The 109,956-nt window shown below is 69.5% G+C and carries 118 protein-coding genes, 3 tRNA genes, 4 pseudogenes and 1 riboswitch (1 of these 126 only partly in view); of the genes and pseudogenes, 69 read left to right on the top strand and 56 right to left on the bottom strand.

Translation table 11 applies throughout. The features are described from left to right. Nucleotides 1–997, bottom strand: the 5' portion of a protein-coding gene (locus GUY59_RS01930; protein ID WP_138200871.1) for a glycosyltransferase 87 family protein. Its footprint begins 320 nt before the window's first position; only the first 997 of its 1,317 coding nucleotides appear in the window; the start codon lies at nt 995–997; the stop codon falls past the left edge of the window. A gap of 139 nt (nt 998–1,136) precedes the next feature. On the opposite strand from GUY59_RS01930, the gene GUY59_RS01925 reads away from it, so the two are divergent. After that, nucleotides 1,137–2,108 (top strand): NAD-dependent epimerase/dehydratase family protein, encoded by a 972-nt coding sequence (locus GUY59_RS01925; protein WP_138200910.1) that lies wholly within the window; start codon nt 1,137–1,139, stop codon nt 2,106–2,108. Further along, nucleotides 2,105–2,761, top strand: coding sequence for a glycosyltransferase family 2 protein (locus GUY59_RS01920; protein ID WP_138200870.1), 657 nt, complete (start codon nt 2,105–2,107; stop codon nt 2,759–2,761). Before GUY59_RS01925 ends, GUY59_RS01920 begins: the two co-directional genes overlap by 4 nt. 10 nt (nt 2,762–2,771) lie before the next feature. Here GUY59_RS01920 and GUY59_RS01915 read toward each other — a convergent pair whose 3' ends face one another. Next, nucleotides 2,772–3,353, bottom strand: a complete 582-nt coding sequence (locus GUY59_RS01915; RefSeq protein ID WP_138200869.1) for a hypothetical protein — start codon at nt 3,351–3,353, stop codon at nt 2,772–2,774. 149 nt (nt 3,354–3,502) lie between these two features. Here GUY59_RS01915 and GUY59_RS01910 point away from each other — a divergent pair, with 149 nt between their 5' ends. Beyond that, nucleotides 3,503–4,606: an epoxide hydrolase family protein gene (locus tag GUY59_RS01910; protein ID WP_138200868.1), complete on the top strand. Its 1,104-nt coding sequence runs from the start codon at nt 3,503–3,505 to the stop codon at nt 4,604–4,606. Nucleotides 4,607–4,621: 15 nt separating this feature from the next. Here the strand turns inward: GUY59_RS01910 and GUY59_RS01905 are convergent, their stop codons facing one another. Together GUY59_RS01905 and GUY59_RS01900 are read right to left on the bottom strand one after the other, a co-directional pair. Then, entirely contained in the window at nt 4,622–5,497 is an 876-nt protein-coding gene (locus tag GUY59_RS01905; protein ID WP_138200867.1) for an NAD(P)H-binding protein, read from the bottom strand. Then, a complete protein-coding gene (locus GUY59_RS01900; protein ID WP_252374931.1) occupies nt 5,494–5,937 on the bottom strand; it encodes a nuclear transport factor 2 family protein in 444 nt (147 codons plus the stop codon). Before GUY59_RS01900 ends, GUY59_RS01905 begins: the two co-directional genes overlap by 4 nt. 98 nt (nt 5,938–6,035) lie before the next feature. Here GUY59_RS01900 and GUY59_RS01895 point away from each other — a divergent pair, with 98 nt between their 5' ends. Together GUY59_RS01895 and GUY59_RS01890 are read left to right on the top strand one after the other, a co-directional pair. Further along, nucleotides 6,036–6,644, top strand: coding sequence for a TetR/AcrR family transcriptional regulator (locus GUY59_RS01895; protein ID WP_138200866.1), 609 nt, complete (start codon nt 6,036–6,038; stop codon nt 6,642–6,644). A 19-nt stretch (nt 6,645–6,663) separates the two neighbouring features. After that, nucleotides 6,664–7,215, top strand: coding sequence for a phosphotransferase (locus GUY59_RS01890; protein WP_161714342.1), 552 nt, complete (start codon nt 6,664–6,666; stop codon nt 7,213–7,215). 235 nt (nt 7,216–7,450) lie between these two features. Here the strand turns inward: GUY59_RS01890 and GUY59_RS01885 are convergent, their stop codons facing one another. After that, the gene (locus GUY59_RS01885; RefSeq protein WP_138201534.1) at nt 7,451–8,320 is read right to left on the bottom strand and encodes a hypothetical protein; all 870 of its coding nucleotides are present in this window, start codon (nt 8,318–8,320) and stop codon (nt 7,451–7,453) included. 578 nt (nt 8,321–8,898) lie between these two features. On the opposite strand from GUY59_RS01885, the gene GUY59_RS01880 reads away from it, so the two are divergent. Continuing rightward, nucleotides 8,899–9,054, top strand: a complete 156-nt coding sequence (locus GUY59_RS01880) for a hypothetical protein (RefSeq protein ID WP_161714341.1) — start codon at nt 8,899–8,901, stop codon at nt 9,052–9,054. A 67-nt stretch (nt 9,055–9,121) separates the two neighbouring features. Further along, on the top strand, nt 9,122–9,556 hold the full coding sequence (locus GUY59_RS01875; protein ID WP_138201535.1) for a phosphatase domain-containing protein: 435 nt from the start codon (nt 9,122–9,124) through the stop codon (nt 9,554–9,556). An 11-nt stretch (nt 9,557–9,567) separates the two neighbouring features. Here the strand turns inward: GUY59_RS01875 and GUY59_RS01870 are convergent, their stop codons facing one another. Then, complete coding sequence (locus tag GUY59_RS01870; protein ID WP_138201536.1) at nt 9,568–10,914, bottom strand: hypothetical protein; 1,347 nt, start codon at nt 10,912–10,914, stop codon at nt 9,568–9,570. A gap of 174 nt (nt 10,915–11,088) precedes the next feature. Here GUY59_RS01870 and GUY59_RS01865 point away from each other — a divergent pair, with 174 nt between their 5' ends. The 3 genes from GUY59_RS01865 (at nt 11,089) to GUY59_RS01855 (ending at nt 14,746) form a co-directional block, all read left to right on the top strand. Next, nucleotides 11,089–12,894: a flavin-containing monooxygenase gene (locus GUY59_RS01865; RefSeq protein WP_138201537.1), complete on the top strand. Its 1,806-nt coding sequence runs from the start codon at nt 11,089–11,091 to the stop codon at nt 12,892–12,894. Between the two features lie 62 nt (nt 12,895–12,956). Further along, nucleotides 12,957–14,114: a sensor histidine kinase gene (locus GUY59_RS01860; RefSeq protein WP_252374969.1), complete on the top strand. Its 1,158-nt coding sequence runs from the start codon at nt 12,957–12,959 to the stop codon at nt 14,112–14,114. Then, complete coding sequence (locus tag GUY59_RS01855) at nt 14,105–14,746, top strand: response regulator transcription factor (protein WP_171055408.1); 642 nt, start codon at nt 14,105–14,107, stop codon at nt 14,744–14,746. The genes GUY59_RS01860 and GUY59_RS01855 overlap by 10 nt, the downstream gene beginning before the upstream one ends. On the opposite strand, the gene GUY59_RS01850 is transcribed toward GUY59_RS01855, so the two are convergent. Beyond that, complete coding sequence (locus tag GUY59_RS01850) at nt 14,747–15,178, bottom strand: VOC family protein (protein ID WP_138201538.1); 432 nt, start codon at nt 15,176–15,178, stop codon at nt 14,747–14,749. A gap of 31 nt (nt 15,179–15,209) precedes the next feature. Here GUY59_RS01850 and GUY59_RS01845 point away from each other — a divergent pair, with 31 nt between their 5' ends. Genes GUY59_RS01845 through GUY59_RS01835 form a run of 3 tightly spaced genes read left to right on the top strand, consistent with a single transcriptional unit; the run spans nt 15,210 to nt 17,295 of the window. Further along, entirely contained in the window at nt 15,210–16,118 is a 909-nt protein-coding gene (locus GUY59_RS01845) for an MBL fold metallo-hydrolase (protein WP_161714340.1), read from the top strand. Next, entirely contained in the window at nt 16,115–16,285 is a 171-nt protein-coding gene (locus GUY59_RS01840; RefSeq protein WP_161714339.1) for a hypothetical protein, read from the top strand. Before GUY59_RS01845 ends, GUY59_RS01840 begins: the two co-directional genes overlap by 4 nt. Nucleotides 16,286–16,308: 23 nt before the next feature. Next, complete coding sequence (locus GUY59_RS01835; RefSeq protein WP_138201540.1) at nt 16,309–17,295, top strand: GNAT family N-acetyltransferase; 987 nt, start codon at nt 16,309–16,311, stop codon at nt 17,293–17,295. On the opposite strand, the gene GUY59_RS01830 is transcribed toward GUY59_RS01835, so the two are convergent. After that, nucleotides 17,264–18,589 carry a sensor histidine kinase gene (locus GUY59_RS01830; RefSeq protein WP_138201541.1) on the bottom strand — a complete coding sequence of 442 codons (1,326 nt, stop codon included), beginning with the start codon at nt 18,587–18,589 and terminating at the stop codon, nt 17,264–17,266. The genes GUY59_RS01835 and GUY59_RS01830 overlap by 32 nt on opposite strands. 131 nt (nt 18,590–18,720) lie before the next feature. Continuing rightward, the gene (locus tag GUY59_RS01825; protein WP_132328485.1) at nt 18,721–19,392 is read right to left on the bottom strand and encodes a response regulator transcription factor; all 672 of its coding nucleotides are present in this window, start codon (nt 19,390–19,392) and stop codon (nt 18,721–18,723) included. Nucleotides 19,393–19,517: 125 nt separating this feature from the next. Here GUY59_RS01825 and GUY59_RS01820 point away from each other — a divergent pair, with 125 nt between their 5' ends. Further along, nucleotides 19,518–19,970 carry a hypothetical protein gene (locus GUY59_RS01820; RefSeq protein WP_138201542.1) on the top strand — a complete coding sequence of 151 codons (453 nt, stop codon included), beginning with the start codon at nt 19,518–19,520 and terminating at the stop codon, nt 19,968–19,970. Nucleotides 19,971–20,050: 80 nt separating this feature from the next. Here GUY59_RS01820 and GUY59_RS01815 read toward each other — a convergent pair whose 3' ends face one another. Continuing rightward, entirely contained in the window at nt 20,051–20,551 is a 501-nt protein-coding gene (locus GUY59_RS01815; protein WP_138201543.1) for a YtxH domain-containing protein, read from the bottom strand. A gap of 159 nt (nt 20,552–20,710) precedes the next feature. On the opposite strand from GUY59_RS01815, the gene GUY59_RS01810 reads away from it, so the two are divergent. Continuing rightward, nucleotides 20,711–21,250: a peptidylprolyl isomerase gene (locus GUY59_RS01810; RefSeq protein WP_138201544.1), complete on the top strand. Its 540-nt coding sequence runs from the start codon at nt 20,711–20,713 to the stop codon at nt 21,248–21,250. 115 nt (nt 21,251–21,365) lie between these two features. After that, nucleotides 21,366–22,232: a rhomboid family intramembrane serine protease gene (locus tag GUY59_RS01805; RefSeq protein WP_171055410.1), complete on the top strand. Its 867-nt coding sequence runs from the start codon at nt 21,366–21,368 to the stop codon at nt 22,230–22,232. Between the two features lie 35 nt (nt 22,233–22,267). Here the strand turns inward: GUY59_RS01805 and GUY59_RS01800 are convergent, their stop codons facing one another. Beyond that, nucleotides 22,268–22,513, bottom strand: a complete 246-nt coding sequence (locus GUY59_RS01800; RefSeq protein ID WP_132328477.1) for a cell division protein CrgA — start codon at nt 22,511–22,513, stop codon at nt 22,268–22,270. A 157-nt stretch (nt 22,514–22,670) separates the two neighbouring features. On the opposite strand from GUY59_RS01800, the gene GUY59_RS01795 reads away from it, so the two are divergent. The 3 genes from GUY59_RS01795 to GUY59_RS01790 are packed head-to-tail and all read left to right on the top strand — an operon-like array spanning nt 22,671 to nt 24,017. Continuing rightward, nucleotides 22,671–23,288: a class E sortase gene (locus GUY59_RS01795; RefSeq protein WP_138201545.1), complete on the top strand. Its 618-nt coding sequence runs from the start codon at nt 22,671–22,673 to the stop codon at nt 23,286–23,288. Between the two features lies 1 nt (nt 23,289). Beyond that, entirely contained in the window at nt 23,290–23,448 is a 159-nt protein-coding gene (locus tag GUY59_RS47245; RefSeq protein WP_165959400.1) for a hypothetical protein, read from the top strand. After that, nucleotides 23,445–24,017 (top strand): anthranilate synthase component II, encoded by a 573-nt coding sequence (locus tag GUY59_RS01790; RefSeq protein ID WP_138201546.1) that lies wholly within the window; start codon nt 23,445–23,447, stop codon nt 24,015–24,017. Before GUY59_RS47245 ends, GUY59_RS01790 begins: the two co-directional genes overlap by 4 nt. Nucleotides 24,018–24,155: 138 nt before the next feature. On the opposite strand, the gene pknB is transcribed toward GUY59_RS01790, so the two are convergent. The 7 genes from pknB to GUY59_RS01755 all read right to left on the bottom strand — a co-directional run bounded on the left by pknB (nt 24,156) and on the right by GUY59_RS01755 (nt 32,899). Further along, entirely contained in the window at nt 24,156–26,024 is a 1,869-nt protein-coding gene (gene pknB / locus GUY59_RS01785) for a Stk1 family PASTA domain-containing Ser/Thr kinase (RefSeq protein WP_138201547.1), read from the bottom strand. Between the two features lie 83 nt (nt 26,025–26,107). Then, nucleotides 26,108–27,478, bottom strand: coding sequence for a protein kinase domain-containing protein (locus GUY59_RS01780; RefSeq protein ID WP_138201548.1), 1,371 nt, complete (start codon nt 27,476–27,478; stop codon nt 26,108–26,110). Between the two features lie 21 nt (nt 27,479–27,499). Then, entirely contained in the window at nt 27,500–28,960 is a 1,461-nt protein-coding gene (locus GUY59_RS01775; RefSeq protein ID WP_138201549.1) for a peptidoglycan D,D-transpeptidase FtsI family protein, read from the bottom strand. Then, nucleotides 28,957–30,375, bottom strand: coding sequence for an FtsW/RodA/SpoVE family cell cycle protein (locus tag GUY59_RS01770; RefSeq protein WP_171055411.1), 1,419 nt, complete (start codon nt 30,373–30,375; stop codon nt 28,957–28,959). Before GUY59_RS01770 ends, GUY59_RS01775 begins: the two co-directional genes overlap by 4 nt. Further along, on the bottom strand, nt 30,376–31,674 hold the full coding sequence (locus GUY59_RS01765) for a Stp1/IreP family PP2C-type Ser/Thr phosphatase (protein ID WP_138201550.1): 1,299 nt from the start codon (nt 31,672–31,674) through the stop codon (nt 30,376–30,378). Continuing rightward, complete coding sequence (locus tag GUY59_RS01760; protein ID WP_138201551.1) at nt 31,671–32,141, bottom strand: FHA domain-containing protein FhaB/FipA; 471 nt, start codon at nt 32,139–32,141, stop codon at nt 31,671–31,673. The genes GUY59_RS01765 and GUY59_RS01760 overlap by 4 nt, the downstream gene beginning before the upstream one ends. Nucleotides 32,142–32,158: 17 nt before the next feature. After that, the gene (locus tag GUY59_RS01755; RefSeq protein ID WP_132328459.1) at nt 32,159–32,899 is read right to left on the bottom strand and encodes an FhaA domain-containing protein; all 741 of its coding nucleotides are present in this window, start codon (nt 32,897–32,899) and stop codon (nt 32,159–32,161) included. A 199-nt stretch (nt 32,900–33,098) separates the two neighbouring features. Here GUY59_RS01755 and GUY59_RS01750 point away from each other — a divergent pair. Next, a tRNA-Leu gene (locus GUY59_RS01750) sits at nt 33,099–33,181 on the top strand. Between the two features lie 454 nt (nt 33,182–33,635). Here GUY59_RS01750 and GUY59_RS01745 read toward each other — a convergent pair. Continuing rightward, on the bottom strand, nt 33,636–34,652 hold the full coding sequence (locus tag GUY59_RS01745; protein ID WP_138201552.1) for a hemolysin family protein: 1,017 nt from the start codon (nt 34,650–34,652) through the stop codon (nt 33,636–33,638). After that, on the bottom strand, nt 34,649–35,995 hold the full coding sequence (locus GUY59_RS01740; RefSeq protein ID WP_138201553.1) for a hemolysin family protein: 1,347 nt from the start codon (nt 35,993–35,995) through the stop codon (nt 34,649–34,651). The genes GUY59_RS01745 and GUY59_RS01740 overlap by 4 nt, the downstream gene beginning before the upstream one ends. A 288-nt stretch (nt 35,996–36,283) precedes the next feature. Here GUY59_RS01740 and GUY59_RS01735 point away from each other — a divergent pair, with 288 nt between their 5' ends. Next, complete coding sequence (locus GUY59_RS01735) at nt 36,284–37,549, top strand: LCP family protein (RefSeq protein ID WP_252374970.1); 1,266 nt, start codon at nt 36,284–36,286, stop codon at nt 37,547–37,549. A gap of 5 nt (nt 37,550–37,554) precedes the next feature. On the opposite strand, the gene GUY59_RS01730 is transcribed toward GUY59_RS01735, so the two are convergent. Next, nucleotides 37,555–38,214 carry a GOLPH3/VPS74 family protein gene (locus tag GUY59_RS01730; RefSeq protein ID WP_138201554.1) on the bottom strand — a complete coding sequence of 220 codons (660 nt, stop codon included), beginning with the start codon at nt 38,212–38,214 and terminating at the stop codon, nt 37,555–37,557. Nucleotides 38,215–38,237: 23 nt separating this feature from the next. Between GUY59_RS01730 and GUY59_RS01725 the strand changes: the two genes are divergently transcribed. Then, nucleotides 38,238–38,843, top strand: coding sequence for a TenA family protein (locus GUY59_RS01725; RefSeq protein ID WP_138201555.1), 606 nt, complete (start codon nt 38,238–38,240; stop codon nt 38,841–38,843). A gap of 47 nt (nt 38,844–38,890) precedes the next feature. Beyond that, entirely contained in the window at nt 38,891–39,769 is an 879-nt protein-coding gene (locus GUY59_RS01720; RefSeq protein ID WP_132328449.1) for an Fpg/Nei family DNA glycosylase, read from the top strand. 58 nt (nt 39,770–39,827) lie between these two features. Here GUY59_RS01720 and GUY59_RS01715 read toward each other — a convergent pair whose 3' ends face one another. Continuing rightward, on the bottom strand, nt 39,828–41,306 hold the full coding sequence (locus GUY59_RS01715; RefSeq protein ID WP_138201556.1) for an MFS transporter: 1,479 nt from the start codon (nt 41,304–41,306) through the stop codon (nt 39,828–39,830). Between the two features lie 75 nt (nt 41,307–41,381). On the opposite strand from GUY59_RS01715, the gene GUY59_RS01710 reads away from it, so the two are divergent. The 3 genes from GUY59_RS01710 (at nt 41,382) to GUY59_RS01700 (ending at nt 43,771) form a co-directional block, all read left to right on the top strand. Further along, complete coding sequence (locus tag GUY59_RS01710; RefSeq protein WP_138201557.1) at nt 41,382–41,816, top strand: winged helix-turn-helix transcriptional regulator; 435 nt, start codon at nt 41,382–41,384, stop codon at nt 41,814–41,816. A gap of 44 nt (nt 41,817–41,860) precedes the next feature. Then, a complete protein-coding gene (locus GUY59_RS01705; protein WP_138201558.1) occupies nt 41,861–42,184 on the top strand; it encodes a rhodanese-like domain-containing protein in 324 nt (107 codons plus the stop codon). A 149-nt stretch (nt 42,185–42,333) separates the two neighbouring features. Further along, nucleotides 42,334–42,446, top strand: a riboswitch (TPP riboswitch). Further along, nucleotides 42,437–43,771: a purine-cytosine permease family protein gene (locus GUY59_RS01700; RefSeq protein ID WP_138201559.1), complete on the top strand. Its 1,335-nt coding sequence runs from the start codon at nt 42,437–42,439 to the stop codon at nt 43,769–43,771. Its footprint overlaps the riboswitch before it by 10 nt. On the opposite strand, the gene GUY59_RS01695 is transcribed toward GUY59_RS01700, so the two are convergent. Beyond that, a complete protein-coding gene (locus GUY59_RS01695) occupies nt 43,734–44,309 on the bottom strand; it encodes a methylated-DNA--[protein]-cysteine S-methyltransferase (RefSeq protein WP_132328439.1) in 576 nt (191 codons plus the stop codon). The two genes, GUY59_RS01700 and GUY59_RS01695, sit on opposite strands and share 38 nt — an antisense overlap. Before the next feature lie 97 nt (nt 44,310–44,406). On the opposite strand from GUY59_RS01695, the gene GUY59_RS01690 reads away from it, so the two are divergent. Next, nucleotides 44,407–46,272, top strand: a complete 1,866-nt coding sequence (locus GUY59_RS01690; protein ID WP_252374971.1) for a sensor histidine kinase — start codon at nt 44,407–44,409, stop codon at nt 46,270–46,272. 134 nt (nt 46,273–46,406) lie between these two features. Then, nucleotides 46,407–46,844, top strand: coding sequence for an ATP-binding protein (locus tag GUY59_RS01685; protein WP_252374972.1), 438 nt, complete (start codon nt 46,407–46,409; stop codon nt 46,842–46,844). Here GUY59_RS01685 and GUY59_RS01680 read toward each other — a convergent pair. The 3 genes from GUY59_RS01680 to GUY59_RS01670 form a co-directional block, all read right to left on the bottom strand. Then, nucleotides 46,828–47,469, bottom strand: a complete 642-nt coding sequence (locus GUY59_RS01680; RefSeq protein ID WP_138201561.1) for a YidC/Oxa1 family membrane protein insertase — start codon at nt 47,467–47,469, stop codon at nt 46,828–46,830. The two genes, GUY59_RS01685 and GUY59_RS01680, sit on opposite strands and share 17 nt — an antisense overlap. A gap of 84 nt (nt 47,470–47,553) precedes the next feature. Continuing rightward, nucleotides 47,554–47,754: a DUF6412 domain-containing protein gene (locus tag GUY59_RS50470; RefSeq protein ID WP_132328433.1), complete on the bottom strand. Its 201-nt coding sequence runs from the start codon at nt 47,752–47,754 to the stop codon at nt 47,554–47,556. A gap of 4 nt (nt 47,755–47,758) precedes the next feature. Continuing rightward, nucleotides 47,759–47,932 (bottom strand): hypothetical protein, encoded by a 174-nt coding sequence (locus tag GUY59_RS01670; protein ID WP_161714338.1) that lies wholly within the window; start codon nt 47,930–47,932, stop codon nt 47,759–47,761. 94 nt (nt 47,933–48,026) lie between these two features. Between GUY59_RS01670 and GUY59_RS01665 the strand changes: the two genes are divergently transcribed. Then, nucleotides 48,027–48,725, top strand: coding sequence for a response regulator transcription factor (locus GUY59_RS01665; protein ID WP_132328431.1), 699 nt, complete (start codon nt 48,027–48,029; stop codon nt 48,723–48,725). Next, nucleotides 48,725–49,858 (top strand): sensor histidine kinase, encoded by a 1,134-nt coding sequence (locus GUY59_RS01660; RefSeq protein WP_201760389.1) that lies wholly within the window; start codon nt 48,725–48,727, stop codon nt 49,856–49,858. The genes GUY59_RS01665 and GUY59_RS01660 overlap by 1 nt, the downstream gene beginning before the upstream one ends. Nucleotides 49,859–49,936: 78 nt before the next feature. Here the strand turns inward: GUY59_RS01660 and GUY59_RS01655 are convergent, their stop codons facing one another. After that, complete coding sequence (locus tag GUY59_RS01655; RefSeq protein ID WP_236666736.1) at nt 49,937–50,218, bottom strand: hypothetical protein; 282 nt, start codon at nt 50,216–50,218, stop codon at nt 49,937–49,939. A 312-nt stretch (nt 50,219–50,530) separates the two neighbouring features. Here GUY59_RS01655 and GUY59_RS01650 point away from each other — a divergent pair, with 312 nt between their 5' ends. The 3 genes and pseudogenes from GUY59_RS01650 to mptB all read left to right on the top strand — a co-directional run. Continuing rightward, on the top strand, nt 50,531–50,878 hold the full coding sequence (locus GUY59_RS01650; protein ID WP_132328427.1) for an STAS domain-containing protein: 348 nt from the start codon (nt 50,531–50,533) through the stop codon (nt 50,876–50,878). Nucleotides 50,879–50,908: 30 nt separating this feature from the next. After that, complete coding sequence (locus GUY59_RS01645) at nt 50,909–51,637, top strand: glycosyltransferase family 2 protein (RefSeq protein WP_138201562.1); 729 nt, start codon at nt 50,909–50,911, stop codon at nt 51,635–51,637. A gap of 285 nt (nt 51,638–51,922) precedes the next feature. Then, nucleotides 51,923–52,924 (top strand): annotated as a pseudogene (mptB, locus tag GUY59_RS48195) (polyprenol phosphomannose-dependent alpha 1,6 mannosyltransferase MptB); the annotation flags it as partial. 277 nt (nt 52,925–53,201) lie between these two features. Here the strand turns inward: mptB and GUY59_RS48190 are convergent. Next, nucleotides 53,202–55,757, bottom strand: coding sequence for a hypothetical protein (locus GUY59_RS48190; protein ID WP_236666735.1), 2,556 nt, complete (start codon nt 55,755–55,757; stop codon nt 53,202–53,204). A gap of 385 nt (nt 55,758–56,142) precedes the next feature. Here GUY59_RS48190 and GUY59_RS01630 point away from each other — a divergent pair, with 385 nt between their 5' ends. From GUY59_RS01630 to serS, 4 genes are all read left to right on the top strand, one after another. Further along, nucleotides 56,143–57,336 carry a glycosyltransferase 87 family protein gene (locus GUY59_RS01630; RefSeq protein ID WP_138200660.1) on the top strand — a complete coding sequence of 398 codons (1,194 nt, stop codon included), beginning with the start codon at nt 56,143–56,145 and terminating at the stop codon, nt 57,334–57,336. 22 nt (nt 57,337–57,358) lie between these two features. Continuing rightward, a complete protein-coding gene (locus GUY59_RS01625) occupies nt 57,359–57,778 on the top strand; it encodes a DUF4446 family protein (protein WP_252374913.1) in 420 nt (139 codons plus the stop codon). 70 nt (nt 57,779–57,848) lie between these two features. Continuing rightward, nucleotides 57,849–58,769 carry a prephenate dehydratase gene (gene pheA / locus GUY59_RS01620; protein ID WP_132328419.1) on the top strand — a complete coding sequence of 307 codons (921 nt, stop codon included), beginning with the start codon at nt 57,849–57,851 and terminating at the stop codon, nt 58,767–58,769. 85 nt (nt 58,770–58,854) lie between these two features. Continuing rightward, entirely contained in the window at nt 58,855–60,117 is a 1,263-nt protein-coding gene (gene serS, locus GUY59_RS01615) for a serine--tRNA ligase (protein ID WP_138200659.1), read from the top strand. 9 nt (nt 60,118–60,126) lie between these two features. Here the strand turns inward: serS and GUY59_RS01610 are convergent, their stop codons facing one another. The 3 genes from GUY59_RS01610 to GUY59_RS01600 form a co-directional block, all read right to left on the bottom strand. Continuing rightward, the gene (locus GUY59_RS01610) at nt 60,127–61,290 is read right to left on the bottom strand and encodes an FAD-dependent monooxygenase (RefSeq protein ID WP_171055363.1); all 1,164 of its coding nucleotides are present in this window, start codon (nt 61,288–61,290) and stop codon (nt 60,127–60,129) included. Nucleotides 61,291–61,377: 87 nt separating this feature from the next. Then, nucleotides 61,378–62,706 (bottom strand): hypothetical protein, encoded by a 1,329-nt coding sequence (locus GUY59_RS01605; RefSeq protein WP_138200657.1) that lies wholly within the window; start codon nt 62,704–62,706, stop codon nt 61,378–61,380. A gap of 160 nt (nt 62,707–62,866) precedes the next feature. After that, nucleotides 62,867–63,070, bottom strand: a complete 204-nt coding sequence (locus GUY59_RS01600) for a cold-shock protein (protein ID WP_043619750.1) — start codon at nt 63,068–63,070, stop codon at nt 62,867–62,869. A gap of 250 nt (nt 63,071–63,320) precedes the next feature. Here GUY59_RS01600 and GUY59_RS01595 point away from each other — a divergent pair, with 250 nt between their 5' ends. Beyond that, nucleotides 63,321–64,091 carry an HAD family hydrolase gene (locus GUY59_RS01595; RefSeq protein WP_330849113.1) on the top strand — a complete coding sequence of 257 codons (771 nt, stop codon included), beginning with the start codon at nt 63,321–63,323 and terminating at the stop codon, nt 64,089–64,091. Here GUY59_RS01595 and GUY59_RS01590 read toward each other — a convergent pair. Beyond that, nucleotides 64,082–64,603 carry a bacterial proteasome activator family protein gene (locus GUY59_RS01590; protein WP_132328411.1) on the bottom strand — a complete coding sequence of 174 codons (522 nt, stop codon included), beginning with the start codon at nt 64,601–64,603 and terminating at the stop codon, nt 64,082–64,084. The genes GUY59_RS01595 and GUY59_RS01590 overlap by 10 nt on opposite strands. Nucleotides 64,604–64,608: 5 nt before the next feature. Next, nucleotides 64,609–65,565 (bottom strand): NAD(P)H-quinone oxidoreductase, encoded by a 957-nt coding sequence (locus GUY59_RS01585; RefSeq protein WP_138200655.1) that lies wholly within the window; start codon nt 65,563–65,565, stop codon nt 64,609–64,611. A gap of 114 nt (nt 65,566–65,679) precedes the next feature. On the opposite strand from GUY59_RS01585, the gene GUY59_RS50465 reads away from it, so the two are divergent. The 3 genes from GUY59_RS50465 to GUY59_RS01570 all read left to right on the top strand — a co-directional run bounded on the left by GUY59_RS50465 (nt 65,680) and on the right by GUY59_RS01570 (nt 71,940). Continuing rightward, nucleotides 65,680–67,902 carry a MinD/ParA family ATP-binding protein gene (locus GUY59_RS50465; protein ID WP_252374912.1) on the top strand — a complete coding sequence of 741 codons (2,223 nt, stop codon included), beginning with the start codon at nt 65,680–65,682 and terminating at the stop codon, nt 67,900–67,902. A gap of 148 nt (nt 67,903–68,050) precedes the next feature. Next, nucleotides 68,051–71,602 (top strand): DNA polymerase III subunit alpha, encoded by a 3,552-nt coding sequence (gene dnaE, locus GUY59_RS01575; protein WP_138200654.1) that lies wholly within the window; start codon nt 68,051–68,053, stop codon nt 71,600–71,602. A 17-nt stretch (nt 71,603–71,619) separates the two neighbouring features. Beyond that, nucleotides 71,620–71,940, top strand: coding sequence for a DUF6300 family protein (locus GUY59_RS01570; RefSeq protein WP_138200653.1), 321 nt, complete (start codon nt 71,620–71,622; stop codon nt 71,938–71,940). Between the two features lie 60 nt (nt 71,941–72,000). On the opposite strand, the gene GUY59_RS01565 is transcribed toward GUY59_RS01570, so the two are convergent. After that, nucleotides 72,001–72,090 (bottom strand) — tRNA-Ser (locus tag GUY59_RS01565). A gap of 24 nt (nt 72,091–72,114) precedes the next feature. Here GUY59_RS01565 and GUY59_RS01560 point away from each other — a divergent pair. Then, the gene (locus tag GUY59_RS01560; RefSeq protein WP_161714337.1) at nt 72,115–72,468 is read left to right on the top strand and encodes an STAS domain-containing protein; all 354 of its coding nucleotides are present in this window, start codon (nt 72,115–72,117) and stop codon (nt 72,466–72,468) included. 24 nt (nt 72,469–72,492) lie between these two features. Here the strand turns inward: GUY59_RS01560 and GUY59_RS01555 are convergent, their stop codons facing one another. The 6 genes from GUY59_RS01555 to GUY59_RS01530 are packed head-to-tail and all read right to left on the bottom strand — an operon-like array spanning nt 72,493 to nt 77,054. Further along, the gene (locus GUY59_RS01555; protein WP_138200652.1) at nt 72,493–73,338 is read right to left on the bottom strand and encodes an NUDIX hydrolase; all 846 of its coding nucleotides are present in this window, start codon (nt 73,336–73,338) and stop codon (nt 72,493–72,495) included. A gap of 10 nt (nt 73,339–73,348) precedes the next feature. Continuing rightward, a complete protein-coding gene (locus GUY59_RS01550; RefSeq protein ID WP_236666734.1) occupies nt 73,349–74,086 on the bottom strand; it encodes a M15 family metallopeptidase in 738 nt (245 codons plus the stop codon). Between the two features lie 29 nt (nt 74,087–74,115). Continuing rightward, complete coding sequence (locus tag GUY59_RS01545; RefSeq protein ID WP_161714336.1) at nt 74,116–74,592, bottom strand: universal stress protein; 477 nt, start codon at nt 74,590–74,592, stop codon at nt 74,116–74,118. A 13-nt stretch (nt 74,593–74,605) separates the two neighbouring features. Further along, nucleotides 74,606–74,842, bottom strand: coding sequence for an SPW repeat protein (locus GUY59_RS01540; protein ID WP_138200650.1), 237 nt, complete (start codon nt 74,840–74,842; stop codon nt 74,606–74,608). Further along, on the bottom strand, nt 74,839–75,249 hold the full coding sequence (locus tag GUY59_RS01535; protein WP_138200649.1) for a hypothetical protein: 411 nt from the start codon (nt 75,247–75,249) through the stop codon (nt 74,839–74,841). Before GUY59_RS01535 ends, GUY59_RS01540 begins: the two co-directional genes overlap by 4 nt. Next, a complete protein-coding gene (locus GUY59_RS01530; protein ID WP_269128656.1) occupies nt 75,246–77,054 on the bottom strand; it encodes an MDR family MFS transporter in 1,809 nt (602 codons plus the stop codon). Before GUY59_RS01530 ends, GUY59_RS01535 begins: the two co-directional genes overlap by 4 nt. Before the next feature lie 127 nt (nt 77,055–77,181). On the opposite strand from GUY59_RS01530, the gene GUY59_RS01525 reads away from it, so the two are divergent. The 3 genes from GUY59_RS01525 (at nt 77,182) to GUY59_RS01515 (ending at nt 80,296) form a co-directional block, all read left to right on the top strand. After that, a complete protein-coding gene (locus GUY59_RS01525) occupies nt 77,182–77,748 on the top strand; it encodes a TetR/AcrR family transcriptional regulator (protein ID WP_132328388.1) in 567 nt (188 codons plus the stop codon). Between the two features lie 139 nt (nt 77,749–77,887). After that, a complete protein-coding gene (locus GUY59_RS01520; protein ID WP_138200647.1) occupies nt 77,888–79,219 on the top strand; it encodes a glycoside hydrolase family 6 protein in 1,332 nt (443 codons plus the stop codon). A gap of 90 nt (nt 79,220–79,309) precedes the next feature. Then, nucleotides 79,310–80,296, top strand: a complete 987-nt coding sequence (locus GUY59_RS01515; RefSeq protein WP_138200646.1) for an LLM class flavin-dependent oxidoreductase — start codon at nt 79,310–79,312, stop codon at nt 80,294–80,296. Nucleotides 80,297–80,299: 3 nt separating this feature from the next. Here the strand turns inward: GUY59_RS01515 and GUY59_RS01510 are convergent, their stop codons facing one another. The 3 genes from GUY59_RS01510 to GUY59_RS01500 form a co-directional block, all read right to left on the bottom strand. Next, entirely contained in the window at nt 80,300–80,737 is a 438-nt protein-coding gene (locus GUY59_RS01510) for a hypothetical protein (RefSeq protein ID WP_138200645.1), read from the bottom strand. 10 nt (nt 80,738–80,747) lie between these two features. Next, nucleotides 80,748–81,818 (bottom strand): DUF6745 domain-containing protein, encoded by a 1,071-nt coding sequence (locus GUY59_RS01505; RefSeq protein ID WP_138200644.1) that lies wholly within the window; start codon nt 81,816–81,818, stop codon nt 80,748–80,750. A 76-nt stretch (nt 81,819–81,894) separates the two neighbouring features. Continuing rightward, the gene (locus tag GUY59_RS01500) at nt 81,895–82,218 is read right to left on the bottom strand and encodes a helix-turn-helix transcriptional regulator (RefSeq protein ID WP_236666733.1); all 324 of its coding nucleotides are present in this window, start codon (nt 82,216–82,218) and stop codon (nt 81,895–81,897) included. 341 nt (nt 82,219–82,559) lie between these two features. Here GUY59_RS01500 and GUY59_RS01495 point away from each other — a divergent pair, with 341 nt between their 5' ends. After that, entirely contained in the window at nt 82,560–82,892 is a 333-nt protein-coding gene (locus tag GUY59_RS01495; RefSeq protein WP_161714335.1) for an STAS domain-containing protein, read from the top strand. A gap of 21 nt (nt 82,893–82,913) precedes the next feature. Here the strand turns inward: GUY59_RS01495 and GUY59_RS01490 are convergent, their stop codons facing one another. After that, nucleotides 82,914–83,375 carry a VOC family protein gene (locus tag GUY59_RS01490; RefSeq protein ID WP_138200641.1) on the bottom strand — a complete coding sequence of 154 codons (462 nt, stop codon included), beginning with the start codon at nt 83,373–83,375 and terminating at the stop codon, nt 82,914–82,916. Next, on the bottom strand, nt 83,372–83,956 hold the full coding sequence (locus GUY59_RS01485; RefSeq protein WP_138200640.1) for a DinB family protein: 585 nt from the start codon (nt 83,954–83,956) through the stop codon (nt 83,372–83,374). The genes GUY59_RS01490 and GUY59_RS01485 overlap by 4 nt, the downstream gene beginning before the upstream one ends. Nucleotides 83,957–84,017: 61 nt before the next feature. Here GUY59_RS01485 and GUY59_RS01480 point away from each other — a divergent pair, with 61 nt between their 5' ends. The 3 genes from GUY59_RS01480 (at nt 84,018) to GUY59_RS01470 (ending at nt 86,003) form a co-directional block, all read left to right on the top strand. Next, a complete protein-coding gene (locus GUY59_RS01480; protein ID WP_138200639.1) occupies nt 84,018–84,992 on the top strand; it encodes a helix-turn-helix transcriptional regulator in 975 nt (324 codons plus the stop codon). Nucleotides 84,993–85,275: 283 nt separating this feature from the next. Next, a complete protein-coding gene (locus tag GUY59_RS01475) occupies nt 85,276–85,656 on the top strand; it encodes a hypothetical protein (RefSeq protein ID WP_201760387.1) in 381 nt (126 codons plus the stop codon). 38 nt (nt 85,657–85,694) lie between these two features. Continuing rightward, nucleotides 85,695–86,003 (top strand): hypothetical protein, encoded by a 309-nt coding sequence (locus tag GUY59_RS01470; protein ID WP_138200638.1) that lies wholly within the window; start codon nt 85,695–85,697, stop codon nt 86,001–86,003. 5 nt (nt 86,004–86,008) lie between these two features. Here the strand turns inward: GUY59_RS01470 and GUY59_RS01465 are convergent, their stop codons facing one another. Then, nucleotides 86,009–86,959: a helix-turn-helix domain-containing protein gene (locus tag GUY59_RS01465; protein WP_138200637.1), complete on the bottom strand. Its 951-nt coding sequence runs from the start codon at nt 86,957–86,959 to the stop codon at nt 86,009–86,011. Nucleotides 86,960–87,030: 71 nt separating this feature from the next. Here GUY59_RS01465 and GUY59_RS01460 point away from each other — a divergent pair, with 71 nt between their 5' ends. Further along, nucleotides 87,031–87,363 carry a cupin domain-containing protein gene (locus tag GUY59_RS01460; RefSeq protein ID WP_138200636.1) on the top strand — a complete coding sequence of 111 codons (333 nt, stop codon included), beginning with the start codon at nt 87,031–87,033 and terminating at the stop codon, nt 87,361–87,363. Nucleotides 87,364–87,403: 40 nt separating this feature from the next. Here GUY59_RS01460 and GUY59_RS01455 read toward each other — a convergent pair whose 3' ends face one another. Beyond that, the gene (locus GUY59_RS01455; protein ID WP_138200635.1) at nt 87,404–87,790 is read right to left on the bottom strand and encodes a hypothetical protein; all 387 of its coding nucleotides are present in this window, start codon (nt 87,788–87,790) and stop codon (nt 87,404–87,406) included. Between the two features lie 151 nt (nt 87,791–87,941). Next, nucleotides 87,942–89,129 carry a PucR family transcriptional regulator gene (locus tag GUY59_RS01450; RefSeq protein ID WP_138200634.1) on the bottom strand — a complete coding sequence of 396 codons (1,188 nt, stop codon included), beginning with the start codon at nt 89,127–89,129 and terminating at the stop codon, nt 87,942–87,944. Nucleotides 89,130–89,490: 361 nt separating this feature from the next. Between GUY59_RS01450 and GUY59_RS01445 the strand changes: the two genes are divergently transcribed. The 8 genes from GUY59_RS01445 to GUY59_RS01410 all read left to right on the top strand — a co-directional run bounded on the left by GUY59_RS01445 (nt 89,491) and on the right by GUY59_RS01410 (nt 96,132). Continuing rightward, nucleotides 89,491–90,216 carry a hypothetical protein gene (locus GUY59_RS01445; RefSeq protein ID WP_138200633.1) on the top strand — a complete coding sequence of 242 codons (726 nt, stop codon included), beginning with the start codon at nt 89,491–89,493 and terminating at the stop codon, nt 90,214–90,216. Between the two features lie 177 nt (nt 90,217–90,393). Next, nucleotides 90,394–91,218, top strand: a complete 825-nt coding sequence (locus GUY59_RS01440) for an FCD domain-containing protein (RefSeq protein WP_132328364.1) — start codon at nt 90,394–90,396, stop codon at nt 91,216–91,218. Continuing rightward, a complete protein-coding gene (locus GUY59_RS01435; protein WP_171055362.1) occupies nt 91,205–91,939 on the top strand; it encodes an amino acid ABC transporter ATP-binding protein in 735 nt (244 codons plus the stop codon). The genes GUY59_RS01440 and GUY59_RS01435 overlap by 14 nt, the downstream gene beginning before the upstream one ends. A gap of 19 nt (nt 91,940–91,958) precedes the next feature. Further along, nucleotides 91,959–92,816, top strand: coding sequence for a transporter substrate-binding domain-containing protein (locus GUY59_RS01430; protein WP_161714334.1), 858 nt, complete (start codon nt 91,959–91,961; stop codon nt 92,814–92,816). A gap of 3 nt (nt 92,817–92,819) precedes the next feature. Further along, nucleotides 92,820–93,575: an amino acid ABC transporter permease gene (locus GUY59_RS01425; protein ID WP_138200631.1), complete on the top strand. Its 756-nt coding sequence runs from the start codon at nt 92,820–92,822 to the stop codon at nt 93,573–93,575. A 2-nt stretch (nt 93,576–93,577) separates the two neighbouring features. Then, nucleotides 93,578–94,219 (top strand): amino acid ABC transporter permease, encoded by a 642-nt coding sequence (locus GUY59_RS01420; protein ID WP_138200630.1) that lies wholly within the window; start codon nt 93,578–93,580, stop codon nt 94,217–94,219. Nucleotides 94,220–94,251: 32 nt separating this feature from the next. Further along, nucleotides 94,252–95,235, top strand: a complete 984-nt coding sequence (locus GUY59_RS01415; RefSeq protein WP_138200629.1) for an arginase family protein — start codon at nt 94,252–94,254, stop codon at nt 95,233–95,235. A gap of 81 nt (nt 95,236–95,316) precedes the next feature. After that, nucleotides 95,317–96,132: a class I SAM-dependent methyltransferase gene (locus GUY59_RS01410; RefSeq protein WP_138200628.1), complete on the top strand. Its 816-nt coding sequence runs from the start codon at nt 95,317–95,319 to the stop codon at nt 96,130–96,132. 11 nt (nt 96,133–96,143) lie between these two features. Here GUY59_RS01410 and GUY59_RS01405 read toward each other — a convergent pair whose 3' ends face one another. After that, nucleotides 96,144–96,323 carry an MmyB family transcriptional regulator gene (locus tag GUY59_RS01405; protein ID WP_161714333.1) on the bottom strand — a complete coding sequence of 60 codons (180 nt, stop codon included), beginning with the start codon at nt 96,321–96,323 and terminating at the stop codon, nt 96,144–96,146. Between the two features lie 121 nt (nt 96,324–96,444). On the opposite strand from GUY59_RS01405, the gene GUY59_RS01400 reads away from it, so the two are divergent. From GUY59_RS01400 to GUY59_RS01390, 3 genes are all read left to right on the top strand, one after another. Further along, complete coding sequence (locus GUY59_RS01400; RefSeq protein WP_138200627.1) at nt 96,445–98,271, top strand: helix-turn-helix domain-containing protein; 1,827 nt, start codon at nt 96,445–96,447, stop codon at nt 98,269–98,271. Between the two features lie 147 nt (nt 98,272–98,418). Then, nucleotides 98,419–98,844, top strand: coding sequence for an ATP-binding protein (locus GUY59_RS01395; protein WP_138200626.1), 426 nt, complete (start codon nt 98,419–98,421; stop codon nt 98,842–98,844). Between the two features lie 25 nt (nt 98,845–98,869). Next, entirely contained in the window at nt 98,870–99,886 is a 1,017-nt protein-coding gene (locus tag GUY59_RS01390; RefSeq protein WP_138200625.1) for a DUF4331 family protein, read from the top strand. A 98-nt stretch (nt 99,887–99,984) separates the two neighbouring features. On the opposite strand, the gene GUY59_RS01385 is transcribed toward GUY59_RS01390, so the two are convergent. From GUY59_RS01385 to GUY59_RS01370, 4 genes are read right to left on the bottom strand one after another with little or no spacing between them, the layout of a single operon-like run. Continuing rightward, nucleotides 99,985–100,566, bottom strand: coding sequence for a GTP-binding protein (locus tag GUY59_RS01385; RefSeq protein WP_138200624.1), 582 nt, complete (start codon nt 100,564–100,566; stop codon nt 99,985–99,987). Continuing rightward, nucleotides 100,547–100,912: a DUF742 domain-containing protein gene (locus tag GUY59_RS01380; protein ID WP_201760386.1), complete on the bottom strand. Its 366-nt coding sequence runs from the start codon at nt 100,910–100,912 to the stop codon at nt 100,547–100,549. Before GUY59_RS01380 ends, GUY59_RS01385 begins: the two co-directional genes overlap by 20 nt. 2 nt (nt 100,913–100,914) lie before the next feature. Beyond that, nucleotides 100,915–101,346, bottom strand: a complete 432-nt coding sequence (locus GUY59_RS01375; RefSeq protein ID WP_236666732.1) for a roadblock/LC7 domain-containing protein — start codon at nt 101,344–101,346, stop codon at nt 100,915–100,917. Between the two features lie 29 nt (nt 101,347–101,375). Continuing rightward, nucleotides 101,376–102,827, bottom strand: a complete 1,452-nt coding sequence (locus tag GUY59_RS01370; protein WP_161714332.1) for a sensor histidine kinase — start codon at nt 102,825–102,827, stop codon at nt 101,376–101,378. 573 nt (nt 102,828–103,400) lie between these two features. On the opposite strand from GUY59_RS01370, the gene GUY59_RS01365 reads away from it, so the two are divergent. Next, nucleotides 103,401–103,952 (top strand): GAF domain-containing protein, encoded by a 552-nt coding sequence (locus GUY59_RS01365; protein WP_252374911.1) that lies wholly within the window; start codon nt 103,401–103,403, stop codon nt 103,950–103,952. Between the two features lie 44 nt (nt 103,953–103,996). Here GUY59_RS01365 and GUY59_RS01360 read toward each other — a convergent pair whose 3' ends face one another. After that, complete coding sequence (locus GUY59_RS01360; RefSeq protein WP_236666731.1) at nt 103,997–104,458, bottom strand: GNAT family N-acetyltransferase; 462 nt, start codon at nt 104,456–104,458, stop codon at nt 103,997–103,999. 327 nt (nt 104,459–104,785) lie between these two features. Between GUY59_RS01360 and GUY59_RS51200 the strand changes: the two are divergent. The 6 genes and pseudogenes from GUY59_RS51200 to GUY59_RS01335 form a co-directional block, all read left to right on the top strand. Further along, a pseudogene (locus GUY59_RS51200) lies at nt 104,786–105,118 on the top strand (DUF6119 family protein); the annotation flags it as partial. After that, nucleotides 105,051–105,692 (top strand): TetR/AcrR family transcriptional regulator C-terminal domain-containing protein, encoded by a 642-nt coding sequence (locus GUY59_RS01350; protein WP_138200619.1) that lies wholly within the window; start codon nt 105,051–105,053, stop codon nt 105,690–105,692. The pseudogene GUY59_RS51200 and the gene GUY59_RS01350, both read left to right, overlap by 68 nt. Before the next feature lie 320 nt (nt 105,693–106,012). Further along, nucleotides 106,013–106,354 (top strand): annotated as a pseudogene (locus GUY59_RS01345) (SMI1/KNR4 family protein); the annotation flags it as partial. 333 nt (nt 106,355–106,687) lie between these two features. Beyond that, nucleotides 106,688–107,218, top strand: a complete 531-nt coding sequence (locus GUY59_RS47240) for an N-terminal phage integrase SAM-like domain-containing protein (RefSeq protein WP_201760384.1) — start codon at nt 106,688–106,690, stop codon at nt 107,216–107,218. After that, on the top strand, nt 107,215–107,832 hold the full coding sequence (locus tag GUY59_RS47235) for a site-specific integrase (protein WP_201760383.1): 618 nt from the start codon (nt 107,215–107,217) through the stop codon (nt 107,830–107,832). Before GUY59_RS47240 ends, GUY59_RS47235 begins: the two co-directional genes overlap by 4 nt. Nucleotides 107,833–108,441: 609 nt before the next feature. Beyond that, a complete protein-coding gene (locus GUY59_RS01335; protein ID WP_138200618.1) occupies nt 108,442–108,816 on the top strand; it encodes a hypothetical protein in 375 nt (124 codons plus the stop codon). Nucleotides 108,817–108,952: 136 nt separating this feature from the next. On the opposite strand, the gene GUY59_RS01330 is transcribed toward GUY59_RS01335, so the two are convergent. Beyond that, nucleotides 108,953–109,025: transfer RNA gene (locus GUY59_RS01330), tRNA-Arg, on the bottom strand. Between the two features lie 56 nt (nt 109,026–109,081). After that, nucleotides 109,082–109,627, bottom strand: coding sequence for a hypothetical protein (locus tag GUY59_RS01325; protein WP_138200617.1), 546 nt, complete (start codon nt 109,625–109,627; stop codon nt 109,082–109,084). A 133-nt stretch (nt 109,628–109,760) separates the two neighbouring features. Between GUY59_RS01325 and GUY59_RS01320 the strand changes: the two are divergent. Then, nucleotides 109,761–109,956 (top strand): annotated as a pseudogene (locus GUY59_RS01320) (two-component sensor histidine kinase); the annotation flags it as partial.

Genomic DNA, 109,956 nt, shown 5'->3' with positions numbered 1-109,956 from the left:
CGATCGCGGCATAAGGGGCCCACGAGTCGGGGAGGAGCAGCCGCAGGACCCCGTAGCGGTTGCCGTGGCCCGCGCCGTCGTAGCGCTCCTCGGCGATGTAGCCCGGCAGGTATCCCACGACGGCGGCGCCCGAGGCCAGCACGTACGGCACGTACGACAGCGCCGCCACGAGCACGGCCGGCACCACGGTCACGAGGACGCGCCGCCACGCCACGCCGTGCGCCAGCACGCCGGACAGGGCGCCGGGCAGCGCCGTCGCGGGCAGCAGCTTGGCCGCCACGGCCGCGCCGAGCAGGGCGCCCCGGGCGCGACCGGCGCGGACGGCGGCGAAGGCCGCCACCACCAGCAGCACGCCCAGCATGTCGACGTGCGCGTTGTTCACCGCCTCGATCGGCACCGCGGGGCACCACGCCCAGTACGCCACCCGCCGGGCGCCCGCGAACCGGCACAGCGCCGCCAGCGTCAGCACGGCCATCACCCAGCCGCCGACCTGGAGGGTCTTGTGCCGGGAGCCCTCCGGCGACAGCCAGTGGACCAGCAGGAAGTAGCCCTGCGCGACCGGCGGGTAGATCGTGGGTTCGGCGGGGCGGTTGATCCTGGTGCAGCCGCCGCCGGGCAAGGACCACAGGGCAGGGGCGCCGCAGGCGGCGGGGAACAGCCAGTCGTCGCGCAGCCGTTCGAGCGCCGGGTCGGCCGGCGGGAAGTCGTAGGGGGAGATGCCGGCGGCCTGCACCCGGCCGTCCCAGGCGTACCGGAAGGAGTCGGTGCTGCTGCTCGGCGGGGCCGCCAGCCCGGTCGCGGCCAGCACGATCCCGCCGGCGACGACCAGCGTGCCGAGCCGCCGCTCCGGCACCTTCCTGACCAGCCACAGCGCGGCCGCGAACAGTGCCCAGGCGGCCAGCGTCCAGCCCAGGCCCGGCGGCCCGGCGGCCATCCTGAGCAGGACGGCCGCCAGGGCGGCGAGTGCGCCGCCGGCGAGGAGCAGACTTCGGTTCACGAGCGGCAGCCTCGCATCCCGCGGCCGTTCCAGGACCGCGGCGGCGACGTCCGTTCGCCGTCCGTAAGAGCCCTTACGAACCCCTTACGTCCCTTCGGCGCGGCCGTAGCGACGGGCTAGCGTCGGCGGGGTGAGAGTGATGGTCACCGGCTCGGCCGGTTTCATCGGCGGGCACGTGGCCGAGACCCTGGAGACGGCGGGTCACGACGTCGCCGGCCTGGATCTGCGCCACGGCGCCGACCTACGCGACGCGCAGGCCCTGGACGCGCTGCTGCCGGGCGTCGACGTCGTCGTGCACCAGGCCGCCAAGGTCGGGCTCGGCGTGGACGTGTCCGACCTGCCGGACTACGCCTCGGTCAACGTGTACGGCACCGCCGTGCTGCTGGCCGCCATGGCCAGGCACCGCATCGGACGCCTGGTGCTGGCCTCCTCCATGGTCGTCTACGGCGAGGGCGACTACGAGTGCGTACGGCATGGCCGGGTCCGGCCGGGGCCGCGTACCGTGACGGACCTGGAGCAGGGCCGGTTCGAGCCGAACTGTCCGCGGTGCGGCGAGCCGGTGCGCTGCGCCTCCATCGGCGAGGACGCCGCACCCGATCCGCGCAACGCCTACGCCACCAGCAAGCTCGCCCAGGAACACCTGAGCGCCAACTGGGCCAGGGAGACCGGCGGGAGCGCCGTCGCGCTCAGGTACCACAACGTCTACGGCCCGCGCATGCCCCGCGACACGCCTTACGCGGGAGTGGCCGCGATCTTCCGTTCCGAGCTGACGGCGGGCCGGGCGCCGAAGGTGTTCGAGGACGGCCGCCAGCTCCGGGATTTCGTGCACGTGCGCGACGTCGCCCGTGCGAACCTGGCGGCGATGCAGGCTCCGTCGCGGCCGGGGGAGCTGAGGGCGTACAACATCGCGAGCGGCGCCCCGCACACCGTGGGCGAGATGGCGGCGGCGCTGGCCGCCGAGCGGGGCGGGCCTGACCCGCGGACCACCGGGGACTACCGGCTGGGCGACGTGCGCCACGTCGTGGCCTCACCCGAACGGGCCGGCAGGGAACTCGGCTTCCACGCCGAGATCGGTTTCGACGCCGGGATGAAGGAGTTCGCCCGATCATGACGGTGGATGTGATCCTCCCCTGCCTGAACGAGGAGGCCGCGCTCGGCTGGGTGCTCGGGCGCATGCCCGACGGCTATCGGCCCATCGTGGTCGACAACGGCTCGACCGACCGCTCGGCCGAGGTCGCCCACGAGCTCGGCGCCCAGGTCGTCCACGAGCCGCGGCGCGGCTTCGGCGCCGCCTGCCACGCCGGCCTGCTCGCCTCGACCGCCGACGTCGTCTGCTTCATGGACGCCGACGCCTCACTCGACCCCCGCGAGCTGCCCGCGGTGGTCGCGCCCGTCACCGGCGGCCGGGCCGACCTGGTGCTCGGCGCCCGCCGGCCGCAGGCCCGCGGCGTGTGGCCCTGGCACGCCCGGATCGGCAACGCCGTGCTCGCCCGCATCCTGCGCCGCCGCACCGGGGCCCTGCTGCACGACCTCGGGCCGATGCGGGCCGCCCGGCGGAACCGGCTGCTGGACCTCGGGCTCACCGACCGGCGCTTCGGCTATCCGTGCGAGATGGTGCTGCGGGCCGCCGCGGCCGGCTGGCGGATCGCCGAGTCGGAGGTCGCCTACCTGCCCAGGGAGGGACGTTCGAAGGTGACGGGGACAGTGCGCGGCACCCTGCAGGCCGTCTCCGACATGCGGCGGGTCATGGCCGAACTCGGCTGAATACCGGCGTTCACAGCTTGCCGTCGAGCAGCACCACGCGGTGGCCGGCCAGGCGGACGGTGATGCCGTCGACGAAGCCGGTGCGCAGCGGCGGCCACCCCCAGAACCTGAAGCCGAGGTGGCCAAAGGCGAAATGGTCGTCGGCCCACCGCCATGCGGTCGGCTCGACCGGCCGGCCGCAGGACGGGCAGTCGATGACGACGTCGTACCCGTCGCCCCAGTCGTGCACGACGTCGCGGAACGGCTCCCACGCCTCGCGGTCGAGTTCGAAGTCGTCGTTCATCAACTCGACCGTCGCCGCGCAGTGTGGGCAGGTCACGGCCGTCGGGTCGCCCTGCCCTCCGTCGAAGACAGTGCGGCCGACCCTGATCTCCAGGCCGCCCTGCCACGGCCCGCTCCAGCCGGAGGCGTCCACCACCTCGCCGGCGCGCGGGCCCGACGGGTGGCCGAGGTCGGCGCCGAGGACGCAGTCGGTGCGCTCGGCGGCGACCACGCCGGACGAGACCAGCCAGCTGCGGACGCCCTCCGCCAGCGCACCCGCCTCCTCGGGCGACGCCTCGACGTCCACGATCGTCTGGAACCAATCTCCCACTGGGCTTTCCTCCCGCTCGTCCTGCCGGTGACGACGCGAAGCCTACGGCTCTCCAACGACATATCGGCCGGCTCGCCTCGTTCAACGCGGAAAGAATCTTGCCGCAATGGCTTCTAACGTGGGGCTCACCCAACCGACAAGGAGTCCCCATGGACATCCGGCCGTTCACCGTCGCCATCCCCCAGCCCGACGTCGACGACCTGGCCGACCGGCTGGCCCGTACCCGGTGGCCCGACGAGCTGCCCGGTGTCGGGTGGACCCGCGGCCTGCCGCTGACGTTCCTCAACGAACTGGCCGCGTACTGGGCCGACGGGTACGACTGGCGTGCCGCCGAGGCGGGGCTCAACGCCTACCCGCAGTTCACGACCGAGATCGACGGGCAGCGCATCCACTTCCTGCACGTACGCTCCGAGGACCCCGGCGCGCTCCCCCTGGTGCTCACCCACGGTTACCCCAGCGCCTTCGCCGAGTTCACCCAGCTGATCGAAGAACTGCGGCAGGACTTCCACGTGGTGGTCCCCTCGCTGCCGGGCTTCGCCTTCTCCACCCCGGTGCGCGAGACCGGCTGGTCGATGGGCCGCACCGCGCGGGCGTGGATCGAGCTCATGCGCCGCCTCGGCTACGACCGGTACGGCCTCCACGGCGGCGACGTCGGCGCCGGCGTGGCCGGTGCGGTGGCCGGCCTGGACGGCGAGCACGTCGCGGGCGTGCACACCGTGACCGACCCGTACACCGCGGCCGCCACGGCCACCTTCATACCGGGCATGGCCGACCGGCTCGACCCGTCCGACCCGGTGGACCGGACGGCACTCGACCGGATGGCCCGCTTCCGTGCCGAGGACAGCGGCTACCTGGCCATCCAGAACAGCCGCCCGCAGACGATGGGCTACCTGCTCAACGACTCGCCGGCCGGGCAGCTCGGCTGGATCGCGGAGAGCTTCGAACGCTCCACCGACCTGCCGTACGACCGGGATCAGCTGCTCACGATCGTGAGCCTGTACTGGTTCACCGGCTCCGGCGTGTCCGCCGCCCGCTTCCTGTACGAGCAGGCCCACTCGTCCGACTGGGGCGAGCCGCCGGCCGTGCCGCAGGGGTTCTCGGTCTTCGGGGCGGACCCCACGGTGCGCAGGCTCGTCGGCCCGCCCGACGACGCCTACTGGACGGAGCACGAGCGCGGCATGCACTTCCCGGCGATGGAGGCGCCGCAGACGCTGGCCGCCGACCTGCGCGCCTTCTTCGGCGACCTGACGTGATCCGGCCCGGGCCCGTCAGCGACGTGCCGTGACCCCCGCGTCTGCGTGGCCGGGGGCGGCGAACGCGGCCCGGTGCTCGGTGACGAACTCGGCGAACGAGCGCGCCGGGCGGCCGGTGACGTCGGCGACGGTGCCGGTCACGCGGTCCTCCGCGCCGCGCCGGATGTCCTCGTCGAGGGCGGCGAGCATGCCGGCGTACGCGGGCGGCAGCCCGGCCGCGACGAACCTCTCGGTCATCGCGGCGGTGTCGACGGGCCGGTGCCGTACGAGCAGGCCCGTGACGTCGGTGATGACGGCGGCGGCCTCGGCGTAGCCGAGCGCTTCCGGGCCGGTGATGAGGTGGTCCCTGTTGTGCGGCTCGGCGTCCAGGAGCGCGCGTACGGCGACCGCGGCGATGTCGACGGCGTCCACGAACCCCACCCGGCCGTCCCCGGTGGCGGTGACGATCTCCCCGCCCGCGCGGATGCCGTGCGCGACGGGGTGGTCGCCGGTGAAGTTCTGCATGAACCAGGACGGCCGCAGGATCGCCCATTCCGGCACGGTCGCCCGTACAGTCCGGGGCAGGGCGCCGATCCCGGGCGCGTCCTCGGGCAGCGCGGACGCGCTCAGCAGCACCACCCGGCGCACCCCGGTGTCCACCGCCCCGGTGAGGAACGAGCGCACCAGCGGGGCCGGGTCGAGCGAGCCGGCGGGGGCGATCAGGTAGATCCCGTCCACCCCGGCGACGGCGGTGCGGTGGGTGTCCGGATCGTTCCAGTCGAAGCGCACGTGCGCAGGATCGCCCGCGGCCGGTGACCGCGTGGCGACGCGCACGGCGGCGCCCTGCTCGCCCAGCTGTGCGGCGACCCGGCTGCCGGTGGTGCCGGTGCCGCCGATGACGAGGACGTTCATGCGCCGGCGCTCCCGCCGGTGAAGGCGGCCGTCATGGCGTCGAGCCCGCCCATCGTCTCGACGGCGGCGAGCGGGCTCCAGTAGTCGCGACAGTGCACGATCTCGCCGTCGCGCACGGTGACGACCGTGGCGTAGCGCATCGTGTACGGCTTCCCGGTGGCCACCACCACGCCCGCGATCTCGAACTCCGCGACGGCGACGGCCGGATCGGACGTCTCGTGGACCACCTGCTCGGTGATCTCCTTCACGTCCAGCAGGTCGGGATAGCCGCGCAGGTAGTCCTCGATGGCGGCCCTGCCGTCCAGCCGGGCGGGGTAGCCCTGCGGGGCGAACGGGAACTCGATGGTCCCGTCGACGGCCCAGAGCCCGGCGTAGCCGATCATGTCTTTGGCGAGCAGGCGCCGGAGCGCTTCTGCGATGAGGTCGCGCGCGGTGGTCACGATGGTCTCTCCCCGAAATCACGTATGGACGATACGGTACCGTCCCGTTCATCTTAGGACAGGACGGTACCGTATCGTCCACCTGTATGCTGCGGGACATGACCGGACGTACTCGCCGCCCGCCCACAGGCGCCGCCGTGCTCCAGCCGCAGATCACCTCCGCGATCACCGAGGCCGTGCTGGACGAACTGGCCGAACGCGGCTACGGGCGGTTGTCGATGGAGGCCGTCGCCCGGCGCGCGGGCGTGGGCAAGAGCGCGCTCTACCGGCGCTGGCCGCGCAAGCAGGACATGGTGCTCGCGGTGCTGTCGGAGATGAGCGTGCCGTGGGCGGAGTTCCCCGACACCGGGTCGCTGCGCGGAGACCTCATCGGGGGCCTGAACGCCATCCGCGACTGGCTGAGCCATCCGCGCTTCGTGCTCATCCTGCCCGACCTGACCGCCGAGGCCGCCCGCAACCCGGCTCTGGCCGAAGCGATCAGGACCGCCATCGGCACGCCCAGGCGGCTGCTCGGCTCGGCCGCCCTGCACCGCGCGATCGAACGCGGCGAACTCCCCGCCGACCTCGACCTCGAACTCGCCCTCGACCTGATCGCCGCCCCCGTCCACTGGCGGCTCAACGTACGCCAGGCCCCCATCGAACCCGGCTACGTCGAATCCCTCGCAGACCACCTCATGCGCGCCCTGGGCGCCACGAAACACGGCTGACCGGGACCGGCTTCGCAACATGCCTGCGCCGGAGGAGCCGCTGCACGGCGGCCACAACGCCACCGAAGTCGTACGGGTCGGCGACACCGTCCGGCGGGCCAGGGATTCCAACGCCGCCTTCGCCGCCAGGGTGCTGCGTCACCTGGAGTCCGCGGGCTACCCGTACGCGCCACGTCACCTCGGTATCGACGAACGGGGGCGCGACGTGCTCGGCTTCATTACGGGCGCGACCACCGACCACCCCGCCCAGCGCGCTCCCGGCGCGTACGCGCGCGGTGGGCGGATGTTGCGCGAGCTGCACGAGGCGACCGCCGGACACATGCTGGCCGCCGGTCGCGAATGCGTCGTCCACGGAGATCCCGGCCCGTTCAACACCGTCTTCCGCGACGGACTGCCGGTGGCCTTCATCGACTGGTCGTCATGCCGCCCCGGCGACCGGCTGGATCCCGCCCTCCCCGCTGCCCGCCGACGGCACGCGCGGGCGGCGATCGGCTGGGCCGTGTCCGGGCGGGAGCTCGTACTCCGGCATCGGACGTTTCTGCTGGCGGTGCTGCGCGGCGTCGGCGACTGAGGGGCGTCGGGGCTGAAGGGCGGCCTGCCCGGCGACCAAGGAACGTACGTCCCTGATCGCCGGGAGAGGGGGATGGCCGCCGCGGCGTCGGGGGGTCGGCGCGCCGCACCCCGCTCGTCCCGTACGCTGCCGGTCACGCGCAGGCGGCAGGCAGGGCGTCGGCGAGGTGGTTGTCCGGCGCGCACGGGATCCCGGTGGCCGCGGCCTCACCGGGATCCCGCGCTTGCGGGAGCGGTCAGCCCTTGCTCCAGATGGCCGCGAAGGTGTTGCCCGCGGTGTCCAGGACGACAGGCGTGTAGCCCAAGGCCTTCATCTTGGTGTTCTGCACGGTGTAGGTCACGCGGTTGAGGTTCAGGTGTTCCTTCAGGCCGGCCGTGCTGCCCTTGCTCCACACGGTGGTGTAGAGCTGACCGGGCTCGATGGCCATGAGAACCGGGCGCAGGCCCTGCTTGGCCATCGCCAGGAGTTCCTTGCCGCGCTGCTCCACGGTCTGGCCGAGGCTCACCTTGACGGCACCGGTGGCGGCGCCGGCGACCCAGACGGCCGCGTAGAGCGGCTTCTCGACGGTGCCGTAGACGTCGACCGAGGCGAGGCTGAGACCGGAGCCGCTGAGCTGGGTGTTGAGCTTCTGGAAGGCGTCCTTGGTCAGGTCGACCTTGGCCTCGGCCTTGCCGGAGGCCTTCTTCTCGAAGACCGCCGCGAAGATGGCGCCGGGGCCCGAGCCGGTGCCGCTGATGATGCTCGGCACAAAGCCCAGCTTCAGCTGCTCGGTGATGCGCTTCTGCAGGTCGAGGGCCGAAAGGCCCTGCAGCACGTTGACCTTGCGGGTGGCGTCCTTGACCCAGACGGACGCGTACTGGGGGTTGGCCGCGTTCGTCACGCTCAACGCCTGCGGCACGTAGCCGGAGTTCAGCAACTGCTTGACGCGCTTGAGCTGCTGCAGCGGGTTGAGCCCCTGGATGGGGAGCACGTCGTCCAGCGGCAGGGCCTGCTGGACGGTCGTCGCGGGCTGCGCGGCGGCTGCAGGAGACGCGACTGCCAGCAGGGGAGCGGTGGCGGCCGCCAGAGCGGTGCTGATGGCGATGATCCTTCGGGCGCTCCGCATGATCCTCCTCGGGTAAAGGGTGTCCCATATTTTCGGGCAGGAAGGGACCATAACAGAGGATGCTAGATATTTGACCATGTGTACGGCTGATCGTGATGTTGCTGTGTCAGATCGTCTCCGTATGGAATGCGATTCGGTAACAGGGTGCGAAATAGCGGTATTTATGCAGGTCAGGGCCTCTGTAGTCGGCAAGATCATCCGGATGATGGCACGGTCTAATTTGATAATTTGGTGCTCCGAATTTGCTGCCCACCGACAATATGTAGCTTCTTCGTAAATAGGGCATCCCGGGCATTTCGGTCCCATGCTCTGGTCGGCTCAGACCTGGTCGCCGTCAAGACGCTCCGTCCAGGCCTGGGCGCCGACGCCGACTTCAGACGCCGCTCCGGCGTCGGGCGGTTGGCCTGGTGTCTCCGCTCCGGCGCTCGGGCGGTCCGGCGGGGAGAGCCGGCGTCCCGGCTGGGCGGCGACGCGGATCCGGCGTTCCGGGCGAGCGGCTCCCGTCCGGGGTCCACGAAGCGGCTCCTGCCGGAGAGCCTGACCCGCCGCGTCCGGACGCCCTCGCGCACCACGAGGTGATGACCAAGAACGCGTCGGGGGACCAGGTGCCGCTGTACCCGGATGAGTCCGGCGTGCTCCACGCGACCTTCTCCAGGGTGCCGCTGGACGACGGCGAAGCCGACCTCCCTCTGCTGGGGCTGGGCACGTTCAGAGGGCTCTCCCTCAACGCGTGAGACGGCATCCGATCAGCCGGAAGCTGAACGCCGTCACCGCGCCCGCCGGTACGGCTACGCTCGCCGCGTGGCCGAGACCTGGGATCCCGCCGCGGAGGGTGTCATGCGACTGCCGTCGGGGTGCCTCGTGCGCGGCCGGGGGCTCAGGCACGTGCTGCCCGAAGGCCCGCTGCCCGCGTTCGGCCTCTATCTGCTCGGCCGCCGCCCGGCCGCGGTGGAGTGGCGGCACCTGTGGCTGCGCTGGCCCGACTTCCGGTTGCCGTCCGATCGGCACGCGACCGCGGAGGCCCTGAGAGAGGCGCTGCGCCGTGCCGCGTACGAACGGGTCGAGATCGCGTGCGGCGGCGGCCGGGGCCGCACCGGCACGGCGCTGGCCTGCCTGGCCGTGCTCGACGGCGTGCCCGGCAACCAGGCGGTCGCGTACGTACGCGAGCACTACGCCAAGGGCGCCGTCGAGACCCCGTGGCAGCGCCGCTTCGTCCGCGGCTTCCCGCACACCTGAACGCGAACGTCTCACGCCTGAACGCGACCGGCGGGCTCCGGTTCGGCGGTGGCGGGCTCCTGGCGCGACGGTGAGCGGGCGCCGAGGGTGAGCCCCACGGCCAGGCACACCAGCGGGATCGCGGGGATGACGTACCTGATGTCATAGGCGGCGAGGAAGGGCGGCGAGGCGATCAGCGCGAGCGCCGCGACCCCGGGCAGCAGCGCGTCCCACCGCCGCCGCACCAGCGCCGCGACCAGCGCCCCGCCGAGGGCCAGCACGAGCAGCGGGAAGGGCGCGTACCCGAACCGCTGGTACGCCCGCAGCCACCCGGCGACCGGCTCCACCACCCGTGTCGCGGCCGGCCCCGCTTCGTACGACTCGGCCACGTCCCGCACCGACTCGTTGATCGGCCGCTCCGACGTCGGCAGCTTGTAGGGCGTCTTCTCGTCGACGGCCGTACGCTCCCAGCGCAGCAGTTCCGTCAGGTCGGTCGCGACCGCGGCGAGATAGTCGCCGGGCTGGGCCAGGATCGCCATCCTGCCGAACTCGCCGGCGAGCTGGTTGCGGTTGGCCGTGCCCGGCACCTTGAGCAGCGGCGAGAAGTCCTCCCAGAGCCAGTGCGGCGGGTAGGGCCGCTGCTCCACCGGCATGTTGGGGCAGAGCACGGCCAGCCGTTCGGGAGGCTTGATCACGTCGCAGTCGGCGAAGCTCATGGTTCGCGACCACAGGAAGTTGCCGTCGGCCTCGGTCAGCCCGAACTTGCCCTTCTCCACCTTGGTCCACGTCGCGTACGCGCCCAGCGGGATCGCGCCGGCGACCAGCAGCGCCACCAGCGGGCGCCAGCCGTACCGGCGGATCAGCAGGTAGGCGGCGACCAGGATGAGCAGCGGCAGCCCGACGGTCCTGGTGATGCCGGCGAGGCCGAGGAGCAGCCCGCCGACGGCGGCCGTGGTGGGGGTGACGCGCCAGACGACGAGCACGACGGCGGCGGTGACCAGCACGATGAAGATCGCGTCCGCCATGATCATGTGCTCGAGCAGCAGCATGAACTCGTCGTACAGCAGCGGCGTGACCAACAGCGCGGCACCCCAGCCGGGCAGACCGCGCCGTCGCAGCAGCGCGTAGACGGCCACGGCGAGCCCCAGCACCAGCAGGTGCTGCAGCACCGTGACGAGGGTCAGGCTGTGTGCGGGGCGGAGCAGCGCGAGGAGCAGCGAATATCCGGACGGCCGGGTGGTGCCGGGGGCCAGCTCCTCGCGCATGAATGCGAAAGAGTCGCCGTAGAACAGCAGCGCAGGAGGGAACCCGAGTACGGCGAGCACGCGGAGCCCGATCGCGGGCAGCATGGCGATGACCAGTGCGCGATGAGCTGACATGAATGGGCATCCTCGGAAGTCGGGGCCCCCACAATAGTGGGTGTTCCGGTCACCGGGCGGGTGCCGCCGACCTGGATCGCGGGTGAGTGGGAACTCGGCTTGCTGACGGTTTTCCCGAATGCCATTCTGGAATTGGTGCCGAGCGTCCTGGCCACTCGTCGTCGCGGAGGATGCATGACCGACCACCCGATCATCGACAAAGAAGCGCTTCGCCTGAAATATCGGGAAGAGCGTGACAAGCGGCTGCGTCCTGACGGCAACGGCCAGTACCTCCGCCTCACCGGCCGCTTCGCGCACTACCTCGACGACCCCTACACCCCGCTCACCGAGCGCCCGCCGAAGTCCGACCACGTGACGGTCGCCGTCATCGGCGGCGGCTTCGCCGGGCTCGTCACCGGCGCGCGGCTGAAGGAGGCCGGCGTCGAGAACGTGCGCGTCGTCGAGAAGGGCGGCGACTTCGGCGGCACGTGGTACTGGAACCGCTACCCGGGCGCGCAGTGCGACACGGCCTCGTACGTCTACATGCCGCTGCTCGAGGAGACCGGGCACATGCCGACGGAGAAGTACGCCCACGCGCCCGAGATCCTCGACCACTGCCGCCGCATCGGCGAACACTTCGGCCTGTACGACAACGCCCTCCTGCACACCGAGGTCACGAACCTCGAATGGGACGAGTCCCGCTCCCGCTGGCGCATCAGCACGAACCGGGGCGACCACTTCACCGCCCGGTTCGTCACCATGGGCATCGGCCCGCTGCATGTGCCCAAACTCCCCGGCATCCCGGGCATCCAGACGTTCCGCGGGCACGCGTTCCACACGAGCCGCTGGGACTACGCCTACACCGGCGGCGACCCGTCGGGCGCGCCCCTGGACCGGCTGGCCGGCAAGCGCGTGGCCGTCATCGGCACCGGCGCGACGGCCGTGCAGTGCGTGCCGCACCTCGCGCGGGCCTGCGAGGAGCTGTACGTCTTCCAGCGCACCCCCTCGTCGGTCGACGTGCGGGACAACCGGCCGACCGACCCGCAATGGTTCGCCCAGGTCGCGACCCCCGGCTGGCAGCAGCGTTGGCTGGAGAACTTCACCGCCAACCAGACCGGCGCGCTGGCCGACGAGGACCTGGTCATGGACGGCTGGACCGATCTGGCCCGCCGCGTGCGCTCGCGCATCCAGGCGCTCCCGCCCGAGGAGCGTACGACCGAGAACATGCTGGCCGCCTTCGAGGACTCCGACTTCGAGAAGATGGAGGAGATCCGCGCCCGCGTCGACGCCGTCGTCACCGACAAGGAGACCGCGGGCAAGCTCAAGGCGTGGTACCGCCAGCTCTGCAAGCGCCCGTGCTTCCACGACGAATACCTGCAGGCCTTCAACCTTCCCGGCACCCACCTCGTCGACACCGACGGCAAGGGCGTGGAACGCATCACGGAGAAGGGCGTCGTGGCCGCGGGCCGGCAGTACGACGTCGACTGCGTCATCTACGCCTCCGGCTTCGAGGTGGGCACCGACTACACCCGCCGCGCCGGCTACGAGGTGACCGGACGCGACGGGGTCAGGTTGTCGGACCACTGGGCGGAGGGCATGCGCACGCTGCACGGCATCCACGCGCACGGCTTCCCCAACGTCTTCCTCGTCCAGCCGACGCAGGGCGCGAACCTCATCTCCAACATCCCGCACAACCTCACGGAGGCGGGCAGGACCATCGCGATCATCGTGCGGCACGCCCTCGACCACGGCTACCGCGAGATCGAGGTCACCAAGGAGGCCGAGGACGCCTGGATCGAGCTGCTGCTGTCGGGCGGCGGCGGGATCCTGGGCTCACCCGACTGCACGCCGGGCTACTACAACAACGAGGGCCAGGACCTCGGGCTGCGCAGCTGGCTCAACGCCGGCTATCCGCACGGGGCCACGGCGTACTTCGGCTACATCGACCGGTGGCGCACGTCCGGCACGTTCGAAGGGCTGGAATTCCGCAACGGCGCGTAGGAGCTGCGAAAGGTACACCCTGGACTATCGCCCTGCCCTCCGCCCCTGGTTACGGTCGTAAGGTGCTCAACAGGACCGCGCTGGAGGCGCTGACCAGGCGCCCGCTGCCCTTCCTCGGGTCGTCATGGCCCTGGCGGAGTGTGGCGTACCTGATGGGCGGCGCCGTCCCCGGCGCGGCCTTCGCGCTGGCCGCCGTCGCCGCGGCGCTCATCGAGCCGCCGCAGGGCTTCGTCGTGGGGGCGGCGGTCGTGGCGGTGGCCGTGCTGCCCGTCGCCTGGTTCGAGCCGCGGAGGTTGCGGCTGGTCGACGACGTGCCCCTTCCCGAGACACGGGACCGGCGTGGGCGTGAGGTGGGGCTCGCCGTCCTGACGTTGCTCGCGATGTGGTGGATCGACCTGCTCATGGTGCTGTTCACCGTGGTGGGCCCGGTGCTGCTCATCCTCACCCCGGCCGTCCAGCCGAACGTGATGCCCGCCGTCGGGGTCGCGGTCAGCGTGGCGGGCGTGCTGCTGCTGCCCGTCGCCGCGTACACGGTCACCGCCTGGGCCGGCGCGCGCGGGGCGATGGCACGGGCGGTCCTCGTGCCGCAGGGGCCGGAGCTGAACGAGGTGCTGAGGTCCCGCGCCCGGCTGGTGGACGCGTTCGAGATGGAACGCCGCAGGATCGAGCGGGACCTGCACGACGGCGCTCAGCAGCGGCTGGTGTCCCTGTCGATGGCACTCGGCCTGGCGAGGCTGGACCTGCCCGAGGACTCGACCACCGGAAGGCTGATCGGACAGGCCCACGACGAGGCCAAGCAGGCGCTCGCCGAGCTGCGCGAGCTGATCAGGGGCGTGCACTCGCAGGTGCTCACCGACCGGGGCCTGGCCGCGGCCGTACGGGACGTCGCGGGACGCTCGCCGGTGCCGGTGGACGTCGACGTCGAGCTGCTCGGACGGCTGCCCACCGCTGTGGAGGTCACCGCCTACTACGTCGTCAGCGAGGCCCTCACGAACCTCGCCAAGCACGCCCGCGCGACCAGGGGCGCCGTCACCGGCCGGACGGAACGCGGCACGCTGGTCGTCGAGGTGCGCGACGACGGCGTGGGCGGCGCCGACCCGGCACAGGGGACGGGACTGACCGGCCTGGCCGACCGGCTGGCCGTCGTGGACGGAAGACTGTCGGTGTCCAGCCCGGCAGGAGGGCCGACCCTGGTACGAGTGGAGATCCCGTGCGCATAGTGATCGCCGAGGACGCCGTCCTGCTCAGGGAGGGCCTCGTCGGGCTGCTCGAACGGTTCGGCCACACCGTGGTCGCGGGGGTCGGCGACGCGCCCGCCCTGGAGTCCGCCGTCGCCGAGCACCGCCCCGACGCCGTGGTCACCGACGTGCGCATGCCGCCCGGCTTCAGCGACGAGGGCCTGCGCGCCGCCCTGCGCCTGCGCCGCCTCCGCCCCGACCTCGCGGTGCTGGTGCTCAGCCAGTACGTCGAGCAGACGTACGCCGCCGAACTGCTCGAGTCCGGCGGCGGCGCGAGCGTGGGCTACCTGCTGAAGGACCGCATCGGCGACGTACGCGAGTTCGTCGACGCGCTGGACCGGGTGGCCGCGGGCGGCACGGTCGTCGACCCGGAGGTGGTGCGGCAGCTGCTCAGGCGGCGGCGCGACCCGCTGGGCAGGCTCACCCCGCGCGAGCAGGAAGTGCTCGGCCTGATCGCCGAAGGGCGCTCCAACGCCTCGATCGCGAAGGAACTGGTCGTCACCGACGCGGCCGTGGCCAAGCACATCGCCAACATCTTCGCCAAGCTCGACCTGCCCCCGGCCGCCGACGGTCACCGCAGGGTGCTGGCGGTCCTGGCGTACCTGCGGGGCTGATCAGGTGATGCAGAGCTCGTTGCCCTCGGGGTCGGCGATGGTGATCCACCAGTTGGGGCCCTGGCGGCCGCGGTGCAGCACCTTCGCCCCCTTGGCGGTCAGCCGCTCGACGACCGGCTCGATGTTGTCGGCCCCCACGCGTACGTCGAGGTGCACACGGTTCTTGACCGTCTTGGCTGCGGGCACGAGCTGGAACAGCACGCGCGGCGCACGTTCGAGCCCGTCGGGGTGCCTGATGGCCGCGCCCGCCTTCCACACCAGCGCGCCGTTGTGCGTGGTGGTGTCGTCCTCGGTGGCGTGACCCTTCTCGATCATGGCGCGGATGAACGCCTCATTCGAGGGCTCCACCTGCCAGCCGAGCGCGTCGGCCCACCAGTCGGCGAGGGGATGCGGGTCGACCGTGTCGATGACGACTTGGAAGTCATATGCCATGAGTCCAATGCTAAAAGTAGGGTTCGTGGGCATGAGTGAGCAGTGGCAGGAGGTGGGGGACCGGGCCTACGTCCGGCGCCACCGGTCGTACGACATGAACGTAGGTCTGGTCGTGGGTGACGGGCACTGCCTGGTGCTGGACACCCGTACGTCCTATCGGGAGGCGGCGGACCTGATCGACGCGATCAGGAGGATCACCCCCGCCCCGTGGACGGTGGTCAACAGCCACTCCCACTTCGACCACTGCTTCGGCAACGCCCTCTTCCGCCCCGCCGAGATCTGGGGCCACGTCAGGTGCGCTGAGGAACTGGAGCTGTACGGCGATCAGCAGCGGGCCGGCGTCATCAAGGGCTCGCCGGAGCTCCGGGACGAACTGGAGGAGCTCACCATCGTGCCCCCGGACCAGACGTTCAGCACGGCGGCAGGGCTAGACATCGGCGGCCGCATGGTGCACCTGCGGCATTTCGGGCTCGGGCACAGCAGCAACGACGTCGTCGTACAGGTTCCCGACGCGGGCGTGGTGTTCGCCGGTGACCTGGTGGAGGAGGGGGCACCTCCGGCGTTCAGCGACTCGTACCCGCTCGACTGGCCGGTGACCTTGGGGAAGATGCTGGAGGAGATGCCCGAGCCGGTGATCGTGCCGGGGCACGGCGCGGTGGTCGACCGGGCGTACGCGCTGGCGCAGCGCGTAGGAGCTGGCCCTGGTGGCCGAGCTGGCCGAGAAGGCCCACGTGGAGGGGCTGCGCGATTTGATCAGGCGTTTCCCTTATCCGGAGGACGTGACCAGGCAGGCAATCGACCGCGCCTTCATGCAGCTCGACGCGGTCTGAGAGAGCCCGGGTCGACACGCCGGTGTCGTCTCCATCACCGGCCCGCCGCGCCTCCTCATGCTCGAGACCGAGTACGAGCAGGCTCGAGTCCGGCGGGGAGCAGCCGTTGATCAAGGCGCTGTCCGACGACGTCGCCCTGGTGCTCTCGGGCGGGGGCTCGACCGTGGACGGCCAGGCCGATCCGAGCCGCACCTCCATCATCACCCTCACCGCCGTGCGCACGCCCGAGGACCGGCGGTTCGCCTCGTTCCAGAACACCCGGGTACGGCAGCCGTGAAGAGGCTCACCTAGGCTTCCAGCATGCAATGGGAACCGCTGACACGGGAGGACGCCCGGCCCCTGGCCGAACTCTGGGCCGCCATCGAGGCCGAGGACATGACCGGCGCCGTCTACGGCGTCGACGACGTGGCGGAGCGGCTCGGCTCCCGCCTGCTCGACCTGACCGAGGGCACGCTGGCGGCGAGGGACGGCGACCGGATCGTCGCCTTCGGCTGCCTCCCGGCCCGTCAGTCCGCCGGGGAGACGCACCTGATGCACCTGTGGGGCGGCGTGCACCCGGCCCACCGGAGGCGGGGGCTCGGTCGGCGGGTCATCGACTGGAGCCTGCGCGCGGCGCCCAGGGTGAGCGCGAAGCCCTACCCCGGGCTGCCCGTGGAGATCACGTTCGACGTCTACGACGACCTGCCGGGCACCCGGGCGCTCGCGGAGGGCGCCGGATTCACGGCCGCGCGCTATTTCGCCCGCATGGAGCGGTCCCTGACCGGCGACCTGCCCCCGGTGCGCCCGCCCGAGGGCGTGTCGATCGCCACCTGGTCGCCCGAGCTCGACGACGGAGTGCGCCACGTGCGCAACGAGGCGTTCCGCGACCACTGGGGCAGCGTGCCGCACACCCCCGAGAGCTGGCGGCACTCGATCACCGGCTCCCGCAACTTCGTCCCCGAGGCCACGTTCGTCGCGCTGGCGGGTGAGCGGCCGGTGGGCGGGCTGGTCACCCACTTCTTCGACCGGAAGTACGCGCTGACCGGTGAGCGCCAGGCCTGGATCCAGATCGTCGCCACGCTGAAGGAGTGGCGCGGCAGGGGCGTGGCCGGCACGCTGATCGCCCACGCCCTGTCCGCCTTCGCCCAGCAGGGCTATACCAGCACCGGGCTCGGGGTCGACGCCCACAACCCCACCGGTGCGGTCAGCGTCTACACCGGGTCGGGCTTCGCCGTCACGAGACGCTGCACCAGTTACCTCCGCTCTCTTCCCGCGGCTAGCCAGGAGTCCGGGGAAATTTCGCGATAAATCCGGCATCTTCGTACACCAGGGTGCCGTCGTGCAGGGCGGCGATGTCGCGAGCGATCGAAAGCCCCAGCCCGGCCCCGCCCGCGTCACGGGCGCGGGCCTCGTCCAGCCGGGTGAACCGGTCGAAAACCGCCTCCCGGTGCTCCGGCGGAATGCCGGGCCCATCGTCGGCCACCTCCAGCACCGCCTGCTCGCCCTCCACGCGGACCCCCACCCGCACGGTCGAGGCCGCGTGCCGGACGGCGTTGTCGACCAGGTTGGTCACCAGACGGTCGAGATGCGCGCGTGAGCCCTTCATCACCACGTCGGGCTCGACGTCGAGCTCCACCCGCACGTCGGGCCGCCGCATCGCCCGCAGCGACTCCTCCGCCGCCACCTGCCCCAGATCCAGCTCCGCCGTACGCGGCGGCTCACCCGCGTCCAGCTTGGCCAGCATCAGCAGGTCGGCGGCCAGCGACTGCAGGCGTTCCACGTCGGCCAGCGCCTCCTTGGTGAGCTCGCTCCGCTCGGCCAGCTCCAGCCGGGCGCGCAGGGTGGCGATCGGGCTGCGCAGCTCGTGCGCCGCGTCGGCGACGAACCTCTTGTGCGTGCCGACCGCCGTCTCCAGCCGGTCGAGCGTCGCGTTCACCGTGGTGGCCAGCGCGGCGATCTCGTCCTTGGAAGGGGGGACAGGCACCCGCTGGTGCAAATCTCGCGCCGTGATGTCGGCCACCTTCGCCCTGACCGCGGCCACGGGAGCCAGCGCGCGGCCCACCGAGAACCACGTCATCCCCGCCACCACGACCAGCACGGCGGGCACGCCGGGCAGCAGCGTGGCGTACAGCGTGTTCAGGGCGTCCTCGGCGCTCGCCAGGCTGACCCGGGACCACAACATCGCAGGGCCGGCTTCGGTGCGCACCTCGACGCCTGCGATGGCGTACTGGCCGGGCTCGGCCCAGTCGACGGTCGGGGCGGGAGCGACCTTCGCCCTGGTCACCAGGACGTCAGGGTCGGCGATCCCGGCCATCGCGCCGTCGTCGGTGTAGATCAGCTCCCTCGCGCCCTTCGCGGGCGCCCGCTGTATCTCAAGCGGCTCCGCCTTCCGCGCGGGGCGGAACTCGCCCTCCTCCGCCGGCACGACGGACAAGGTCTGCGCGTACGGCACCGCCTCCACGGCCTTCCGGACCGCCGCGGCGTCGGCACTGCGCTCCAGGCTGCCCCGCAGCATCGCCACCAGCCCCAGGGCGACGGCGCCGAGCGCGAGCGCCACCACGAGCGTCGCCGCCGCGGTCGCCCGCAGCCGTACGGACGACAACCCCGAAGCCGACCGCCTCGAACCCTGCCGCCCTGTGGACGTCGGCCCTGTGGACGGCGAACGCGAGGATGGCAGTCCCGGGAACGACAACCCTCGGAACGACGGCACCGGGATCGGGAGCCTCAGCCTTCTCATGCCGCCTCCAACCGGTATCCGGCCCCGCGTACCGTCATGAGTGTCGTCCGGCCGAACGGCACGTCGATCTTGCGGCGCAGAGCGCTGATGTAGACCTCGACGATGTTCGGGTCGCCGTCGTAGGTGAAGTCCCACGCCTGGGCCAGCAGTTCGCTCTTGGACACCACCTCGCCGGCCCGCCGCGCCAGCGCGTGCAGCACCGCGAACTCCTTCGGCGTCAAAGAGATCTCCGCCTCTCCCCGGTGGCAGCGCAGCCCGGCCGGGTCGATGACCAGGTCGCCCACGCTGATCGACACGGGCCGCTCCCGCCCGCCCCGCCGTACCAGCGCGCGCAGCCTGGCCAGCAGCACCACGTAGGAGAACGGCTTGGCGAGGTAGTCGTCGGCGCCGTTGTCGAGCGCCTCGGCCTCGTCGTAGATGCCGTCCTTGGCGGTGAGCATCATGATCGGCGTCCAGTCGCCCGCCTCGCGCAGCTTGGAGCAGACGGCGTAGCCGTTCATCCTGGGCAGCATCACGTCGAGCACGATCACGTCGTACGTGTTCTCGGTGGCCATCCAGAGCCCGTCGCGCCCGTCGTGCGCCACGTCCACCGCGAAGCCCTCACCGGCCAGGCCGCCCTTCACCAGGTCGGCCAGCCGCTCCTCGTCCTCCACCAGTAACACTCGCACAGGCACCAGAGTGCCGCAGTGCACCTAAAGCCAACCTGAAGATCGTTTCGGGTCCCTTCAGCATCGCTTCAGGTACACGCGAGCACTCTCGGATGCGTTCCATCGAACCTCGAGTGAGGAGAACCATGATCAAGCGACGTCTCGCGGTGCTCGCCGCGGTCGCCGGCCTGGCCGTCACGGGTCTGGCCGGCTCGGCCATGGCCGACGAGCCCTCCAGCTTCGCGGATCTCACCGCGGGCACCAAGGTGATCTGCAAGACGAGTGACGGCAAGACCATCGAGGTGGTCAGGGCCATGCCCGCCGAGGGCGCCAAGCCGACCGCCCCTGACCGCGCGACGGCCAGGGTCGAGCGGGCCAAGCCTGCCGAGGTGACGGCCCCGGTCAAGCCCGAGCACAGGGAGACGGTGGAGATTCAGGCACCTGCGAAGGGCGTGAAGCTTTCCGAGGGCGAGGCGCGCCGCGGCGTGCGCGCCGACGCCGACACGTGGAAGCCCGCCCTACCGGCCGACGGGATCATGGTCAGGGCCGGCGAGGGGCCGCACAAGACCGTCAAGATCGAGTGCAAGAAGGCCGAGTGACCAGGTCGCACCACTGACGGGGGAACCTCGCACAACGGAAGCGCGCCCCCTGTCGACAGGGGGCGCGCTTCCCAGCGAACTCAGGACATCTCGCGAGATGCCTCGTCCGCCTTGTCGGAGGCCTTCGCGGCCATCCGGTCCGCCGACTCCGCGGCTGTGCTCGCATTCTCATTGACCCAGCGTGACGCATCGCTAGCGGAGTCCTTCATGTGCTCGGTCCACTGCTGGGCGTTGCGGCGGTAGAACATGTAGCCGATCGACCCCACCGTAAGGCCGGTCAGCAGCATGAGCATCGGCCACCGCCGCGACCGTTCGGGCTTGGGATCGATCCTCCTGGCCGCCGTGGTCAGCATGTGGCTGACCTTGGGGGCGAGTTGTTCCTCGACACCGTGTGCCGCGGACTCCAGCCGCGGCGCCGCCCAGTAGCGGGCGTCCTCGATGCGCCGGGCGGTGACCACTTTGGCCTGGTCCGCCATCGGCGCCATACGGTGGCCGGTTCTTACGGCCTGGGCCTTCATCCGGCCCATCCACGTGGCGGGAACCTCCATGACCACGCGGCGTTTTCTCATTGTCAGGGACACGACAACCTCCCCTGTCGTTGGGTGCCCGAGCCTGACCTTCCCTGGACAAGAGGGCTCAATCATGGCCGTCCGTGGGAGGATGGCCCGGGCTGGGCCGTACGGCCTCAGCCCTGAGAACATGACAAACCGACCCTGTACATAGAGGGAGGCAGCTGTCTCGTGGCTGAGAAGCTGATCGCTAACCTGAACACCAATCACGGCACCGTCAAAATAGAGCTCTTTCCCAACAAGGCCCCGAAGACGGTGCGAAACTTCGTCGAGCTCGCGGAGGGCACGCGCGAGTGGACCCACCCGGGCACCGGCGAGAAGAGCACCGGCCGCTTCTACGACGGCACGATCTTCCACCGGGTGATCCCGGGCTTCATGATCCAGGGCGGTGACCCCCTGGGCCAGGGCGTCGGCGGCCCCGGCTACGACTTCGACGACGAGATCCACCCCGAGCTGCTCTTCGACCGCCCCTATCTGCTGGCCATGGCCAACGCGGGCATCCGCTTCGGCAAGGGCACCAACGGCTCGCAGTTCTTCGTCACGGTCCAGGCGCCGCTGCGGCACCTCAACGGCAAGCACACCATCTTCGGCGAGGTCGTCGAGGGCCGGGAGGTGGTCGACGCCATCGCGAAGACCCGCACCGACGGCAACGACCGCCCCGTGGAGGACGTCGTGCTGGAGTCGGTCACCATCGACCGCGTTCCTGCCTGACCTCCGCGCACCAGCACGCTCCGGCGCGTCGAGGCCGTCCGATCGGCGGCGGCCTCGCCGGAGCGCGGGCGCTCGCGGTCACGCGGCATCCCCGCGCAAGCCTTAGGCTTCGGTCATGACCAGCCAGCCGCCGAGCCCGCCCCCGCAGCCCGAGCAGCCCGCTGAGGCGGTGCCCACCTGCTACCGGCACCCCGACAAGGAGACCTGGGTACGCTGCCAGCGGTGCGAGCGTCCCATCTGCCCCGACTGCATGCGTGACGCGGCGGTCGGCTTCCAGTGCCCCGAATGCGTGGCCGAGGGCAACAAGGGCATCCGCCAGGCCAGATCCACCTTCGGCGGCGGCATCGTACGCACGCCGATCGTGACGTACACGATCCTGGTCGTCAACGTCGTGGTCTTCGGCGTGCAATACGTCGCCGGCGGCGCGATCACCGGTGAACTGGCCATGTGGCCCGCAGGCGTCGCCCTGCTCGACGAATATCACCGGCTGATCACCGCCGCGTTCGTGCACAGCGGCGTGTTCCACATCCTGTTCAACTGCTGGGCGCTCTATGTCATCGGCCCCTACCTGGAGCGCGCCTTCGGGCACGCACGCTTCGTCGCCATCTATCTGATCAGCGCGCTCGGCGGCTCGGCGCTCGGCCTCTGGGTCGACCCGATCAACCAGCCCACGGTCGGCGCGTCCGGAGCCATCTTCGGCCTGTTCGGAGCGGTGTTCGTGGTGGGCCGCAAGCTCAGCATGGACGTGCGCGGCATCGCCGTGCTCATCGTGATCAACCTGGTGATCACCTTCGTCTTTCCCAACATCAGCTGGACAGGACACATCGGCGGGCTGATCACGGGCGCGCTGCTGGCGGGGGCGCTGGCCTACGCCCCCAAGAACAACAGGACCCTGTGGCAGGTGCTGGCGATCGGCGGAGCGCTGATCCTGCTGGCGGTGCTCATAGTGGTCAGGGTGTCGGCCATCCTGGCCATGAGCTGAGCTTCCCCAGGCTGTGGAAAAGACTGTGGAAAGAACTAACGCCAGCGGGTGGAAAGCACCACACCGAAGATGATGAAAACAAACCCGATCAGCAGATTCCAGTTCTGGAGGTCGCCGATGAAGGGGGTCTGCGGCGCGACGTAATAAACGGCGATCCACAGGATGCCGACGATCCACGCCGTGACCATGGTGGGCGCCAGCCAGCGGGGGCTGACCTTGACCTGCTGGGACCTCTGCGGCGGGGTGTAAACCGCCTTCTTGCGAGCCTTCGACTTGGGCACTGGGTAACTCCTGCTGAGGGCCTGGGCTTCCGGATCGTCCACAGGCCTTTCGGTAAGCGTAGTTCAAGCGCGGTAGTGCGAGCGTGCCAAGGATAGTCGCCACGCGCATGACATGGCGATCCCCGGAGCCCGCATCGTCCAGGAATACCCTGATCGCATGCGGGCCATGCTCCGGGCCGTGGGGGAGACGAGCATCACCGCGGGCCTCATCCTCATGCTGTTCTGCGCCTACCTCCTCTGGGGCACCGGCGCCTACACCCAGCAGCAGCAACTGCTGCTCCAGAGCGAGCTGGCGGCCGACAGGGCGGCACGGGAGCGCCTGAGTGCGGTCAGGCCCGGCGAGGCCCTCGCCGTGCTGCGCATCCCCGCGCTGGGCCGCGACTACGAGTACGCCATCGTCGAGGGCGTCGGCACCGCCCACCTGAAACGCGGCCCTGGCCACTACCCCGACAGCGCCCTTCCCGGCCAGGTCGGCAACTTCGTGTTGTCGGGACACCGCACGACGTACGCGGCCCCCTTCAACGAGATCGACGAGCTCGAACGCGACGACGAGATCGTCGTGGAGACCCGCGAAGCCCGCTACACCTACCGCGTCACCTCCCAGGACATCGTGCGGCCCGACGAGGTGGACGTGCTCGCCCCCGTGCCCGGCAAACCCGGCATCCGCCCCGTACGCGCCTTCATCACCCTGACCACGTGCCACCCCGAGTACTCGGCCGCCGAGCGCCTCATCGTGTACGGCGTGCTCAAGGAGAGCGAACCTCGAGAGGAGTGACATGTACGCCTGGCTCTGGCGCAAGCTGCCCGGCACCACGCGCACCAGGGTGCTGACGGCCCTGGCGCTGGTCGCCGCGGCCGTGGCCGTACTCTGGTGGGTGGTGTTCCCGCTCTTCGAGCCCGTGGTGACGCTGGACGAGGTGACCGTCAGGAAATGATCCGTGTGCTGGTGGTGGACAACCACGACAGCTTCGTCCACACCATCGTTCAATACCTGCGCGAGCTGGGGGCCGACTGCGACGTGCGGTCGCGTGACGACGTGGCCGTGAGCGACGCCGACGGCTTCGACGGCGTGCTCGTCAGCCCCGGGCCCGGCACGCCAGAGGCGGCTGGTGTGAGCGTCCCTCTGGTCCGCCACGCGGTCGTGCGCAAGCTGCCGCTGCTCGGCGTCTGCCTCGGCCACCAGGCCATCGCCATCGCCCACGGCGCCACCGTGGCCCGCGCTCCCGACCTCTTCCACGGGCAGACCAGCGCCGTCGTCCACGACGGCGAGGGCGTGTTCGAGACGCTGCCCTCTCCCGTGCGGATGACCCGCTACCACTCGCTCGCCGTGCTGCCCGGCACGGTGCCCGACGTGCTCGACGTGACCGCCCGCACCCGCGACGGCGTCATCATGGGCCTGCGCCACCGCCGGGCGCCCGTCGAAGGCATCCAGTTCCATCCCGAGTCCGTGTTGTCGGAGCACGGCCACCGGCTGCTCGGCAATTGGCTGCGCCGGATCGTGTAACAAACCTCTCCCGCCGGACGACAGACAAGTGAGCGTCCCCGCCGTTGCCCCCGAGCGGCGGGGGCGTTTCTGTGTCCGCGCGACAAGACGAAGGGCCGCCCACCCCGAGGGGATGGACGGCCCTGTCACGTGCGAGCCTCAGCCGAGGCCGCCGTCGCCGATCGGGTTGTCGTCGGCCGGCGGCTCGTCCTCCGTCGGGAAATCTTCCGTCGGTTCCTCGTCCGTCGGGAAGTCGTCCGTCGGGAACTCATCGCTCGGCGGCGGCTCCGTGGCGGTGTCGCCGGGACCGGTGGACACCACGATCGTGATCGTCGTGTCCTGCGGCAGCTTGGTGCCCTCGCCGGGGTTCTGCTGGATGACCGTGCCCGCGGGCTGCTCGTTGGGCTGCTCGGAGACCTTGACCCTGAACCCGGAGCTCTTGATCTGGGAACTCGCGTCCTCCTGGGTGAGCCCGATCACGCTGGGCACCTCGGCCAGTTCCTTCGGCACGAAGAGGGTGACGGTGCCGCCCTTCTCCAGCGACTCGCCCGCCTTCGGCCTGGTGTCGATGACCGTGCCCTGCTCCTTGGCGGAGTTTCTGGCCTTGACCGTGCCGCGCAGCCCCGCCGACTCCAGGGCCGCCATGGCGTCCGCCTGCGGCATGCCGATGAGGTTGGCCGGCACCTTGACCCGCTCGGTGCCCTTCGACACGAACAGCTTGACGCTGGCGCCCTTGTCGACCTTGGTGCCGGCGGGGGGCTCCGTCTCGATCACGGTGCCCTTCTCGACGTCGGAGCTGAACTCCTGCGTCACCTGGACGCTGAGCCCCAGGCGCTTGAGCTGTTGCTCGGCGTACGTGCCCTTCTGCGTGGTCAGCTCGGGGATCGCGATCTGCGTGTCGGCCGGTGTGTCCTTGGAGCCGAACACCAGGTAGCCGGCCGTGATGAACCCACCGATGATCAGCAGCGGGATGATGATCCACATCGCGGTCTTGACCGCGTTGCCGCCACCGCCGCCGGCAGCCCTGCGCCGGCCGCCCCGGCCGCCGCCGTCGCCCTCGTCATATTCGTAGGGCGGGATCGCGCCGCTGCGCTGCGTGGCCGGCCCGCCGGATGTCTGGGGCGCGGTCATCATGCGCGTGCCCTGGCCGTAGTCGCCGGTCATCGCCATCGTCTGGGCGTCGACCGGCATGCCGGACATCGCCCGCTGGATGTCGGCCCGCATCTCGCCCGCGCTCTGGTAGCGGTGCGCCGGATCCTTCGCCATGGCCTTCAGCACGATGGCGTCGGCCCACGGGGGGATCTCACGGTCGATCTGGGAGGGCGGGATCGGCTCCTCGCGCACGTGCTGGTAGGCGATCGCGACAGGGGAGTCGCCGGTGAACGGCGGCTGGCCCGTCAGCAGCTCGTAGAGCACGCAGCCGGTGGAGTAGATGTCGCTGCGGGCATCGACCCGCTCGCCCCGCGCCTGCTCGGGCGAGAGGTATTGGGCCGTGCCGATCACCTGCGCGGTCTGCGTCATGGTGGCGGCGGAGTCGGCCATGGCCCGCGCGATGCCGAAGTCCATCACCTTGACGTCGCCGGCCCGCGTGATCATCACGTTGGCCGGCTTGATGTCGCGGTGCACGATGCCGCCGCGGTGGCTGTAGTCGAGGGCCCTGAGGATGCCGTCGACCAGCTCGACCGCGCGCTCCGGCAGCAACCGCCGATCCTGGCGCAGCAGGTCGCGCAGCGTCCGGCCGTCGACGTATTCCATCACGATGTACGGCACGGGGGTGCCGTCGGTGACGTCTTCGCCGGTGTCGTAGACGGCGACCACGGCAGGGTGGTTGAGTGAGGCCGCAGACTGCGCCTCGCGGCGGAACCGGGCCTGGAACGTGTGGTCGCGAGCCAGGTCAGACCGGAGCGTTTTGATCGCGACTATGCGGTCCAGCCGGATGTCTCGGGCGCGATACACCTCGGCCATGCCGCCGCGCCCGACGACACCGTCGAGCTCGTAACGACCTCCGAGTAGCCGAGGCTGAGTCATTTCCTGCACTGTCCCTTACCGTTCATCTTGGGTACCGGCCTGCTCGGGGGGCCGCCGGTGTCCATCATCGACCCCATTGCGCGTCACGTCTGCTCCTTGGGTGGGTTTGTCTCACCCGGGTCCGGCGAGGCGGTGGGTGTCGGGGTAGTCGGTGTGGTGGTGGGCGTAGGGGTCGGTGTGGGCGTAGGGGTCCGCGTCGTCCGTGTGGGTGTCGGTCTTGGCGTCGGCTTCTTGCTGGGTGTTGCCGACTTGCTTACCGTAGCCGACCGAGAGGGTATAGGCCGCTGCGACTTCACCGGAAGCGCCGGAGGCCGCTTGGTGCGCTTCTTCTTCGTGGGTGCGGTCCGCTGGGGCGTCAGCGGCGGCGACTCGCTCGGCTCGGCCACCTCGGGCGTCGGCGGGGGCGGCTGGCGGTTGGCGAAGGTGACGGCGCTGAGCCCGACCGCGGCCACGCAGCCCGCCGTGGCCACCACGGCCAGCGTCCGCGCGCCCTTGCGGCGCCTGCGGGCCGGCGGGCCGTGCGGCTCGGTGGCCGGGGCGATGCGGTCGGTCGCCTGCTGGTCCTCCGGCGACGACTCGGGCGACGACTCGCGTACGCGGAAGCCGCCCGGGTCGGTGAGCATGCTGAGGTCGGCGCCGGACCGAGCGCCGGCCAGCGACTCGCGCAGCACGTGGGCCCGGTCGGCCAGTTCGAGCGCCGTGGCCGGGCGCTGCCCCGGCTCCTTCGCCAGCAGCGCCATGACCAGCTCGCGCACCTGCGACGGGACGTCCACGCCGAGCGGCGGTGGCGGCTCGTTGAGGTGCTGCAGGGCGATCGCCACCTGGGTGTCGCCGCGGAACGGCGTGCGCCCCGCCAGGCACTCGTAGGCCACCACGCCGAGGGAGTAGAGGTCGGTGGAGGGCGTGAGCGGGAAACCCTGCGCCTGCTCGGGGCTGACGTACTGGGCCGTGCCCAGCACCGTGCCCGTCTGCGTCACCGGCGCCGCCTCCAGGGCCCGCGCGATGCCGAAGTCGGTCACCTTGATGGTGCCCTCGGGCGTGACCAGCAGGTTGCCCGGCTTGATGTCGCGGTGGATGATCCCGGAGGAGTGGGCGGCGTGCAGGGCCCTGGCCGTCTGGTGCACGACGTCGAGCGCCACCTCGGCCCCGAGCGCGCCGTTGCGCGCCAGGATGGCCGACAGCGGCTCGCCCTGCACCAGCTCCATCACCAGATAGGCGAGGTCGTTCTCCTCGCCGTAGTCGAAGATCTGCGCCACCCCGGGATCGGCCAGCGCCGCGGTGAGCCTCGCCTCGTTGCGGAAACGCTCGCGGAAGGTGGGGTCCGCGTGGATGTGGCTGCGCAGGACCTTCACCGCCACCTCGCGCCCGAGCAACTCGTCACGGGCACGCCAGACCTCTCCCATACCGCCGGTGGCGATGCGGGAGATCAGGAGGTAGCGGTTACGGAGCCGCATGGTCCAGCAGGTTACCGTCACTCACTTGTTCAGCACCGCCTCCATCACGGCCTTGCCGATCGGCGCGGCGGTACCGCCGCCCGTCGCCTCCGCGCCGACGTTGGCCGCACCCGACTCGACGATGACCGCCAGGGCCACCTTCGGGTCCTCGGCCGGGGCGAAGGAGATGAACCAGGCGTGCGGAGGCTGGCCGCCGGCCGTCTCCGCGGTGCCCGTCTTGCCCGCCACTTGGACGCCGGGCACCTGCGCCCGGTTGGCGGTGCCGTTGCTGACGACGCTCACCATCATGTCGCGCAGCTTGGCCGCCGTCTCGGTGCTGACCGCCTCGCTCAGCTCTTCCTGCTCGGCGTCTTCGATCGAGTCGCCCTTGGAGTCGGTGACTTTTTTCACGAGGTACGGCTTCATCACCGTGCCCTCGTTGGCGATGCCCGCGGAGATCATGGCCATCTGCAGCGGCGTCATCTGGTTGCTGCGCTGCCCGATGGAGGCCATCGCGACGGCGGCCGCGTCCTCACGCGGGCCGAAGTCGCTCTTGGCCACGCTCATCGGGACCGCGAGCTGCTCGCCCATGCCGAACTTGACCGACTGTTCCTGCACCTTGTCGTAGCCCAGCTCGATGCCCATCTTGCCGAACGGCGTGTTGCACGAGCGCTCCAGCGCGAACACCAGCGTGACCTGTCCGCTGCCGCAGGCGGCGCCGCCGTAGTTGGGCAGGCTGATGTTCGTGTTGGGCAGCGGGAGCCGCTGCGGCGCCTCGACCGTGGTCTGCGGCCCCCGCGAGGTGTCGTCCTCGAGGTAGGCCGCCATGGTCACGACCTTGAACGTCGATCCAGGCGGATAAGTGCGGTCGATCGTGCGGTTGAGCAGCGGCTGGTTCTGCTGCTTGGCCAGCTCGTCGTAGCGGGGGAAGACCTTGGTCTTGTCGGTCAGCGACAGCTCGGCGGGGTCGTAGGTCGGCAGCGAGACCATCGCGAGGATCGCGCCCGTCCTCGGCTCGAGCGCGACGACGGCGCCGCGCTTGCCGCTCTCGCGCAGCGCGTCGTAGGCGGCCTTCTGCACCTTGGGGTCGATCGTGACCTCGACGTTGGCGCCCCTGGTGGGCTCGCCGGTGAACAGGTCGATGCTCCGCCTCAGCAGCAGGCCGCTGCTGGAGCCGTCGAGCAGTTCGTTCTGGGTGCTCTCGATGGCGCTGGCGCTCTCCGGCGAGAAGAAGCCGGTGATGTGCGCGTAGAGCTTGCCCTTGGGGTATTTCCTGATGAACTTGAACCGATCGCTGTCGGTCTCGACGGACTGCGCGATCACCTCGCCACCGGCGGTGATGCGGCCCCGCTCGACGGCGTAACGGTCGTAGAAGTTACGGGTGTTACGGGCGTCGGTGCTCAGGCCCTCCGCCTTCACGGCCTGCAGGTAGTTCACGTTGAGCATGAGCAGCGCGAACATGGCCAGGCAGGCCACGGCCGTGCGCTTGAGCGTGCTGTTCATCGCTGGAACACCTGCGTCATTCCTTCGTTCTGGATCGCCTGGGGCGGAGGCTTCCGCGCCGCATCCGACATGCGTACCAATAGCGCGATAAGGATCCAGTTAGCCAGCAGTGCCGAGCCACCCTGCGACATGAACGGAGTCACCAGGCCCGTCAGGGGAATCAGGTTGGTCACACCGCCCACGATGATGAACACCTGCCAGGCCAGGATGAACGACAGGCCGCCCGCCAGCAACTTCGAAAACGGGTCACGCGCCGCCAGCGAGGTGCGTAGCCCCCGCTGCACCACCAGGGCGTAGAGCATGAGCAGCGCCATCAGGCCGGTCAGGCCGAGCTCCTCGCCCGTGGCGGCGACGATGAAGTCGGAGAACGACAGCGGAATCAGCTCGGGATGGCCCTGACCCAGGCCGGTGCCCAGGATGCCGCCCGCACCGAACCCGAACAGGCTCTGCATGATCTGGAAGCTCTTGCCGCACATCGCGTCGCTCGGCGGATCCGTCTGGCAGACGGGGTCGTTGCCGTAGTAGATCGGGTTGGTCGGATCGAGCCACGCGTCGAAGCGGGCGCCGACATGGTCGAAGACCTGACCGGCGAGAAAGGCGCCGCCGACGAAGAGCAGGACGCCGATCAGCACCCACGAGGTGCGCCGGGTCGCGATGTAGATCATCGCGATGAACGTGCCGAACAACAGCAGCGATGTGCCCAGGTCCTTCTCGAAGACCAGGACGAGCAGGCTGAGCACCCAGGTGGCGAGAACCGGACCGAGGTCTCTCGCCCTCGGCAGGTCGATGAAGAGCAGCCGCCGCCCGGCCAGGGCCAGCACGTCGCGCTTGGCCACCAGGTAGCCGGCGAAGAAGACGACCAGCGCCAGCTTGGCGAACTCGCCCGGCTGGATGGAGAACCCGCCGATGCGGATCCAGATCTTGGCGCCCTGAACTTCGCTCAGCGAACCGGGCAGCACCGCCGGGATCGCGAGCAGCACCAGGCCGACCGCGCCCGCGGTGTAGGTCAGGCGCTGGAGCATGCGGTGGTCACGCAGCACGATCAGGGTGGCCGAGAACATCACGACGCCCAGGCCCGTCCACATGATCTGGCTGGTCGACGACGCGCCGCCCATTCCGGCGGACTCCAGCCGGTAGATCGTCGCCAGGCCCAGGCCGTTGATCACCGTCACCAGCGGCAGGATCAGCGGGTCGGCCCACGGCGCGAACTTGGCCAGCACCCCGTAGGCGGCCAGCATCAGAGCACCCAGACCCAGACCGTACGTCAGCATGCCCGCCGGGATCCGGCCATCGACCGCCAGGCCCACGTTGGCGTACGCGCCCATGACGATCACGACCGCGAGAGCGAGCATGACGAGCTGGGCCCCGCGGCGCTTGGCCGGCATCGGGACCGGTTCGGCGGCGACCTCGCTCATCTATTGCTGCTGTTTCGTCTTGGTCGCGCTCGCGGTGGGCGTAGGCGACTGGCTGGCGGACGGGGACGTTTCGCTCTGCTTGTCCTCGGAGAACTTCAACGCGTTGATCCTCGTGATGCCTTCGTCGACGGTGGTGACGGGGAAGGTGCTCTTGATGAGCTCCTGATCCGCCTCCGACAGCCGGGAGAGCTGCCGGCCAGTGGGCCTGGAGACCTCGAAGAGCTGGAACGGGCCCACCTCGACCTTGATCCCCTGGAACACGACCACCTCGTCGCCCCTCGCGCCGACGAAGAACTGGTCCTGGGTCCACTGATATCCAAAGTAACCGCCGACGCCGACGGCGAGCGTGCCGATGCCGAGCACGGTGACCAGCACGGGCCACAGACGACGACGGCCCGACCGCCGGGACGCCTGCGCCACCGGCTCGTCGAAGCCGTCATCATCGGCGATCACCGGCTGGGGTGCGGTCACCGCCCCGGCTCGCCCCGGCGGCTCGGCGTCCTCCGAGCCGCCGCGCAGCCGGTTCATGCCCGCGGCGCCCACGACGGCGGCGTCGCCCGGCACCTGCTGCCCTTCGGTGATGTCGAGCACGTCGGCCAGCACGCACGTGATGTTGTCGGGCCCGCCACCCCTGTTCGCCAGGTCGATGAGCTGGCGAACGACCTCTTCAGGGTCGTCGATGTTGGTGAGCGTGGCGTGCAGCGTCTCCGCGCTCACCACCCCCGACAGGCCGTCGGAACACAGAAGGTAGCGGTCGCCCACCTGCGCCTCGCGGAGCGTGAGGTCGGGATCGACCTCGCCACTGCCGTCGAGCGCGCGCAGCAGGATCGACCGCTGCGGGTGCGTGGCCGCCTCCTCCGGCGTGATGCGCCCGTCGTCGACGAGCTGCTGGACCAGCGTGTGGTCATGGGTGATCTGGTAGAGCTCCCCGCGTCTGAGCAGGTAGGCGCGCGAGTCGCCGACATGCACCAGGGCGACCTGGGTGCCGTGCCAGAGCATGGCCGTGAGAGTCGTGCCCATGCCTTTGAGGCTGGGATCCCGCCCCACCATCTCGTGCAGCTTGCGGTTGGCGTCGCGTACGGCTGCCTCGATGGCGTTGAGCAGGTCACCCCCCTGTTGAGCCTCTTCCAGAGAGGCCATGGCGTCGATGGCGACTGAGCTCGCCACCTCGCCGTGTGCGTGCCCGCCCATGCCGTCGGCGACGGCGAGCAGGCGGCCGCTAGCGTACGCCGAGTCCTCGTTCCCTTCGCGGAGGAGGCCGACGTCCGAGCGGGCGGCGTAGCGGAGTGCGATGGTCATTTGCGCAATTCAATGACTGTCTTGCCGACGCGGATCGGAACACCGAGCGGCACCGGGGTCGGGCGGGTGACTTTCGAGCGGTCGAGATACGTGCCGTTCGTCGAACCGAGATCTTCCACGATCCACTGACCGTCCTGAGGGAAGAGCCGGGCATGCCGGCTGGATGCGTAGTCGTCGCTGACTACCAGCGTGGCGTCATTCGCCCGGCCAATGGTGATGGGCGTCTCCGTGAGGTTAATGGTGGTGCCTTGCAGGGGGCCACCGGTAACGACGAGCTGGCGTGGCTCACCCTTCTTGTTCTTGGGTTTGGCCACGGGTTTGGCGGGTTTCGCGCCTTTGCGTGGGCCTGCGGGAGCCGTGCGTGAACCGAACAAGTCAGTCCGGATCACGCCGACTGCGGCAATGACGAAAAACCACAGCACCGCCAGGAAGGCGAGCCGGATCAGCAGCAGCGTGAGCTCGGACATGGACCGTCTGTCTACCCCTAATCGCGCCGGAACACCAGAGTCGTGCGCCCCAACGTCACTCGCGTGCCGTTCTGGAGCTCGATCCTGCGTACCGGCTGGCCATTGACAAAAGTGCCGTTCGTCGACCCGAGATCGACGAGAGCCACGAGCTGGCCCTCGACACGCAACTCCGCGTGATGACGCGAAACGCCCGGATCGACCAGGCGAAGATCGCAGTCGGTGCCCCTGCCGAGCAAGGTCACCGGAGTGGTGAGCTCGTAGGAACGGTCGCCCTGCGGGTCGTCCTGGGTGGAGACGAGCAGCCTGGGCCGCCCCTGGAACGCGTGCGGCCGCGACGGAGGCAGGTCGCTCGCCGGCTGGCGGATCTCGTCCTGCTCGACCGTGGCGCCGCGGATGACGCCCGATCTGATGCGGAACAGCCCGACAGCCAGGTCGCCCGCTGTCTCGAAACGCACCCGGACCGGTCCCACGAAGGAGTAGCCCTGCTCCTTTGCGTACTCCCTGGCGAGGTTGGCCAGTTCGTGACTGATGCTGTCGGCGTAGACCTCAAGCCGCTCGCTGTCGGTCGTGGACAGCTCAACCACGAAGTCGTTGGGCACGAGCGTGCGACCTTGGGCGACGATCGCCGCACGCTCATCCATCTCCCGCTGAACCGCGCTGGCGACCTCGACCGGCTGAAGGTCAGATTTGAACGCCCGCGCAAAGGCTCCCTCAACCAAGCCTTCGAGCCTTCGCTCGAAGCGCTGAAGGACTCCCACCGGGTACCTCCCTTCCTCCGTGCATATGATCGCGGCCCCCAGACGCTCGTGGCGCCCGGTTCCCGCTCGTTCCACTTCACGGCGTCCCTGGCGCTCGTCAGCTGTCGCGCCCAGCTCCTCCGCTCCCGTGTCTTATGCGATCGTATCCGGGTTCAGTACCAGTGGCTGTTACGTGCTACTGTTCTTTCCGCACCCACAAGGGCGGGTGGCGGAACGGCAGACGCGCACGGTTCAGGTCCGTGTGTCCGAAAGGACGTGAGGGTTCAAATCCCTCCTCGCCCACTCGTTGACAGGGGATCCTCGGTCGCAAGCCTTTCAGGCGTTGCTCCCTCGGGTCCCCTCGTCGTGTCCGCCGGGGGATAACCCCCGGACCCCCAGGCAGGACGCTGGCGCTCCCGGGGTGCCCCCGGGCCCCTTCACAACCATGTTGTGGCTGGTGACCAGTTTTTTCTTGTCATGGTGGTGGCCGGGTCCACCTGGTGGTGGTGGCCGGGTTCACCCTGCCGGGTGCATGCCCTCACGTCGTGGTTCCTCCCGGCCGCAGGCCGGGAGTTGGTGTGGGGTGGTTCCTGGGTTCTTTTGTGCAGACCCACATTGGCGAAGCTTGTTGCGGATCGCAAGGGCCGGGGTCTTCCTTTTCAAGAAACTGTCTGATGGGCGCCTGTCGGACTGTACGTCCTGGTGGTTGCAAGACGCTTTCTGGTGGCTTGCGGTTGGTGTGTGTTTTAGTTCACAGTTACGCAGCTTTGGTTCTGGTGTCCAGAAGTTCGCCCACCAGGTCCGTGAGGGTCACCATTCCGATGACCGCGTCCTGCTGGTCCGTGACGAGGGCGAGATGGGCCCTGGCCTCCTGGAGCGCCGTCACCGCCTCGGGGATCTGGGTGGTCGAGCGGAGCCTGGGCACCTCCCTGGCCAGCTCGCGTGCGGTCTTCCCCGGGTTGAGCAGGGCGTCCCTGGCGTGCAGGGCGCCTTGGACGCCTGACTCGTTCTCCACCAGGAGGCGCAGGTGGTTCGTGGCCGTCGCCGTTCGCTTGATCTGGGCGCTGTCCGCCGTGGGCGGCACCTTCGCCGCCTGGGCGATCCGGGTCATCAGGCGTTCGATGCCCTCGTCGTCGAGGCGCAGGGCGCGGGTCAGGAGGTCGTGTTCCTCCCTGTCGAGCAGGCCCATGCGGCCCGACTCGCCCACCAGCATGGCGAGCTGGCGCGGGGTTCTGGTCGTCGCCAGCTCGTCCCTCGGCTTGACGCCGAAGAGGCGGAGTATGACGTTCGTCAGGCCGTTGAGCGCCGACAGCAGCGGGCGCATCAGCCACGTGAAGCCGCGGAACGGCAGGGTCAGCAGGAGCGCCGCGCGCTCCGGGTGGGTCAGCGCCCACGACTTGGGGGCCATCTCGCCGATGACCATGTGCAGGAACGTCACCAGGGCCAGGGAGATCGTCAGGGCGATCGGCAGGCGCAGGCCCTCGGGCACGCCGGCCATGGCGAAGACGGGCTCCAGATAGTGCTCGATCGCCGGCTCGGTCACCTGGCCCAGGCCCAGCGTGCACAGGGTGATGCCCAGCTGGGCGCCGGCCAGCATGAGGGAGAGCTGGCGGCCGCCGCGCACCGCCGACTTGGCGGTGATCCTGACCAGGCGGTTGCCGCCCGCCGCCATCTCCTCCAGGCGGTGGCGGCGCGAGGAGACGAAGGCGAACTCGGCGGCCACGAACAGCGCGTTGAAGGCCAGCAGCGCCAGGCTCAGAATGATCATGCTCATCGGGCGGCCTCCGCGTGTCGCACCGGTGCCAGGCGCACCCATTCGGGCACCCGGCGGTTGAGTGATATGACCGTGAGCTCCGCCAGGTGCTTTTCGACGTCCTCGGCGAACGGGTCGGAGTCAGGCTTGACCGGTACGGTCACCGAGTCGCCCTGGTCGGGCATCCTGCCCAGTCTCGCGAGCACGAGCCCGGCGAGCGTGTCGTAGTCGTCGCTCTCCGGCAGGGCCACGCCGGTGGCCCGCTCGACCTCGTCGAGCCTGAGGCTGCCCGGCACCTCCCAGACGCCGCCCGGGTGTTCGAGGGCGCCGACGGGCTCGGGGTCGTTCTCGTCGACGAGCTCGCCGACCAACTCCTCGGCCAGGTCCTCGACGGTGATGACGCCGGCCAGGCCGCCGTACTCGTCGATGACGCAGGCGATGTCGTCCTTGGCCACCCGCATCCGCTCCAGCACGGCGGGCAGCGGCACAGAGGCCGGCACCAGCAGCGCGGGCCGGGTGATCGTGGAGACCGGGCCCTCCTCCTGGCCTGAGGCGAGCAGTTCGCGCACGCCCGTCACGCCGACGACGTCGCCGTCCTCGGCCAGCACCGGGTAGCGGGAGTGGCCGCACGCGCGCATGGCGTCGAGCATGTCGGAGATGGGCTGTGAGGCGCGCAGCACGACCACGCGGGGCCGCGGGACCATGATCTCCTCCGCGTTGCGGTCGCCGAACTCCAGCGCGCGTTCGAGCAGCTCCGACAACTTCGGAGGCAGCTCGCCCGCCTGGGTGGACTCGGCGATGATGCGCGAGAGCTCCTCCGGCGTGACGCCGTGCTCGACCTCCTCCACGGGTTCGATCCCGAGCCGCCGGAGCAGCCCGGTGGCGGCCGAGTCGAACAACCGGACCACCGGCCCCACCACCGCGAGATAGGCGAGCGTCGAGCGGGCCAGGAACTTGGCGACCGCCTCCGGCCTGGCGATGCCGAGGTTCTTCGGCGCCAGCTCGCCGAGCACCATCTGCACCACGGTCGCCACGAACACGCCCGTGGCCACGGAGACGCCGGTGATCATGCCGTCGGGAAGCCCCCAGCCGGCCAGCCAAGGGCGTACGATCACGGCGATCGCGGGTTCGGCCAGGAATCCGACCAGCAGCGCGGTGACCGTGATGCCGAGCTGCGCGCCTGAGAGCATGAAGGACAGGCGGGAGGTCACCTGGAGGGCCCGCTCGGCGGCGGCGTCGCCGGCGGAGGCCTGTTCGCGCAGAATGCCGCGGTCGGCGGCGACGAAAGCGAACTCCTGGGCGACGAAATAGCCGGTCGCCGCCGTGAGGAGGAAGAGGGCCAGCAGCCCGAGATAAGTACTCACCGCAGTGAGCCTTCAGAGGAACCCGTGCACGAGCACGGGCAAAGACTCCACGAGTCCGGAGCGGACACGGTCATCCCTTCGATAGAGGTCGTCCATAACCGTAACGACGTCGATGGGTTCTATGTTTCCTGGGCCTGCGCCGGGACGGGCCTCCAGTTTGGCGACTGCCCGGCCGCACCGTTACGGTCGGCTGGTTCTGTGTAGTTTTCCGTGGGAAATCCTTGACCGAACGCCTTCACTGCCGGGGGTTGGACGTAGCGTCTATGTACGAAGCGAAGGGAAGGCGAAGTGTCTGAGGACGACCGTACGCGGGCCATGCGCTCGCCGGGCGACGGCCGCCCGCTGCCACCGCGGCCCAACGACGTCCCGCGCTCAGGCGGCGCCCCCGCGCACCGGTTCCCGGCGGGAGGGTCGGGCGCGCCGACGCACAAGCTTCCGGCGGCCTCCCAGTTCCCGGAGCCGCCGCCCGGCCCGCCCGGAGCCGAGCCCCGCCCCTCCGGCGGGCGCGTCTACGGCAGGCAGCGCTCCGGCGGCGGGGGCGGTCCCATCAGGCCGCTGAGGTCGAGGGGCGAGCAGCCGCCGCGGGGACCTCGCAGGAAACTCTCCGGCAGAACGATCGTGAAGATCATCGCCGGGTTCCTGGCCGTGCTGCTCGTGGCGGCCGTGGGCCTGTTCTTCTGGATCGACTCGCGGTTGGCGGGCATCGACGACGTGCTCACCGACTACGAGGAGCGCCCCGCCGACGGTCCCGGCACCAACTGGCTGCTCGTCGGCTCCGACAGCCGTAAAGGGTTGTCGAAGGCCCAGCGCAGGAAGCTGGCCACCGGGCGTGCGGTCGGGCAGCGTACGGACTCGATGATGTTGCTGCACATCCCCGACACCGGCGACAGGCCGACGCTGGTCAGCCTGCCGCGTGACCTGGCGGTCACCATCTACCGCAAGCAGCGCGACAAGCTCAACGCCGCTTACAACGGCGGGCCGCAGCTGCTGGCCCGCACCATCGAGACGGTCACGGACCTGCGCGTCGACCACTACATGGAGATCGGGTTCGCCGGCTTCGTCGACATCGTGGACGCTGTGGGCGGGGTCGAGATGAACGTGACGGCCGCCGTGAACGACCCCAAGGCGGGGCTCAAGCTCAAGAAGGGCAAGCAGGTGCTCGACGGCGCCCAGGCCCTGGGGTACGTACGCACCCGCAAGGGCGGCGCGCTGCCCGACTACGAGCGCACCAAGCGGCAGCGCCAGTTCCTCGCGGCGGTCGTCAAGAAGGCGGCCAGCCCGGGGGTGCTCATCAACCCGTTCACGTCGATCCCGCTGGCGATGAGCGCCACGGACGCGGTGACGGTCGACTCGGGCACCGGCGCTTTCGACCTGCTCTCGCTGGGGCTCGCCATGGGCGACAACCCGGTGACGACGGTCGTGCCGTTCGGCGGCAACGAGACCCTCCCCAACGGCGGCGTGGCCGTCAAGTCGGACAGGCAGAAGGCGTTGGCGCTGTTCAACGCGTTGAAGGAGGACAAGCCCGTGCCGAAGAGCGTGATCGACGCCCGCTGATCCCGTCAGCCGCCGCTACTGCTGCTGGCGGCTGCGGTGGTCGCGGCGCTGATGGCGGCCATTGTGGCCGCGTTGATGGCGGCGATGGTCTTGGCGACGGCGTCGGCCGTCCACGCGCCCTCCGAGATCTCCTTGATCCGCCGCTTGTCCGCTTCGGGGAAGACCTTGCGGTCGAGCTTGGCCGCGTGCGTGATCGCGATCAGCACCGCCGTACGCGCGTCGGGGGTGGCGCCCTTGAGCACGGCACCCGCCCGCTCGCGTACGTCGGCCTCGACGCCGGGGTGCGCCTCCGGCCAGCGGGTGACGGGGAAGATGCCGAGGGCCCTGCTGCGCTCCTCGGTCAGTACGCCCGACTCGGCGAGGTTGGTCAGCAGGCGGTTGCGCAGCTTGCTCGTCTTCAGCCGCTGCACCCACCAGGCGGGCTTCCTGGCCTTGGTCTCGGAGGCGATGCGGCTCAGCGTGGCGTCCAGCTCCGCGTCGCCGAGGGGGCTCGGGTCGGTGACGGTCACCTTCTTGTCCGACAGCTCCAGCCGCCCGGCCACGGCCAGCTCGGCGAGGAGCGCGCCGGCGAGCGCGGAGTCGAGTCGCGTGGAGTCGATGAGCGGGGTGCCCTTGTCGTCCCGGTAGGCCAGCAGGAGGAACTCTTCGGCGATCGTCACAGTCATGTTTCGACACTAACCTCCCCTTTATGAGCTTGTCCGAGAAGTTGCACGCCATCGGCCGTCCCTTGCTGCAGGCGCAGCTCGACCATCCCACCGTGGTCGGCATCGGCCGCGGTGACCTGGCGGAACCGGTGTTCAGGTCGTGGCTGGAGCAGGACTACCTGTTCCTGCTGGACTACGTACGGGTGTTCTCGCGGCTTGCCTGGCAGGCGCCCGACGCGCATCTGGGCGACCTGGTGGACCTGGCGCATGCGACGTACCACGACGAGCTGAACCTGCACAGGTCGTTGTCGGCGGAGTTCGGGGCCGATCTGGGGAGTGCGGTGAAAGGGCCGGCGTGTGCGGCGTACACGGGGTTCCTGCTGGAGTCGGCGGCGTCGTACGGGGAAGGGCTGGCGGCGCTTTATCCGTGTATGTGGGGCTACTCGACGCTCGGCCGGATCTTGGCCGAGAATCCGCCCAGTGAGCCGAGATATCGGGCCTGGGTGGACACGTACGCCGATCCCGGGTTCGCCGCGCTCACCGTACGCATCGCCGAGATGATCGACGATGCCGATCCCGACCCGTCGCGGGCGGAGGCGAAGTTCACCGAGGGCATGGCGCACGAGCTGGCCTTCTGGAGCGTGCCGTAGCGTCCACAGGCTGTGGACGGCGCGGCGCGGGACCGTACCCTGGTGACATGCCGGAACTTCCCGAAGTGGAGTCTCTCACCCACTTCCTGCGCGAGCGGGCGGTGGGGCGCACGATCCTGGGGGTCGACGTGGTCGGCTTCCAGGCGCTCAAGACGTTCGACCCGCCGGCCACGGCGCTCGGCGGGTTGACCATCACCGGCGTGGCGAGGCACGGCAAGTTCCTCGACCTCGACTGCGACGGCCTGCACCTGGTCATCCACCTGGCCAGGGCGGGATGGCTGCGTTGGCGCGACGACCTGTCGGGCGCGAAGCCCGTCCGTCCGGGGAAGGGGCCGCTCGCGGTGCGGGTGCGGCTGACGCCCGACGACGAGGGCCAGGCGCCCGGCTTCGAACTGACGGAGGCGGGCACCCAGAAGCGGCTCGCCGTCTATGTCACAAGAAATCCGGACGAGGTGCCCGGCATCGCCGCGCTCGGCCCCGACCCCCTCGACCCGTCGTTCACGGTCGCCGCGCTCAAGCGCATCGTGGGCGGCAACCGCACCCAGATCAAGGGCCTGTTGCGCGACCAGAAGATCATCGCCGGCATCGGCAACGCCTATTCCGACGAGGTGCTGCACGCGGCCAGGATGTCGCCGTTCAAGATCGCCGCGACGCTCACGGACACACAGATCGCCGACCTGCACGAAGCCATCGTCACCACACTCGGCGAGGCGGTCGAGCGGGCGCACGGGCTGGCCGCGAAGGACCTCAAGGCGGAGAAGAAGTCGGGGCTGCGCGTGCACAACCGGGCGGGGCAGCCGTGCGACGTCTGCGGCGACACGATCCGCGAGGTGTCGTTCGCCGACTCGTCCCTGCAGTACTGCCCGACCTGCCAGACCGGCGGCAAGCCCCTCGCCGACAGGAGGCTTTCTCGTCTTCTGAAGTGATTCCTGTTCCTACGGCACAGCCGACGTCACCGCACGCGCCGATGTCGGCTGGCGCCTGTCATGGCCGGTCGTGAAGGCTCACGGGCTGCTCGCCGTGACGAGCGTCGTCTTGGCCGTGTTCCGTGGTTTTCACCTGGCCCGCGTTTCCGGGTGTGCCGCCGGGCCGTCTGGACATGAGGGCCGTTGCCGCGATGGCGCTTGCCAGGAGGGCGGTCGTCACGGGGACCGTCAGGGCCGTGCGGAGGGCGGCCATTCCGGCTACCTGCGTGGTCGCGTCGCCGAGGGCGGCCACGTTGACGGCCGTGACCATCGACACGCCGAGTGCGGCGCCGAACTGGAACGACGAGTTGATCAGCCCGCCGGCCAGTCCCTGTTCCGCGGACGCGATCCCGTCCGTGGCCGTGATCATGAGCGGGCCGTAGGCGAAGGCGAACATCAGGGCGAGCAGCGCCATCGACGGCACCATCGCGGCGTAGGTCCAGTCCAGCCCGGCGCCGAGGAAGAGCGCGTACGCCAGCAGACCCGCCAGCAGGCCGCCGAGGATGACCTTGGCGTTGCCGTACCGGTTGACCAGCCGGGGGGTGAGCGTCGGGGCGATCACCACGTCGGCGGCGGCCACCAGCAGGGCGAGCCCCGTCTGCATGGGTGACCAGCCGCGCAGTTCCTGCAGATAGAGGGTGACGAGGAACTGGAAGCCGAAGAACGAGGCCGTGAGCAGCACGGCCGTCACGTTGGCGCGGACCAGCGCGGCCGACCTGAAGATGCGGAGGCGGACCAGAGGGTGCGGGGAGCGGCGCTCGATGGCCGCGAACGCCGCCAGCAGCCCCGCGGCCACGGCGAAGACCGCGAGCGTCAGCGGCAGGCCCTCGGCGGGGTGCTCAAGGCGTACCACGCCGTAGACCAGCAACATCATCGCGCCCGTCACGCTCGCCGCGCCCGCGAGGTCGAACCCGCCCGCCGGGCGCTCGCCGGCGGGCGGCTCCTTGATCAGTACGATCGCGGTGAGCAGGATCGCCAGCGACATCAGGACCGGCGCGAAGAAGACCCAGCGCCAGCCGAACTCGGTGAGCACTCCGCCGAACACCAGGCCGAGCGCGAAGCCGGCGGCGCCGGTGCTCCCGTAGATGATCAGGGCGCGGTTGCGGTCGCGGCCCTCGGGGAAGCTCGTGGTGATCAGCGACAACCCCGCGGGCGTCATGAACCCGGCGGCCACCCCGGTGACGAACCTCGCCAGCAGCAGCACCCAGCCGTCGTTCGCCACCCCGCCGAGGCCGGAGAAGGCCAGGAACACCCCCAGCCAGAGCAGGAACATGCGCCGCCGGCCCAGCAGGTCGGCCGCCCGGCCGCCGAGCAGCATGAAGCCGCCGTAGCCGAGCACGTAGGCGCTCACCACGCCGCTGAGCATGCCCGTGGACACCCCGAGGTCGGCCCGGATGGCGGGGAGGGCGACGTTCAGCATGGCGACGTCGATGCCTTCGAGAAAGATGGCCCCGCACAGAACAATCAGTACGCCCCACCTGCGAGCAGGGACAGGCATGACAACCCCCGGTTACTCAAATGCATGTCGGTTCCTTGTTGTAACCGTCCACATCATTGGCCATCATGGGATGTCATGGAAGAAGGCACTTCCGAATCACTCGGTTACTCCGCGGGCACCGTGGCCGACGACGACTATGACGTGCGCCTGTGGGACACCCGTGAGGACTGCGACGTGCGCCAGATCCTCGACCGCATCGCCGACAAGTGGTCGCTGCTGGTCATCGCCATGCTCGACTGCGAGAGCATGCGTTTCACCCAGCTCCGCCGCGAGATCGACGGCGTCAGCCAGCGCATGCTGAGCGTCACCCTGCGCCAGCTCGAACGCGACGGCCTGGTCAGCCGCACGGTTCACCCCGTCGTGCCGCCGAGGGTCGACTACGCGCTGACGCCGCTCGGCCGTACGCTGCACGAGACCATCAAGCCCCTGGTCACCTGGACCGAGGCGCACCAGGAGGAGATCGCCCGCGCACGCGCCGCGTACGCCCGTGCTCATGGCCCCACTCCGTGAGGCGGGCCGGTCGCCGGCCGCCGTCGCCGCGAGATGATGGGGTCATGACCGTTCCAGAGATCGAGCCGAGCGACATTCCCGCGGACGCCTACCTCCTCGACGTCCGCGAGCAGGACGAATGGCGGGCGGGCCACGCCCGTGAGGCGGTGCACATCCCGATGACCCAGATCCAGGGCCGGGTCGACGAGGTGCCGGGCGACCGGACGATCTATGTCGTCTGCCGGGTCGGCGGCCGGTCGCTGCAGGTGGCGGCCTGGCTCAACCAGCTCGGGCGCGAAGCGGTCAACGTCGGGGGCGGCATGCAGTCGTGGGAGGCGGCCGGGCGTCCGCTGGTCAGCGAGACGGGGGAGCAGCCCTTCGTGGCCTGAGCCGAACACCCTGGCGTCCCCGAGCAGGCCGAAGGGCCACCCACGTGTGCCATGGGTGGCCCTGCCTGTGGCTCCCGGGCTGGCCGAACTCGGAGAGATGAGGCATCATGGGGCCCGCGGAACTGGGACATTCCTGCTCCGCAGGCAACAAATCGATCCGCGGGAGCTTGAGGCAATCAGGCTGAGAGGGCGACTACGGCTGTCGCCGACCGCATGAACCTGTCCGGGTAATGCCGGCGTAGGGAGTGTGCGATGTCGCATGTGGCCGACGAAGTTCCGCTGACCCTCGACGGGCAGCCCCCCAAGACCCTGGGCGTGCTCGACCAGGGCGCGCTCTGGGCCAACCTCGGTGTCAGCCTCCTCGGCTTCTCAGGGGCGCTGCTCCTGCTCGACCCGACCGGCGACGCGCCGCTCAGCCTGGCCGCCGCGCTGGTGGCGACGGTGGTCGGCAGCCTCGTCGGCACGGCCATGGTCGGTCTCTCCGCCATCCCCGGCACCCGTACGGGCCAGCCCGCGATGGTGCTGCTGCGCGGCCTGTTCGGGGCCAGGATCTCGTACGCGCCCACGGTGCTGAACATCGTGCAGATGCTCGGCTGGGGCGCCTTCGAGCTGTGGGTGATCGCCAAGGCCGCCAGCGCGATCTTCGACGGCGTGGCGTACCCCGTGTGGGTGGTGGTGGCGGGCGTGCTGACCACCGCGCTCACGATCTGGCCGCTGGGCGCGATCCGGCTGCTGCGGCGGTACGTCACCGTCGGCGTGATCGTGTCGATGATCTGGTTCACCTGGCATTTCCTGTCCGAGACGCCCGCCCCCGCCGGCGGGTCGTGGACCGGGTTCGCCCCGGCCGTCGACTACGTGATCGCGCTGTCGGTGTCCTGGGTGCCGCTGGCCGCCGACTTCGCCCGGCACTCCCGCTCCGCGCGGGCGGCGTTCACCGGGATCGTCGGCGGCTACACGATCGCCCAGGTGGCCTGCCTCGGGCTCGGCGTCTACGCCGTGGCCATCGCCGGCGCCGCCGCCGTGAACGCCGACAACACGGCCGTGTTCGACCCGTTCGTGGCCGCCCCGCTGGGCGCGCTGTTCTTCGGCATCCTGGTGCTGCGCGAGACCGACCAGTCGTTCGCGAACGTCTACTCCACCACCATGTCGCTGCAGAACCTGATGCCGCGCGTGGACCGGCGGATCATCTCGACCGCCATCGGCGTGTTCACCGTCGTGATCGCCCTCGTCGTGGACGTCACCTCGTACGGCGCGTTCCTGGGGGTGATCGGGGCGGTGTTCGTCCCGATGTTCGCGGTGCTGGCCGTCGACTATTTCGCCTTCGGCGGCGGCGACCGCTGGAACACGGGCGAGAACGCCCCCTCGCGCTGGTCGATGCTGGTGCCGTGGGCGCTCGGCTTCGCCGCCTACTGGCTGACCACCTCGACGCCCACGATCGCCGCGTGGGACGGGGTCTGGGCCTCCGCCCGCGACGCCATCGGCTTCACCCGGCAACCGTGGATGAACGGCGCACTCGGCGCGGCGGTGGTGGCGGCCCTCGTGACCGCCGTCATCGGCGTGTCGCGGAGGCGCGCTGCTCGACGTTGAGCAGGTGCTGCTTGGCGCTCGCGCCACCCGCGTAGTCGCCGAGCGCGCCGTCCTCGCGCACCACCCGGTGGCAGGGCACGATCACGCAGACGGGGTTGGAGGCCAGCGCGTTGCCGATCGCGCGCAACGCGCGCGGCCTGCCGATGCTCTGGCCGATCTGCTCCAGCGTCGTGGTCGTGCCGTAGGGGACCGCCATGGTCTTCTGCAGCACCGAACGGGCGAACGTGGTGGCCAGCGCCCAGTCGACCGGCGTGGCGAACGCGCGCAGCCGGCCCGAGAAGTAGGCGTCGAGCTCTCTGCGCACCGGGTCGAGCCGCCGCGCGTCGTTGCCGATGAACGTGCCCACATGCCGGCTGACCAACTCGAAGACGTCGTTCTCGCTCTCGAAGCTGCAGGCCGCGATGCCCTTGCCCGTCACGGCCAGCACCAGCCTGCCCACGGCGCCGTCGTAGGTGCCGAACGCGATGTCGGGAGGCGTCTCGCCGCGGTAGGTGCTGGAGGTCACCCGCAACAGGGCATCGAGATCACCGCTCGCCATTCGCCCTCACCCTCCACACCCGCCGAGAATCGCCGTGACCGCAGCGTATCGGACGGATCGCCCGACGCACCTACCTAGCCACGTGCACTATGGAGGTGTGGGGGACGAATGGGCCGGTAGTGACGATGAGATCGCGCGTGCGGTGCTCGCCGGTTCGCCCAACGCCGTCGTGGCGCTCGACCGTGACCAGAGCGTGCTGGTCTGGAACGAGGCCGCCGAGCGGCTGTTCGGGTGGACGGCCGAGGACCTGCTCGGGCGGCGGGCGCCGATCGTGCCGGGCGAGCTGACCGCCGAGCTCAACGCCGTGCTGGAGCGCGTACGCACGGGCGAGTCGGTGTCGTTGCGTACCAAACGCCTGCGAAAGGACGGCGTCCTCCTCGACCTCCGGGTGGACATCAGCGCGCTGCGTCTGGGCAACGCCGTGGCCGGATACATCTGCGTGCACCATCCGGCGCGGGCCGACGAGCTGGCCAGGCACCGCATGGCGCGCAGGGAACGTCTCGTGCGCCGGCTGACGGACGTCGTCGGCGACATCAACTCCGAGCTGGAGCTCTCGGCCGTGCTCGACCGGATCTCGGCCAGCCTGACGGAGCTGACCGGCGCGGACGCGGGCGGGTTCGTGCTGATCGAGGGTGACCGGCTGCGCCTGGTCAGCACGTACCAGCTGCCCGAGGCCATCAGGGGCACCACCACCGACCTGCGTACGAGCCTCGTGGACAAGCTGTTACGCACCGGTAAGACCGTCATGCTGGAGACGAACGGGCTCGACGAGCTGGTGTGGGCGCGGCTGGACGGCCTGCACACGATCACCTTGGGTCTGGCCGCCGTCGGCGGGCGCCCGTACGGTGCCCTCTACGCGCTCTTCGCCGGGCGTGTCCCCGGGCATCTCGAACTGGAGCTGCTGGAACTGCTCGCCGGACACGCGGGCATCGCCGTGGGCAACGCCGTCGCCTACCAGGACGCGGTGCGGCAGCGGGCCCACGAGCGGGCCGTCTTCGACGCGAGCGCCGACGGCATCGCCGTGCTCGACGGGGCGGGCCGCGTGGTCCGCTGGAACCCGGCCGCCGCCGCGCTGACCGCATTCTCGGCCGACGACGTCATCGGCGGGCCTCCGCCGTTCCCACTGCCCGAGCCGGGCGAGAAGGTCACGTTCCAGATGGAGACGGGCCGCTGGCTGGACGTGGTGAGCGCGCGGATCGAGGAGACCGGCGAGGTGGTCATCGACTTCCGCGACGTGACCGCGGCCAAGGAGCTGGAGGAGGCCAAGGACCTGTTCCTCGCCACGACCAGCCATGAGCTGCGTACGCCGATCACGATCGTGCGGGGGTTCGCCAGCACGCTTGACTCGCGCTGGGACAAGCTGGGCGATCCCGAGCGCCGCGCGGCCGTGCACACGATCGCCGAGCGGTCCAGGTCGCTCGGGCAGCTCATGGACCACCTGCTGCTGGGCTCCAGGGCGGGGGCGGACGAGCTCAAGGTCCGCATCGAGGAGTTCGACCTGGCCGAGCGGATCCAGGCCGCCACGCTCGGGCTGCCGGTGCTGTCCGACAAGCACCGGGTCGAGGTGAGAGTCCCCGACAAGCTGCCGAACGTGCTGGGCGACGCGCTGGCGACGGACATCGTCCTCGGGCAGTTGCTGGAGAACGCCTTCAAGTACTCGCCCAAAGGCGGGTTGATCGCGGTGGAGGCCTGGCCGGAGTCCGGCAACGTGGTCGTGGTCGTCGACGATGAGGGCGTCGGTATCGCCCCTACTGACCGGGAGCGGATCTTTGAGCGGTTCGTCCAGGTGGACAGCGGCGATCGGAGAAGGTTTGGTGGAGTAGGGCTCGGGCTCTACATCGTCCGCAGCCTCGCGAGGGCACAAGGGGGAGACGTGAGCGCCCATCCGAGACCGGGAGGCGGCACCCGCATGCGGCTCGTTCTGCCCTATCGGATCCGACACACCGATGCGGTAACGAGGTAGTCACAGTTGCGCTGATCTATCGTCCAATGTGTACAAGCTGTGATCGAGATGCGGTTTCTGGGGTCGAGTAACGGGGCATTTCGGTCGTACCGGGGAGTGTTCCCGCGGGGGGCACAGGGAACGGGGAGGTGGGTGTGTCAAGCGTGGTGCTGCTGCCGTACGCGCCGTCCAGCGTCGCCGTCGCCCGCCAGCGTCTGAGCACTGACCTGCGGGACTGTGGGGTCTTCTCCGCGGCGATCGACGACGCGGTGCTCGTGGTGAGCGAACTGCTGAGCAACGCGCTCCGGCACGCGCATCCGCTCCCTTCCGGCATGGTGCGGGTCGCCTGGTTGCGTAACGAGGATCACATCGAGGTGGCGGTGAGCGACGGAGGGGCGGCGACGGAGCCACGCGCCGGCCGCCCGACTCTGTCCTCACTCGGCGGCCGAGGGCTCGGCATCGTCGAATATGTGGCGGAAAGCTGGGGCGTCCGGCACGAGGGCGACACCACGACCGTGTGGGCCATCCTGCCCGCTCCCCACGGCAGCGGCTCGGTGAACGGGCAGGTGGCGACGCTCAGAGAGGCCGGCTAGCGAGCACGGCCCGCTCGCTCACGGCCCACGCCGTGGAGACGAGCATATAGATCCCGGCCGCCAGCGGCAGCACCAGCGCGGCGAGCACGGAGCCGTACGGCAGCAGCGGCATGATCTTCCTCATCAGCTCGGGCTGCTCCTCCGTGATCTTGATCTGCCGGGCCGAGAGCCACGCAACGGCCGCGACCAGCACGATGACCAAGATGAAGACCAAAACCGGGGTGCTGGCCAGACCGTAATGCGCGATCACGCCCGCCACCTGCTGCCCCAGCGGAGCCCCGAACAGGTCATGGCCGGCCAGCGCGGTCGGATGCGTGGCCACCCGGTACATCAGCCACAGGAACGGAAGTTGCGCCAGCATCGGCATGATCCCGGCGAACGGCGAGGTGCCCTCCTTGGCGTAGAGGGCGGAGACCTCCTTCGCCAGCCGCTCGGGATTGCGCTGGTGGCGCTTCTGCAGCGCGCGCAGGCTGGGCGCGAGCCTCTCCTTGATCCTGGTGGTGCGCGCCTGGCGCACGTTGAGCGGCAGCAGCAGGAGTCGTACGGCCAGAGTGAAGAGCACGATGCCGAGCGCGGCATGCCCACCGGACACGGTGATGACGAACGTGACAAGTGAATCGATCATGAGCCCTGTTTTCTACGATGAAGGGAGGAAGGGCTCACCCGGCTCAAGCCTGAGGAGCCCCGCTTGGAAGGAAGCGGGGCATGCCTAGGGCGCGCGTGGACGCGGACGCCCGGCCGCGTCAGGATCGCGCAGACGCTGGAACGCCGTACGGCGCGCGTAGGTCAGCGGGAAACGCCGCGGCTCGCCGCCGAAGGCGGGCAGCAACGTGGCCGCCCACGTGACCAGCAGCAGGACCGCCACCAGGGTGATCCCCACCAGCCACGGGTCGAACAGGAACTGCGTCACCGGCTCAATGTGACCTTGAGGACTTGCCCATCACCGTGACCACGACGAAGACGAGCAGAGCGACCACACCGATGATCAGGGCCACCTTGAGCAGCCCCAGCACCATCGGCAGGAGGAAGTTGAACAACACGAAGAGACCCAGCAAGGTCCCGAGAACCAGCATCACGACTCTACCCATGCAGCAACCGTACGTCCTCATGGCATGATCCGCGACGCTTACGAAGTAATGACGTCCTTGCCGTCTTCGCGGAGTCGGGCCGTACCGTGAAGTGGTGAACAGTCGCATCCTGGTGGTCGACGACGATCCGACCGTCTCCGAGGTCGTTGCCCGCTATCTGGAGCGCGACGGGCACGAGGTCGAATGCGTCGGCGACGGCGTCGAAGCGCTGCGCAGGGCGCTGGCGCACCCGCCGGACCTGATGGTGCTCGACCTGATGCTGCCCAAGATCGACGGGCTGCAGGTGTGCAGGAAGCTCAGGGAACGCTGGCCCGTACCCGTGATCATGCTGACCGCGCTCGGCGAGGAGATCGACCGGGTGGTCGGGCTCGAGACCGGCGCCGACGACTACGTGACCAAGCCGTTCAGCCCGCGCGAGCTGGCCCTGCGCGTCCAGTCGGTGCTGCGCCGCGCCCGCGGCGCCTCCGTCACGGGCGGCACCGGTGTGCTCCGCGATGCCGGCCTGGTGGTCGACGTGGGCGCCCACGAGGTGCGGCTGGAGGACGAGGAGGTCATGCTGACGGCGCGGGAGTTCGACCTGCTGGCCCACCTGATGCGCAACCCTCGCCAGGCGTTCAGCCGGTCCGCGCTGCTCAACCAGGTGTGGGAATGGTCGTTCGGCGACTCCTCCACCGTGACCGTGCATGTGCGGCGGCTGCGCGAGAAGATCGAACCCGACCCCACCAGGCCGCGCAGGATCGTGACCGTGTGGGGGGTCGGCTACCGGTACGAACCCTTGGAAGACGGCTCCTGATGGCTCCGGTGCCCGCCCTGACCCAGCCGGCGGTGGCCGTCGGCGAACTGGCCATGGTCGTCGCGGTCACCGCCGGGCTCGGGCTGCTGATCGCCTCCGCCGGCGTCGCGGTGATGTGGCGGCTGCGCACCCGGTCGATCGGCGTGATGCTGGCCGTGGTCGTGGTCGTCGCCGTGGCGGCCACGCTGGCGGGCGTCGTGGCGATCATCATGAGGATGATCATCGCGGGGGCGGTGAAGGACTTCGTGCTGAGCGTGGTGACCGTGGGCGGGCTCGTGGGGCTCGGGGTCGCGTTCGTGCTGGCCAAGCGGGTGGTCGGGGAGAGCAGACGGCTGGTGGCCGCCGTACGCGAGCCGCCGTTCGTGGCGCCCAAGGGGCTGCCCGCCGAGCTCCAGACGATCGCCAACACCCTGGAGGAGGCGTACGCGCGCGAACGGGCGCTCGAAGGGGCGCGGCGGGAACTGGTGGCGTGGGTGAGCCACGACCTGCGTACGCCGCTGGCCGGGATGCGGGCCATGGCCGAGGCGCTGGAGGACGGCGTGGTCTCCGACCCCGAGACGGTCGCCCGCTACCACGGGCAGATCAAGCAGGAGGTCGAGCGGCTCTCGGCGATGGTGGACGACCTGTTCGAGCTGTCACGCATCCACGCGGGCGCCCTGCGGCTGTCACGGGCCAGGATCGGGCTCGCCGACCTCGTCGCCGACACCCTGGCCGGGGCCGAGCCGCTGGCCCGCGCCAAGGGCGTGGTGCTCACGGCCGAGGCGGCGGACGTCGTGCCCGTGGAGGCCGACGCCGGGGCTCTGGGGCGGGCCCTCGGCAACCTGGTGGTCAACGCCATCCGGCACACGCCGTCCGACCGGACCGTGGTGCTGAGGGCACGCGTGGACGACACGGGCATGGCCTGCCTGTCGGTGACCGACTGCTGCGGAGGCATCCCCGAGGAGGATCTGCCCCGGTTGTTCGAAGTGGCGTTCCGGGGTGAGGCCGCGCGCACCCCCACGGCCGACGGAGGGGCGGGGCTCGGGCTGGCCATCGCGCAGGGGATCGTGGAGGCGCACGACGGAAGGATCGAGGTGGTCAACGACGGGCCGGGGTGCCGGTTCGAGATCCGGCTGCCCCTCGTCGCCGGGTGACCTCTCGGGGTGCGCGGGCGCTTCCTGGCCGGACGCCCGGGCGGTTCCCGTTCGCACGGTCAGGCCGCGTCCGGACATTCAGGCGCTCTCCGGGAGGTCGACGTCGGAGCGTGGGAGCCCGAACGACTCCGACATCGCCCGAAATGTCGGGCAGGGCCAGCGCCACATGCAACTTCTGCACCGCAGGATGGGATGCGCCGTGTCACTCGTGATGCCCCCCGCGTCCCTCGGCTGGTGGAGGTCCAGCAGCCGGAGCCCGAGCTCCGAGAATCTGAGCAGGTCGGCCCGCGCGTCGGCGAGGAAGTCGAGGTCCTCGACCGCGAGCCGGGTGCGGATGGGGACATAGCCTTCGTGGTTCACCAGGCCGCGGAGGCGCCCTGCTTCGTCATCCCATGAGGTGGCCTTCTCTGTGCGGATGAGGATGGTCTCCAGCCGTTCGCGGAGCCCCTGACGCTGAGGATCTTCAGATTTGTCTGCGTTCATCGATCCGGGGGCCCGACAGACGTGCCCCAGCCCCTCCTTCGCCATGACGCGGTTGCCAGTTCCGATGTCACGCTGTCAAGCTTCGCGTACTCTCCGTTTCCATGAAGCCCAAACGGAGGACAAAAACCTGTGGTTGCCCTATCGGCGTGACAACGTGACCGGAAGCCTCCGCGCCGCTAGCCTGCCCATGTGGAGCTCAAGGTCTCGACTCGATCACAGGCCGGGTGCGCGCTCGTCGCCATCACCGGAGAAATCGACCTGTACACGGCGCCCCACCTGCAATCCGAGTTCACTCGGCTGCTGCAGGAGGGGCCAAGCCGGGTGGTCATCGACATGTCCGCCGTGGATTTCTGCGACTCCACGGGGATGAACGTGCTGCTCTCGGCACTCAAGCGCATGAAAGAGCAGGGCGGGGCGCTCGACGTGGCCGCGCCGCGCCCCGCCGTACGCAAGATCCTGCAGGTCACGGGCCTCGACTCGGTGTTCACCGTGTACGACGAGGTGCCGCAGGAGTTCCTCATAGCAGAGGGATCATGACGGATGCCGCGGGTCCGGAGGTGACGTCCCATGGGCGGTGACACGGCGGCCGTCATCCCGGCCGCCAACGAGGCGGACCGCATCGCGGCCACCGTCAGGGCGGCCATGGCGCTGCCCGGCGTCGACCTCGTCGTGGTCGTCGACGACGGCTCGTCCGACCAGACCGGCAGGGTCGCCCGCGCGGCGGGAGCCCGGGTGGTGCGTCACAGCCGCAACAAGGGCAAGGCCGCCGCCATGGAGACGGGTGCGGAGTCCGTACGCCTCCTCGACGAGGACGCCGCTCCCCGCCATCTCCTCTTCCTCGACGCCGACCTGGGCGACACAGCCCAGGCCGCCGCGCCGCTCATCGAGCCCGTACGCGCCGGCGAGGCCGACATGACGATCGCCGTGTTCGCCACCCGGGTGCGGCTCGGCGGCCACGGCTTAGTCGTCCGCCTGTCCAAGGAGGGCATCCGCCGCGCCACCGGCTTCGAGCCCGCCCAGCCGCTCAACGGCCAGCGCTGCCTCACCAGAGCCGCGTTCGAGGCGGCCAGGCCGCTGGCGCACGGGTTCGGCGTGGAGACGGCGCTGACGATCGATCTGCTGCGCAAGGGGTTCCGGGTCACCGAGGTCGAGGTCGACATGGCACACCGCGCCACGGGCACCGACTGGCGGGCACAACTCCACCGGGCGGTCCAGCTTCGCGATGTGGCGCGCGCATTGGCCACGCGGGAGCCACTTGTCAGGCAAAATCTGGACAAAATCCGTTTCAAACGCTGACCATCTCCCGTACGTGAAAGCGTGCCGGTTCGTTTGTCGCCGAGGTGTCCGGTCTCGGACGCGAGAACGCCCCCGGCGTCGTCCACAAGGGAGCGGCCCCGGACGCGGTTGTCCACAGGCCGCCGGCGTCCGTCCGGAGCCACCTTGCGAGTGTGCTGGAATCTTCCGGTGACTTCGCAATCGCCGCACGACAAGGCACGAGGCCGGCTCTGGTGGGCGGCCGCGGCGGCGATCGGCGCCTCGATCCTGCTGACGCTCACCATCGGATTGCTCGGCCCCTCGCCGATGGTCCCCGCATTGACCGGCCCTGCCTGGCAGCCGCCCTACTCCCTCGACGTCCGCCCGGACCCGCATCTCACGATCGTCCTGGCCGCCGCCGCCCTCGTCCTCGGCGGCCTCGGTCTCCTGCTCGCCCTGCCCCTCGCCTGCAGGCTCCCGGCCGCCCGTCCTGACCTCGTGCGATCGGTGGTCCTGATGGGCTGCATGGCGGCGGGGCTGCTGGCGTTCCTGCCCCCGTCCGGTTCCGGCGACCATCTCAACTACGCCGTCTACGGGCGCATGGTCACGCTGGGCATCGACCCCTACGCCCACGGCGCGGCGGATCTGCCCGGCGACCCCATCGCCGGTGCCGTCGAGGAACCGTGGCGGGAGGAGCCGAGCGTTTACGGCCCGGTGGCGACGGCGCTGCAGGCGGTGGCGAGCTGGGTGGGCGGAGACTCGCTCCGGCTGACGATATTCGTGCTGGCCCTGTTGAACGCCGCGGCGTTCATCGTGACGGGCCTGCTCATCGACCGGTTCACCCGGCACGACCCGGCCAGGCGCCTGCGTGCCGCGTTGTTGTGGACGGCCAACCCGCTGCTGCTCTACCAGCTGGTGGCGGGCATGCACGTCGACACCCTCGCCATCGCGTGCATGGTCGCGGCCCTGCTGGCGAGGGAGCGTCCTGCGGGGTCGGGCATCCTGCTCGGCCTCGGCGTGGCGATCAAGGTCAACGCCGGTCTCGTCGCTCTTGGGCCGGCCTGGGAGTTGCGACGGCGACCTGCCCGTCTGGCGGTCATGGCCGGGTGCGCCCTCGCCGTGGTCCTCGCCGGTTACGCGATCGTCGGAACGGCGGCGATCGAGCCGGTGACCCGCACCAGCAAGGCGATCTCGCACGCCTCGTTCTGGAAGCTCGCGCAGGGCTGGCTGCAGTCCGTCGTGGGCACCGGCAGCGCCTACCGGGGAGAGATCCAGGTCGGCTCCCTCCTGGTGCTCGCGCTCATCGCCTGGTTCCTGTTCCGCCTCACCTCAGGCGCGTCGCCCCTTCCCTCCCCGGCCCCCGAGCCCGGTTCTGGGACGGTCCCGGGGGCTCCCGTCGTGGCGATGGTGCTGGTGGTGGCGTACGTGTTCGCGACCCCCTACGTGCTGCCGTGGTACGACGGGCTGGCGCTGGGGCTGCTGGCGCTCGTGGGGGCGTCGGCACTGGACGGCTTCGTGGTCGCACACCTGCTGGTCCTGTCGCTGGCCTACCTGCCCGCCAGGGTGGAGGGCCAGCCACAGGACCTCGAGTGGCTCAGGACGGTGCTCAGGCCTCAGCTCGCGTGGGCGCTGCTGGCCCTGACCGTGGCGCTGCTGGTGTGGGCGTGGCGAGCTGCAGGGCGCGCACACACGCCGCCAGCGTCAGCGGCACCGCGACCGTCAACGCCATAGAGGGGATGGCGATGCCCGAGTCGTTCATGAGGAAGGCGACGAACGCGCACGTGAGCGTGCCGAACAGGCCCGCCCTGAGCACCGGGGCGAGGGCGTACACCTGGCCGAGCGCGGAGGCGCCCCAGCGCGACGGCCGGGCGAGCACCAGGAAGAGGAAGGCCAGCGCGACCACGGTGAGGAGGGTCAGCGACCAGTTTCCGACCGTGACGCCGACCATGGCGGTGAACTTACGCCAGACGACCGTCCACGCCTGGCCGTCGATGATCTGCTGGACGAAACCGCCCAGGTGCGTACGTTGAATCTCGGGCCGCAGCCAGTCGAACACGGCCAGCGTCCCCACGAGCAGCGCCCCCGCCAGGCCCACGAGCGCCAGTCTCAGCGCCGACACGCGCCTGCCCGAAAGGAGGATGAGGAAGACGGCCAGACCCACCACGAAGGCCGGCACACCACCGAAGTCGGCGCCCCACGACGGCCATCCGTCCGCGAAGACCGCCAGCCCTCCATAGACCGCGCACGTCACGACGACCACGACCCTGGCCACCCCCTTGCCGAGGAGCCACTGGGCCACCCCTGCCAGGCCGAGCACGGTGCCGGTGGCGTAGACGGCGAAGGCGATGTTGCTGAAGCCGTAGAACCGTCCGCCGGTGACGGGCTCATAACCGGTCACGGCATTGACCTGGAGCGTGGAGCCGGTCATGACGTCGAGGAGGAGCGCCAGCGAGGTGACGGCGGCGACCACGGTGAGCGGTCCGAGCACGTGCGAACGCCACGGCCCCGCGAAGGCCGCGGCGGTGATCAGGGCGGCGATGGCGACGATCGTCACGATCACCGACACCATCGGGACCGGCAGCGTCCACCACGGCACCAGCTGAGCCAGGAAGGTCGACACGGGAATGGCCCCGCTCACGACCGCGACGGCCTGCACGGCGACGAGCAACGTGGACGCGCTCGCCAGGCCCACGGTCCGGGCGTCCGCCGACGGCGGCACGTCCGAGGCCGCGTCCGGCCTGGTGGGGACGTCCCGCTGTGACCCGGGTGCGGGGGTGTCCGGCGGGGCAGCGGCGGCTTGTGGCGGGTGGTTCTGGTCTGGCTCGGGGCGGGTGGTGCGGTTCGGGCCGTTCTTGGAGCGGCGGCGGAGAGCGAGGGCGGCGAGAACGTAGAAGAGGAGTTGCACCGTCACCAGGACGGTGAAGAAGGGGCCGCGTACGTCGCGGAGCACCTGGCTGGCCAGGTCGGCGTCGGCCAGGTCCATCACCGCGCCGGCCGGGTCGAGTGGGATGGCGCCCTCTGATCGCCACGGGCGGCCGACGATCTCGCGGGTCGCGGGCAGGCCGAGGAGCTGTACGGCGGTGGCGGTGAGGTCGGTGATCGTGACCAGGGAGTCCTGGCGGGTGGAGGTCGCGGTGAGGCGGCCGTGCGGGAACGGCGGGCCACCCGGCGCCGACGGGCCGGTGGCGATGGCCACGTGGAGGTGGGCGTTGGGCGTCACGTCGGAGATGCCCGCTACCAGGACGGAGGTCCCGGCGGGGAGCTTGCCGATCAGGGCGCCGATCTGCCGGTCGGCCCGCGCCACCGCCGTTCTCCTGTCGTCGGCGGGCAGCGGGGTGGGAACGCCGTACTCGTCCAGGGGGCGGGAGGCCCAGGCGGTCGCCAGGTCGGCGGCTTCGAAGACGACGAGATCGTAGGGGGTCAGGTCGGTGACGGAGCCCAGGTCAGGGGCGTAGGTCGGGATATTTCCGGAAGTGTCCGCTGCGGCAAGCGCGGCTCCCGGGCCGATCGCCGCCACCTGCCCGCCGCCCTCCCGTACGAGCCGGCCCAGCGTGCCCAGCCGGGCGTCGAAGCCGGTCTCGCCCTGGTACGCGCTCAACGTGTCCCATCCGGGAATCGTGGCGCCTCGACCTGATGGCCGGGGCCCGGGCGCCGGAGAGCAGCCCTTGCCCGGCGTACCGGCTCGCTGGCCGGCGGAGACGGTCAGCCAGCCCGCCGTGGGGCAGGTGATGCCCCGGTCAGGGGGCGGGACCGTACGCGTGGAGAGCGAGGCGGAGGAGCCTCGGCTGACGAGATCCCACAGGTGGGGCGTCCGTGACCGGTCGACGTCGCTCCACTCGAGGCCGGGCACGCCGACCACGGCCACCCGTCCCTTGACCTCCCGCGCCCCCGCCCTTCCCGTGTGTGCCGTCCGCGTCGCTTCCGTGCTCGCGGTGTGGGTGGTCTCCGCGCGCGTCGCCTGGACCGCCTGTGCCGTCCTCGTGTGCGTCGTCTGCGGGGTCTGCGCGTGCGCCGTCGCGGGGGTGATGGACGCGGCCAGGGTGGTGCCCAGCAGCAACGTCATCACGCGGTGGAACGGACGTCCTGGTCGCACACGCCGCCGGCCGCGTGACTCGTGCCGGCCGTCGTACGGGTCCGGCCTGGCGTCGGCGTCGTTGGGCATGTGCGGGAACTCCAGCGTTCGTTGGGCAAGGGTGTGCGTTCGATCGTAGATGCTGGGCGCAGGCCCCCTATGGTCGTGCGTCGGCCCGTACGCCGCCAGGACGGCGAACGGACGTACCCACCCTGGGCGAACCGGCGGCGGGTGGGGCGTGCCGGGCACGGTACGCTGCTCGGTCATGAGGTCCGTACGTACGTGCCTGCCCAAGAAGGCAGGGCAGGTTCCGGTCGTGCGGCGAGCGACACTCCGTTGACCCTTGACCACATCGAGCCCCGAACCCGAAGCGTCCGCGACCGGCCCGTCACCCGAGCCGGTGATCACGCCTGCGCGCGGGGGAAGCACTGACGGCGCCCCGCGGCGCGGGCGACAGGCCGGGGGAGAAGGTGCGATGACCGACGGCCCGGCGAGCAGGCGGCAGTGGTGGGCCTGGGCGGTCGTGGTGCTCGTGGTCGCGGCGGCCGTGACCCCGCTGGTGCACACGTGGCTCACCAATCCTGACGACCAGCGCCTGGTCGACCTGGACGTCTACCGCACCGGGGGGCAGATGCTCCTCGAGGGCCGGCCGGTGTACGACTACTTCACGCCCGCGCCGCAGCTGCTGCCGTTCACCTACCCGCCGGTCGCGGCGATGCTGGCGGCCGGGCTGGCCGGGATGTCCTGGGGCGTGGCGCAGTGGGTGTGGACGGCCGGGATCTTCGTGGCGCTGGCCGTGACCGTCGGATACGCGTTCAGGGACGCCCTGGACACGTGGCGGAAATACCTGCCGTGGGTGTTCGGCCTGTTCATGGTGGCCTGCGCGTACGTGATGCCCATCAGGGATCAGGTGCGGTTCGGGCAGGTCGACATCCTGCTGGTCGCCCTGTGCCTGGCGGACTGCGTGGCCAGGAGGCCGTGGTGGCCGCGCGGGTTCCTGATCGGGCTCGCGACGGCGGTGAAGCTGACGCCCGGCGTCTTCCTCATCTACCTGCTGGTCACCAGGCAGTGGCGGACGTTTTTCATGGCGTCGTTCGCGGCGGCGGTGCTCACGTTGCTGCCGTTCGGGGTGATCCCGCAGGACGCGGCCGACTTCTGGTTCTCGGCGCTGCTCGATCCCGAACGCCTCGGCGCGAACGCGGCCACCACCAACCAGTCGATCCGCGGCATGCTGATCCGGCTGTACATGCCCGACCTGCTGACGTCGGCGATCTGGCTGGCGATCGTGATCGCGGTCGGCTGGTACGGGTTCCGCGGCGCGAAGGACGCCTATCAGGCGGGAGACACCGTCACGGCGGTTGCGCTCGTCGGGCTGATGGCCGTCCTGCTCTCGCCGGTCGCCTGGATCCACCACCTCGCGTACGTGGTCGTGGTGCTCGGCGCGATCGTCGGCGACGGCCGTGACCCCGTCAGGCTGCGGGTGGCGGCCGGGGTGTGGCTGTACTACGTGGTGCCCGTCCCGTGGTGGGGTGTCTCGCTGAAGGCGGCCGACATCCCAGGGGTCAGCCTGGTGCTCGGGAAGATCGTCCAGAACGGGTTCGGGCTGGGAGCGCTGGCCCTGGTGTGGTTGCTGGCGTCCTGGGTGCCGAAACGCCGGATGGTCGCCTGACCCAGCCAATACCCTCGGTGTCGTGCTCATTACAGCATGGGTCTTCGTGGGCGTTCTGGCAGGGGTCAGCGGCGTGGTCATCGGCTGTCTGGCCCTGCGCCGGGCGCAGGCCACGGTGGAGGACTGCCGGCGGATGCTCGCCCGGCGCACGCACGAGAGCGGGTGCGATCTCAGGGCGATCAGGGACGTGGCCGTCTGCCGGTACGACGCCCTCGCGGAGATGACGGGGCGGTTGTCGTTCTCGGTGGCGATGATCAACGCGCTGGGCGACGGCATCGTGCTGACCTCGATCAACGGGCGCAGTGAGACGCGTACGTACGTGCGGTCCGTGGTCGGCGGGAAGGGCGAGCAGGAGCTGTCGCCGGAAGAGGAGGAGGCGGTCAGGGCGGCCAGGCTGGGGCTGGGTCCGTTGGTCACGCCACGGGTTTCCCGGCACGCGTAGAGCGGCCCGCGGCTCACGCGCTCGCCGGAATGGTCACCATGCGCTGTCCACCTGCGGATACTCTGGACCCATGCCCCGACTCGCCTATCTCGGCCCCGAAGGCACCTTCACCGAAGAGGCCCTGCGGCTGCTCGACCCCACCGCCGAGCGCCTGCCCTGCGCCAACGTGAGCGCCGCGCTCAACGCCGCCCGCGCGGGCGATGCCGACGGCGCCGTCGTGCCGCTGGAGAACTCGATCGAGGGCGCCATCACCACGACGCTCGACGAGTTCGCCTGGGGCGAGCCGCTGCTCATCACGGCCGAGTTGCTGCTGCCCGTGCAGTTCTCGCTGCTGGCCCGGCCCGACACCGAGATCGTCCACGTCAAGCGGGTCTACACGCATCCGGCGGCCATCACCCAGTGCCGCGCCTTCATCTCCCGCGAGCTGCCCGACGCCGTCGTGGTGGCCGCCCCTTCGACGGCGGCCGCGGCCCAGGAGGTGTCGCTACCCGGGTCTCCGTACGACGCGGCCATCGCCGCCCGCATCGCGGGCGAGCACTACGGGCTGGTCGAGCTGGCCGCCGACATCGGCGACAGGTCCGACACGGTGACCAGGTTCGTCCGGGTAGGCCCTCCTCAGCCGCTGCCCGAACCGACCGGCTCCGACCGCACCACGCTGGTCGTCTTCCTCGCCGACGACCACCCGGGCGCGCTGCTGGAGATGCTGACGGAGTTCTCGGTGCGCGGGGTCAACCTGACGCGCATCGAGTCGCGGCCGACCGGCGACGGCATCGGCCGCTACTTCTTCCACTTCGACTTCGAGGGTCACATCACCGACGCCCGCGTGGGCGAGGCGATCGCGGGGCTGCACCGGGTCTGCGGCGAGGTGCGGTTCCTGGGCAGCTATCCGCGGGCCGACGGGGTGACGACGCGGATCAGGCGCGGCACGTCCGACGACGCGTTCGGCGAGGCGGCCGAGTGGCTGGCGCGGGTCCGCGCCGGCCAGGTCTGATCACCGACCACCCGGTACACGGGTGGTGTGGCGACTCGGGGAAATGGAGGGGCGGGCCGCTGTCCGGCGCCGGTAGCCTTTCCTTGTGATTGACCTGCGTACCCTTCGTGAGGATCCCGACCGGCTACGGGCGTCGCAGCGTGCCCGCGGTGAGGACGACTCCGTCGTCGACACGCTGCTCGACCTGGACGAACGCCGGCGGTCCGCGCTGACCGCGTTCGAGTCCATGCGCGCCGAGCAGAAGAGTATGGGAAAGTCGGTGTCCAAGGCGCAGGGCGAGGAGAAGGCCGCGCTGCTCCAGCGGGCCAAGAACCTCGCGAGCCAGGTCAAGGCCGCCGACGCCGAGGCGGAGAAGCTGGCGGCCGAGCTCGACGAGGTGCTCCAGACGGTGCCCAACCTCGTCGAGCAGGGCGCTCCGGAGGGCGGTGAGGACGACTACGTCGTGCTGGAGACCCACGGCGAGCCGCGCACGTTCGACTTCACGCCGAAGGACCATCTGGAACTGGGCGAGGCGCTCGGGGCCATCGACATGGAGCGGGGCGCCAAGGTGTCCGGCTCGCGGTTCTTCTTCCTGAGGGGCGTCGGCGCGCGGCTGCAGCTCGGCCTGCTCAACATGGCCATGCAGCAGGCGATCGAGGCCGGGTTCACGCCCATGATCACTCCGGTGCTGGTCAAGCCGGAGACCATGCAGGGCACCGGTTTCCACGTGGCCCACGACAAGGAGATCTACCGCCTGCCCGAGGACGACCTCTATCTGGTGGGCACCTCCGAGGTGTCGCTGGCCGGCTATCACGCGCAGGAGATCCTCGCGGCCGACGACCTGCCGCTGCGCTACGCGGGCTGGTCGTCGTGCTTCCGCCGCGAGGCGGGTTCGTACGGCAAGGACACCAGGGGCATCATCCGGGTCCACCAGTTCGACAAGGTGGAGATGTTCTCCTATGTGCGCCCGGAGGATGCCTCCGAGGAGCACCGGCGCCTGCTCGGCTGGGAGAAGGAGATGCTGGCCAAGATCGAGGTCCCCTACCGCGTCATCGACACGGCGGCGGGCGACCTCGGCATGTCGGCGGCCCGCAAGTTCGACTGCGAGGCGTGGATCCCGACCCAGGGCCGCTACCGCGAGCTGACCTCGACCTCCAACTGCACCGAGTTCCAGGCGCGCAGGCTCGCCGTGCGCTATCGCGACAAGGACGGCAAGCCCGAGCACCTGGCCACGCTGAACGGCACGCTGGCCACGACCCGCTGGATCGTCGCGATCCTGGAGAACCACCAGCAGGCCGACGGCTCCGTGGTGGTCCCGCAGGCGCTGCGCCCCTACGTCGGCCTCGACGTGCTGGAGCCGGCCAAATAGCCCGCCGCCTCAGCGCCCGAACCCGAAGAGCCCCCCGACCCGCCCGGCGATCCGGTCGAACTGGTAGTAGAGCCCCGGCGGGACGTACGGCTGTATCACCGAGTGCCGCTGCCCGAGCAGCGTGATCACCTGCATGGGTGAGCGGTCGATGTAGCGCGGCAGGTTCTCGAACCATCGGGCGCTGTTGCGGGCGGCGCGTTGCGGCGAGCGGAGCTTCGACTTCGACTCGTGCTCATAGGCGGTCAGGGCCTTGTCGAGGTCTTTCTCCTCGAACAGCGCCTTGGCCAGCACGGAGGCGTCCGCCAGGGCCAGCGCGGTGCCCGCGCCGATCGAATAGTGTGTGGTGTGCGCGGCGTCGCCCACCAGGACGATGTTGCCGTGGTGCCACGTGCGGTTGGTCAGCGTACGGAAGTGCAGCCAGTGCGCGGTGCCGTCGGCCTGCGCCCGCCCGATCAGCGGGTGCCCGTCGAGGATGTCGGCGAAGAGCTTCTCCAGGATGGCCAGGCTGTCGGCCTCCTTGCCCTGGTCGAGCCCGAGCCCCCGCCAGGTCTCCGGGGTGCACTCGATGACGCAGGTGCTGTGCTCCTGGCTGTACTTGTAGCCGTAACACCAGATCCAGCCGTGCTCGGTCTCCACGAAAGCGAAGACGAACGCGTCGAAGATCTTGGTGGTGCCGAGCCAGATGTAGATGTTCTGGCCGGTCACGAACTCGGGGCCGAAGTGCTCGGCGTGGCGTTCGCGCAGCACGCTGTTGACGCCGTCGCCCGCCACGACGAGGTCGGCGTCGCCGAAGTCGTGCTCGCCGTCGATCTCGTGCTCCCACTCGATGCGTACGCCGAGCGATTCGGCCCGTTCCGCGAGGATGCCGAGCAGCCGGCGGCGGCTGATGCCGTAGCCGGCCTCCCCCTGCTCGACCGTCACCGTGGCGCGGTCGCGGATGTCGGTGACCCAGGAGTCCCAGCGGACCGAACTCTCGCTGATGGCCCGCGCCGAGTCGGCGTCGGCCCGGTGAAGATCGTTGAACAGTTCGTCCCAGTAGGTCACGCCCCAGCCGTACGTCGAGCCGGCCGGGTTCCGTTCGTAGATGGTGATGTCGTGGGACGGATCCACACGTTTCATCAGGATCGAGAAGTACAGGTTGGCGGGTCCACCGCCGACGCAGGCGACTTTCACCCTATCCCCCATTGTGACGCAAAGTAATCAATCTGTGTCACAGAGTAGCAGATGGGTGGAGTCGCCTACGGGAGCAGGCTCGCCGGGTCACGGGCCTGGCCGGCTCGCGTCCCGCCTGATGAGGGCGGCTACCGCCACCAGGACGACAGCGGTGAGCACGGCGGCGATCGCGACGGCGACCTCGTACGTGCCGGGCGCGCCGCGGGCCCAGCCGCGGAAGGGCAGGTAGACGGCCGCGTAGACGAGGGGCGCGCCGACGACGCCGACCACCGCCGTCACGGGACGCGCCCGGCCGGCGAAGGCCAGCACGCCGCAGACCAAGGTGCCGAGCGTGCCCATGACCCAGCCGAGCACGACCAGGCCGGACCCGTCCTGTTCCACAAGGGAGGTCTCGGCCACCATGGTGAAGGGGCCCAGGCAGGCGAGGACGGCGAAGCCGGTGTACACCCGGTGGAACTCGCGCAGCCCCGCCCCGACGCCGCCGAACAACAGGCAGGCGGCCAGGAAGAGCGCCACATTGCGCTCCAGGCTCACGTCCACGGTGGCGGCCTGCTCCGCGGCCGGGCCGGGCCAGCCCACCCGCCGCCACGTCCCCTGGACGTCGCGGACGACGATGCCGTCCAGGCCGTTGGCGACGACCACGACGTGCCCGCCCGGCCGGGTCTGCGCGGCCAGGGCCATCGAGAGGTGTTCGTGGCTGCCGGAGTAGGTCCTGCGCAGCCGTTCGCGGTCGTCGTCGGACATCTCCCACGACGGCTGCCACGTCCGGCCGCCGTCGTCGGACTGCTCGACGGCGATCCTCTCGGGAACCACCCGGTAGCACCGGGTGGCCTGCATGGGCACGCACGCGGCGCTCTGCAGGCTCCTTGGCTCGGCCGCCGACTCGTGGCCGCCGGTCGCCGACCAGGTGGCCCCGCCGTCGCGGGAGATCTGGTCCAGGCCGTCCGCGACGTGGACGACGATCCGGTCGCCGTCCACCTCGACGGACTCGGCCGCGGGCAGCTGGACGGCCGACGTCGCGGCCACCGCCAGCACGGTCAGCGGCATCGCCGCGATGACACGCCACTTCGGGGAGGGGGTGTGGAGGCTGCGGCCGCGTACCCACCAGGCCAGCGCGAGCGCCGGGAGGGCCAGCAGGTCCGTAGGATCGGCGAGGACGCGCGACGGGCCCGCCACGAGGGTCCAGACCTGGGAGGCGGCCCCAGCGCCCGTCTCCGTCGCTTTCACGAGCGCGAACAGCGCTCCGGTGAGCACGGTGGCCGCCAGGTCGGCCCGGCGCCAGAAGAGCAGCGCCAGCAGGGCGGGCGCCACCACGAGCCCGGCGACGTCGCTGAGTTTGCCCGTGACGAACCCGGGCCAGGCCTGCTTGAGCAGATGGTCGTTGACGAGCAGCACGAAGACCCCGGCGACGGTCACGGGGTGACATGACCACGCATACCTCATATAGAGGTCGATGTATCAGGGAGTGCGGCGGTTCAACGGAGGGGTGAGTCGAGTCACAGCCGTGACCAAGCCGACACATGCGAAGACCGGAGCCCGCTGGAATGCGGACCCCGGTCTGTCTCGCTGCTACAGGTCAGATGGCTCGGACCTGCGAGGCCTGCGGCCCCTTCTGGCCCTGCGTGATCTCGAACTCGACCCGCTGGCCGTCTTCAAGGCTGCGGTAGCCGTTGCCGACGATCTCGGAGAAGTGCACGAACACGTCCGGCGCACCGCCGTCCGGGGCGATGAAGCCGAAGCCCTTCTCGGCGTTGAACCACTTGACGGTTCCCTGAGCCATAAAAGCTCTCCCTCAGGATGTGAATCTATGGGACCCACACCTCGTGGATCCCGGTGTGTCGTACAGCAAGCACCCGGGGTGGCTCAGACAAAGTCATGCTGGTTTTCACTACGGGATCAGCTAATACAACGCCATCACATCTAACACCATTCTGGCGCGTTGGTGTTCCCGTCCCTAGGAAGATTTCTGTCAGGCGGCATCACCAGGCAAACTGGAACGTGTTATGCAGAGTCTTCCCGCACCGCGTCTAGTGGCCACCGACCTCGACGGAACCGCGTTGCGCACCGACGGAACCGTGTCTCCCCGCACGGCCGCGGCCTTCGCCAAAGTCGAGGAATCCGGGGCGGCGCTGGTGTTCGTGACGGGGCGGCCGCCGCGGTGGATGGGCGGGGTGGCGGGTGCTGTGCGTCACCACGGGATCGCCATCTGTGCGAACGGAGCTCTGATCTACGATCTCCATACCGAACGGATAGTGGAATCTCACCTGATCACCGTCGACGTACTCGAGGAAGTCGTGGCTCAGCTAAGAGCGAACGTGTCCGATCTCGCATTTTCGGTCGAGTACGAAGCCGGTTTTGCGCACGAGTCGGATTTCCTCCTCGGCGCCCTTGACAAGGCCAAGGGGACCGTACACGCCGACTCTCTCACCGCACGTCCGTGCGCCAAACTGCTGGCCCTGCACCCCGGCATGGGCGCGGACGAGCTCCAGGCGACCGTGCACGAACTGGTGGGGCATCTGGTGACCGCCACCCACTCCAGCCGGAGGGGACTGATCGAGATGAGCGCCCAGGGCGTCACGAAGGCCAGCGCCCTTGCGGTCCTCGCCGGACGTCACGAGATCAAACCCGCACAGGCCGTGGCGTTCGGTGACATGCCAAACGACCTGCCCATGCTGAGCTGGGCAGGCACGTCGTACGCCGTCGCGAACGCGCATCCGGACGTGCTGGCAGCGGTCGACCATGTGACCGGAACCAACGACGACGACGGCGTCGCGCAGGTGATCGAGAAGCTCTACAGATAAGGGCCGGAACCACCGGGCGGCCGCTGCTGCGGCTCATCCCCGTGCGGCACCCCGGGCAGCGCCCTGCGCATCTGCTCAAGCTGGGCACGGGCGGCCATCTGCTGCGCGAACAGCGTGGTCTGGATGCCGTGGAACAACCCTTCGAGCCAGCCGACCAGCTGGGCGTGCGCGATGCGCAACTCGGCCTCGCTCGGCGGCGTGCCCGTCTCGTCGGTGAACGGGAGCGACAGGCGCTCCAGCTCGTCGACCAGCTCCGGCGCCAAGCCGTCCTCGAGCTCCTTGATGGAGGACTCGTGGATCTCCTTCAGCCGCTTGCGGCTGGCCTCGTCGAGAGGAGCCGCACGGACCTCTTCGAGCAGCTGCCTGATCATGCTGCCGATCCGCATCACCTTCGCGGGCTGCTCGACCAGGTTGGTGACCGACCGGTCTTCCTCGCCGCCGCTATCGCCCTGACCTTGGAAGTCGGGGCCCACCACCACGATGTGGGGGGTGTTGTTGTCCTCAGCGTTCATAACTCTCACCGTACTAGCAGGATCTTGCCGACGTGCTCCCCCGAATCCAACAATCGATGCGCCTGCGCGGCGTCGGCCATGGGCACCTCCGCGTGGACCACGGGACGCACCGCACCGGCGCCGACCAGCGGCCAGACGTTGTCGACGACGCTGCGTACGATCACGCCCTTCTCCTCGACGGGACGCGAGCGCAGCCCTGTCGCGTGCACCGAGGCGCGCTTGGCGAGCATGGCGCCCAGGTCGAGCTCCGCCTTGCGACCGCCCTGCAGCCCGATGATCACCAGCCGCCCGCCGGTGCGCAGCGCCTTGACGTTGCCCGCCAGGTATTTCGCGCCCATGATGTCGAGGATGACGTCCGCGCGTACCTTGTCGGCGAAGTTCTCCTCGCGGTAGTTGATCACCTCGTCGGCGCCGAGCTCCTTGACCCGCTCGGCCTTCTCCGCCGAGCCGACGGTCGCGACCACGTGGGAGCCGAGCGCCTTGGCCAGCTGCACCGCGAACGTGCCGATCCCGCTCGCGCCGCCGTGCACCAGGAGGGTCTCGCCCTTGCGCAGCCGCCCGATCATGAACACGTTGGACCAGACCGTGCAGGCCACCTCGGGAAGGCCGGCCGCCTCGCGCGGCGACACCCGGTCGGGCACCGGCATGACCTGCTGCCACGGCACGGCTACGCGTTCGGCGTAACCACCGCCGCCGAGCAGCGCGCACACGGCGTCGCCGGGCTTGAACTGCTCGACGTCGGCGCCCACTTCGGCCACCACGCCCGAGGCCTCCAGCCCCGGGTAGGGCGACGTGCCGGGAGGCGGGTCGTAGAAGCCCTGACGCTGCAGGACATCGGCCCGATTGACCGCGGAGGCGGTCACGTCGATGAGCACGTCTCCGCGCCCGACTTCGGGATCGGGCACCTCGTGCCACTCCAGCACCTCGGGGCCGCCCGGCTCGGTGATCTCAATGGCTCGCATGCGAACCACGGTAGCCGGGCAAAGAAGTTGTGGGTTGGCGGGCTGCGTACTGGCGGGTGGCGTTAATCTGCAAGGTATTTGCTGCCCCTTTAGACCCACCCGAGGGGGAACACGGTGGCAAGACACGATCGAGAAGAATCTCTCGAGGAACAGCTGGCATGGCTCGACGCGATCAAGGAGACGGAGGAGTCCCCCGTCTCTGTCAGCGCCTCGACTGCCTCCGCCGACGAGCCGGTCGCCTCGCCGTACCCCCAGGACCCGTGGAAGCTGGTGCCCCAGCAGCACGAGACGCCGACGCCGCCGTTGTTCCGCGCGGCCGCCGACTCCGTGTACGGCACCGCCGCGGCTGAGGATGTGCCTGAAGGGGAGAGCGAGGCCGCGGAGTGGCTCGGCGAGACCGGAACGGGCTCGCCGGCCACGACGGACGAGCCGGCGGCGCGGCCCGCCGACGACCCCTTCACCACCCCGCTGAAGCCGCTGCCGCGCCCCGACGACACCGAGACCTTTACCCTGTCGTTCACTCCTCCGGAGCCGGCCGCGAAGGACAAGGCGGCGGAGCCCGCGGACGATCCGTGGCCCACGCCACCCGAGTGGCCGCCACCCGCGGAGTTGTCCGCCTCCCAGCCTCCGGAGCAGTCCGCAACGCCGTCGCCGTCCGCCGGGTCTTCTGCCGGGCTGAAGGAAGGGCCGGCCGAAGACCCGTCCGGTGAGGACGCGCCGGAGGTCCGTTCGCCGGCCGCGGCCGAGGAGGGGCCGCGCGCGGAGGAGAAGCCCGCCGAGCAGGGCCCCCGTACGGAGGAGAAGCCCTCCTGGGACGACAAGCCCGGCTGGGAGAGCAGTACGCTCCCCAGGAACGAGCCGCCGAAGTGGGCCGGATCCGACGTTAGCCAGCCACGGGACGAGTCCCTGGGATGGGCCGGTTCCGACGAGACCCTGCCGAGGAACGAGAGCCCGCGCTGGACCGACTCCGGGCCGCACTGGGCCGCCTCCGAGCAGCGCGCAGAGCCCGAGGAGCGTCCGCAGCCCGAGGAGCGCTTCCAGTGGACCGAGCCGGTCCAGGAGGACCGTTCCCAGCGCCAGGACCGCCCCATGCGGCTGGAACGCTCTCAGCGCCAGAACCGCTCGGCCCACGACGATCCGCTGGGCGGCGGGCTTGCGCACGACGGGTCCCAGCGCGACACGCCTCCGCACGGCGACCCGCTGGGTGGCGGAGGCCAGCACGGCCGGGCGGCGCAGGAAGGGCCGCGGCACGACGCCGGACGGCGGGCCGCCGAGCAGGAGGGGTCGCCGTGGGGCGACCAGCCCGAGTGGCGGCCCGCAGAGCGGGACATCCCGCCGCCGCGCCGCCGTCCCGCTCCGGCGCACGTCTTCAGCGCCCCGCCCAGGCCCCCGGTCACCGGCAGGCCGACCGCCGATAGCCTCGACCCGGAGTCCCTGCTACGCGGACGGCGTAACGCTCCTTCCAAGGGGTGGCGCCGGGTGGTGTACAAGGCGTCGGGAGGCTGGATCAAGCCAGGCGAACCTCCTGAGGTGCGCCGCCGCCGCGAGCTCGTCACCAGGGCCCGCACTCCGGTGACCGCCGGGCACCACCGTGTGGCCGTGCTGAGCCTCAAGGGCGGCGTGGGCAAGACCACGACCACGGTCGGCCTCGGCGCCACCCTCGCCCAGATCCGCGGCGACCGGGTCATCGCCGTGGACGCCAACCCCGACAGGGGCACGCTCTCCGACAAGCTCGTCCTGGAGACGTCGGCGACCGTACGAGACCTGCTCAACGAGCGCGACCAGGTCAGGCGCTACGTCGACATCAGGGCGTTCACCTCGCAGGCGGGCTCCCGGCTTGAGGTGCTCGCCTCCGACCGCGATCCGTCGGTCTCCGAGGCGTTCAGTGGCGGCGACTACCAGGCCGTCTCCCAGGTGCTGGAGAACTTCTACTCCATCTGCATCACCGACTGCGGCACCGGCCTGCTCCACTCCGCCATGGGCGGCGTGCTCGGGCTCGCCGACCAGATCGTGCTGGTCAGCTCGCCGTCCGTGGACGGCGCCAGGGCGGCGTCGGCGACGCTCGACTGGCTGGAGGCGCATCAGTACGGCGACCTGGTGAAGAACGCGACCGTGGTGCTGTGCAGCGTCAGGCCACGCTCGAAGTCGGCGGTCGACATCAAGAAGCTGGAGGCCCATTTCGCCGCCAGGTGCCGCGCGGTGATCCGGGTGCCGTACGACCCGCACCTGGAGGAGGGCGCGGAGATGGACCTGGACCGGCTCCAGGAGACCACCAGGGACTCCTACCTGCAACTCGCCGCCTGCGTGGGCGACGGCTTCGCGGGTCTCCCCGAGTGAGGCCGCGGGGGCCGGCATAGCGGGGTCGTGAGACGGCGCGGGAACGCCCTCCGCGAATGTCCACCCCTTGGAAGCGCGACGCCCATCGGTCCCGCGGGACGGAATAGGCTCAGGCGACGGGTCGGGCTGAAGTGAGGTCGGTGGACGGGTGGGCAAGTCGTTCGTGCATCTGCACGTACACACTGAGTACAGCATGCTGGACGGAGCGGCCAAGATCAAACCGCTGTTCAAGGAGGCGGCGCGGCTTGATATGCCGGCCATCGCCATGTCGGATCACGGCAACATGTTCGGTGCGTACGAGTTCCAGAAGGTGGCGAAGGACAGCCCCGTCAAGCCGATCATCGGGATCGAAGCCTACGTGGCGCCCGAGTCCCGGTTCTTCAAGAAACCGGTCTTCTGGGGTTCTCGTGCCGAGACCGGTGTCGCGGACAGCGAGGGCGGCAAGGACGTCTCCGGCGGCGGCCGGTTCACCCACATGACCATGTGGGCGAAGGACGCGGACGGGCTGCGGAATCTGTTCCGGCTGTCGTCGCTCGCGTCGGTCGAGGGTTACTACGGCAAGCCCCGCATGGACCAGGATCTGGTCTCGCAGCACGCGTCCGGGATCATCGCCACCACCGGCTGCCCGTCCGGCGCCGTACAGACGCGTTTGCGGCTCGGCCAGTACGACGAGGCCGTCAGGGTCGCCGGCGAATATCAGGAGATCTTCGGTAAGGAGAACTACTTCCTGGAGTTGATGGACCACGGCATCGACATCGAGCGGGAGGTGCGGGCCGACTTGCTGCGGCTGGCCAGGCAGCTCGACATCCCGCTGCTGGCCACCAACGACTCCCACTACGTCACCGAGGACCAGGCCGACGCCCACGACAGCCTCCTGTGCGTCGGAGTCGGCAAGAACAAGGACGACCCCAACCGGTTCCGGTTCAACGGCTCCGGCTACTACCTCAAGCCGGCCGACGACATGTACGCGCTGTTCCCCGAACTTCCGGAGGCGTGCGACAACACGCTGCTCGTCGCCGAGATGGTCGACGACTACAGCGACGTGTTCGCCCATGTGGATCGCATGCCTGACTATCCTGACGTGCCCGAGGGCGAGACACAGGAGTCGTGGCTACGTCAGGAGGTGGAGCGCGGCCTGGAGATGCGGTACGGCACCCCGGTGCCCGCCGAGGTGACGGAGCGGTACGAAACCGAGATGAAGGTCATCGGGCCGATGGGCTTCTCGTCCTACTTCCTCGTGGTGGCTGACATCTGCCGCTTCGCCCGGGACAACGGCATCCCGGTGGGTCCCGGTCGTGGCAGCGCCACCGGATCGATCGTCGCCTACGCCACCCGGATCACGGAGCTCGATCCGCTGGAGCACGGCCTGCTGTTCGAGCGGTTCCTGAATCCGGAGCGGATCAACCCGCCGGACGTCGACCTCGACTTCGACGACCGTCACCGGGACCGGATGGTCAACTACGTCACCGACAAGTACGGCAGCGCGATGACCGCGCAGGTCAACACGTTCGGCACGATCAAGGCCAAGGCCGCCGTCAAGGACGCGTCCCGCATTCTCGGCTATCCGTTCGCCGTCGGCGACAAGATCACCAAGGCGATGCCGCCGGACGTCATGGGCAAGGGCGTCCCTCTGTCGGACATGTTCAACGAGGATCACCCGCGCTACAACGAGGGCGGGGAGATCCGGGCGCTGTACGAGAGCGACCCGGACGTGAAGAAGGTGATCGACACCGGCCGCGGCATCGAGGGCCTGATCCGCGGCACCGGTGTGCACGCGGCCGCGGTCATCCTGTCCTCGGCGCCGCTGATGGACCTGATCCCCTTGCACCGGCGGGACAAGGACGGCGTGATCATCACCGGGTTCGACTATCCCTCGTGCGAGGACATGGGCCTGGTCAAGATGGACTTCCTGGGTCTGCGCAACCTGGGCATCATCGACCACGCGATCAAGATCATAGAGCAGAACCGTGGCATCACGCTCGACACCTTGACCATCCCGCTCGACGACGCGAAGACCTACCAGCTCATGGCGCGCGGTGACACCCTGGGCGTGTTCCAGCTCGACGGCGGCCCGATGCGCCAGCTCCTGAAACTGATGGAGCCGACCCGGTTCGAGGACATCGCCGCCGTGCTCGCCCTCTACCGCCCTGGCCCGATGGCGGCCAACGCGCACACCAACTACGCGCACAGGAAGAACGCCCGGCAGGACATCGAGCCCATCCACCCGGAGCTGAAGCAGGCCCTGGACCCGATCCTCGGCCCGACGTTCCACCTGCTCGTCTACCAGGAGCAGATCATGGCCGTCGCGCGCGAGCTGGCCGGCTACACCCTGGGCGGCGCCGACCTGCTGCGCCGCGCCATGGGCAAGAAGAAGAAAGAGATCCTGGACGCCGAGTTCGCCAACTTCCAGAAGGGCATGCGCGGCAACGGCTACAGCGACGACGCCATCCAGGCCCTGTGGGACGTCATGCTGCCGTTCTCCGGCTACGCCTTCAACAAGTCCCACACCGCCGGATACGGCCTGGTCGCCTACTGGACCGCGTACCTGAAGGCCAACTACCCCGCCGAGTACATGGCCGCCCTGCTGACCTCCGTGGGGGACGACAAGGACAAGGCGGCCGTCTACCTCGCCGAGTGCCGCAAAATGGGCATCCAGGTCCTGCCCCCGGACGTCAACGACAGCCAGCTCGACTTCGTCGCGGTCGGCGACACCCAGGTGCGGTTCGGCATGGGCGCGGTCCGCAACGTCGGTGAGAACGTCGTCGACGCGATCGTGAAGGCCCGTAAGGAGAAGGGCCTCTACCAGGACTTCAACGACTTCCTCGGCAAGATCCCGCTGACCGCCTGCAACAAGCGGGTCATCGAGTCGTTGATCAAGGCGGGGGCGTTCGACTCGCTCGACCACCCGCGCAAGGGCCTCCTCATGGTCCACGAGCAGGCCGTCGACCAGGTCAGCGGCATCAAGAAACAGGAGGCGCACGGCCAGGACTCACTGTTCGGCGGCCTGGCCGACGCGGGCGCCGACGAGGCGTTCACCGTCACGGTCCCCGACATGGAGTGGGACAAGAAGACGAAGCTCGACTTCGAGCGGGAGATGCTCGGTCTGTACGTCTCCGACCATCCCCTGGCCGGCACCGAACGGATCCTGGCCAGAAACCGCGACACCACGATCGCGGACCTGCTGGAGTCCGGCCGCGACGACCGCGGCGACGTCGCCGTGTGCGGCCTCGTCACCAAGATGGACAAGAGAGTCAACAAGGCCGGCAACCTCTGGGCGATCGCCACGGTCGAGGACATGGACGCCGCCGTCGAGTGCCTGTTCTTCCCCAAGAGCTACGTGCTGTACGCCGACTCGCTGCGTGAGGACATCGTGGTGGCCGTACGTGGCCAGATCAACAACCGGGACGGCGCCATCAGCATCTTCGCGACGGATCTCAGTCCGATCGACGTGTCCGGCGTCAACAGTGAAGGCGCCCCGATCACTATTCTGCTCAGGGAGGAACGCGTCACCCCCCAGTTGCTGGAAGAACTCCGGCACGTGCTGAAGCTGCACGAGGGCAAGGTCCCGCTGCACATCAACCTGAAGCGCCCGGCCGGGAGGACCACGGTGCTGGCGGTGCCGGACTTCCCCGTCAACGCGGAGCCCAGCTTCGCCGCCGATGTGAAGGCGCTGCTGGGGCCGGAAGCAATCACGCTGTGAACCGGCGGGTGGACGTGGTGACGTCTGCGGAGCCGCCTGTGTGCCCCCGCTGCCGCGGTGAGGCGCTGCTGTGGGCGCGGGTCCCGTACGGGTGGACCAACAGGGTAGGCGGGCGGGTGGAGGGCCGCTCAGGGGTGGTGCTGTGCCCGGCGTGCGACGCGTGGGCGCCGGGCGCGGCCGCGCTGATCACCTGGTTCCACGTCCATGGCCGGGCCGACGATGAGGACGAGGAGTTCGTGCGCCTGCTGGTGCGGTGGGCCACCGACGTGTCGGTGCCGCCGCTGGACGAGCACGCGCCGGAGGCCGAGAACGAGCGGTGGCAGCGCGGGGACCTGTAAGAACACGGCTCGCCCCCGCCGGCCGGACGACCCTCACGGCGCTTCAAGCGCCCTGAAGCGTGGCGGAGGGTGTGGGATTCGAACCCACGAGGCCATCGCTGACCTGGCCGCTTTCAAGGCGGCTGCACTCGTCCACTATGCGAACCCTCCCGTGCGGAAACCACGATAGCGGCTGTGGTGGCAGCGGTGTACGTTCAGGAGGTGGCGGATCTCGACGTCGAGGTGCAGCGCGCGCACGGGCGCGTGCTGGTGCGGCTCGACGGCGACCTCGACAAGCTCACGGCGCCGCTGCTCAAGGAGTGGCTGGTCAAGCTCTACGCCGAGGGCTTCGTTCAGGTCGTCATCGACGCGTCCAGACTCGAGTTCTGCGACTCCAGCGGGCTGTGGGTGCTGGTGGAGCACCGGCGCAGGGTGGCCGAGCACGCCGGGTCGTTAGGGCTCGTCGGGGTGCACGGGGTGCTGCAGCGGGTGCTCGAAGTGACGCGGCTGAAGTTCGCCTTCGACAGCGTCGTGCCCGCCGACCACTGACACGCCCCAGTCCCTCGGCGGAAATCAGACGCCGAGTTGTGCCAGGAGCCACTTCGGGCCCATGGTCTCGGCTCCCAGCGCGCCGACGCGCTCCTTCAGCCCCCGGTCCGCGGTGACGACGACCACACGCTCCCACGGCCTGGCCCTGCGTACGACGTCGACGATCGCGTCGTCGCCGCTGCCGGTCGCCGCCACCACCTGGATGCCCGGCACGTCCGGCGCGTTCCTCGCCGCTCCCTCGACGACCGCCACCACCCTGGGGAACCACTGGGCGAGCACCGGGTGTTCGAGCTGGCGCCGGGAGACGTCCTGGAGCAGGCGGGTGGCCGCGCCGAGCCGGTCGCGCCACCAGCCGTGCTCGGCCCGCGCGCCGACGATGTTGGCCACGTCGAGGACGATGGTCTCGGGTGTGATCGCCGCCTGCACCTCGCCCCACGTCGCGGCGAAGCCGGGGTGCAGGTTCCTGCCGGTGACCTCGGGCAGCGGCAGCCAGCGCAGTTCGTCGCTCTCGGCGTTGGCGGGTGCGGCGGCCAGGAGTTCGGCCGACTCGGCGATCACCGTCTCGAACGCCCACCCGCCGTGGTCGTCGAGGTAGACGCCTTGTACGCGCAGCGCGTCGCCGGCGAGCGCGGCCTCCTCGTGGGCCTCGCGCAGCGCACTGGCGACGGCGTCCTCGTGGCTGTCGCGGGCTCCGCCCGGCAGGCCCCACGTGCCGCCGTGGTGGCTCCACACGGCGCGTTTCTGCATGAGCACGTGCGGGACGCCGAGGTCGTCATGGTGTACGACGAGAAGCCCCGACGCGCCGTGGATGCCCCAGTGGCGGTGCCCCAGGCCGCATTCGGTCCAGCCGTCGCCGTCTCTGACCGTCATGGCGTGATGCTCAGCCTCCGCCCTTGGAGAAATGCTGGTAGTCCTTGGTGCCCGACCAGTAGCCGCCCCACTCCCAGCCGACCCGGGCGAACGCCTTGACGACCTTGTCGCCCGGATTTATCACACCTTTACCCTTAGTTGGGCGCTTAGTGAACTTCTTCGCATTCTGGTGTGCTGTGTCGCCGCTTGCGGTGACGTACGGATTCTCGCGGGGATTGATGTCTATTGCTTCCCCGTAGGCGTGGTTCGACCAATTGCTCGATCCGGTGGCCCGGCGGCAGTTGAAGGCCGAGGTGTTGTCGGCGTCGATCGAGTCGTAGTCGTCCGCCTTGTACGCGTCGACCAGCTTCATCTGCCGGATGGGCCAGCGCCAGTCGTACAACTTCTCGAAGACCGTCACGATGTCGTCGGTGACCGTCTTGCGCACCACCACTTCCCCGGTGTGCGGCTTGCCGTCGAACCCCCAGTACGACAGCGTGACCAGCCGCAGGTCCCGGTAGGAGACCGGGCAGCCGGGCTGCCACGAGTGCGGCAGGCGGTTGCGGGTGACCCGGGAGACCTTGGAGCTGAAGGGCGGCGGGCCCGCCGGCTCGGGTTTGGGCGTGACGGCCACAGGCCTCGGCGTCTCGTGTGCCGGGTCGGACGCGGGAGGGACGGGAACGGAGGTCGTGGGCGACGCGCCCCGCTCCTGAGCCCCACACGAAACGGACGCGAGCACCACGAACGCCATGGCGGCAGTACGTTTCATCTGGCCACCATATGCGACGTCGGAGCAGGTCAGGGGACGACGAGCACCGTGCGGCGAGCACGTTTGGCCAGCTTGGCCGCCACCGAGCCGCCCAGGCTGGAGCGCGAGCGGCCCACCACGATGGCGTCGGCCTTGTAGGCGCCGGCCAGCGTCTCCAGCTCCCGCGCCGCGTCACCGCGTACGCTGACGAACCGCCAGGGGATGCCTGCGCCCTTCAGCTCGTCCCTGAGGTCCTCGGTGAGGTCGGCCGCCGCGTCGGGGATGACGGGCGAGCCGGCGAAGAACCACAGCGGCGGGGTGTAGAGCGACTCCACGAAGACGACGACCAGCGCGGCGTCGTCCCTGCGGGCGAGCCCGGCCGCGTACGCGAGCGCGTTGCGGCTCGGGTCCGACCCGTCGTATCCGACGACGAGCAGGCCGGCGCCGTCCTTGCCGATCTCGAACCGCCCTGCGGGGAGCCGGCCCTCCGACGGTCCCCAGTGCGGGTCCGTGCCACTGCCGAACACGGCGTGTTCCTCGTCAGGTGTCGGCGTGCTTGCCGCGGCGGGACAGCTCGCGCAGCGCGTCCGCAGCGTAGATCACGAGGGACGCGAACGAGAGCGTGGCGATCGAGCCGCCGATCCACAGGTCGTTGACGGTCGCGTCCACGTAGGCCGCGCCGCGGGGCTGGTAGCCGACAACGAACGGGGCCGCGACGAGCCACAGGCCGCCGAGGAACAACAGGACGAGGGCGGATACGCCCAGCTTGGCCTTCAACGGTTCTCCTCCACTCCCACCGGGGAACCCTTGCCGTTCCGGCGCGGGTTGTTGTTGAGGTCCTCGCGCAGCGCCTCGACGAGCGGGGCGAGCAGGGTGGCCAGCTCCGCGGACGACGTCTGCGGAGCTGCGGCCGGCACTGGTTCCGGCGACGGCTCGGGTTCGCGCCGCTTCGCCTCGACCAGGCCGCGCGCCACCAGGTCCGCGTGGATGGCCAGTGCGAACGCGATCGTCCCCGCGGCCCCCACGACGGCCACGCCGAGCCCGGTGAAGAACTCGGATCGGGTGGTGTCCGTCCAGTCGCCGGTCTCCGCCTGCGTGCCGAGGGCGAAAGGCGCGACCATCAGCCACAACCCGGCCAGAGCGGCCAGTGAGGCCGTGACGGCGCCGACAAACTTGCGAATCATTGCGAGAGTCCTCCCGTTACAAGGTCTTTCTGCGGTGGCGCGGCCTGCGCGATCAGCGCGCGCGAGGTGGGCCGCAGCACGTCCTGGGCGACCGACCTGGCCCGTTCGTGTTCGCTGCGGCCGTCCGGCGGCGCCATCCTGGCGACGGCGGTGAGCAGCGCGGAGCGCTCGCCGTTCGCCCGCTCGACGCGCTGGGCCACGAGCTCAAGCAGCAGCCCGGCCAGCACCAGGTCGTCCTTGCCGAGCGGCTTGGGATCGGGCGGCGCCACCATGGCCGACCCGCGCAGCGGCAGCTCCTTGAGGAAGATCGTGGCCACGAACCCGAGCAGGGCGATGGGCACGCCCACCATGAACACGGTTTCCAGACCGCGCGTGAACGACTCCAGCACGATGTGCTTGATCGGTCCGGGCAACTGCTGGATGGCGTCGGGGCTGCCGAGCTTGACGTCGGAGCCGCCGGGCAGCGCGATGTTCGCGGCCCGCAACATCTCGGCCATCTCGTCCTTGAGCCGGTTGGTCAGGATCGCGCCGAACGCGGCCACGCCGACGGCGCCGCCCAGCGAGCGGAAGAACGAGACGCCCGCCGTGGTGGAGGCCATGTCCCGCGGCTCTGAGCCGTTCTGGGCGGCCAGGATCAGCATCTGCATGGACATGCCGAGCCCGGTGCCCAGGACCGCCACGTCGAACCCGATGAGCCACTGGCTGGAGTCGACGTGGAGCCTGGACAGCAGGAGCAGACCGGCGGCCACGACCAGCAGGCCCGCGACGGGGAAGAATTTCCATCTGCCGGTTGTGGTGACGATCTTCCCGGAGACCACGCCGGACACGAACAGAGCCGCCACCATGGGCAGCGTCATCAGACCCGAGTCGGTCGGGCTGAGGCCCTTCACGATCTGCAGATACTGCGGCAGGTAGATCATCGCGCCGAACATCGCCATGCCGACGAACAGCGAGGCGAGGCTGGTGAGCACGAACGTACGGTTGCGGAACAATCGCGGCGGCAGGATCGGGTCGCGCGCGGTCCGCTCGGACAACACGGCGAGCGCCAGCATGAGCAGGGCGATCGCGGCGAGGAAGTAGGTCCACACCGAGTTCCACTCGAACTCGTTGCCCCCGAGCGTCAGGAGCAGCATGAGCGCGCTCGCGCTGGCCGTGATGGTCGTCGCGCCCCAGATGTCGATCGAGGTGTCCCGCTTGGCGACCGGCAGCTTGAGCACCTTCTGGATCACCAGGAAGGACACCACGGCGAACGGCACGACCACGTAGAAGCACCAGCGCCAGCCCAGCCAGTCGGCGTCCACGATGAACCCGCCGAGCAGCGGGCCCGCGACCGTGGAGATCCCGAAGACCGCCCCCATGTAGCCGGAGTAGCGGCCGCGTTCGCGGGGCGAGACGATGTCCCCGAGGATCACCTGCGACAGCGCCGACAGGCCGCCGACACCGAGCCCCTGCGCGGCCCGCGCCGCGATGAGCTGCCCCATGTCCTGGGACATCCCGGCGACGACCGACGCGGCGACGAACAACCCCAGAGCGGTCTGGAAGAGCAGCTTGCGGCCGAACAGGTCGGACAGCTTGCCCCACAACGGCGTGGAGACGGTCATGGTCAGCATGGTCGCGCTCGCGACCCACGAATACTGGTCCTGACCGCCGAGTTCCCCCACGATCGTCGGCAGCGCGGTGCCCACCACGGAAGTCGAGATCATCGACGTGAGCATCGCGAGCATCAGCCCGGACATGACCTCGAGGATTTCGCGGTGAGTGTACTGCCGTTTCGTGGGGGCCGTCGTATGTGCCTGGGCTACCAAGACACCACATCCCCCCTGAATACAGTCTTGACCCAACGGAGTATACGCCTGTTTACTAGCCGTGCGGCAAGGAGGGGGTGGCGGCGCGCAGCCGCAGGTGGAGGCTGCGGTGACTAGAGTTGCTGGTATGGACGCCCAGGCTACGGAGGCGGGAGCCAGGCCGCGCGACCGTGAGGCGACGCGCGAGCGCATTCTGCAGGCGGCGCGCACGCTGTTCGGCGAGCAGGGCTACGAGACGGTGACCGTACGCATGATCGCCGCGGCGGCCGACGCCAACGTCGCCCTGGTGGGCCGCTACTTCGGTTCCAAGGCCGGGCTGTTCGCCGCCGTTCTGCAGGGGGAGCCGACGCTCAGCAAGCTGTTCGAGGATGGTGCCGACGCCCTGCCGCGCCGGCTGGCCGAATATGCCGCCGAGCGGATGCGACGGCCGCCCGACAACCCGATCCTGCGGGCGCTCGAACGTTCCGCGGCCCACCCCGAGGTGCGGTCCCTGGCTCGTGAGCGGCTCATCACCGCCGTGCTCAACCCCATCGCCGAGCAGCTCCACGGCCCCGACGCACAGGTCAGGGCCCGCATGGCCACGGCGGTCTTCCTCGGCATCGGAGCCACCCGCCGCCGCCTCGGCCCGCAGGACCCCACGCCGGCCGATGTCGACCGCCTCACCGCGGTCTTCGAGGCGTGCCTGGCCGGCTGAAAGTTTCAGCTTCCGCAGCGCCTCTGACCTGGGATTATGCCGTGGTGATCGATCCGATGTCTTGGTGCGGGAGGTGACGGCTACCTACGATCCGGGGTGCCGGTGGGAGCGCTCCCACATGACGGACGGAGTAAAACCCATGTCTCGCAGGAAACCCCTGCTGGCGGTGCTCCTCGCCGCGGCCGCAACGGTCGCGGCAGGAGCGGTCGTCCTGTCCTCCTCCACGGCCAGGGCCGCCGACTCCGCCTTCTACGTCGATCCCCAGACGAACGCCGCCAAATGGGTGGCCGCCAACCCCGACGACAGCCGTACCTCCGTGATCAGGGACCGCATCGCCGCCGTGCCGCAGGGCAGGTGGTTCGCGACGTACAACCCCTCGACCGTGCGCGGTCAGGTCGACGCGTACGTCGGCGCGGCAGCCGCCGCGGGCAAGATCCCCATCATGGTCGTGTACGCCATGCCGAACCGCGACTGCGGCGGCCCCAGCGCCGGCGGCGCCCCCGACCACGCCGCCTACCGCGGCTGGATCGACGAGATCGCCGCCGGGCTCGGCGGCCGGCCCGCGACCATCGTGCTGGAGCCCGACGCGCTGGCCATCATGTCCAACTGCATGAACGGCTCGGAACAGGCCGAGGTCCAGGCCTCCATGGCGTACGCGGGCAGGACGTTCAGGGCCACGTCGTCGCAGGCCGAGGTCTACTTCGACGTCGGGCACGACGCCTGGCTGTCCGCCTCGGAGGCGGCCTCCAGGCTGAACGGCGCCGACGTGGCCGGCAGCGCCGACGGCATCGCGGTCAACACCTCGAACTACCGCTCGACGCCCGGCCTGGTGTCGTACGCGAAGAGCGTGATCGCGGCGACCGGCGTGTCCGGGCTCAAGGCGGTCATCGACACCAGCCGCAACGGCAACGGCCCTTCCGGCAGCGAGTGGTGCGACCCGCCCGGCCGCGCCACGGGCATCTGGAGCACCACGGACACGGGCGACGCCGCGATCGCCGCCTATCTGTGGGTCAAGCCGCCCGGCGAGGCCGACGGGTGCATCGCCGCCGCCGGGCAGTTCGTGCCGCAGCGTGCGTACGACCTGGCCATGGCCGCGCCCTCGCCGACCGTCACGCCCACGGTCACGCCGACCGTCACGCCCACCGTCACGCCGACGCCCGGCAACGGCGGCTGCACGGCGGCGTACAAGGTGACGAGCGCGTGGCAGGGCGGCTTCCAGGGCGAGGTCACCGTCACGAACACGGGCTCGTCCCCGATCGGCGGCTGGCAGGTCGGCTGGACGTTCCCCGACGGGCAGACGATCTCGCAGCTCTGGAACGGCACCCTGTCCGGCGGCGGCGGCTCCGTCTCCGTGACCAACCTCGGCTGGAACGGCGCCGTGGCGGCGGGCGGCAGCGCCACATTCGGCTTCCTCGCCGCTCACAGCGGTCGGAACGGCACCCCGTCCACCCTCACCTGCACCGCCTCGTGATCATCGCCGGGCCCGTGGGGCCCGGCGAAATATCCGCGCTTCATACGATGTTGCACAGAGCCATCCGCACTCCTCGAAAGGCGCGTACTCATGGCTCTGCCGCTGTCCATCCTTGATCTGGCCCACATCGGTGAGGGCGAGACGGCGCGCGACAGCTTCACCGCCAGCGTCGCCCTCGCCCAGCGTGCGGAGGAGCTCGGTTACAGACGCGTCTGGTACGCCGAGCACCACAACATGCCGAGCATCGCCTCCTCGGCGACCAGCGTGCTGATCGCTCACGTCGCCGCGCACACCAGCACCATCCGCCTCGGCGCGGGCGGCGTCATGCTCCCCAACCACGCGCCGCTGACCATCGCCGAGCAGTTCGGCACCTTGGAGACCCTCCACCCCGGCCGCATCGACCTCGGCCTCGGCCGGGCTCCCGGCAGCGACCAGCAGACCATGCGGGCCCTGCGCCGCAGCCCCGCCTCCGCAGACTCGTTCCCGCAGGACGTGCTCGAACTGCAGGGCTACCTGACGGGCGAGTCACGCATTCCCGGCGTCGACGCCACCCCGGGCAAGGGCACCGACGTGCCGCTCTACATCCTCGGCTCCTCCCTGTTCGGGGCCCAGCTCGCGGCGGCGCTCGGGCTGCCGTATGCGTTCGCCTCGCACTTCGCACCCACCGCGCTGGAGGAGGCCGTGGCCGTCTACCGGCGCGACTTCAAGCCGTCCGCGCAGCTCGACCGGCCGTACGTCATCGCGGCGCTCAACGTGATCGCCGCCAAGACGAAGGAGGAGGCCGAGGAGCAGTTCCTGGAGTCCAAGCGGCTCAGGGTGACCAGGTTCCTCGGGCGGGGGCGCACGTTCACGCAGGAGGAGGCCGACATGATCCTGGAGTCGCCGGCCGGGCAGCAGCTCGTGCAGATGGCGAAATACTCCGCCGTCGGCGACCCCGAGGAGGTCGAGGCCTACGTCGCCCGCTTCGCCGAGCACGCCCAGGCCGACGAGCTGATCGTCGCGTTCTCCGCTCCCGACAGGAAGGCCTGGATGCGCTCGGCCGAGCTGCTGGCCCAGGCCCACGGCCTGCGCGCCTGACGGTCAGTCGGCGACCAGGCGCATCCTGGGGCCTTCGCGCTCGCGCTGGCGCCGCACCACGTACGTGCCCGGCGCGCAGCCCGTACCTCCGTGTTCGGGATGCAGCAGGTAGACGGTGGCCCGCGCCTCGAACATGCCGATCGCCAGATGATCCGGATCGACCACCTGCGTCGTCCACAGGCACGTGCCGGGGTCGGCGACGAGTGTGTGCGGGTTGCCGCCGGCCTCGCCGCGCAGCAGTTCGACGCCCGCCGGCGGCACGGGCTGCCACGCGGTGTGGAGCGCGGCCCGGACGGAGCCGGCGAGCATCGTGAGCGGGATGACGATGAGGTCGCCCTGGGCCTGGAGGCCGTCGACGACGGGGATGCGGACCGACTGCTCGAGGTGGTCGAGCACGGTGAGGCCGGTACGCCGGGTCAGAGTGGCCAGAGTGACAGTCATGATGATCACCTCAGGTTCTGCGCTGGAGAAGGGAGTAGTGCTCGGCGGACAGCCCGTAGGTCCAGCCGGCGGCGGCGATCGGGTCGTCGAAGGCCGGCACGGTCAGACCGTAGCGGCGCCGGTGGCCGTCGCGCTCCTGTGATCCGTTGACGGCGAGGAGCACCCTCGTTCCCGCTCGCATGTCGTACAGCCGCAGCTCGCAGCCGGGATTGCCGGGGTCTGGTGCGGTCGCGACGAGCCGCAGCCCGGCCTGGTCGACGTACGCGGACCAGCCCATGTGCTCGATCGCGCACCGCCTGACCTCCACGTTCGGCTCGTCGGCGATGCGCCGCACGCTCGGATCGGTGATCACCCAGGCGGGCACCGGCATGCCGTGCCAGGCGTGCAGGTCCCAGCCGTCGGCGTACCGCACGGCGGGGCCGTCCTCCCGGTGCGGACGGACCTCCCCGTTCTCACCCCACACCTCGGTGTGCAGGGCGACGGGCCGCTCGGACACCACGCACGTGTCCTCCCTCGGCCACCACCAGCCGCACGACGTGGTCGCGGCCGTCCACAGGGCGAGGAGCCGGCGCTGCTCGCCGGTGAAGACCGCGCCGGCGGCCCGGCGCAGGGCGTCGTACTCGGCGATCCAGGCGACGGAGAGCGTGTCGTACCAGGTGCGCCGGTGCACCGGCGACTCGTGCGCCGCGTTCAGCGGCGGGACGAGGGTGCTGGCGACGGAGCGCTGGAGCGGGAAGTACGTCGTACGGCGGACGATCTGGTCGAACGGCCGCCCGCGTGGCCTGAGCCGTGCGTCGAGCTCATGGCGCAGCGTGGCCGCCAGCGCGGACAGCCGCCTGGGCACGGGCCACTCGGTGAGGCGGTCGATGCTCTCCCAGGCGCGGGTCCCCGGTGGCACGGTGGCCAGGCCCTTCGCGGGCGAGGAGACCCAGTGGAATCGGGGTGGGGGCAGGCCGATCAGGCGGTAGAGGCCCGAGATGGCGGCCTCTGCGGCCGGACGGCCGGCGGGGCGCGTCGACAACGCCTTGCCCAGCCATGTTTCGCGGATTGCGGCAGCTTCCCGCTGCACGTGGACGCTCACCGGATGCGGGTGGCGTCGTCCTTTCTCACGATCATGGGTCAGATAGTGACAGATCGGCGTCGGTCGTGTCCAGCGGCTAGCCAGACCGGCCGCGGTCCTCGGTCATCGATGGGAGGGGGGAGCTCGCACCGCCTTCGGGTATCTCGCGGTGGGTGAAGATGTCGATCAGCATCTGCACGGGCATGTCGGCCTCGGTGTGGTGACGGAAGGTCACGCCGGGTTCGATGCGGTAGTGGTTGCGGCGTCCCACCCGGTTGCGCTTGATATAGCCGGCCTCTTCCAGGTCGGACACGATGCTCTGGGCGGCACGCTCGGTGATGCCGATCGACGAGGCGATGTCACGTACGCGCATCCGAGGGTCCACGGCGATGGCCAGGAGCACCCGGGCGTGGTTGGTCAAGAATGTCCACCCTGCACGACGTGCACCATCGTTGTCCATGCCTGCGAGACTCCTCCCGATGTTGAGATGACCAGCAGCATACGCCGACCCGCACGTCGTTGTGCGAAGTTTGATTGAGGAAAAGGTATTCCGGTATTGTTCTTACTAGTTTACCGTAGAGGTGTCGAGCCGCCCAGGCCCGCAAGCCCGTCATGATCAGGGGGGAAGCGATGTCGCACGCGAGACACACCGTCAAGCCGCGCCCAGCTTACGGATCGCGCCGCCCGATTAACCCAGCTCGGCACGTGCGCCGAGACAGAAACACCGCCACAATCGACACCTCGTGCGCCGATGAGGGTGACATGGTGTTGTCAGCGCCTCCGCCCACGCCGGAGCATCTGTTGTACGTGGACCACATCCTGCAGGTCACCTGCACGATCAATGCCGGGCCTTCCGTGATCAACCTCATAGGTGAGATCGACTCCAGCAACAGCGGAGAGCTCCTGCGCACACTGACCGAGGCCCGCTACATCGACGATCATCTGATCATCGACGTCAGCGGCGTTACCTTCGCCGACGTGTCGGCGGTCCGAGCCCTGCAGTCCTTCACCGCAGGCGGTTCAGCCGTCATCCGCAACGCGCGGCCGCAGCTGAACCGCCTGGTGGATCTGCTCGGGGTGGCCCTCTTCGACTGACGCCGTTCCTGTCCGGGCGCGTCAGTCCAGGCAGAACTCGTTGCCTTCCGGGTCGGTCATCACGATGAACCCGGCGCTCATCAGATCGTCGGGTTCGTGGCGGCGTACCCGCTTGGCTCCGAGTGAGACGAGCCGGTCGCACTCGGCTTCCAGCGCGGCCATCCGCGCGGCTCCCTCCAACCCTGGAGCCGCGCGGATGTCCAGGTGCACCCGGTTCTTGGCCACCTTGTCCTCCGGCACCTGCTGGAAGAACACGCGTGGGCCCCGCCCGTCCGGGTCTTCGAGGGCCGACGCCGTGTTGCGCTGGTCCTCGGGCACGCCGGCGCGCTCCAGGAAGTCCTCCCACGCGGCCAGCGGATCGGCGCCCTCGGGCAGGTCAACCCCGGGCGGTCCGGGGTGGACCCAACCAAGCGCGTCCCGCCAGAAGGTCGACAGGGCTTTCGGGTCGTGGGCGTCGAAGGTGACCTGGATCTCACGGCTCATCGGGCTGCTCCGTTCGCGGCTTTCGTGTGCAGGTAGAGGTCGCGCAGCAGGCAGACCTCGGACATGTGATGGATCAGCTCACGGTGGATGTGCAGGACCAGATCCGCCATGGGCGCGTCGGGGTAGGGCTCCTTCTCGCCGACCGGGACCAGGAGCCCGGCCTCGCCGAGGGCGCGCACCCCGGCCAGCCAGACGTCGAACTGGGTCTCCAACTGGTCGAGCGCGGTGGCCGCGTCGCCCGCGTACTCCCAGGTCTCGTACGACGCCGGCGGCGCGTCGAAGTGCGCCGCGTTGCGCATGGCGAGCACGCCGACGATGACGTGGCCGAGCCGCCAGGCGATCGTGGTGAAGGGCGCGGGGGACGGCTCGGGGAAGGCGTAGTCGATCGTGTGGTCCCCCGCGCCGGCCTGTACGGGCGCCGTCGAGGTGCCGCGCGGCCGCACGCTCCAGGCGTCCGGCACCGGTGACCAGAGATATTCCTCGTCGGTGAGGCCGTCGAGCCTCGGCCGGAGGTGGTGATTCCAGTGCCACTCCGCCTGCTCGCGCAGCGAGCGGTTCCAGTCGTGTGTTGGTGTTTCCATGGAGTCACTGTCGCCCCTCTAGCGGACAGAATCGGTCCGCTATCTGGCAGGGTGGGACACCATGGACGTGGTGAGCCCCGACGAGCGGGGCACGACCGAGCGGGTGCTCACCTTGCTCGGGCTGCTGCAGCAGCGCCAGGTGTGGACCGGCCCCGAGCTCGCCGACCGCCTTGGGGTCACGCCCCGCACCGTACGCCGCGACGTCGAGCGGCTGCGTACGCTCGGTTACCCGGTGCACGCCACCCAGGGCGTCGGCGGCGGCTACACGCTAGGTCGCGGGCAGGACCTCCCGCCGCTCTTGCTCGACGACGACGAGGCCATCGCCACCGCGGTTTCGCTGCTCGCCGGCGCGGGCGGAGCGCTCGCCGGAGCCGGCGACGCCGCGCTCCGGGCGATGACCAAGCTCGACCAGGTGCTGCCCACGCGGCTGCGGCACGAGATACGCGCGCTCTCCGGCTCGGTCGAGTCGTTCGGCAGGGGACGCACGCCGGTCGACCCCGAGGTGCTCATGACGCTGGCCAGGGCCTGCCGCGACGAGGTCGAGGCCGGCTTCGACTACCCGTCGGGCGACGAGCTGCGACGGCGGCGGGTCGAGCCGTACCGTCTGGTCGCCTCAGACCTGCGCTGGTATCTCCTCGCCTACGACCTCGACCGCGACGGCTGGCGCAGCTTCCGCGTCGACCGGATGACCGGCGTGACGGCACGGACCTGGCGCTTCCGCCCGCGCGCGGCGCCCGACGCGGCGGCGTACGTGCAGGAGAGCGTGGCCAGCCGCGTCTATCCGCGCCAGGCACGTTTCCTCGTGCACGCCCCGGCCGGCACGGTGCGCGCGCAGGTGTCGGCGTCGGCGGCCGTGGTGCGGCCGCACGGCGCCGAGCGGTGTGAGGTGCTCAGCGGCGGCGCGAACCTCGACCTCGTGCTCGTGCACGTGCTCCTGCTGGGGCACGACTTCGAGGTGCTCGACCCTCCCGAGCTCGGCGGGCGCTGCCGCGAGCTGGCTCAGAAGCTGCTCGCGGCGGGCGCCGAACGGACGTGACTACCCCCACTTGCCGGGCTCGTAGCCGCCGTCGGGCTGGCGGACGATGACGTTGAGGCGGTTGACGGTGTTCATCATGGCGACCACCGCCGTCCGGCGAAGTGTGATGTGATCTGCGTCTCCCCGTCGACGGTAAACATTGGGTGGGCGGCTTTCATGGAAGTTCCGGCGAGGCGCCGGCATTGTTGCCGCGCTTTGCAGGCGTCCCTACGCTCGGCGGCGGCCGTAATTGGTCCGGCACCCTGAAATCGGAGGCGTAGTGCGATCTCTGGCAAGAAAAGTGATGCGGTCGGCGGCGGCCGTTCTGGCAGGTTGCGGCATCATGCTGGCGGGCGCCGCCGATGCGGCGGCGGAAACACGGCCGCCTTCCCAACTCGCCCGGCTGACCGGCGCCGACCTGGGCACGATCATCACCATGGTTCCCGGCCTTTTCTGCGGCAACCGGCTGGTCAACTACAACTCCCCTTCCTCCCACTCTCCCACGAAGTGCGTCAACGGCGCCGAAAACAGCGGTAACTCCACCAACAGCGGGAACTACCACAGCGAAGGCGATCCCATCAACAGCGGCAACTTCGCGAACGGTAACGGCTCCACCGACAGCAACAACGCGACGAGCAGCGGTAACGCGGCCAACGGAGCCCAGAACCACTCCGTACGCCGATGACGGCACGGTCGCCGCGACACGAGCGGAATCCGAGGAACATGGACCATCTGCTGCGCACCACCGTACTGGTCATCGCCGGTTGCGGACTGGTGGCCGGCGTCACCGCGGCGCCGGCGCAGGCCGCGAAACAGGCGCAATCCTCATATGTTGTCGCGGAATCCGGAAAACCGCGGCCCCGAGGCAATGCCCGGAAAACGGGAAACTACTGGAGCAAGGGCCGGTCGATCAACAGTGGCAACTTCTCCAACATGATCGACTCGTACCGGTCCAACAATTCACTGCGCGGCAGCGCCAACACCGTCAACGGCCCGCAACGGCTCATCGTGAAATCCGGCGGGAGAAAATAGCGCCGTCACCGTGGACGGGCCCGGAACGCCCGCCGGTAGGCGCCTGGTGTCGTGCCGAGGGCGTTGAGGAAACGCCTGCGGAGGTTGGTGGCCGAGGAAAGGCCGACGCGGCGGGCGACCGCGTCCAACGGCAGGTCCGACGACTCCAGCAGGTCCCTGGCCGTGGCGATCCGCTGGGCCAGCAGCCACTGCCCCGGGCTGGTGCCGAGCTGGTCGACGAACCGGCGGGTGAGCGTGCGCGGTGAGAGGCCCGCGTGCGCGGCCATGCTCTCGACGGTCACCGCTTCGCCGAGCCGCCCGATGACCCACTCCAGCAGCGGCGCGAGCGTGCCGTCGATCTGCGCGGGGTGCGACGGCGCGGAATACTGCAGTTGCCCGCCCTCGCGGTGGGGCGGCATGACCATGGTCCGCGCGATGTGCGCCGCGTACGCGGCGCCCTGGTCGCCGCGTACCAGGTGCATGCACAGGTCGATGCCGGCCCCGGCGCCGGCGCTGGTCGCCACGTCGCCGTGGTCGACGTACAGCACGTCCGGGTCGATCCGCACGTGCGGGAACCGCGCGGCCAGCTCGTCCGCCAGGGCCCAGTGCGTGGTCGCCCGCCGCCCGTCCAGCAGCCCGGCGTGGGCCAGCGCGAACGCACCGGAGCAGATGCTGACCACCCGAGTGCCCCGGGCGTGGGCCTGCTGCAGCGCCTGGACGACCGCCGGCGAGGGCGGGTCGGTGGCGGGCAGCCAGCCGGGGACGATCACCGTGTCCGCGCGGTCGAGCCCGTCGAGGCCGTCGGTCACGAGCATGTCGTAGCCGGCGTACGTGGCGACCGGGCCCGGCTGTTCCGTGCACACGGTGAAGGTGTAGCGGAGAGGAAGCCCCGGCCGGTCGATCCCGAACACCTGGGCCGCGCAGCCGAGCTCGAACGTCGACTGCGGCGGGCGGATCAGCGCGGTCACCCGATGCATGGCACGAAAGTACCTGATGATGTCATTCCTGACACTCGTCGGGGGCCCCGACCGGCCGCCACGCTGGCACCATGACGACAGAACAGAGCATCTCCGCGTACGTGTGGTCCTCCGTCGAGGACGCCCCGGTGACCGACCTCTTCCCGGGCATCCGGGCGCGCATGTTGTGGCAAGGGGACAACGGCGCGAAGGCCTGCGTGGTGGAGATCGACCCAGGAGCCCGCTGGCAGGGGATCGACGTGCACGAACCCGGCCCCGAGGAGGTCTACGTGGTCTCCGGCGTCTTCAACGACGGCGACCGCGACTATCCGGCCGGCTCCTTCATCCACGCCCCCGCGGGCTCCTCGCACGTCCCGCAGTCGACGACGGGCTGCACGTTGTTCCTCTTCTACCCGGAGGGGTGATCCCCGGCCACCCGGTGGTCCCGGGCGGCCGGGGATCCGGTCAGAACACCGTCTCGACGTCCGTGGTCCGTACGGTCCACGGCGGGCCGCACGTGCCCCGCCCGGTGAACCGGTAGCCCGCGAAGATGATCGGGCTGGCGAACCAGTAGCCGTCGCTGCAGGTCACCACGACCCTGATCGCGCCGCTGTACACCGAGCAGTCGATGTCGACGAAGTACGCCGGGATCGGCACACTGCGGGAGCACGAGTACGTGGCGTCCAGCGAGGCCCTGCCGTCCTTGACCTCCGGGAGCACCGCGGTCGACTCGTCGGTGAACCCGCGTTCGGGCGCCGCGGTGGCCGAACCCGTGTGCAGCGCGACGGAGAACAGCAGCGCCGCGATCGCGGCCAGCACGCCGATGAGCGTTCTTCTCGCATGTACGACCATGTGTCGGACCTCTCGCTGGGTTTCCTGGCGGCCGGCCGTGCCTTGTCAGTGACACCTTCGCCGACCCCGGCGGCGCCGGGCATCGTCACATCACGCGAATCTCCGCCGTGGCGACCGGCGGACGCTTGTCACTGATGTCAAAGGCCGGGGATCAGACCAGGCCGTGCTCGGTCCAGGCGCCCGCCAGCATCCGGGTGACGGTCGTGCTCAGCACCCGTACGCCGTGCGTCGAGCCCGGCTCGATCCCCACCAGCTCCCGCACCCGCCGCAGCCGGTAGTCGAGGGTGCGCGGATGGATGTGCAGGGATTCGGCCGTACGCAGGCGGTTCATGTCGTTGCGGTAGTAGGCGTCCAGCGTGGACACCAGCTCCGGGCCGTCGCCGAGCCGCTTCGCCGTCTCCCGTAACCACTGGTCCACCTGCGGGGTCTCCACCGCGCCCAGCTCCGCGAACACGTCGGCCACCCCGTACGACCTGCGCGGCACGCGCTCGATCGGCGCCACCCTGCTGACCTTCCGCGCCAGCGCGGCCGCCTGGACGAGCGCACGGCGGCGTCCATGGGCGGCGCCCACCGAGCACGGCCGCCCCACGATCTCCGCGACCGCCTGCGCCAGCTCCAGCCCCGACCTCTCCGCCGCCGCCCGCTGCTCCGGCCGTGTCCCGTGATACGGCACGAGCGCCACGAACTCGTCCGGTTCCTGCCACCCGAACGGCATGCGGTGCCGCTGCAGCAGGGTGCACACGACCTCCTCCCTGCATGTCTTCGGCGGCTCCGTCGCCACCCGGACCACCGTGACCAGGTAGTGCTCGGTCACCGGAACCCCCAGGCTGACGGCCAGCTCGCCGGCCATGGGGTCGTCGTGCAGCACCATGGTGGCCAGCAGGTGGACGCGCGAGGCCGTCGGCAGGAACCGCTCGTACCCTCTGAAGTAGCCCCGGGTGTACGCCGCCTGCGCCTGCGCGCCCTGCCGGGCCAGCCAGTCGAGCATGCGCATCGTCTCGGTCAGGTCGCCGGGCCCGGCCGCCTCGGAGATCTCCCGCATGGTGAACGCCGCGTGCAGCGCCAGCGCGCCGCGCTGGCAGCCCGGCGCCACGCCCTGCGTGCCGCGCTGCTCGCCGACCGACTCGATGAAGGCCAGGTCAGTCTCCAGCAGCGGCTCGCCGGAGGCGGCCAGCTCGGCCGTGCGCTGCCGTACGACGACCGCGAACTCCATCATCGACGCCCGCGCCCGGGACTCGATCGCCTGGAAACCGGCGATCTCGCCGACACAGGCGTCCACCACCCTCCTCGCGTTGTCGTCGACCCGGATTTTGAGCATGCCGAAGAGGTTGCCGCCCATGATGAATTCTCCCCGTGACGTCGCCGTTGGTCATGTCTCCCTGAACGCGCGCCCGGTATTCGTCGGCCGGACGCTTTCGTATCAGTGGGATTTTCCCGATGTCGTCACGCGGTTCGCGGACAATGGCATGTCACCAGGTCAGGATGGTTTGTGAACCGGTGAAACTTTCACTCGACCGGCGATTCGTGACGGCCGAAACCATCACGCACGATCACCATGCGAATGCTTTCCGCCCAAACGGCATTGCGCGGGCTGCGATAAATGATTTCCGGAGCCTTCACTCAGGGTGAGGAACCGGATTACTCGCGTACGGTTCCGGTAGCGGTCCTCGCACTCCCGCACCCGTATCATCGAGGCCACGATGTCCATGAGCTACCAGGCGTTCGTCGAACTCGCCGCCGCCGATCCCGCCGTCGTCGGGCTCGTGCTCAAGGGCTCCCACGCCCACGACGGGATGGTGACCGAGCACTCCGACCACGACCTGTACGTCGTCCTCGCCGACGGCGCCACGACGGACCTCACCCGGTTCACCGGTCACCGCACCCCCGAACTGGACCTCGTCATCGTCTCTCTCGCCGAGTTCCGCGCGGAGGGCATGCCCGGGTTCGAGCGCTACGCCCTCGCCCGCGCCACGGTCGTGCTCGACCGGCTCGACGGCGACATCGCCCGCATCCTGGCGGCCAAGGCGCGGCTCGGCGCCGGCGAGGCGTTCCGCGACTGCGGCGAATGGCTCGACGCCTATGCCAACTCCCTTTACCGCTCGGTCAAGAACGACCGCGACGGACGTTTCCTCGCCGCCCGCCTCGACGCCGCCGACAGCGTGCGGTTCCTGCTGGAACTGCTCTTCGCCATGGACTGCCGTCCCCGCCCCTACAACAAGTACCTGGAGTGGGAACTCCGCCGGGAGCCGCTGCCCGGCTGGGACACCGACATGGTGCTGGACGCCGTGCACCGCATCTCGGCGACGGGCGACGTACTCGTGCAGCGGCGCCTCTTCGCGCAGGTAGAGGCGGCGGCGCGGCGGGCCGGGCACGGCGAGGTGCTGGACGCCTGGGGCGAGGATCTCGATCTGATGCGACCGTTGTAGGCGACGGGCCGTTCGCGGCGGTCATTCGGAGCTCACGACGTAACCCGACCTTTACCGAAAAGTGCCATTCCTGTAACCCATGACGGACGTCCGTCAGATTTGACTGATGTCCCAACACGGCAAATAGTCGCAAAACGGTCTTAACGGACAGGTTAGCAGTGCGCCGGTGGGAGTGGTGTGGTGAAGGTGGAGGAACGCTCGGCTGACGCCATCCTCGAGGTGCTCGCAGGAGCGCCGGAGCCGTTGGGCGCGCGGCAGGTGCTGCAGGTGCTCAAGCAGGGCACCGGCCTGGACATCAGCGAGGCCACCGTCGCCCGGCGGCTGCGGCTGCTGGACCGGCGCGGGCTCACCGTGGCCGCGGGAACCAAGGGCAGGATGCTCACCTCGGCCGGCCGCCAGCACGTCGCCGTCGTGTTGCGCGGGCGGACCACCGCCACGCGGTTCCTGGAAGGCACGCAGGTACGTACGTCGGAAGGACTGATCGACCTGCTGCGCGCACGGCGGACGGTGGAGCCGGAGGCGGCCAGGGAGGCGGCGCTCTGTCAGGACCACAGGTCCTCGGCGCAGGCGCTCACCCTGCTGGTCGAGCGGCACGGCAGGCACTACGCCGACGTGCACGAGGTGCCGCGCGACATCGCGCTGACCTTCCATCGCCGGGTGGCCAGGTGCACCCGCAATCCCATCGTCAAGGCCATGCTCGACGTCGTTCTCGATCCGGCGCTGGACCGTCTGGAGGCGGCCCTGGACGTCGTGCTCGACTCGCACCGCTCCGGCGAGGTCACGGTCGTCGAGCACCAGCGGATCGCCGACGCGATCGGCGTGGGCCGGCCGGACGCGGCGGAGGAGGCGATGCGCGCCCACATGGATCGGCTGCTGGACGAGGCCGGCCGCTTCCTCACCGAAGAGACAGCCCCCATCGTCGAGCGGCTGCTGACCTGGGGCATGCCCGGACCTACCGGACACGACACGCACGGAGGGCTGGAGCCGGATGCCGATCATTGAGTTCACCGGCGTACGGAAGTCGTACGGCGACCTCGCGGTGCTGAACGGCATCGACCTGTCGGTCACCGAAGGAGAGGTGGTGGTCCTGCTCGGCCCGTCGGGTTCGGGCAAGAGCACGCTGCTGCGCTGCATCAACGCCCTGGAGGACGTCTCCGGCGGCACGATCGTGGTCAACGGCTGCGATCCACACGACAGGGCCACGAACCTGAACGAGCTGCGCAGCGGAGTGGGCTTCGTCTTCCAGCACTTCAACCTGTACCCGCACATGACGGTGGCACAGAACATCATGCTCGCCCCCGTCAGGGTGAAGAAGCTTCCCAAGGACGCGGCCCGCCGCCGGGCGATGGCACTGCTGGAACGGGTCGGCATACCGGAGAAGGCCGACAGCCTGCCCACGCAGCTCTCCGGCGGGCAGCAGCAGCGGGTGGCGATCGCCCGCGCCCTGGCCATGGACCCCGCGATCATGCTGTTCGACGAGCCGACCAGCGCCCTGGACCCGGAAATGATCCAGGAGGTCCTGGAGGTCATGGTCGACCTGGCCGGCAGCGGGATGACCATGGTCGTGGTCACGCACGAGATGGGTTTCGCGCGCAAGGTGGCCGACCGGGTCGTGTTCATGGACGCCGGGCGCGTCGTGGAGAGCGCCGCGCCCGATGACTTCTTCGCCAGCCCGTCGACCGAGAGGGCCCAGGAGTTCCTGCGCCGGGTCACACATATCTGACGAAGAGGTGTCTGTACGGATGAAACGGGTCGTGTGCCTGGCGCTCGCGCTGCTGCTGCTCACCGCCTGCGGCGACCGCCCCAGGGCGGGACTGTCCCCGGTGGCGGGGACCAAGGGCGGCACCGGGGTCAACTCGCTCGAAAAGATCAGGAAACGCGGGGAGATCGTGTTCGGGGTCAAGTTCGACACCCCGCCGTTCGGATCGATCGGGCAGGGCGCGACCGAGCCGGAGGGCTTCGAGATCGATCTCGCCACGGAGGTCGCCGAGCGGCTGAAGGTACGGCCGAGGTTCGTCGAGGTCAACCCGAAGAACCGGGTGGCCAACCTGGACAGCGGAAAGATCGACGTGATCACCGCGACCATGATCGCGACTCGGGCGCGCGACAAGGCGATCGACTTCTCCGAGCCGTACTTCGAGGACGACCAGCGCCTGATGGTGCGCGGCGACTCCGAGATCACCGGTGTAGGCCAGCTCGACGGCAGAACCGTGGCGCTGGTCCAGGGCTCCACGGAGGAGAGTGTGCTGCGGGACAAGGCGCCGGGCGCGAAGATCCTCAGCTTCCAGTCCTGGCCCACGGCCCTGCAGTCGCTGCTGCGCGGCGACGCCGACGCCGTCAGCACCACGGTCGGCATTCTCACCGGCCTGAAGTCGGCCGCCGACAAGGCGGGCGAGAAGGTCAAGATCGTCAGCCCGGGGATCGCTCAGGGACCGCTCGCCATGGGGTTCCGCCAGGGTGACGCCGCCCTGCGCGACGAGGTCAACGCCGCGCTGATGGGCATGGCCGAGGACGGCGCCTACGACCGCATCTACACCAGGTGGTGGGGCAAGGTGCTGCCCGAGCCGTACAAGATCCGCGTCCTTCCCTCGGGGGCGTGAGCCATGTTCAACGACCTCAGCTGGAGCGTGGTGCTCGACGATCCCGGCAGGAGCTTCCTGCTGCACGGCGCCTGGGTGAGCCTGCAACTCGCCGTGCTCGCCATCATCGGCTCCACGGTGGTGGGCACGCTGGTGGCGCTCGGCCGGGTGTCCACCGCGCCCGCGCTCGCGCCGCTGCGCTGGCTGCTGTCCGCTTACGTCGAGTTCTTCCGTAACGTGCCGCTGCTCGTGCAACTGGTCTTCTGGAGCTTCGGCATGTTCAGCCTGGACCTCGTCAGGGCCGTCGCGGCGCCGCTGAACCCGGTGTACTCCAACCAGTTCCTCGCCGGGCTGCTCGGCCTGACCATCTACACCTCGGCGTACGTCGCGGAGGCGCTGCGCAGCGGGATCCAGTCGGTGCCCAGAGGGCAGTTGGAGGCGGCCAGGGCCGGCGGCCTCGGCTACTGGGCGGCGATGCGCGCGGTGGTGCTGCCGCAGGCGTTCGCGCTGGCGTTCCCCGCGATCGGCAACCAGTACATCAGCGCCACCAAGAACACCTCCGTGGTCATGGCCATCGGCGTCACCGACGTCGTCTTCCAGGCCCAGCAGATCGAATCGGCCACCTTCGCCGCGTTCGAGGCGTACACCGCCGCACTCGTCATCTTCGTCGTGATCTGCCTGGCCGAGTCCGCGCTGCTGAGTCTCGTCGTCCGCGGCATGCTGGCCAGAGTCCGGCCGGGCGCCAGAACCGCGGCCCCGACACCGGCGTTGGAGTCGTGACCATGGGCGTGATCACCGACAACCTTCCGTTCATGCTGGCCGGGCTCTGGGAGACGGCGAAGCTCGCGGTGCTGGCCATCGTGCTGAGCGCCGTGCTCGGCGTGCTGGTGGGCGCGATGCGCTCGGCCCGCTCACGGCTCGTCCGGTGGCCGGCGATCGGCTACATCCAGCTCATCCGCAGCGCGCCGCTGATCGTCTTCATCCTCTACTGCTATTTCGTCCTGTCCGACCTCGGCTTCGACCTCACCCCGTTCTGGGCGGGCGTGGTCGCGCTGGGCGTGTTCACCAGCGCCTATCTGGCGGAGATCGTGCACGCGGGCATCGCGTCCGTGCCGCGCGGGCAATGGGAGGCCGCCCGCGCCTGCGGCCTGTCCCAGGCGATCACGATGCGCGACGTGGTGCTGCCCCAGGCGCTGCGCCGCATGGCTCCGGCGCTGGTGTCGGAGTTCATCAAGCTGATCAAGGACACATCGCTGGTGTCGATCATCGGCGTCTTCGAGTTCTTCCACCGGGTCGAGGTCACCAACTCCCGGCTGCTCACCGAGCCGTTCGCGGTGCTCGGCTTCGCCGCCGTCTGCTACTTCGTCCTCAACTACGGCCTCAGCCGCTTCGCTCGCCGTCTTGAGCTGCGGCTGGACGCCTGACGCACCACCAACAAGAAGGAATATCACGCATCATGTCGGATCTACGGCTCAACCTTCCGTTCGTTGGCATCCCGACCTTCCAGCGGTCGCCCATCGTGAGCGACCTCTCGCAGCTCGATGCTGACCTGGCCATCCTGGGGGTGCCCAACGACGAGGGCGCGCCCTGGTACCCGGGCGCGCGGATGGCACCGCGGGCGATCCGGGAGCAGTCGGTACGGTACGCGGGCTACGGCCGCATGCAGGCCAGGTCCGGATATTTCGACATCGAGGAGGACAGGCGCTACCTGGAGTACGAAACCGCCAACGAGCGCATCGTGGACTGCGGCGACGTCGACATCATCTACTCCAACCCCGAGCAGACCTTCAAGAACATCACCCACAGCACCGCGCAGATCCTGGAGGCCGGGGCCGTCCCCATCGTCCTCGGCGGAGAGCACTCGGTCACCTACGGCGTCGTACGCGCCTACGAGGAGCCGATCTGCGTCGTGCACTTCGACGCGCATCTCGACTACCGCCCCTTCATCCACGGAGCCCAGTACGGCAACGGCAGTCCCATGCTGAAGATCGGGAAGCTGCCGAACGTCGAGAAGATCGTGCAGATCGGCAGCCGCGGCATGCGCGCCGCCCAGGACGACCTCGCCGAGAGCCGCGCCAACGGCAACGACGTGTTCACCATGAAGGGATTCAGGAAGGCCGGCGTCGAGCACGTGCTCACGACCCTGCCCAAGGGCAGGAAGGTGTACGTCAGCGTGGACATCGACGTGCTCGACATGCCGCTCGTGCCGGGGTGCGCCTCCGCCGAGGCCGACGGCATGTCGTACGAGGAGCTCCGCCAGACGATCTTCGCGATCGTCCGCGAGCACGAGCTCGTCGGCTTCGACGTCGTGGAGATCAATCCGATGCTGGACGTGGCCTCCAACGTCACCTCGCAACTGGGCGCCCAGCTGGCTATCGAGACGATGGCCCGCGCCGTCGAGAACCCCGGCTACCTACGACGTAAGGGCCGCCTGTCCTGACACATCACGTCGTACGGGGATATGAGCCGACATGTCCCCGTAGGGTCCCCGGTGACGCCTGACGGGCGTAGCGTGACGTACATGCAAAAAGTGCAGCTGAGTGGTGAGAAGGCGACCATGCTCGCCACTCTGTACGGCCGGGCCGTCGACGCCGAGTCGCCCACCCCCATCCTGGGGGACACGATGGCACTCGAAGCGGTACGCGCCATCGACACCGACTTCACCAAGGTCGGCATGAAACGCGGCGACGCCGTGACCGTCGCCAGGCGTGCCAGGCACTTGGACGACTGGACCCGCGACTTCCTCGCCGAACACCCCGCGGCGATCGTGCTGCACCTGGGATGCGGCATGGACACCCGCGCCCACCGCGTCGGCCCCGGCCCCGGCGTGCACTGGTACGACGTCGACTTCCCCGAGGTCATCGACCTGCGCGAGCGCCTCTACCCGGCACGCGAGCAGCACACCGCGATCCCCTCCTCCGTCACCGACCTGACCTGGCTCGACCACGTGAAGGGAGACCTCCCCGTGCTGGTCGTCGCCGAGGGCCTGACCATGTACCTGACGGAGGCCGAGGGTCACACGCTGTTCCGCGCGATCATCGATCGCTTCCCCTCCGGCACGTTCGTCTTCGACGCGTTCAGCCGGCGCGGCATCAGCTGGCAGAAGATCAACCGGGTGGTCCGGCTCGCCGGCGCGACCCTGCACTGGGGAGTGGACGGCCCCGCCGACCTCACGTCCATCGACCCCCGGTTACGCCTGGTCACCGCGTTGAGCGCCTTCGACCTGCCCGGATACGACAAGCTCAGGCCCGGTTACCGCGCGCTGGCCGCGGTGGGGAGAACGTTGCCGTTCATGCGCCGAATGGCCGTCTTCTACCGCCTGGACTTCCCCGCCTGATCGCCCCTCACTCACCGACGCGGTCTGTGAGCGTCGATCAGGCCGGTCACCGTGGGGTCCGACGGACACCGGGCGAGCGTGGCCCGCAGCTCCATGACCGCGTTGTGCCGGAACTCCGTGGCGTCGGAGACTCCGTACAGCGTGTTCGGCCCGAGAAAGGCCCGGCGCGCGAGGTTGCGCTCCTGGCACATCGCTGTATCCCTTCACCCTGATCGCGCTACTTTTGTGTGATCAAGCACAAGGGTGTGGTTTGCCCGGTGCGGGAGGCGATCGCACGAGCCGGTCCTCCGCCGGCGCCGGAGAGGAGCACGCATGCCGACTCTCAGTGGTCTGGTGAGCCGGCCCGGCCTGGGCCTGCGGTTCGTTGACCCTGAGGACGCGGTCCGGCATGGTGGCAGGCCGGTGGCGGCGGTCGCCGAGGGGATGTGGGCGGCCGGCGCGGGGGCGCCGGTTCACGCGCTGAACGACGTGCTGCTCGTCCTGCCGGCCGGGGCGGGCATCGACTGGCCGGCCGTGGAAAGCGCCGCCGGAGTGGTCCTCGCGGGAGCCGTCGAGGACGACGTGCTGTCCGCGTCGCTTCCGGCCGCCAGGGAGCACGGCGTCCCGCTGCTCATCGCGTTGGACGACGCTCCCCACTTCTGCGCCGGAATCCACCCGGTCATCCGCCGGGAACAGCGGCGCGAGCTGCACGAGCGTACCGACCAGTTGAAGGCGATGCAGCGCATCGCGCTGCGGCCGGACGGACTGAGCCGTCTCCTGCGATGGCTCGCCCGGCAGATCTCCGGGCACGCGATGCTGGTCGACCCTTCCGGTTCTCCGTTGTACGCCTACCCCAGGTCCTCGGAGGAGATCTTCTCCCGGGCGGAGAAGGACATCCGCCGCGTCATCACCAAGCAGACCCGATCCGCCGCGATCAGCCTGGGTACGCAGGTCGCCCACATCATGTCCATCGGCAGCCAGGAGCCGAACCCGGTTCTCATCGTCGCCAGGGACGAACCCTTCTCCTCGGACGTCCGGAGCCTGGTGTCCGACGCTGCGGGCCTGCTGTGGCTGCGGTGGCGGATGGAAGAGCTCGGCCGGCACTCGCGCCAGGTCGAGCAGGCCGAGTCGCACAGCCGCGAGGCGGTCCTGCACCTGCTCATGCTCGGCCAGGTCCAGTCGGCGAAACGGGTCGCCGGAGCTCTGCCGGGGAGGCTTCCCGATCCCACCCGCGTCTACATCGTGGAGTCCCCGGCGAACCGCAGAGCCCACTACGCGAGGACGTGCGCCGAGGCCACCGGGGGACGGGCGTGGATCGTGGCCTGTCCCGTCTATGTCGGCCACCTCATCATCCTGGCCCCTGCCGACTCGCAGGACAACCCGCTGGACCAGGCGTTGCGCTCCCTGGTCGCGAGCAACCCAGGGTGCTACGCCGGAGCCGGGAGGCTCGTGCGGCTGCGCGACATCGCGGCCGGATACCAGCAGGCCTTTCACGCGCTCGCGGTGGCCAGGGGGATCGACGCACGGTGCGCGACGTACAGTTCGCGCGAGGACATAGCGTCGCTGCTGGGAGCGCGTGGCCACCGGTGGGCGGCCAGGTCGCTGAGCCGCCTGCTGGATCACCGGCCCGAACGCCCGCAGGACCCCGACGCCGAGGAGCTCAAGGAGACTCTCACGTCGTGGCTCGCCTTCTTCAACGCGGCGACGCGCCAGCTGAAGATCCACCGCAACACGCTGTCCGCCCGGTTGCGCCATATCGAGCGGCTTCTGGGCTGTGACCTGAACGATCTCGCCGTCCAGGCGGAAACGCAGCTCGCGCTACGCCTCCTCGCTCAGCCGTCGCAGCCCGGCAACGACGAATCCGGCGATGTGACGCTGGACGCGCTCCTCGACACTCCCGCGGTGTTCCACTGGGCGGAGTCGTACCTCACCCCTCTGAATGAAAGTGACCCGTGCCTTCTCGAGACGTTGCGGACCTGGCTGAGGAGCAATGCCCGGCTGGACGCGACCGCGTCGATGCTGGGACTGACCGTGCCGGCCGTGCGCAAGCGGCTGGTCCGCGTGGAAGGAATTCTCTCCCGGTCCTTGCTCAATGGGCCTTCCGCGCGGCACGACGCCGTGCTCGCCTTCCGCATCCTCGATTCGGTCGGGCCGTCCTGACAGAGCCATTGGCTGACGTTGACTCAGCAGCATGAAACCGGCTGACCGCATCACTGTGCAGAAAGAAACCGGAGCACCGCCGCCGCTCGCCCTAACATCGGACACGCCATAACAAGCAATCGCGTGTCCCGAATTCAGTGGTGGCGGATGATGCAGCGGACAAAGGCGCGGACGGCGTCCTGCGAGTGGCATCTGGACGACTTCAAGCCGAGCGTCGTACGTCGCATGGTGGAAAACACTCTCTCGCTCTGGGGCGTGTTCGCCGAGACGATCGACGAAGCGAAGCTCATCACCTCGGAAGTGGTCACCAACGCCGCCACGCATGTGCGCCCTGAGCTGCGCAGAGGGTGCCTCGTCCGCCTTCGCGTCACCTTGTCGCGGGACACGCTGCGCTTCGAGATCTCCGATCCCGATCCCCGGCCGCCCCGGCTGATCCCGGCCGCGCACGACGACGAGCACCATCGCGGGCTGGCCATTGTGGACGCCCTGGCAATGGACTGGGGCTCCAGGGCGGCCGTATCGGGATTCGGCAAGGTCGTCTGGTGGACGCAGCGGATCTCGCACCCATGGTAAATGATCGGCCTTTTCAAGGAGCTTCATGTCGCACCATCTCGACTCGCCACTCGCCCGTCAGGACAAGCGTCTTGACATCAGCGATGTCTACCTTTTCCGAGGAACCTCGGGCACCGTCTTCGTCATCAATGTGAACCCGCTGTCCGGGACGGACGGCTTTCACCCTGAGGCACTGTACGAGTTCAACATCGATGTGGACGGCGACGCGGTCCACGACATCACCTTCCGGGCCACCTTCGGCGCCCGCGAAGCCGACGGCAGGCAGACGATCGACCTGCGCCGGCTCGACGGCCTGGACGCGCGCGACCGTTACGCCGCCGGGGTGAGCGTGGCCTCGGGGCGGACCGAGGAGGAGATCACCGGCAAGGACGGCGTACGCGTCTGGGCCGGGTTGGCCGGGGACCCCTTCTTCATCGAAGGCTCGGTCGTCACGGCCGTCGTGAAGGCCGTCGCCACGGGCACGCCACCCGACCTGGGCGGCTGGGACCGCAACAACGCGGCGAACGTCTTCAGCGGCACCAACGTCAGCGCCATTGTGCTCGAGGTCCCCGACGGCGCGCTCGGGACGAGCTCCATCGGCTTCTGGGGGACGAGCGTGCTGCCGACCGACGCCGGCGGCTGGCGTCAGATCAACCGTTGCGCGCAGCCGCTGGTCAACACCATCTTCAACCCGGACGACACCGAACGCTCCAGCGAATACAACACCACCCAGCCGGTGCAGGACCACGCCATCTACGGGGCCCTGGTGGAGAAGCTGACCGCGGACGTGGTCGGCGCCATGGGCACGCACCCGGACCCCGCCGGCCATGGTCGCCATGTTCGCGACCTGCTTTTTCCCGATATTTTGCGGTACGAGATCGGCACCGCGGCGGAGTTCACCGTCGACAGGCGTAACGGCCGCAACCTGACGGACTGCACGCCGGAAGTCATGTTCAGGTTGGTGCTCAACACGCCGATCGACATGGGCCTCGACCCCGGATCGGCCACTGGGACGCTTCGCGCGGACTTCCCGTACCTCTCCCTGCCCCTGCCACAATCATGATCCACATCCCGGTCGTCGATCGGCCGTGACGAACAGGTGGTCGGTTTCGGCGAAGGACGCCACCGCGCGTGCCGGAACCGATCGCCGGCCGTCGCGTATCAGGCGGAATAAGCGGACGCGGCGGCGAGGAGATACTGGATCAACGTCCGGAGCACCGACATCGCGGACCGGCGGTCGCGGGCGTCGCACAAGACGATCGGCACGTGCGAGTCGAGTTCGAGTGCGGCTCGCACCTCGTCCGGTTCGTAGGGGAACGCGTCGTCGAACACGTTGACCGCGACCAGGAACCGGATGCCCCGATTCTCGAAGAAATCGATGGCGGCGAAACTCTCCTGAAGCCGCCGGGTGTCCGCCAGGACAATGGCCCCGAGCGCGCCCGCGGACAGCTCATCCCACATGAACCAGAAACGCTCCTGCCCGGGGGTTCCGAACAGATAGAGCACGATGTTGTGCTGCGGGATGGTGAGCCGGCCGAAGTCGAAGGCGACTGTGGTCGTGGACTTGTCCACCGTCCTGCTGAGGTTGTCGATGCCCATGCTGGCCGCAGTGATCAACTCTTCGGTGTTCAGCGGCTCGATCTCGCTCGTCGAGCCCACGAAGGTCGTCTTTCCGACGCCGAATCCACCGGCGATCAGAATTTTCACCTGGATGGCCGGCATCTCAGATTCGTTGTAGACCATCGAGCAACTTCTCCAGGAGAACGCGGTCGGTGACGTGGCTGGACGAAGTGGACGATGCCCAGATGACAATGGCTCCGCAGTCCACCAGGTCCGAGAGGAGAACCTTGGTGACCATCACGGGAAGCCGGAGGTGCGCCGCCACCTCCACGACCGAGAGCGGCGTCTGGCACAGGCCGATGACCTTGACGTGTTCCGGATCGACGTCCGGGCTGGGCTTGCCCGTGGTGACCACCAACGAGAGCAGATCCATCTCCACGGTCGGGCGGGTGCGCCCCGAGTTGACCGTGTAAGGGCGGATCAGCGGGCCTGCTTCGTCATCAAGCCATACTTCGTCGTCACCGGCCATGTTCATCGGGTCCTGTCGCCGGAACCTGTCGCCGGTGGGCGGGGCGCGGTGTGCAGGAAGGGACGGACGGCCTTGATCAGCCGGGCCATCTCGAAACCCACGACACCCGGATCCGCGTCTTCTCCGGCCAGCACCGCGATGACCGAATTGTGGCCGGCCCACGCGATGAACAGCCGGCTCGACTTGAGTTCGGTCACCACCTGCCGGACTTCACTCGCGCCGTCGAATTTGTCGCTGGCGCTCCGTGCCATGGAGAAAAGGCCGGACGCGAGGGCCGCGAGATATTCCGAACTGTCGCGGTCGAGACCGTGGGAGGCTTTCACCAGTCCGTCGGAGGACAACAGCACACTGCCACGAATGGCAGGGACCTCTTGAGCTAAGCCCTTGAGCAGCCAGGCAAGATCTTGGTTCGTGTTCGAAGAGACGGGGCTCAACAGGATTCTCCTTCTAACCGTGTGGTGATCTACAGACTGGAGTTTCCAGTCTCGTCTCTCGTGTCTTCATCCTGCCCACTGCGCATCCCCTTCATGAATGACGCCATCAGCCCGTGATCGAGGTTGAGATCCGTATCGTCGTCCAGGAGCGCGGGAGCGTTGCGGAGCCCGGGCGCCATGTTCGTCTGAGGGCGACGTTTCGGCAGTTCCGGGCGTTGGCCGGCTCCTCGCGGAGGGCCGGCGTCGGGCCGCTTCTCCATTTGCCGGGCGGGCGGGCCGGCGCTCTGCTTCCGCCGGGGCTCCGGCGGGACGTCAGGGCGGGCGCCGGGGGCAGGCACCGCGGCGTCCTGCCGGGGAGCGGAGGGCGACTTCGGGGAGAAGAGCGAGCCTGGCGTACTGGCCGGCACGGCGGGCGAACGGTCGGACGGCTCGGGCGAGGCCGGCTGCCGTGACACGGGCTCCTGGGACTCTGTATTGATCAACTCGTTGGGGATCACCACGATGGTCTGGGTGCCGCCGTAGATGTTGGTCTGCAGCCTGACCACGATCTTGTGCCGGCGTGAGAGGGCGGACACCACGAGCAGTCCGATACGGCCGTCCCGCACCAGTTCGTCGACGTCCGTTCGTTCCGGAGCGGCGAGAATGTCGTTCAGCCGGCGCTGGGCGTCCCGCGACATGCCGAGGCCGCGGTCCTCGATCTCGACGGCCAAGCCGGCGGTCACGGTCTCCGCGTGGAGAAGCACCTGCGTGTGCGGTGGAGAGAACTTGGTGGCGTTCTCGACGAGTTCGGCGAGCAGATGGATGACGTCCGCGGCCGCGGCGCCGTCCAGGGCTCCCTCGACCGGCGGCACCACTTTGACGCGGCTGAAGTACTCGACCTCGGCGATGGCCGAGCGCAGGATCTCGTACGTGGCCACCGGCCTGCTCCACTGGCGCCTCGGCACGGCCCCGCCGATCACGGCGAGGCTCTCGGCCTGCCGGCGCAGGCGAGTACTGAGGTGGTCGACCTTGAACAGGCCCTTGAGCAGCTCCGGATCCTCGACCTGGTTCTCCAGCTCGTCGAGTCCCCGCATCGCCCGATGAGACAGTGACTGCATGCGCAGGGCGAGGTTGACGAAGACCTCGACGGGCTGATGCGCGGGACGGTTGTTCGACTTCCGGCTCGCCGCGTTGATGACCGCGTTCCAGGCCTCGTTCTGGGCCTCCTGGATCTCGGCCTCAAGCTGCTTGATGGAGCCGCCGGCCGCCAGGGGCTGGAAGTCGACGCCGCGTCGTGCGGGAAACTCGCCGGCGGCCATCCGCTCTGCCAGGCGTTGCAGCTCCTGCCGTCCGCGAGAAACCAGGAACCCCAGGCTCGCGAGTCGTGTCTCCACTTCTCGGAAACGGGCGGCCGAACGGTCAGAAATCTGGTGCTCCCGCTGCGCCGCCTTATCCGCTACGACCACGGCGACACACATGATGGCCACCATTCCCCCCGCCATGACCGCCAGTGTCGGCCAAGCCTGCGGTGACGAAGGACTGGTCAGGATTAACACCGTCACCGCGGCCAGCCCAAGTCCGGCCATCAAAGCCGCTGGCAGAACGGACGCCCACAGGTGGAAGGCACGAACGTTGAGCGGACGACGTTTACCGCGGCCGCGTGGCCTGCCACGGCCTCCGGCATCTTGGCGTTCGGGGGCGGTGGAAGGCAAGGAAGGCGCAGACATCAAGCGTCCTTGGTACACGGGGTGATCGGGGGACAACGGTCACCATAACGAGTCAGGAGCACACTATCGGTTCATTCGGGATTTGAGGTGACGTGACGTACCTCCGTTACTGTCTTGTCCACCGGGGCTCCGGTGCAATACGGCGCTCCGACTACCCGGGCACGGCCTCGCTCACACTGCCCTCCGGGCCGTCACCGAGGTCGCGGAGCTTGACGCGACCGATTTGCTGGCTGCCGCCCGCTTCTGACCACCTTGCTATCCTCCGAGCGGATGGCCGCCATCCCAGACAGGAACGGCCAGATAAGCAGACAGGAGCCTGTGATGAGTCTTCCCTCCACCTTTCGCCTAGTGACTCCCGTAGACGAGGACGCGCACCGCCGCGCTGCCCGGCTGGAGGAACTGGGCATCCGGGAGGAGCCTGACCCTGAGTTCGACGAGTTCGCGCGAGTCCTGGCCCAGGAGCTTGACGCACCCTTCTCCATGGTCAACATCATCGGCCCCGAACGGCAGTATTTCGCCGGTCTGTATCCTTCCTCACGCGACCGGAACGTTGACCCCGAAACGGATCCGTTCCGGACCATGGCGTGCGACCACGGTTACTGCATGTACGTGGTGACGAGGAAACACGCGATGGCGTTGGACGAAGTGATGGACTACCACCTGTTCGCCAACAATCCGGTCGTGGACGAGATCGGGATCCGCGCCTACCTGGGCGCCCCACTGATCGACGGGACGGAGACCCTGGGCACCATCTGCGTCGTGGACACCAAGCCCCACGACTGGGGCACGGAGGGGGTCGCGTTCATCAAGGCGCGGGCCGCGGAGCTGGTGGAGAGAATCCACCAGCGGGCTCGTCTGCCGCAGAGCCCCGGATACCACCGGGACGAGGCCGCGTTCTAGAGCCGGCGGGCCAACGTCGCGATCACTTCGTCCTGGACCGCTCCTCAGCGCCGGGTGGAGGCCCGGCTCGCGTTCCGCCGGTAGGTGTACAGGATGAGCCCCTGGTGGAACATGCCCACCTTGTCGTACAGCCCGCGAGCCGGGGCGTCTTCCAACGTGTTCCAGTAGAGGCTCGGGTAGCCGTGCTCCTTGGCGTCTCGCGCCACCCACTCCATCACCGCCGTCGCGATCCCCCGCCGCCGGAGGTCCGCGTGCACGAACAGGTCCGCCAGATAACATCTCCCGGCGGACCAGATCCCGGCGTGGAACACGTAGTGCGCGATGCCGACCATCCCGCCGTCCAGCCTGGCGCCGATCCCGCGCACATGCTCGTCGTCGAGCAGACGCCGCCAGGTCCGTTCGTAGTCGTCGTCGCTGCGTTCGACCTCGAAGTACGTGTCCTTGCCCCGAGCCAGCCACTCCCAGCGGTCGCGGTCGGACTCGTTCAGTAAGTTGATCTCCAACATGACGCCCATCCTGCCGTGCGACGCGGACGGGCGCGATCACCCTCTCCCGAGTCGAGCGTGACCAGCTCGCCGACGTCCTGGCCGCCCTCCAAGACATGGAAGCCATCCTCCGGCCCTGACCCCGTACGTGCCGAAGGCTCCCGAAGGAACGTGAGCGGGACGCCGGCTCTCCGGTTTTCTGGTGGGCGGACACCCGGCGGTGGAAGGCTGGGCGGCATGAGCGACGTCGACGTGGAACATCGCCGCGTTGTTGAGGGAGCGGAACGGCATCGACCAGCAGGTCGCAGCGATCATTGATCGTCCCATGACCGCGGGGCACCTGGGCGGATGGATCGCGGCGCGCATTTTCCGCATCGAGTTGGAGTCATCCGCCACGGCCACCGCGGTCGACGGTCGGTTCACGTGTGGCCCGCTGCGTGGCCGGAGCGTCAACGTGAAGTGGTACCGATCTCCGTCGAGGGCGAAGACGGGCTTCGCCTTCCGATCCCGCTGGACCAGGTGAGGTTCCTGGCACTGCTGCGACGCCTCAACGAGATCCGTGACCGCCAGGTGCTTCCCGAGTTCGAGTCGCTCGAGACCATCCAACCCGTACGTGACGAGGCGCTGGCGCAGCAACTGGACGCCCTGCTGGACGACGGGCTGCGGGCAAGCGGCGACATCCAGGTGCGCCTCGCCATCCCGGCAGACCTCAGCGAGCGTCGCCACAGTTGCCGGTCCTACCTCATGGCACTTCCGCAACAAGCAGGAACTCCTCGACGAGCTGGCCCGCCACATTCAGGCGCGCCAGGATCTCGGGCCGCCGCGCGAGGGGGAGAAGTGGCGCGACTGGCTCGCTCGCCGGGCCCGGGAGCGCCGCGACATCCTGCTGTCCCATCGCGACGGCGCCCGCCTCATAGCCGGAACCAGCCCGGGCCCCGACATCGCCGCCACGTTCGATCGGGAGCTCCACGCGCTGGTGCTCCGGGGCTTCAGCCCCGTACAGGCGATGCGCGCCATCACCACACTCGGCTCCTACATCACCGGCTTCGTCCTGGAGGAACAGGCGCGTCACCAGCGGGACGAGCCCCCACCAGGTGGCCTTGACCAAGCCCGGGAGACCCCCACGCTCCTGGCCGCCATCCGCGACGGCGGCCCGCCGGATGGATCCGCCGCCTTCGAGGACGGGCTCACCCTCCTTCTCGACGGCATCGAGGCCGGCCTCCGAAATCACGGAGACACCTCCTCGGCCAGGTGACGCCGGCGAACGCTCCATCCACAAGCGTCCGTGATCATCCACGGCCGTGGCCGGCATGAATCGCCCCGGGTTCGGTGGAGTCGCGTTCCTGGATTGTCATGCCACGGGCAAACCCTGGGTGGTGGTCGAATCCGTGCGGGAACCGTCATGAGCTCGGGCCGGCAATGGCCACCGTGCGGTCCGTCTATCATGATCTTTATTTGCCGCAGACGGTGAGGTTCTGTCATGTGGAATGATCTGATCGGTCGGCTGTACGACGGTGCGCAGTTCGCTACGCCTGCTTCCGATGAAGAAATCGATCAGATTCGGCGGCGCTTGGTCAAGAAGTGCCAGTCGAATTGCGAGATTTTCTGCGAGGAACCAACGGGGTCCAGGATGAGTATGGATCTGGGCTGGTGTGGTCCGTGCAGCAGATCATCGAGGAGAACGAGGCGTTTCGGCGCAGTGCCGACTTCGCGCGGCTATACATGTCTTTCGACCAGCTCATGTTCGTGGGGGACAACGGCGGCGGAGACCAGTTCGCGTATGTCCGGGTCCCGGTAGAGCGTGACGATGTGTTCGTGTGGGATCATGAGACTGATGATCGTAAGAGGGTTGCTGGGTCGCTGAAGGATTATCTGGAGCGTCGGGCCGGCTCGGACGGTGACGAGTGGTACAGGTGACGGTGTAGTCCAGGAGCCTCGGACTGGCGTCCGCCCGGCATCTCGCGGTCGTGGTTCCAGAAGCAGATGAAGCGGCTGTCCGAGGCGGGCGTGATCGGCCCGTACGACGACGAGCGGCAGCGGTACGAGGTGAGGGCTCGGCCCGAGCTTCCTTGATCCCGTGGCCCCCGCCTCATGGCGGCCGTGGCCCCCTCAGGCCAAGATCAAAACGCGCGGTGTGCGCAGCCCACGCGCAGCCGTACGCGCGAGGGCTACAGAGCGACGGAGGCATGCCGCGCGAGCGCCCTCAGCCCTGACAGGTTGCTGTGCAGGTCCTGATGCAACAGGTCCTCGATGACCAGGCGCGGGCCCGACCGCCGCACCTCGGCGGGCGCGATCTTCTCCGCGACGAGCAGCGCGCGAACCGCCCGATCGTGGGCAGGCTACGTCTGGGTCATCACACCGGAGGGGAAGAAGACCCGCAAGTGGGCCTACGGCAAGACTCGCGAGGAGACCCGCGAGAAGTGGCTCAAGCTCCATGAGCAGGACCGCAAGGGACCTGTAGCCACCAAGCATGAATCAGTGGGCACTTTCCTCAATCGCTGGCTCGCGGAAGTGATCGGGCCAAACCGCGAGCCCACGACGTACGTGGCGTACGAACCGCTCGTCCGGCTGTACATCGTCCCCGGCCTGGGCAAGAAGCGCCTCGACAAGCTCACCGTTCGGGACGTGCAAGCTTGGCTGAACACCCTGCCCACGCTTTGCCCTGCTGCGATCAACGAAAGGACCGCAGCCGGTCGGAGCTCAAGCGGCGGTGTTGCTCGGTCGGTAAGTGCTGCAAGGGCCACCTCGCGCGCAGCAGCATGGGGTGTGGACCGTCGATGAGGCGCGCGGGTACCCTTGAACACCTCCGGGAGGCTGACGATCCGCTGTACGCCGCGTACGTGCTCATCCTCGTTCTGGGCCTTCGTCGTGGAGAGGCTCTCGGTCTCACATGGGACTGCGTGGACCTCGTCGGCGAGCAGCTCTGGATCTCTCGTCAGCTCACCAGAGTCGGTGGTCAACTTCTACACCGGGAGACGACCAGGACAGAGGACTCGGCCGCCTCGCTGCCGCTTTTCGGGCTATGCGTTTCGGCGCTCAGGCACCGTAAGCGCGTCCGGGAGGAGGCGCGCAAGCTGGCGGGGGACAGATGGATGACCTCGGGCCTGACCTTCACGACCCGAACGGGCACACCGATTGAGCCGCGGAACTTCAACCGGGCCTTCGGTAGCCACTGCCGCCGGGCGGGTGTCCCACGCATCCGCGTCCACGACACCCGACACACCTGTGCCTCCCTCCCGGCCGCCCTCGACGTCCACCCGCGCGTGGCCATGCGTATCCTGCGCCACTCGCAGATCTCGATGACCATGGACATTTACACTCAGATCCCCAGTCCCGAAACCCGTAAGGCGCTTGACCGGCTCAATCAGGGCCTCGACCGTTCAAGGGAGACATAACTAATCTCTCGGTACCACGCGTAGGTCCTCTTGGGGGTATCCCAGAGGACCTATGCGTGTGCCCAGGATTTCGTCATAACCGAAGGGATATGCCGGACTGGCTACGTTGGTCATTTCGCTTTCCGCTGCTTGTGGTTCAAAAGAAGAGGGCTTCAGTGAGGAGCCAGCTCACTACCTGCCAGACGTAGCGGAGGGCGAATGACGCACCCTGTGATCTGCGAGCGGGCCAAGGGGCATTACTGCGGATGTTCCGCGTGCGGTGGAGCGCAGCACGGCTGGACCAACGCTCTCTCCCTGTCCCGCGACCCCTCTCCAGTCGCTCGTCAGGATGCGCGGGATCGCAGCGACGCAGACTGGGCCGCAACTCGGCCCCCCGTAGGGCGACGCGAGCCATCCAAGGCCAGACAGGCAGCAGCCACCGATAGCGCTACAGTCGACCTCGTTGACTGGCTATCCGAAAACCCGGACACCATCGACCGTATACAGGAAATCGGAGACATCCTCGCCGGACCTGTAATCCGGGAGCTCGATAAAAGGTTCGGTGGGAGCGAGCCGCGAAAGGCCAGAAGACAACTTACCGATCATTTCTGGTGCGATCTTCTCGTCGCCGTGGCCGAGGTCATCGAAAAATTCTCGAAAGCCATGGACCGAATCCCGGAGTACGTGACGACGGTCATCCTGCAGTCCCGGAAGGCCAAGGGGCGCAGCGTTCTCCCCGATGGGTTGGTGGGTGTTGCCGTACGGACGGCATGGGAACCCATCAAGAGCATGATCCACACGACGGGGATCGAGGAGCTTCAACGAGGATGCCGGATCCTCGCTGTCCTGATCTGCCCTGCACCCGAGGATCACAAAGCCGTTCAGGACGGTGCCCTTCTTCCCTTGGCGGAGGAAGGGCTGTTGGAGACCAGCAGAGAGCGGCTTGAGCAGGTCTTCCCCGCGGATTGGGTTCGCCGCCTACGAGAGGGCCTCGACGGTGCCTGAGTAGAGTGGCGGGCGTACCGTCGGCACGGGCTGTTCGCGGGGGGTCGGCTGTGCCGGGCTGCGTTGCTGTACAACGCTGCTGTACGGCCACGAAAAAGACCCTTCGGGATCATCCCAAAGGGTCTTTGACCTGGAGCGCGGCCGACAGGAGTCGAACCCGTAACCTTCTGATCCGTAGTCAGATGCTCTATCCATTGAGCTACGGCCGCTCGTTGCCAGACCAGCATAGCGGGTTGTTGGGGGTGCCTCGAACCGCATGCCGCAATCATGAGCTTGCCGACTCCACCTTACGTGGCCACAGCGTGTAGCTGACCGGCCAGAGTATGGCGATCAGCGGTATTTTGAACAGGTCGTCCATGAAAGCGACCAGCGGCTCCGTACGCGCCGGGTCGTCGACGAGCCACACGAGTCCGAGCAGCACCACGCAGGCGATCCCGTACGCCAAAACGATGCGCAGCCACAGCGTCCACTCGTAGCGGGCTCTGGCCATGCCGCCCGCCGGTGGTCTGGGAGGTGTTGGGCCGCCGGCGAAGCGGTGGTGGAAGCGGGCGTCGGCCCAGCGGATGGTGCGGTGGCCGAAGACGATCGAGTAGGCCAGGTACGCCGCCGCCAGCCCGTGCCGGACGTCGCCCGTGGCGCCCCCGCGCATGTCGATGACGGCCGCCGCCAGGAGGATCACGTCCAGCAGGGGGACGGCGAGCAGGAGGGCGGCGCTGAGCGTACGGAGGTGCCAGAGGTAGCGGCAGGCCAGTCCGAGTCCCAGCAGGAGCCAGAAGCCGATCTCGCAGCCGACGATGAGGGCGACAATCACGTGTTCCAGTGTTGGGCAGAGGGCCGGATGGCGCATCGTCAGCGGAAACGAGCTTGTGGATACATCGAAGGGTGTATCCACAAGCGTCGCGCAGCAGGAGGTGGCCGGGCCGGAAGGGTGGTGGGATGAGGACATGAAACGGGTGGCGTTGGGTGCCGGGCTCGCGTTCGCGATCGGGCTGGTGCTGATCGCGGGCGGGGCGCACTTCCAGCGTGGCCTGCCCGAGTGGTGGATGGTCGGGCCGCTGGCCTTGACCTGCGCGGGCGTGCTGGTGCGCAGGCGGGCGCCGCTGCTGGCTCTGGGGCTGGGGGTGGCGGGCATCGTGGGCG

The organism is Nonomuraea sp. K271 (assembly GCF_009908215.1).
Taxonomy (GTDB): Bacteria; Actinomycetota; Actinomycetes; order Streptosporangiales; family Streptosporangiaceae; genus Nonomuraea; species Nonomuraea longispora.
The sequence above is the reverse complement of the archived record's forward strand: the minus strand, read 5'-3'. Positions and strand labels throughout refer to the sequence as shown.

Bases quoted from the DNA above. Each gene is read 5' to 3' on its own strand.
- GUY59_RS01470 (WP_138200638.1), top strand. From the start codon at position 85,695: ATGGACCATCTGCTGCGCACCACCGTACTGGTCATCGCCGGTTGCGGA.
- GUY59_RS01535 (WP_138200649.1), bottom strand. From the start codon at position 75,249: ATGATTCGCAAGTTTGTCGGCGCCGTCACGGCCTCACTGGCCGCTCTG.
- GUY59_RS01480 (WP_138200639.1), top strand. From the start codon at position 84,018: ATGGACGTGGTGAGCCCCGACGAGCGGGGCACGACCGAGCGGGTGCTC.
- GUY59_RS01475 (WP_201760387.1), top strand. From the start codon at position 85,276: ATGCGGTCGGCGGCGGCCGTTCTGGCAGGTTGCGGCATCATGCTGGCG.
- GUY59_RS01415 (WP_138200629.1), top strand. From the start codon at position 94,252: ATGTCGGATCTACGGCTCAACCTTCCGTTCGTTGGCATCCCGACCTTC.
- GUY59_RS01820 (WP_138201542.1), top strand. From the start codon at position 19,518: ATGATCAAGCGACGTCTCGCGGTGCTCGCCGCGGTCGCCGGCCTGGCC.
- GUY59_RS01510 (WP_138200645.1), bottom strand. From the start codon at position 80,737: ATGACTGTCACTCTGGCCACTCTGACCCGGCGTACCGGCCTCACCGTG.
- GUY59_RS01410 (WP_138200628.1), top strand. From the start codon at position 95,317: ATGCAAAAAGTGCAGCTGAGTGGTGAGAAGGCGACCATGCTCGCCACT.
- GUY59_RS01795 (WP_138201545.1), top strand. From the start codon at position 22,671: ATGCGGGCCATGCTCCGGGCCGTGGGGGAGACGAGCATCACCGCGGGC.
- GUY59_RS01400 (WP_138200627.1), top strand. From the start codon at position 96,445: ATGCCGACTCTCAGTGGTCTGGTGAGCCGGCCCGGCCTGGGCCTGCGG.
- GUY59_RS01460 (WP_138200636.1), top strand. From the start codon at position 87,031: ATGACGACAGAACAGAGCATCTCCGCGTACGTGTGGTCCTCCGTCGAG.
- GUY59_RS01430 (WP_161714334.1), top strand. From the start codon at position 91,959: ATGAAACGGGTCGTGTGCCTGGCGCTCGCGCTGCTGCTGCTCACCGCC.
- GUY59_RS01775 (WP_138201549.1), bottom strand. From the start codon at position 28,960: ATGAACAGCACGCTCAAGCGCACGGCCGTGGCCTGCCTGGCCATGTTC.
- GUY59_RS01600 (WP_043619750.1), bottom strand. From the start codon at position 63,070: ATGGCTCAGGGAACCGTCAAGTGGTTCAACGCCGAGAAGGGCTTCGGC.
- GUY59_RS01680 (WP_138201561.1), bottom strand. From the start codon at position 47,469: ATGATCGATTCACTTGTCACGTTCGTCATCACCGTGTCCGGTGGGCAT.
- GUY59_RS01495 (WP_161714335.1), top strand. From the start codon at position 82,560: ATGGTGTTGTCAGCGCCTCCGCCCACGCCGGAGCATCTGTTGTACGTG.
- GUY59_RS01390 (WP_138200625.1), top strand. From the start codon at position 98,870: ATGTCGCACCATCTCGACTCGCCACTCGCCCGTCAGGACAAGCGTCTT.
- GUY59_RS01405 (WP_161714333.1), bottom strand. From the start codon at position 96,323: ATGTGCCAGGAGCGCAACCTCGCGCGCCGGGCCTTTCTCGGGCCGAAC.
- GUY59_RS01925 (WP_138200910.1), top strand. From the start codon at position 1,137: ATGGTCACCGGCTCGGCCGGTTTCATCGGCGGGCACGTGGCCGAGACC.
- GUY59_RS01645 (WP_138201562.1), top strand. From the start codon at position 50,909: ATGGGCGGTGACACGGCGGCCGTCATCCCGGCCGCCAACGAGGCGGAC.
- GUY59_RS01770 (WP_171055411.1), bottom strand. From the start codon at position 30,375: ATGAGCGAGGTCGCCGCCGAACCGGTCCCGATGCCGGCCAAGCGCCGC.
- GUY59_RS01850 (WP_138201538.1), bottom strand. From the start codon at position 15,178: ATGGCATATGACTTCCAAGTCGTCATCGACACGGTCGACCCGCATCCC.
- GUY59_RS47240 (WP_201760384.1), top strand. From the start codon at position 106,688: ATGACCAGGCGCGGGCCCGACCGCCGCACCTCGGCGGGCGCGATCTTC.
- GUY59_RS01485 (WP_138200640.1), bottom strand. From the start codon at position 83,956: ATGGAAACACCAACACACGACTGGAACCGCTCGCTGCGCGAGCAGGCG.
- GUY59_RS01790 (WP_138201546.1), top strand. From the start codon at position 23,445: ATGATCCGTGTGCTGGTGGTGGACAACCACGACAGCTTCGTCCACACC.
- GUY59_RS01420 (WP_138200630.1), top strand. From the start codon at position 93,578: ATGGGCGTGATCACCGACAACCTTCCGTTCATGCTGGCCGGGCTCTGG.
- GUY59_RS01835 (WP_138201540.1), top strand. From the start codon at position 16,309: ATGCAATGGGAACCGCTGACACGGGAGGACGCCCGGCCCCTGGCCGAA.
- GUY59_RS01585 (WP_138200655.1), bottom strand. From the start codon at position 65,565: ATGCGAGCCATTGAGATCACCGAGCCGGGCGGCCCCGAGGTGCTGGAG.
- GUY59_RS01435 (WP_171055362.1), top strand. From the start codon at position 91,205: ATGCCGATCATTGAGTTCACCGGCGTACGGAAGTCGTACGGCGACCTC.
- GUY59_RS01705 (WP_138201558.1), top strand. From the start codon at position 41,861: ATGACCGTTCCAGAGATCGAGCCGAGCGACATTCCCGCGGACGCCTAC.
- GUY59_RS01590 (WP_132328411.1), bottom strand. From the start codon at position 64,603: ATGAACGCTGAGGACAACAACACCCCCCACATCGTGGTGGTGGGCCCC.
- GUY59_RS01920 (WP_138200870.1), top strand. From the start codon at position 2,105: ATGACGGTGGATGTGATCCTCCCCTGCCTGAACGAGGAGGCCGCGCTC.
- GUY59_RS47245 (WP_165959400.1), top strand. From the start codon at position 23,290: ATGTACGCCTGGCTCTGGCGCAAGCTGCCCGGCACCACGCGCACCAGG.
- GUY59_RS01450 (WP_138200634.1), bottom strand. From the start codon at position 89,129: ATGGGCGGCAACCTCTTCGGCATGCTCAAAATCCGGGTCGACGACAAC.
- GUY59_RS01880 (WP_161714341.1), top strand. From the start codon at position 8,899: ATGACCAAGAACGCGTCGGGGGACCAGGTGCCGCTGTACCCGGATGAG.
- GUY59_RS01845 (WP_161714340.1), top strand. From the start codon at position 15,210: ATGAGTGAGCAGTGGCAGGAGGTGGGGGACCGGGCCTACGTCCGGCGC.
- GUY59_RS01380 (WP_201760386.1), bottom strand. From the start codon at position 100,912: ATGGCCGGTGACGACGAAGTATGGCTTGATGACGAAGCAGGCCCGCTG.
- GUY59_RS01710 (WP_138201557.1), top strand. From the start codon at position 41,382: ATGGAAGAAGGCACTTCCGAATCACTCGGTTACTCCGCGGGCACCGTG.
- GUY59_RS01385 (WP_138200624.1), bottom strand. From the start codon at position 100,566: ATGGTCTACAACGAATCTGAGATGCCGGCCATCCAGGTGAAAATTCTG.
- pknB (WP_138201547.1), bottom strand. From the start codon at position 26,024: ATGACTCAGCCTCGGCTACTCGGAGGTCGTTACGAGCTCGACGGTGTC.
- GUY59_RS01910 (WP_138200868.1), top strand. From the start codon at position 3,503: ATGGACATCCGGCCGTTCACCGTCGCCATCCCCCAGCCCGACGTCGAC.
- GUY59_RS01760 (WP_138201551.1), bottom strand. From the start codon at position 32,141: ATGTCCGAGCTCACGCTGCTGCTGATCCGGCTCGCCTTCCTGGCGGTG.
- GUY59_RS01425 (WP_138200631.1), top strand. From the start codon at position 92,820: ATGTTCAACGACCTCAGCTGGAGCGTGGTGCTCGACGATCCCGGCAGG.
- GUY59_RS47235 (WP_201760383.1), top strand. From the start codon at position 107,215: ATGAGGCGCGCGGGTACCCTTGAACACCTCCGGGAGGCTGACGATCCG.
- GUY59_RS01745 (WP_138201552.1), bottom strand. From the start codon at position 34,652: ATGAGCATGATCATTCTGAGCCTGGCGCTGCTGGCCTTCAACGCGCTG.
- GUY59_RS01715 (WP_138201556.1), bottom strand. From the start codon at position 41,306: ATGCCTGTCCCTGCTCGCAGGTGGGGCGTACTGATTGTTCTGTGCGGG.
- GUY59_RS01695 (WP_132328439.1), bottom strand. From the start codon at position 44,309: ATGGCGAGCGGTGATCTCGATGCCCTGTTGCGGGTGACCTCCAGCACC.
- GUY59_RS01360 (WP_236666731.1), bottom strand. From the start codon at position 104,458: ATGTTGGAGATCAACTTACTGAACGAGTCCGACCGCGACCGCTGGGAG.
- GUY59_RS01700 (WP_138201559.1), top strand. From the start codon at position 42,437: ATGTCGCATGTGGCCGACGAAGTTCCGCTGACCCTCGACGGGCAGCCC.
- GUY59_RS01455 (WP_138200635.1), bottom strand. From the start codon at position 87,790: ATGGTCGTACATGCGAGAAGAACGCTCATCGGCGTGCTGGCCGCGATC.
- GUY59_RS01720 (WP_132328449.1), top strand. From the start codon at position 38,891: ATGCCGGAACTTCCCGAAGTGGAGTCTCTCACCCACTTCCTGCGCGAG.
- GUY59_RS01895 (WP_138200866.1), top strand. From the start codon at position 6,036: ATGACCGGACGTACTCGCCGCCCGCCCACAGGCGCCGCCGTGCTCCAG.
- GUY59_RS01670 (WP_161714338.1), bottom strand. From the start codon at position 47,932: ATGGGTAGAGTCGTGATGCTGGTTCTCGGGACCTTGCTGGGTCTCTTC.
- GUY59_RS01865 (WP_138201537.1), top strand. From the start codon at position 11,089: ATGACCGACCACCCGATCATCGACAAAGAAGCGCTTCGCCTGAAATAT.
- GUY59_RS01780 (WP_138201548.1), bottom strand. From the start codon at position 27,478: ATGCGGCTCCGTAACCGCTACCTCCTGATCTCCCGCATCGCCACCGGC.
- GUY59_RS01660 (WP_201760389.1), top strand. From the start codon at position 48,725: ATGGCTCCGGTGCCCGCCCTGACCCAGCCGGCGGTGGCCGTCGGCGAA.
- GUY59_RS01520 (WP_138200647.1), top strand. From the start codon at position 77,888: ATGTCTCGCAGGAAACCCCTGCTGGCGGTGCTCCTCGCCGCGGCCGCA.
- GUY59_RS01465 (WP_138200637.1), bottom strand. From the start codon at position 86,959: ATGCATCGGGTGACCGCGCTGATCCGCCCGCCGCAGTCGACGTTCGAG.
- GUY59_RS01445 (WP_138200633.1), top strand. From the start codon at position 89,491: ATGTCCATGAGCTACCAGGCGTTCGTCGAACTCGCCGCCGCCGATCCC.
- GUY59_RS01370 (WP_161714332.1), bottom strand. From the start codon at position 102,827: ATGGCGGGGGGAATGGTGGCCATCATGTGTGTCGCCGTGGTCGTAGCG.
- GUY59_RS01395 (WP_138200626.1), top strand. From the start codon at position 98,419: ATGATGCAGCGGACAAAGGCGCGGACGGCGTCCTGCGAGTGGCATCTG.
- GUY59_RS01725 (WP_138201555.1), top strand. From the start codon at position 38,238: ATGAGCTTGTCCGAGAAGTTGCACGCCATCGGCCGTCCCTTGCTGCAG.
- GUY59_RS01885 (WP_138201534.1), bottom strand. From the start codon at position 8,320: ATGCGGAGCGCCCGAAGGATCATCGCCATCAGCACCGCTCTGGCGGCC.
- GUY59_RS01905 (WP_138200867.1), bottom strand. From the start codon at position 5,497: ATGAACGTCCTCGTCATCGGCGGCACCGGCACCACCGGCAGCCGGGTC.
- GUY59_RS48190 (WP_236666735.1), bottom strand. From the start codon at position 55,757: ATGCCCAACGACGCCGACGCCAGGCCGGACCCGTACGACGGCCGGCAC.
- GUY59_RS01525 (WP_132328388.1), top strand. From the start codon at position 77,182: ATGGACGCCCAGGCTACGGAGGCGGGAGCCAGGCCGCGCGACCGTGAG.
- GUY59_RS01730 (WP_138201554.1), bottom strand. From the start codon at position 38,214: ATGACTGTGACGATCGCCGAAGAGTTCCTCCTGCTGGCCTACCGGGAC.
- GUY59_RS01490 (WP_138200641.1), bottom strand. From the start codon at position 83,375: ATGAGCCGTGAGATCCAGGTCACCTTCGACGCCCACGACCCGAAAGCC.
- GUY59_RS01630 (WP_138200660.1), top strand. From the start codon at position 56,143: ATGACCGACGGCCCGGCGAGCAGGCGGCAGTGGTGGGCCTGGGCGGTC.
- GUY59_RS01765 (WP_138201550.1), bottom strand. From the start codon at position 31,674: ATGACCATCGCACTCCGCTACGCCGCCCGCTCGGACGTCGGCCTCCTC.
- GUY59_RS01870 (WP_138201536.1), bottom strand. From the start codon at position 10,914: ATGTCAGCTCATCGCGCACTGGTCATCGCCATGCTGCCCGCGATCGGG.
- GUY59_RS01515 (WP_138200646.1), top strand. From the start codon at position 79,310: ATGGCTCTGCCGCTGTCCATCCTTGATCTGGCCCACATCGGTGAGGGC.
- pheA (WP_132328419.1), top strand. From the start codon at position 57,849: ATGCCCCGACTCGCCTATCTCGGCCCCGAAGGCACCTTCACCGAAGAG.
- GUY59_RS01550 (WP_236666734.1), bottom strand. From the start codon at position 74,086: ATGAAACGTACTGCCGCCATGGCGTTCGTGGTGCTCGCGTCCGTTTCG.
- GUY59_RS01805 (WP_171055410.1), top strand. From the start codon at position 21,366: ATGACCAGCCAGCCGCCGAGCCCGCCCCCGCAGCCCGAGCAGCCCGCT.
- GUY59_RS01890 (WP_161714342.1), top strand. From the start codon at position 6,664: ATGCCTGCGCCGGAGGAGCCGCTGCACGGCGGCCACAACGCCACCGAA.
- GUY59_RS01555 (WP_138200652.1), bottom strand. From the start codon at position 73,338: ATGACGGTCAGAGACGGCGACGGCTGGACCGAATGCGGCCTGGGGCAC.